Raw genomic sequence first — 112,294 nt, forward strand, 5'->3', positions numbered from 1 at the left:
TGGTGAAATGTGATCAAAGTAATCATTTTCTATCATATCAAGACTATGCTTATATGCGATATTTCGCACATCTTCGTTCCATGTAAATGATTCAAGTCCATGTTTATTTCGAATTCGGTTTGTTAAATCAAAGATTTGTTTTTCTTCCCCTGCTTCAACCGCTTTCCATTCATCCTTAGTAAGCTCTTCGGTTTCAGGTAACGTTCCTCGGTACGTCATGTCATACGGTTTTTGCCTAAGAAGAATATCAGTTGTTAACAATCTGACAGTAGAAAGTTCTCCTGTATGTATATCGAAATACAATTGTAACCAATCCTCGCCATAAGGAATGATCGGTCTAGCCTGAATGTCTGCTTCTGTTAAGATAAACTTAAATGTACCATCTTCTGACTGAACCTCAATCGTTGATTCAAAGTCTGATTCTGCAGACAGTCTTTCATACGTGAGCGGTCCAGTAAAAGGTGCATCAGCAAGTTCATCCCCCATATAATAACAGGTGACAACTTGATCATCCTCAACCCCTGCCTGTAGATAGGAGGTATGATTAATCGGATAAATCCACCAATCATATCCATACGATGAAGAGTCTTTTCTTTCTGGTTCACCGTACATTTGTTTTAACTCATCTGTAGACATGTCTATGATGTTCTCAAGCACTACCCCTGATTGACTTGTCCGACTTCCCAAGACTTCATCTGAGGGTACTTGCTTCTCATGATGCTGATCCTGTTTAAAAGGCGATGCCGCGTACCAACGCTGAACCTCATCTCTCTCTGTTACCTTTACAAGCAATAATGCTAGTATCAGTACCAAGGCGGCTAACAATCCTAGCCGTTTACGCAATCTCATCACTCCTTTGTCATAACCCTAACAAAAAAGTTCGTAGTTCTTCTCTACTTCCCTTTATCTACTTATGTAAACTATTGTCTTTAAACGTAGAATAGGAGTTTTATACGCCTTTGTTCTGTTTGGTTAAAAGAAAAACAATTCATTTATTGCAAGCTGATGCATTTCATACTATCATAATTATAGAAAACATGCAGGACTAAAAGGGGTGTAATAATTATGAAATTTGATGAAACCGGTTTCGAAGGACAAGAAGTTAAGTTTGAGCATATCCAACACGCTGCGAATGCATGTGGCTTTGTACATGGAGAACAGTGGGATTATGAGCGCGCAATGTTTGATTATAAGATTGTAAATCAAGGTGATACATACTATGTACGAGTACCGATCTATTCAATCAAAGGCGATATCCCTAGAAAAGACACCATCTGTCGCTTAATGTCACCGCTACTAGGTAAACATTATTATCCACACGGAGTGGAATATGCAGGTGAAACCTTCCCTGACTCTGTTGTAACAAAAGCCAAATCAAAACTGGATTTACTTAAACATACGCTTGAGCAAGAAGTTTAGTTTCACTTTTTTAATATGAATATTAAAAAAGCACGACCCTACTCTAGGGCCGTGCTTTTTTGGCTGATTCTTAATAATAAGGTGAGATCATTAGGTACACTAATACACCTGTAAAACTCACATACAACCATAGTGGCATGGTCCAGCGAGCAATCTTTTTGTGGCGCTCATTTTCCATATTCCAAGCTCTAGTCACAGTAGTAAGTGCGAGAGGAACAATAACAGCAGCCAAAAAGATATGTGTAATCAAAATAAAGTAATAAAAATAACGGAAAAACCCTTCCCCACCGTAAGCAGTAGATGAAGATAAAAAGTGGTGAGCGACATACGTAATTAAAAAGAAGGTTGTTGTTGTAAACGCCGCATAGATAAACCGTTTATGCCATGTTACTTTGCGTTTAATAATTGAGATTAAGGCAGCAAGCAAAAACAAAAACGTGAAGCTGTTAAAGATCGCATTAAACATTGGTAATAGCTTTACATCAAACGCATCAAAGTTTTCGTACCCCGGCATTCCCGAGAGCACAGCCACTAGTCCATTTACAATAATCGTTACAATAATAATAAGTGGTTTATAATTTCTTTTCTTATGAGTTGATACTGTTTCTGACACCTTGACCTCTCCTTTTCAAATAGAACCTGTCCAATCTATTTAGAAGTATACACCGTTACGGTTCACAGAAACAAACGAAGCCGTCACAATCTGATGAACTTTCTCGAATAAAGACAGGGCGTAAACCACAAACAATTCTAAATCCCTCTCCAAGAAATAGGAAAGGACTAATGATTTTGTTATCATTAGTCCTTTCCTCATGGTTATTCAATTACTTCCTATCGTTTTGAACACATTAATACTTTGTTACTCCGATTAAGAGCATAAGTGCAACGATGGTTGGAAGTGTGATAAAAATTCCTGTAATCATAAAGACATTGGCCCATGCATGATCTTTATCCTTCATATGCATAAAGAATAGTAGCTGAAGAGCAAGCTGTACAACCGCCAGGATCAAAATAAACGGGATGGCTAGCGTTCGTGGAACAAAGTCTGTTGCCACTGCAGCAAAGGCCATAAAGGTTAAAGCGATCATTAATGCAAACGCAACAATTTGCTTTCTAATCTCAGCTTTATGAGATCGTTTCTCCTCATTTGTCATGGCACTTGTTTCAAAGCGCTCACTTAAATGATTAGCCATGCGATCCACCTCCTACACCCATAAGATAGACAACTGTAAAGATAAATACCCATACAACGTCAATAAAGTGCCAGTATAAGCTCGCTACGTAGAACTTAGGAGCATTTGTTAGCGTAATACCAGAACGAGCGTACCGAACGATTAACAAGGTAATCCAGCATAGCCCAAACGTTACGTGAGCCCCGTGAAGTCCTACTAATGAATAGAAGGCACTAGCAAAGGCACTGGTTGTAAATCCAAAGTTATATTCATTCACATACTGGTAAAACTCATAGATTTCCATTCCAAGAAACCCTAGACCAAGCACAACCGTAATGACAAGCCAAATCATCATGGAGCGAAAGTTATTTTTCTTCATGGCTGACATAGCTAGCACACTTGTCAAACTACTTGTTAGTAGTAGCATCGTCATAATAAAAACTAATTCAAGGTGGAAGATATCAGCTGATGTAGGACCATCAGCCGTACCGTTTCTCAGACCAAGATAGGTCCCAAAGAATGTTGCAAACAAAATTGTTTCTCCACCGAGGAAAAACCAAAAGCCCAAAAACTTATTTTTCCCTTCAAGGGTAGCACGTTCTGGATGCGACGGGAGACCATTAGATAAATCAACTGATCCTGACATTCTACTTTTCCCCCTTTGTTGGTAATTCACGCTTAATTTGATCAATTGGTACATGATACCCATGATCTTCTTTTATCGATCTGACAGCCATACAGCCAAATGTAATGACAAACCCACCAACAACAACGATCCATGGATTAATCAGTGCATTCTCCATCTCAAGCATAATTAGTCCAAAGCCTACAAAGTAGAGACCAATCGAGATTAGGAGTGGTAGAATCGAACCGTTTGGCATGTGAATCTCATCAATTGGTTCTGCAGGCTTCATAGTCCCGTCTCCATGAATTTTTTCATAGAATAATGGATCAAGTGAACGAATTTGAGGTGTCTGAGCAAAGTTATACTCTGGCACAGGTGTAGGCACTGCCCACTCAAGTGTTCTAGCATCCCACGGATCAGCTACTGTTACTCGTTCTCCTTTAAACGCTGAGTAGATAATGTTAACAACTAGAAGAAGTACCCCAGCTGTCATGAAGAACGTTCCAATTGTACTGACCATATTATACGCATCCAGACCTTGATCTGCTAGATATGTATAAACACGTCTTGGCATACCCATTAAACCTAAAATGTGTTGAATAAAAAATGTCAGATGGAACCCGATGTAAAACAATACAAAAAACCATTTTCCCAGTGTTTCATTTAGCTTATGATTAAACATCTTCGGATACCAGTAAAAGAGTCCAGCAAATAACGCAAGCACAATTCCACCTACAATAATGTAATGAAAGTGAGCTACAACAAAATAAGTATCATGGTACAAGTAATCAACTGGTGCCATCGCAAGCATGACCCCGGTTACCCCACCTAATACGAAGGTTGGTACAAAGGATGATGCGAAAAGCATCGCTGTATTAAATGTGATTTTACCGCCCCACATCGTGAACAACCAGTTGAAGATCTTAATTCCCGTAGGAACAGCGATGGTCATGGTTGCTACCGCAAATACGGAGTTGGCTACTGGCCCCATTCCCACTGTAAACATGTGGTGAGCCCATACCATGAATCCTAAAAAGGCAATAATCATGGTTGCAAAGACCATGGCCGTATAACCAAACAGTCGTTTTCTAGAAAAAGCCGGAATAACCTCAGAGATAATTCCAAACGCCGGAAGAACGAGAATGTATACTTCCGGGTGACCAAATATCCAGAAAATATGTTGCCAAATGACGACATTTCCTCCTGCACTCGGTACAAAGAACTGCGCATCAAAGATTCTCTCAAGCATTAATAGCGCAAGACCTGCTGCAAGTGGTGTAAAGGCAAATAAAATCAGTGTTGAAGAGATAAAAGAAGTCCACACGAATAATGGAAGTCTCATCATCGTCATGCCAGGTGCACGCATATTTACAATCGTCACTAGGAAGTTAATTGCAGAGATAAGCGTACCGATTCCCGACACTTGAAGTCCTAGTACGTAAAAGTCAATTCCTAAACGGTCTTGTGTGGACAAAGGAACATACGCTGTCCAACCAGCATCCGGTCCACCACCAAAAAACCAACTAGTACTTAACAATAGTCCCCCGGATAAGAAAATCCAGAATCCTAGTGCATTCACAAATGGAAAGGCAACGTCACGTGCCCCTATTTGCAGTGGAATGAAATAGTTCATAAAAGCAAACAACAAAGGGGTTGCCGCTAAAAATAGCATGATCGTTCCATGCATTGTAATAAATTCATTAAACGTTTGTCCACTTAGGAACGTATTCTCAGGAATCATTAATTGAATTCGCATGAAAACGGCCATTAAGCCGGCTTTACAGAAAAATAATGTTCCAGCAATCAAATACATGATTCCTAGTTTCTTGTGGTCAACCGTTGTTAACCAGTCCATAATGACACTTTTCTCTTGTTTTACAGCTGCCAATGTTTCATACCTCCTTTTCCGTTATTACTCTGCGTTCTCTCCGTCACGAACATTTAATGAACGTAAGTATGCAACAAGCGAGTCCATTTCACCTTCTGAGATTTCAGATTCAGGGAATGGAACCATGTTGTTTCCTTGTTTAAATTCATCCGGATTACGAATCCATGCTTTTAACTGTTCATCTGTATTCTCTAGATATCCAGCAATGGTGTTTCGATCATTAAAGTTTGTTAATGTTGGACCTGATGCTGAACCAGGACCGCTAACGGCGTGACAGCTAATACAGTTTTCTTGGAATACTTCATACCCTTGCTGTACAGAAGAGTCCTCTGGCTGCTCCACATCTGCTTTCGCTGCCATGTCTTCTACCCACTGATCGTAATCCTCACGTTCAAGAGCAATTAGTTTAAAGTCCATTAAGGCATGAGATGGACCACATAACTCTGCACATTTCCCCATATATGTACCTGGTTCATCTGCTTGGAGCCATAGCGTATTCTCAATACCAGGAACGGTATCAATCTTTCCGCCGAGTGCCGGTACCCAGAATGAGTGAATGACATCCGTTGCATTTAGCGTAAAATAGACTCGCTCATCTGTTGGGATGTATACCTCTTGTCCTGCTGTGAAGCCTTCCTCATAATCAAACTGCCACCAGTACTGATGACCGGTTACATCTATGTATATGGCGTCCTCTACATCTTCAGGCGCTTGACTTTCTGCAAAATCAAACGTTCCGATAATGGTTGGAACAAACAGAACTAATAATAGTAGAATCGGGATAACCGTCCAGGTAATCTCCAACACTGTGCTTCCATGTACTTGTTTCGGGTATTCGTTATCTCCTTCTTTACGACGGAATTTCGCTATAATATAGAAGAAAATCGCGAAAACCACTAATGTGACAAATGCCATTATGTATAATGACAGAATCATATTTTTATAGATCCACTCTGCTTGAGGTCCCTTTGGATCTAAAGCCGTCAAGTTCTCGTTCCCAAAACAGCCTGATAAAAGAAAAATGACTGCTAGAAATCCAAACCGTCCACTCCAAGCCTTTACTTGTTTCATCAGCATTCCCTCACTTTCTTTCAATGTTTGTCCTTTCTTTTCTCTGTAGCGTTCTTGCCATCACAAAACAACGGTAAAATAAAGTCCATCTGATAAGGCTTTCAATAATCTATAAGATATCGTAAGCAGTAGACCGGAATCCCAGAATCCGCTTGTTTTGCGCCATTCACCTCCTGATGTGCTTATAGATCGCCAATTATAACCAGTATACGTTTACATTATAGCTTATTATGAGATTAGTTTCATCATAAACCTCATTTTCACATGATATTCACATTTAAAAACCGTCATAAAATGTTCCTTGCTGTAAAATTGACTTTTGCTTGCTGCATACCTATCATCAATAGAGAGCAACCTATTACGAATTTATTTTTAATTAGAAGGTGAAGAACGTGCATAAGCGATTTAAAGTTTTTGGTGTCATTACAGCCTTATTTGTATTATTGGTCCTCATCCAAGGAGCACTTGTTTCTAAAACGGGATCTGGTGAAGGCTGTGGGAATACGTGGCCTTTATGCTTTGGTGAGGTTGTTCCATTAAATCCTGCCATTGAAACCGTGATTGAGTATACACATCGAATTGTCTCAGGCTTAGCTGGATTTCTTGTTATTATCTTGGCATTTTGGGCTTGGAAGCAATTAAAGCATGTTCGTGAAGCTAGATTTTTAGCGATTCTCTCAGTTTTTATGATCATTCTACAAGGACTAATGGGGGCAGGAGCTGTTGTTTTTGGACAACAACCGTTAGTCATGGCTCTACATTTTGGTTTCTCAGCTTTATCTCTTTCATCTGTTGTTTTATTAATTGTTTTAAGCTTCGAGGATTCAAAGAAGGGCCCTCGCCCTGCTGCGCCTGATAACAGTAAAGGCTTGCGTAAATATGTGTTAGGTGTTTTAGTGTATTGTTACGCAGTTATTTATACAGGTGCTTTTGTAAAGCATACGGATTCTACACTCGCATGTGCCGGTTTCCCAACTTGTAATGGTAAGTGGATCCCAGATGCGTTCTGGACAGTTGCTCCACAATATTTCCATCGAATCTTTGGTACAATTATGCTTATTCTTTTAATCATATTACTCGTATGGATCTTTAGGAAGTTTGGACAAAGTCGCACGATTAAATGGTTAAGTGTTATCTCAGTCTTATTAGTTATCGGACAATTTTCAAGTGGTATTACCATAGTTTTAAGTCTTAACCAGTTTCTTGAGGTTGGTATGACTCATGCAGTCTTAGTCTCTTTATTATTTACATGCTTAGCCTACATGACCATGATCTTATTCAGAAAAAAATCAGCCTAATATAAAAAGGATCAAAGCGAATGCTTGATCCTTTTTGTTTGGTTACACAAATTCGATGAGTAAATCACCCGTTGCGATTGGTTCGTTGTCGGATACAAAGACATCCTTAATTTCACCATCATACGCAGCCTGTACTGTTGTTTCCATCTTCATTGCTTCTGTAATTAGCAGGTGATCACCTTTTTTCACTTGATCGCCTTTAGCTACAAGAGCTTTGATCACAGTTCCCGGCATGGTCGCACCGATTTGTTTTTCGTTATTCTTATCAACCTTCGGACGAGATTTAACCTTTGTCTGAACAGATTGGTCTTGAATCAATACTTCCCTTGGCTGACCATTTAATTCAAAGTAAACAATTCGTTTCGCATCATCTCTTGGAGCTGAAACAGAAACAAGCTTAACAATTAATGTTTTTCCTTGTTCAATTTCCACTTCAATTTCTTCACCTGGTTTTAGACCATAGAAGAATGTTGGCGTATCAAGTACAGATACATCTCCAAAGCTGTCACGGAATTGTTCGAATTCAGTGAATACTTTTGGATACATCACATATGACAACACATCGTGACTTGTTACTTGTCGATTCAGTTGTTTAAAGAGCTTATTTTGTATCTCTTCAAAATCGACTGGTTCAAGAAGTGCTCCTGGGCGCCCTTCAATTGGCTTACGTGACTTAAGAATGATCTCTTGAAGCTCCTTAGGGAATCCTTGATAAGGTTGTCCGAGCTGTCCTTGGAAGAATTCAACAACGGAATCAGGGAAATCAAGCGAATGCCCTTTCGCATACACGTCTTCTTTTGATAAATCGTTTTGAACCATGTATAATGCCATGTCCCCTACAACTTTAGAAGAAGGTGTTACTTTTACAACATCACCAAACATATCGTTTACAACACGATACATTTTCTTAACCTCGTTCCAGCGCTCTCCAAGATCAACTGCTTTTGCTTGTTGCTGAAGATTACTGTATTGACCACCAGGCATTTCGTGCTGATACACCTCTGTATGAGGAGCATTCATGCCACTTTCAAAGCCTTGATAGTACTTTCTAGTTGCGCCCCAGAACTCATCAAGTTGTTCAAGAGCATGTATGTTTACATCTGGTTGCTTCTCTGAGCCGCCTAGTGCGTAATAAAGTGTGTTTGCACTTGGTTGAGACGTTAACCCTGCCATTGAGCTAATCGCAACATCAACGATATCTACTCCCGCTTCCACAGCTTTTGCATACATATATACACCATTTCCACTTGTATCATGAGTATGCAGATGAACAGGAATATCGATGGTTTCTTTTAGTGCAGATACAAGAGTATAAGCTGCTTCTGGCTTAAGTAATCCAGCCATATCTTTAATGGCAAGAATATGTGCTCCTGCAGACTCTAGTTCCCGAGCAAGGTTTACGTAATAATTCAGATCATACTTCGTTCTCGATGAATCTGTAATGTCCCCCGTGTAGCACATTGCAGCTTCTGCAATTTTTCCCGTTTTACGTACGGATTCAATTGCCGGACGCATTCCTTCTACCCAGTTTAAGCTATCGAAAATACGGAACACATCAATACCTGCGGACGCAGATTTTACAACGAATTCATCTACTGCATTATCTGGATAATTCGTATATCCGACTGCATTTGAAGCACGTAACAGCATTTGGAACAATACATTTGGTGCTTGTTTTCTTAAGACAAGTAGTCGCTCCCATGGATCTTCATGCAAGAAACGCATGGCTACATCAAATGTTGCACCGCCCCACATTTCCATTGAAAATAAGTTAGGTAACAGACGTGCTGTAGGCTCTGCTATTTTCTTCAAGTCATGTGTACGTACACGTGTGGCAAGAAGTGATTGATGCGCATCTCGGAACGTAGTATCTGTTAGTAAAACATCTTTTTGTTCTTTAACCCATTTTGCCAAGCCCTCAGGTCCTTCTTCATCAAGGATTTGTTTTGATCCACGTGGCATTTCTTCAATTGGATTAATTTTAGGTACAACTGGTTTTTCAAAGTTCGGCTTGTTTAGTTGGTCAATCCCTGGGTAACCATTAACGATTGTTTCTCCTAAAAACGTAAGCATTTTTGTTCCGCGGTCTTTTCGTTTAGGGAAGATAAATAATTCAGGCGTTGTATCAATAAACGACGTATTGTACGAACCATTTAAAAAGGATTCATGGCGAACAACATTTTCAAGGAACGCGATATTTGTTTTAATACCGCGAATACGGAATTCGCGCAGATTCCGCAGCATTTTTGATGCCGCTCCCTCATATGTTAATGCCCATGTAGATACTTTTACTAACAAGGAATCATAGTGAGGTGAAATAACAGATCCTTGGAACCCGTTCCCTGCGTCAAGACGCACACCAAAACCTCCACCTGAGCGGTAGGCATTAATTCGTCCCGTATCTGGTAAGAATCCGTTAGCAGGGTCCTCTGTTGTTACACGTGATTGAATGGCAAACCCACTACATTGAATGTCTTCTTGTGCGGGAATCCCCATTTTTGGACTATGAAGCTTCTCACCATCTGCAATCAATAATTGCGATTGAACAATGTCAATTCCTGTTACCATCTCTGTAATCGTATGCTCAACCTGAACACGTGGATTAACTTCAATGAAATAGAAATCGCCATTTTCGGTCGCAAGAAATTCAACAGTACCCGCATTTACATACCCTATCGCTTCAGCTAGTTGAACCGCAGCCTCGCAAATACGTTCGCGCACTCCTTCACCTAACGAAACACTTGGTGCTACTTCAACTACTTTTTGATGACGGCGTTGAACGGAGCAGTCTCTCTCGTATAGATGCACAATATTGCCATGTTTATCGGCAAGAATTTGAACTTCAATATGCTTTGGATTTTCTACAAATTTCTCAACGTAGACCTCATCATTCCCGAAAGCAGACTTTGCTTCGGATTTCGCACGGTCATACGATTCACGTAAATCTTCTGCAGTGCGGACAATTCTCATTCCTCGACCGCCGCCACCGAGTGAAGCTTTTATAATAAATGGATAGCCATGCTCTTTGGCAAAGGCTTCAACTTCCTCTACACCATTTACAGGGCCATCGCTACCTGGAATGACCGGTAACTTTGCTTTTAACGCTTGTTCTTTTGCTTGAACCTTATCTCCAAACATCCGAAGATGCTCAAGTTCCGGCCCAATAAAAATAATGCCTTCTTCATGGCAACGTTTTGCAAATTGCAGGTTTTCAGATAAGAATCCGTAACCTGGGTGAATCGCATCGACACCATGTAGCTTTGCAGTTTCAATAATACCTTCTATGTCTAGATATGCATCGATTGGTTTTTTTCCTTCACCAATCAGATAGGCTTCATCGGCTTTATATCTATGATAAGCTCCTAAGTCTTCTTTAGAATATACAGCCACTGTTCGGATATGTAACTCAGAACATGCTCGGAAAATTCGAATTGCGATTTCTCCACGGTTTGCTACCAATACTTTTTTAATGGATTGTAACCCGTTCATTTCGTCCTCCCCTTTACTCTCTCGACTTTAGTATTCTTTCTCTACTTTTGGTTAAAGCTTGTTATTTAGTATAGAAGTAAAATACGAAAAAAAGCAATTGAAATCTTCAGTCAGTTTAAAAACTTTTTTTGCCCAGAAATACTAGACAAACAAAAAAGACTATGTTAATGAGTCATAGTCTTTTTTCGTATTAACGTTTAATTGTTAAATCGTGTAAGTCATCGAGTCTACGTTGTAATTCACTTAAAATGGATTTCCCTTGCTCTTCGTCTACTAAGCCTAAACGAACAGCGAAATCAATTTCACGTGAAAGCCCAAACATACGAGTATCTAGTACTTCTTCGTAGAGGGGGCATTGAGGCATCGTTAGATTTTCCAACTGAACTTCAATAAGCTTGCGGATCTTTTCTGCGTCAGACTGCAGAAGTGCGTATGCTTTCTCAGCCTGGCTGGTCATCACCTTAATCGACATTTTGTCCCCTCCTCACAATGATGAATCATCTCTACTCTCATAGTATCTGCTAAAGCGCTAAATTGCAATCTTTTTAGCCAATCTTACGTGATTCAACCTCTGTCATTTTGAATAAATTGAAACGTTTTTAAGTTTCCACAACTGACAAACGTCTATTTTTCGTTTTATACTATAACAGTCAGACCAATCTAGGAGGAATAACTTTGAGTGAATTTGTATTTTTTATTGACGGCGAAGTAAGTCGCCCACTAACAATCGACCCAACGGTATGGATCTTTGACGAACGTAAAGTAGATTTAACTACTTACTTTGATGAGCTTGAAACAATGGATGATGAGATTACAGCGTATCAAAAGTCCATTTCAGCTCAATGGGATAAGGAGCGCACAGAAGGTTCTGAGCCACCAAACCCGAATCATAATGGTAATCTCATCCGTTATAACAAACAAGCCTTAATTAATGGATCGTTTGGTATGCCCTTAAAATCTTTTTTATTAAACGCGGCCCCAATCGAAAGCGCTTCATCTGTAAAAATTGAAACGGAAAATGGAGAATCACATGTTTGCACGCTCGAAGAGGCAACTAACCTAATTGTTGGGTTTTCAAAAGATGGACAGCCGCTAAGAGATAACGGCCCTGTCCACATTTATTTCGGTGACGGTTCCAATGCCCAAAACCCAATTACTCATGTAAAGCGATTAGTGATCGGAACCGAATTATAAAAGATCAGCTGCAAGCTGCGCGAGTCCTGATCGTTCTCCTTTTACTAGCTTCACATGGCCGTGAATGGATTGGTTTTTAAATTTTTCAACTACATAGGTAAGTCCATTTGTGTATTCATCAAGGTATGGGTGGTCAATTTGCTGTGGATCACCCATCAACACAATTTTACTTTTCTCACCTACACGTGTAAGAATGGTTTTGATCTCATGTTTTGTGAGATTTTGAGCCTCATCAATGATGATATATTGCTCCGGAATACTCCGCCCCCTGATATACGTAAGTGCCTCCACTTGAATAGAGCCCATTCCTGCTAGAATTTGATCTATCTCACCTGGCTTTTTCGTATTAAACAAAAATTCAAGGTTATCATAAATGGGTTGCATCCATGGTCTTAGCTTTTCATCTTTTTCGCCTGGCAAATAGCCGATATCTTTCCCTAAAGGGACAACTGGTCTTGCAACCAACAGCTTATTATACGTATGAAGATCCTCTGTTTGTAATAACCCTGCCGCAAGTGATAAAAGTGTTTTTCCAGTCCCTGCTTTTCCGATCATCGTGACAAGTGGAATATCTTCTCTAAGTAAGAGTTCAAATACCATCTTCTGTTGGACATTTCTGGACCTGATCCCCCACACCTGATCTGAGTCTGAAACAAACGGTCGGATATCAAATCCATTTGGCTCTATTTTTCCTAGCGCTGAACTTGAACCTCCCAAGGAATCTTTTAGAATAACAAACTGGTGTGGATATAACTGAGTGTGAATGGAAAGATCACTTCGGTTGATGCCTCCATTATCATAAAAACGTTTGATAATGTCTTTATCTACATAAACTTCAATATAACCGTCATAACCCTCATCAAACTCAACGACTCGATCATTTAAAAAGTCTTCAACATCTAAACCAAACGCATCTCCCTTAACTCTGACCAGCGCATCCTTGCTGACCAGGGTCACTTTAGCCCCATTTGGCTTTTCACTTTCTTCTATTGAAAGGTTTAATGCTACAGCTATAATTCGATTATCATTTGTCATCTCTGCAAATGATTCCTTTAAGTTTTTAAATGACCGGTGATTTAATTCCACTCGGAGAGACCCACCTGAATCAAGTGGCACACCTTCGTGCAGCTTCCCCTTTTCACGTAATTGATCTATTAATTTTGAGATTTGACGAGCATTGCGGCCAATCTCATCCATATTACGTTTCTTAGAATCCACTTCTTCCAAAACTACTGCAGGCAGGACTACCTCATTTTTTTGAAAAGCAAAGATAGAATAAGGATCTTGCAGTAACACGTTTGTATCCAACACATAGATTTTCCTCAATATGAATGCCCCCTGACCTGTTATCGACAAGACCTAGCTGAAAATTTGCATTCCCATGTAAATGTAAATGAACATGTTCATATTCATGTGTATGAGACAAACGTGTCGGTTAGACGAGTTTGTCTTGATTAGTTTCTACAAACTTTTCCTTCTCTATTACATTTTATAAGAATCCATTACGTTCCTTTATGAATTTTCAGTAAATACGAGCGATACAAACCTTCTATTATAAATGAGTGTTTATTTATTATGTAAATACGCGTACACTATAGATAATAGTAGGAGCGTGAAAAACAATGAGAGTAAAATGTGTGTTATGTGATCAAATTGACACTATTAATGATTTAAAGCCATTAGCAAAAAAACTACGAAATCGCCCCCTTCATACGTATATGTGCCCGACGTGTGAAGAACGTATTACACGTAAAACGATGGACCGAAAAGAAAATCATAGCGAAGTTGAATCTTGAAACAAAAAAAGACAGCGCCTAGGCGCTGTCTTTTTAATTAAGAGGATTGAGTTCCACTTTGTTCATTTTGCTTTCTATGAAGATGAAGTCTAAATCGATATCCGCCCAAAAAAAGAGCAGAGATTGCTAAGACTGCCATGATTGGAGCACCAAAAGCGAACTCCATCGTCCATAGAAAAAAGCAACCAATGACAAGCATTGTATAGATAATGATTGACTTTAAAAGAGGCAGCTTTTGAGCAAAACCAAGCTTAAAAACGATGACTCCAAGAATTACGGTCATTATACATGTCCAAAAACCCAGCCAAGGATATTCTGCTGTTTGCTGCATGAGCCATGAATATTGACCCAGGTCAGCTTGGCTGATATTGTCTTTCATATATCTCCCGCCTTTTTACTAGGATTGGCTTCCTGTCTTCTTACGTTTTTCTGCTCTTTCACGTTCATTTTTGTTCAAGATCTTTTTACGTAGACGAATTGACTCTGGAGTTAGCTCACAATATTCATCTTCATTTAGATACTCGATCGACTCTTCAAGCGTCAAGATACGCGGACGCTTCATTGTTACCGTTTGGTCTTTAGTGGCTGAACGAACGTTGGTTTGTTGCTTCATCTTTGTGATGTTAACTGTTAAGTCGTTATCACGTGTGTGCTCTCCAACAATCATACCTTCGTAAATTTCTGTACCAGGCTCAACAAAGATTGTTCCACGGTCTTCTACTTGCATAATTCCGTATTGGCTCGTTTTACCTGATTCAATTGAAACAAGTACACCTTGGCGACGTCCACCAACTTGTCCACCAAATAGCGGCTTGTAGCTATCGAATGAGTGGTTAATAATTCCGTACCCACGTGTTTGCGTTAAGAACTCCGTTGAATATCCAATCAATCCACGAGCAGGAACCATGAACTCAAGACGAACTTGTCCACCACCATTATTAATCATGTTGACCATTTCACCTTTACGTTCTCCAAGAGACTCCATAACAGATCCAGTGTACTCTTCTGGAACGTCAATTTGAACTCGTTCAACTGGCTCTTGTGCGATGCCATCGATTTGACGAACAATTACTTCTGGTTTAGAAACTTGAAGCTCATAGCCTTCACGACGCATGTTCTCAATTAAGATTGACAAGTGAAGTTCTCCACGTCCTGACACAACCCACACTTCCGGTGAATCAGTGTTTTCAACACGTAGACTAACATCCGTTTCAAGCTCTGCTTTTAAACGTTCTTCAATCTTACGGCTTGTGATAAATTTCCCTTCACGACCTGCAAAAGGACTGTTATTCACAAGGAATGTCATTTGAAGTGTTGGCTCATCAATACGAAGAATTGGAAGTGCCTCTTGATGTTCAACCGGGCAGACCGTTTCCCCTACGTTGATCTCTTCCATTCCGGATACAGCGATTAGATCTCCAGCTTTTGCTTCTTCAATTTCTACACGTTTTAACCCAAGGAAACCGAACATTTTTGTTACACGGAACTGTTTAACAGAACCATCAACCTTCATTAGAGCTACTTGTTGTCCAACTTTAATCGTTCCACGGAACACACGTCCAATTCCGATACGACCAAGATAGTCATTGTAATCAAGCATTGTTACTTGGAACTGTAAAGGCTCACTGCTGTTATCAATTGGAGCAGGGATTGATTCAATGATTTTATTTAATAGGCAAGTCATGTTATCGTCTTGTTTTTCAGAGTTTAAGCTCGATGTACCGTTAATTGCAGAAGCATAAACAACTGGGAAGTCTAATTGATCTTCATCTGCGCCTAAATCAATAAATAAATCAACCACTTCGTCAACTACTTCAGCTGGACGAGCGAAATCACGGTCAATTTTATTCACAACAACGATAGGAGTCAGCTTTTGTTCAAGCGCTTTTTTAAGAACAAAACGCGTTTGTGGCATACAGCCCTCATAAGCATCTACAACTAGTAGCACACCATCAACCATTTTCATGATACGTTCTACTTCTCCACCAAAGTCGGCGTGTCCTGGTGTATCCATGATGTTAATGCGTGTGTCGCCATAGTTAATCGCTGTATTTTTAGCAAGAATGGTAATTCCACGCTCTTTTTCAATTGCGTTGGAGTCCATTGCTCTTTCTGCAACCTGTTCATTCTCGCGGAACGTACCTGATTGCTTAAGTAATTCATCTACAAGCGTTGTTTTCCCGTGGTCAACGTGGGCAATAATTGCGATATTACGTATATCTGAACGACGATCCATATAAAAATTCTCTCCTTAGCTATGTTCAAAAAGCAGATGCTTTCTGTTTCTATTTTATAAAACTTCTCAAAATCTCTAGTTCACAACTGTATAAGTATAACATAGTTATCGTTAGAATAAACAAAAGCTTTACCCAATTTTTCAATTTCTACACTTCAATGTACAGAATCAACGAATTGTTTGACGTATTGTCACATGATACCCTTTTCTTTTTTGTAAATCACGGTACACTATTAATAGAAGTTTTTGGTGTAAGGGAGGACTTGACTTGAAAAAAGAAAACCTTTTATTTTTATTACTAGCTGCTATTACGGTAGCGTGTATTATGAGTATTGGAATTGCCGTTGCCGAAAGAAGTATTATCATTGCCCTACTTGCTGTTGCAGGTGTCATAATCGCTATGGGACTCGGCTTCACTCTTAAAAAGCGCATTCGTGAAAATAATCAATCTGAGATAAACTAAATTGAATCTAAACAAAAACCAAGGATATTATCCTTGGTTTTTGTGTCGTTTTAACGTGACACCCGTTTTTTCTTCGAGTGGTCTAACAATTGCACTAACATCCTGGTGACCATACTTCTCTTTAGCTAAGGCCACTTTTTCTGCACCAAGCTTAACCATATCAAGTGGCATGTTAATCTCTTCTGCTAAACTCAAAGCTAGTCCGATATCTTTGTGAAGGAGATTGATTGAGAATCTTGCATCAAACTCTCGATCAAGAATCGCATCAACTGCCCAATCCATGCTTTTTGAGAATCCGGCACTTTTTTGAATTAAATCATAGGCTACCGCTGGGTCAACACCTGCTTTTTCAGCCATTACATAACATTCAGCAAGAGCCGCTTGATGTACACCGATTAACATGTTGTTTAATAACTTTACAACGGTTCCGCTACCGATTGGGCCGACGTGGACAATATACGCCCCATACGACTTCATCACAGGCTCAGCCCGTAAGAAGGTTTGTTCATCTCCGCCACACATAATCGTTAGTGTTCCAGCACTTGCTCCCATTGGACCACCACTTACAGGTGCATCCATAAATTCAGCCCCCTTTTCTTTCAGGAGGTTTAATACTCTTTCATTTGTCTGCCGATCCACAGTAGAATGGTCAATCACAATCTTTCCAGGTGATGCTCCTGCAATTAAGCCATGTTCACCTTCATACACTTCTTCTATCGTCTTCGGAACAGGCAAACATGTCATCACAATATCGCAAATCTCCATTAGTTCCTTAGGCGTCTCTGCTTCTAATGCACCATAAGCCATCGCTTCTTCAATTGGTCCACGACTACGGCTTAAGACAAAGGTTTCAAAATTAGAGTCAAGTAAATGCTTTGTCATTGGCAGCCCCATTGTTCCAAGTCCAATAAAGCCAACTTTTTTCATTAATTCTCCTCCCCTACGTAAGCAGATACAATCTCTCTTTGCAATGCAGGTTTCGCAGCAATTACCGTTCCTCCATCAAGAAGAGAGAGTGGTTTTCCTGAGAATGATGATGCCCGGTACCCCATCTCATCTAGTAAAACTTGTGCACCCGCATAATCCCATGGAGACAAATTCACACTTACGTATGCATCTAAACGATCTGCGGCCACATAGGCAAGTTCAATCGCTGCCGCACCGTATGAACGCACACTTCTTGAATCTCTAACAAGTGCTAGAAGAGGATTTGCGTGTGGGTGATTCGTTTCTGTTAACCATCTAGCATTTAATGAAATGATCGACTCGTTTAAAGGTCTTTCTTTTCCAGCAACAAGCTCCACTTCGTTTACATATGCTCCTACACCTTTGACTGCGTAAAACATTTCATCAGCCATTACGTCATAAACGATACCAACCTTACCGACACCATCTTCGTAAATCCCAATGGAAATCGCAAACTTGATTTTTTGTTGAACAAAATTCATCGTTCCATCAATGGGATCAATGATCCACATAATTCCGTCCGTATTTTCTAGTTTCTCTGCCGTTCCCTCTTCACCTAAGAATGAATGTTCAGGAAAGGTTTCTCTCACTTTATTATAAAAAAACGCTTCTGTGTTCTTATCTACTTCCGTCACAAGGTCATCTGGCCCTGATTTTGCTTCAACCTTAAAAGGATTCGCTAAGGCTTCTTTTATTAGTTCTGCTGCCTCGTATGTCCAGTCCCGAGCTACTTTTCCAAGTTCATTCCAATCAGCCATTATAAGTCCCCCTAAAGTAAGGTCAAATTACGTTGGTTTCCTAATTACACCATCATTATGACATATTCATCACTAAATGAACACTCATGCAGGCCCTCTAATCAAAAAAAGCGCAACCATCAAAATGATTACGCTTTCATTTCTATTTACGTATACAACTTTTTGGGTCTTGAAGCTCTAACCATTCTTTTCTAAGTTCAAGCAAGTGTAACTTGCTTTGTGCAATTGCAGAAGTGTCTTCTTTGACGATAGCATCGTGAAGTGTCATTAGTTCATAATCTAATTCCAATTGTAAAACTGGAAGACGAAGCGCCTCATCTCTTTCTTGAACAGGATGGATTAATTTCTCCATCTCTCTCACTCCTTTCAAAACACTAAATCAAATAATTAAAAATTCTGACTTATAAGGTTATTATACATTTTCTAATGATGAAAAGCAATACTAATTCATTAAGGGATTCACAAGCATCATTCATCAATTTTTGCGGGCTTTATGATAGGATAGAATCATCCGATCCACCCGAAAAGGAGTGCTTAGAATTGTTTAAAGGATTTACTCAAAAAGATTTTAACGTGTTTCACATAGATGGTCTCGAAGCAAGAATGGAAGGTATACGCGGAAACATTCAACCTTCCTTTCAAGCGATAGCAGATGAGGTCGTTCCTACACTAAGTACCATTTCAGGCGACGAATTTTTCACTCATATCGCTCAGCATGCCAGACGTAAAGTGAATCCTCCAAATGATACGTGGGTTGCTTTTGCAGCAAATAAAAGAGGCTATAAAATGATGCCTCATTTCCAAGTTGGACTTTATGAATCTCACCTTTTTATCTGGTTTGCAGTTATTTATGAGGCACAAGTAAAATCAAGCTTCGCAAATCAGCTTTTAACAGATGTATCTAAATGGAAACAAACCATTCCTGGAAATTTCTCATGGTCTCTTGATCATATGAAGCCCGAAACGCTAAAGCATGAAGATTTAACAGAGTCAGATCTTAAAGACATGTTTGTTCGCTTACGAGATGTAAAAAAAGCTGAATTACTTTGTGGGGTAACTATCGATCGAAATGACCCTATCTTAACAGACGGACCTGGGTTGCTTTCAAAAATCGAAGAAACCTTCAAAACTGTTTACCCTTTGTATCAAGAAGCTCAGAAGGTTCATTCAATAAGTATGTAATTTATGAAAACAAAAATGGCGACCTCCCTTGTCGGTGGTTGCCATTTCACATTTACTAAGGCATGCGTATACGGTCCGATTCCCCCGCTTTTGCCTTCTGAACCGCACGATAACAAGAAACCTCAGCTTCAGCTTCTTCTTCAAATTCTTTGCACAGCTGTTTTTCTTCGCTTTTTGAAGGAACAATTTCTTTGAAGCGTCGATAACGATTCATTAAATCTGTTCGGGCAATTCCTGATTTTTGATATGCCTCCTCTACTCCTTGAAAAAAATGAATGACATCAACTACTTCCTCTTTTGACCAATCTAATGAAATAGGCATGTTCATCTAGCTCATCCTTCCTAATCTTCCTAGTTACAAAGATCTTTTAATTTGGTATACTCAATTTTGTTTTCCTTTATATTGGCCCGATGTGGCCGACATTATATAGATAGTAGGTGTGCAATTTGCCCAAATCACAACATGTGACACCTTTATTTACAGGTGTTCGAGAACATGCACAAAACCAACCCGTTCAATTCCACATACCTGGCCATAAGCAAGGATCTGGAATGGAACCTGATTTTAGAGCGTTTATTGGCGATAACGCCTTATCTATTGATATGATAAACATTGCACCACTTGATGACCTGCATCACCCATCCGGTATTATTAAAGAAGCACAGGAACTAGCTGCTGAAGCATTTGGAGCCGATCAAACATTCTTCTCTGTTCAGGGAACAAGTGGTGCCATTATGACAATGATCATGTCCGTTTGTAAACCTGGAGAAAAATTGATTGTACCACGAAATGTTCATAAATCCATTATGTCAGCCATTATTTTCTCTGGTGCTATGCCAGTGTTTATCCATCCTGAGATTGACAAAACACATGGAATTTCTCACGGTGTAACTGTATCCTCTGTTGAAAAAGCACTTGATACGCATCCAGATGCAAAAGGATTGTTAGTGATTAACCCAACATATTTCGGCGTAGCAGGAGATCTTGAACACATTGTTGAGCTTGCTCACTCGTACTCCATACCAGTACTTGTAGATGAAGCTCACGGTGTACACATTCACTTCCATGAGAAACTTCCTTTATCAGCTATGCAAGCCGGGGCTGATATGGCCGCAACAAGTGTGCACAAGCTTGGAGGCTCGATGACTCAAAGCTCGATCTTAAATGTTCGAGAAGGGCTTGTTTCTGCTAAAAGAGTTCAATCCATTATTAGCATGCTGACAACAACGTCTACATCTTATTTGCTTCTCTCATCACTAGATGCAGCAAGGAAGCAACTGGCGATTAATGGGCATGATCTTCTTCAAAAGACGATAGATCAAGCTCAACATGCGCGCAATCAAATTAATGCTATTGAAGGGTTAAACTGTTTAGGAGATGATCTTCTCTTATCAGAATCCGCCTACTCTTACGACCCAACAAAACTAATTGTTTCGTTAAAAGGGTTATCGATGTCAGGTCATGATGCAGAGGTTTGGTTAAGGGAACAATATAAGATCGAAGTTGAGCTTTCAGACTTATATAATATACTGTGTATTGTATCCTTTGGCGATACAGAAGAAACGATACAAATATTGATTTCGGCTCTTCAAGAAATGGCCAAACAATTTAAAGCTGATGAAATTCATGAACCAAACGATATCTCCATTCTCGTACCGGATGTTCCAACTCTTGCCCTTTCACCACGAGATGCTTTTTATGCGGATGTTGAAGTTATCCCCTTTAAAGAATCAGCAGGACGGATCATCGCTGAATTCATTATGGTTTATCCTCCAGGAATCCCTATTTTAATTCCTGGTGAAGTAATTACTAGCGAAAATCTAGCTTACGTTCAAAAAAACCTTGAAGCAGGATTGCCTGTACAAGGCCCTGAGGATGAAAGTCTAAAAACACTACTCGTAATTAAAGAACAGCACGCCATACAATAGATAATTAAAAAACATACTAAGTTTAGTGGGGCTGGGTAAAACATTAATGTAAACACGCAAATAGCAATAAATCCGCTACAGGAAATACGAATGGCGAATGATTCGATAGTTGAATCATTCGCCATTTTTAACTTTATTTTCAGTTTTGTCCCAGACTCTTTTTTATTTATTCAATCGCATGCGAATCAACAAATTCATATCCTTTGTCTCTTAATCCATCCACAATATCTGAAAGTGCTTCATTCGTCCATTCCCGATCATGCATTAGCAGGTTTGCCCCATTCTGGACAAACTCGTTATTTACCATAATATCAGCTAATGCATCCGCCGTTTGATAATCCACTTCCCAATCATAACCGTACGTCCAATTCATTAACGTCATTCCCTCTTCGGCAACCAGATCCTTTGAAAAATCTGTGTTTGAACCAAAAGGTGCTCTAAAGAAGCGAGGGCGCTCCCCTATAATTTCTTCCACTTGATCATTCACGCTCACAATTTCTTCTCGTTGCTCTTCCTCACTGATTGCCTTCAAATCAGGATGTGTTGCTGTGTGATTGCCAATCTCAAAGCCCATATTATGTATTTCTTTTAATCGTTCTTTTTCTTCATCCGTATGTAGAAAATGTCCATTCACAAAAAAGATAGCCGAGACATCTTTCTCTTTTAGCGTTTCAGCCATTTCTACAGCGTGTTGGTCCGGTGCATCATCAATGGTTAAAAGCACAACTTCTGAATCTGCATCCTCAATTGGTTCAACAGTCCAAATCACATCATTGATTTTATATTCCTTTTCTACTTCTTCTGACTCTTGCTCTGTTGTTTCCGCTTCCTGCTCTTCCGATTCCTCTGACTCTAGTTCCTCTTCTTGCTCATCATCAGCTTCCAAATCCGTCGTTGTCTCTACATTCTCTTCTTGATCTTGTCCTTCTTCCGGTTCATTTATCTCCTGATCCGCTTGCGTTTGACACGCTGCAAGCATCAGCACACAAACCGAACTTAAAAACATCGTTCGTTTCATTTAAATTCCCCCTCTATTTATCCGTTTGAGTTGCAAGTAATCTTAACAAAAAATTCCTTATTGCGACAAGTATTCGCAGAATGATTCATCATTGTTACACACTTTAGAATTGATTCGGTAAAAAAAGAAATAATAAGATTCGACATCACTCATAATAATTCGTCAAAAATGTTTAACATCGTCGATTTGGTGGTAAATAACAGTCTGATAAGTCCATTTTTGCTCCTATGTTCGGTTTGTACTTATATCACAAGTATGATAGCGTAGGGAACGTTGCACATCTTTCAAAGGGGAGAAAAAGAATTTGAAAAAAACAACATCAGTATTCACAATTTCAATAATTATCGCATTAGCCTTTATTCTATGGGGGGTTATCTTCCCGAATAACCTAGATTCTGTTACTGCCCTTATCCAAGGATTCTTAACAAATCAATTAGGTTGGTTTTATTTACTAGCTGCAACGGCTTTTGTTGCATTTAGTATTTACTTAATATTTAGTCCGTATGGCAGAATTAAGTTAGGAAAACCTGATGAGAAACCACAATACAGTTTCCTTACATGGTTTGCCTTTCTATTTACTGCAGGTATGGGAATAGGACTCGTGTTCTGGGGTGCAGCTGAACCAATTAGTCATTTCCACACACCATTTAGAGCAGATCCAGACACAAATCAAGCTGCTGCTGAAGCCATTCAATATTCAATGTTTCACTGGGGAATTCATCCTTGGGCCATCTATTCTGTTGTTGCACTATGCCTTGCTTACTTTCAGTTCCGTAAGGATGAGCCTGCTATGTTTAGTTCTACACTTCGACCAATTGCAGGGAATAGAGTAGACGGTGGATTAGGTACGACGATTAACGTGTTTGTTGTAATTGCAACTGTATTTGGTGTTGCAACTTCACTAGGATTTGGTGCCGCACAAATATCCGGAGGGTTAGGATTTTTATTTCCAGCTATCTCTAATATGAACCCGACAGTTCTTAATTTAATTGTGATTATCATCGTTACCGTTTTGTTTAGTATTTCTGCATTAACTGGAATTGATAAGGGTATCCGTTACTTAAGTAATCTAAATGTATATCTTGCGATTGCCCTTATGTTGTTTATACTTTTTGCAGGTTCTACCGCTTATATGATGGGTGTTTTCACACAAGGTATCGGTAACTACCTACAGAATTTCATTAACATGAGTTTTTCACTAGATATCTATGATGCAGAAAACACATGGATACAAGATTGGACTTTATTCTATTGGGCATGGTGGATCTCATGGTCGCCATTTGTCGGATCATTTATCGCCCGTGTTTCTAGAGGCCGTACAATTAGAGAGTTTGTAATTGGAGTTATTGCCGTTCCAGCCTTATTTGGTGCATTATGGTTCTCTGTATTTGGTGGAGCTGCCATTCAACTTGAACGTTTAGGAAGTAATTTTGGTGATATGATTACATCATCAGGAGAAGAAGTTGCTTTATTTGCTTTGCTTGAACAATTTCCATTAACTATGTTTGTATCGATTGTTGCATTAATTCTCATCGCTTCATTTTTTGTTACATCTGCCGATTCAGCTACGGTTGTGTTAGGAATGCAAACAACAAATGGCATGTTAAACCCTCCTAATGTCGTTAAACTAGTTTGGGGTCTAATTATCTCAGGTACAGCAGCCGTTCTGCTTACATCAGAACAAGGATTAACCGCCTTACAGACGACAGCCATCATCGGAGCCTTTCCTTTCACCTTTATCATGATTTTAATGGTTATTGCTCTCATGAAGTCATTAGGAGAAGAAAAACCATTACTTGCTCAAGATAAAGAAAGACTTCGTCAAGAACGCGCACGACTTAAAAGTGAACAAAATAAATTAAAAGAAGAAAAAGAAAAGTTTAGAAAAGCTAAAATTGATAGCTTGAAAAATAAAAAATAAATAAAGAAAGCCGAGAATTCCAACGAATTCTCGGCTTTTTTCTTACTATCTATTTCTATTTCATTACAATTATGTTACCTCGTCTCTTAACTTAATAAAACATGATAAACTTAAAAAAAGTGATGGATCGGAAGGGCGTGAGTGAGTGTGAATAAATGGCTATATCTCATTTGTACAGTGGCATTATTGTTCCTGACAAGCTGTATTGCTGCGTCAACCTCTGCCTCGAACCCTATTGAAGAAGCTGATGAAGACACTCCGGTAGCCGTGTTATTCTCCGATGCTGATAACCCAGAGAAAGAACAAGAAACGATTTACTATGATGCTCTTATTGAATTATCCAGTAATCATCCTGATGAAATGCCTCAGCTCGTTATTGTTGACTCCTCTGAACAGGAAAAGATCCAATACTTTAATGTCGAACAGTTCCCGACCATTTTATGCCTAGATGGTGACGATGTCTCTCTTAGAATAGAAGGTATAAATAAAAAGGAAGAGATCCTAACTCTTTTATCTAATCTTCTTGAATTGAACCTAAAACTTGGACAACTATAAGTGTTTCACATACACTTCCCCATATTTTAAAATCCTCATAGAAATTATCTATGAGGATTTTTATTTGATCCTTATCCTACGTTCAAATCACATGCCTAACCGTACAGACAGGCCCCTGAAGATCTTTTACCTCATTTCGCAACTTTAGTTATCGATCTTGCGAGTAAGTCGCTTAGAACGCTCGTCAGTGCCCATTTGAACAATTGCTAAAAAAAGCCTCCCCAATGAGGGAGGCTTTTCTAATTACATGATGTGAATTGGAGAACCTAGAGCAACTTCTGCTGCTTCCATCGTGATTTCACCAAGTGTTGGATGCGCATGAATGGTAAGAGCGATATCTTCCGCTGTCATACCCGTTTCAATTGCAAGTCCTAGCTCAGCAATGACGTCAGATGCATTAACACCAGCAACCTGAGCTCCAATTAGAAGGCCATCTTCTTTACGAGTGATAAGCTTCATGAAGCCTTCAGTGTCGTTAAGAGAAAGAGCACGTCCATTTGCAGCATATGGGAATTTAGATGCTTTTACATCATAACCAGCTTCTTTTGCTTCAGCTTCAGTGTAACCAACTGTCGCTAACTCTGGATCAGAGAAACATACGGCCGGAATTCCTAAGTAGTCAATCTCAGACTTCTCGCCTGCGATTACTTCAGCTGCCACTTTACCTTCATAAGAAGCTTTGTGTGCAAGAGCTGGTCCTTCAACGATGTCACCAATTGCATAGATGTTCTTCACGCTTGTACGAGTTTGTTTATCAATCTTGATTAGACCACGGTCAGTCATTTCAATACCGATTGCTTCAAGTCCAAGCTCATCTGTATTTGGCTTACGTCCTACTGTTACTAGTAGGTAATCAGCTTCGATTGCTTGCTCTTCCCCACCAATTTCAGCTTTTACTGTTACGCCATCAGCAGACTCATCAACACCAAGTGCTTTCGCATCCGTGTGAATCGTCACATTGTTCTTTTTCAATCGTTTTTCAACAAGCTTAGCCATCTGCTTTTCAAATCCAGGAAGAATTTGTTTCGCCCCTTCAATGATTGTTACTTCAGAACCAAGGTTAGAGTAAGCACCTGCAAGCTCAACTCCAATGTATCCTCCACCAATTACAACAAGCTTCTTAGGTACTTCTTTAAGAGCTAGTGCACCAGTAGAACTGATTACACGGTCAGTAAACTTAAATGCTGAAAGTTCAATTGGGCTAGAACCTGTAGCAATGATGCAGTTTTTGAATTTGTACGTTGTCGCACTGTTTTCGTCTGCTACTTTTACCGTATCTTCAGAAGAGAAGTAAGCTTCTCCTTGAACGTAGTCAATTTTGTTTCCTTTGAAAAGTCCTTGTACTCCACCTGTTAATTTATTTACAACAGATGATTTCCATTCTTGTACTTTATCGAAGTTCACTGAAACATTTTCAGCTACAATTCCAATATCATCAGAATGTTTAGCAGTATGGAACTTATGACCAGCAGAGATAAGCGCTTTAGAAGGGATACACCCAACGTTTAAGCAAACTCCTCCGATTGTCGCTTTCTCAACTACTGTTACTTTTTGTCCTAGTTGTGCTGCACGAATTGCTGCAACATATCCCCCTGGACCTGAACCAATGACTAGTGTGTCTACTTCGTTAGCGAAATCTCCTACAACCATTTGTTTAACCCTCCATTAAAAGTAATTGCGGATCGTTTAACAAGCGTTTAACGTGATTGACTGCATTTTGAGCTGTTACTCCATCAATTAGACGGTGGTCATAACTGAATGAAAGTGCAAGCATTGTTGCAACAACGATTTCCCCGTTTTTCACTACAGCTTTGTCTTCAATACGACCAATACCAAGGATTGCAACTTCAGGGTGGTTAATAACTGGTGTAAACCATTGACCACGAGCTGAACCAAGGTTAGAGATCGTAATTGATCCGCCTTTCATTTCAGCACCAGAAAGCTTACCATCACGAGCTTTTACAGCTAGATCATTAATATCATCAGCAAGCTCATAAATAGACTTACGATCAGCATTTTTCACAACTGGCACAACAAGACCTTGCTCTGTATCAGCAGCAATACCGATGTTGAAGTACTTTTTGTATACAATTTCTTGTGCTTCATCATCAATTGAAGCGTTAAGAGCTGGATACTTCTTGATTGCAGATGTTAATGCTTTAACAACATAAGGAAGGTACGTTAGCTTCGTTCCTTGCTCAGCTGCTTGCTCTTTGTACTGCTTACGGTGCGAAACAAGATTTGTTACTTCAATCTCATCTAAGTGCGTAACGTGTGGAGCAGTGTGTTTAGAATTAACCATTGCTTTTGCAATTGCTTTACGGATTCCTTTAAGTGGAACACGCTCTTCAAGTTCTTCAGAAGAAGCAGCTGGTGCAGATGTAGATGCAGAAGAAGTTGTTTTCTCTTCTTTTGTTTCTTCAGTAGACTCAGCAGACGGCTGATCGCCAGATAGATACGCGTCGATATCTTCTTTTACAACTCGTCCGTTTTTACCAGAACCACTAACTGCTTGGATCTTAACGTCTTTTTCACGAGCGTATTTACGTACAGAAGGCATAGCGATCACACGGCTATCGTCGTTTTCGTCTTCAGATTGAGCTTCTTTAGAAGATGCTTCAGACTTTTCTTCTTTCGCTTCTTCTTTTGGAGCTTCCTCTTTTGCTTCTTCTTTAGCAGGCTCAGCATCACCAGAACCGTCATCAATTGTAAGGATAACGTCTCCTACAACACTAACTGTTCCTTCTTCAACTTTAACCTCAATAATCTTACCATCAACTGGAGATGGAAGTTCAACAACGGATTTGTCGTTTTGAACTTCTAGAAGAATATCATCCTCTTTTACTTCGTCTCCTGCTTTAACAAACCATTTTACGATTTCACCTTCGTGGATACCTTCTCCCACTTCAGGAAGTTTATATTCATATGCCAAGCTTAAGCGCCTCCTTCATTATACCTTGATTTCACCATGCTTAAAAGGAAAGAACGACACCTTGTGACAGATTCGGACATGATTTGGTCATACCTAAGCCTTGCCACACGGTTTCGTTTCCTTTTTTGTTTAGAGCTTTAACTCTTATAATTAGAAGTTAATAACTTCTTTTGCTTTTTCAACGATATCTTTGTGGTTTGGTAACCAAAGATCTTCAGCTGTTGCAAATGCGTACACTGTATCAGGTGCTGTTACACGTAGAACTGGCGCTTCTAATGAAAGAATGGCACGTTCTGTAATTTCAGAAACCACGTTCGCAGCAATACCTGCTTGCTTTTGTGCTTCTTGAACAACAATTGCACGGCTTGTTTTCTCGACAGATGCAATGACTGTTTCAACATCAAACGGGCTAATTGTCATTAAGTCGATAACTTCTGCTTCAATTCCCTCTTCAGCAAGCTCTTCAGCCGCTTTAAGAGAAGCTTGTACCATTGCACCATAAGCAACGATCGTAATGTCTTTACCTTCGCGCTTAATATCTGCTTTTCCAAGCTCAATTGTGTACTCTTCCTCAGGAACCTCTTGACGGAATGAGCGGTAAAGTTTCATGTGCTCAAGGAACACAACTGGATCATTATCACGAATTGCAGAGATGATTAATCCTTTTGCATCATATGGATTAGAAGGAATAACCACTTTAAGTCCAGGCGTTTGAGCCATTAGACCTTCAAGTGAATCTGCGTGCATTTCAGGTGTTTTTACACCGCCACCAAAAGGTGAACGGATTGTAATCGGCATTGTTTGCTTTCCACCTGAGCGGTAACGCCAGCGAGACATTTGACCAGCAACCGAATCAAATACTTCGAATACAAATCCGAAGAATTGGATTTCCATAACTGGACGGTGATCCGTTAGCGCAAGACCGATTGCTAAACCACCAATACCAGACTCAGCAAGTGGTGTATCAAATACACGATCCTCACCAAATTCTTTTTGAAGATTTTCAGTTACACGGAATACTCCACCGTTGTTTCCTACGTCTTCACCAAAAACAAGTACATCTTCATTTGTTTTAAGCTCATTACGAAGACCATCCGTAATTGCTTGAGCCATTGTCCAATTACCCATGACTTAGTTCGACTCCTTTGCCGTAAATTCTTCCAATTGCTCGCGAATATTAACAGGAGCTTCATCAAACATATTGTTAAGCATTCCAGTAACCTTCATCTTAGGCTCTTGGTCCGCTTTTTTGATTGCTTCTTTAATTTCTTCTTTTGCTTTTTCAGTTACTTCGTTTTCTTGCTCTTCGCTCCAAAGCTTTTTCGCTTCAAGGAATTTGCGGAAACGAATAAGTGGATCTTTTTTCGCCCACTCATCATCCTCTTCAGAAGTACGGTAGCGTGTTGGGTCATCCCCTGCCATCGTATGAGCACCATAACGATACGTTAACGTTTCGATTAATGTCGGACCTTCACCAGCAAGCGCACGCTTACGAGCTTCAGACGTTGCTGCGTATACCGCTAGTACGTCCATTCCGTCTACTTGGATTCCTTCGATACCAGCAGCAACAGCTTTTTGTGCAATTGTTTTTGCAGCAGACTGCTTCTCAACTGGAACAGAAATCGCAAAGCGGTTGTTTTGTACAACAAATACTGCAGGTGCATTGTAAGCTCCAGCAAAGTTCATTCCCTCATAGAAATCCCCTTGAGATGCTCCACCGTCACCAGTGTATGTGATACAGATGTTTTCTTTTTTCTTACGCTTAAGTCCTAGAGCTACACCAGCAGTTTGAATAATTTGTGCTCCAATGATGATTTGTGGAACAGCAACATTCAAGCCATCCGGGAATTCACTTCCCGCAACGTGTCCGCGTGACCATAGGAACGCTTGATATAGCGGAAGGCCGTGGAATACAAGTTGTGGAATATCACGGTAACCAGGAAGAATCCAATCTTCTTTATCTAATGCAAAATGCGAACCAAGCATAGATGCTTCTTGTCCGGCCATTGGTGCATAGAAACCAAGACGCCCTTGACGGTTAAGTGCAATGGCACGTTGGTCCCAGATACGCGTATAAACCATACGACGCATTAACTCCTGTAATTGTTCGTCGCTTAAATCAGGCATAGCTGATTCATTAACGACTTCGCCTTCCTCATTTAGAATTTGGAAGGTTTCAAATTGCTCTTCTACTTGCTCAATGGTTTTTGTACCCAATTTGTCCACCTCATCCTTTCATATTCAACGTTCGCGACCGTCTAACTTTATTGGCGTGCAAGAACATACAAAGTTCACTCAGTTAGGATACCCAATGTCTAGCTATCCATAACCTGAAACATCCATAATGAAACGTATTTGTATCTGTTGTTGCACGATTGAAATTATGACAATTGCGAGCTAAGAACAACAAAAACTTAGAGTATAACTGTATTAGTTGCAATTAAAAAATACTGATACACTCTGTTACTTCATCTAGTCTACATTACCAGTGTTAATTCAGTCAATTCTTTTGTTTTAATCAGAATGGTGACGCTTGTCTCTTCACTCAAAAACTGTTAAAAAGATGCATCTGTGTTATACAGCACATCCTTTTATACTGGTACAGTTTCGGTGAATTGTATTAGTCGAATGTCACATTTAGATCAGCAGACTCATAAAACGATCGCTTTGCTTGGTTGTATGTATCCGTTTGTTGATTAAATTGCTCTGTTGCTTCCTTCAATTCATCATACTTACTATTTACTTGGTCAATATGATCCTCAAGCTCTTCTACATTTAAATCCTCTTGTGCAAGCAGCTCATACAAAGTTTGGTCAAGATCCAATGATTCCGCGTACAAATCGTGTAAGGAGTTGTAACTTTCGTACCGTTGTTCTACTGCCACCTGAACTTCTTCTGCATGCCCTTTTGCCTCTTCGTTTTCAATGTTTTCAGTTTCAGGCTCGGCTTTAATCGCTTCTTCGTGTCCTGCATCAATTCCGTTTTTCTCTTCTGCTAAGAAACCTCTTCTTTCGTCAACAGATGAAATCAACTGATCCGTAAGTGAGACAATTTGATCGTAATCATCCATTCCAAGCTCAATCACTTCTTCATACCATTGTTGTTCCTGTTCTTCCGCCTCTTGCAATAATGATTGATTTTCAGTATAAGCAGATTCTTCTTCAACCCCGGCCTCTAAATGATCATAAACTGTTTTCTCTGGATTAGAGTTGCACGCAGCAAGCATCGCACCTAGAGAAATGACAGAGAAAAGTCCTACTAGTTTCTTCATAATTCTTTCCCTCCTCATTCAACATCTTTTAAAGTGTGACACACTTCGAGAAAGTCCGTCAATTAAAATAAGGGCAAAGAGTATGGGCATTCGTCCAGCCACATTTTTTGCCTGTGCATATGGTATGAGTGAATCGTCTATTAGGCGATATAACAAAGGAGGGTTTTACAAATGGGATACGGATATGGTGGACATTGTCATGAGTGTTATGATCCTTGTGGATACGGATATGGTGGACCAGTAGGCGGCTATGGTCATGAAAAAGGCGGGAACGGATTTGCTTTAATCGTTGTTTTATTCATCCTATTAATTATCGTTGGAGCTTGCGGGCTTGGTGGAGGCTACAAATAAGCAAGGTTCACAATAAGGGGTTGCCCCCCCTTATTACATAGATTTTTTCTTTAATCCTTGCTATTTGCCCGACTTCTTTTTAAAGTATAGCTAGAGATTAAAGGAGTGAATGACATGTTAACCATGAAAGACATCGTGCGCGAAGGAGACCCAGTCTTACGAAAAGTAGCTGAGCCTGTTGCCCTCCCCCCTTCCGAAGAGGATATAAATACATTAAATGAAATGCTTGATTACTTAATTAACAGCCAGGATCCTGAAGTAGCTGAGAAATATGATCTTCGGCCTGGAATCGGAATTGCCGCGCCACAAATCGGCGTTTCTAAACGAATGTTTGCTCTTCATTTAATCGATGAATGGGATAACGAATACAGCCTCGGATTAATAAACCCTCGCATTATTAGTCATTCTGTTGAAGAAACACAGCTTGAGAATGGCGAAGGTTGTTTATCTGTTGAACGCCCAATCGAAGGATTAGTGCCTCGCTATGCTAGAGTTACAGTAAAAGCAACGACAATAGAAGGCGAAGAAATTAAAATGCGGTTAAAGGGCATTGCCGCCATTGCATTTCAACATGAGCTAGATCATTTAAATGGCATTATGTTTTATGATCGGATTGAAGAATTTGAAGATACCTTAAAGGTAGATCTATCATAATAAATTGTAAAAGATGAGGCGATGGCCCTCGTCTTTTTTTGTTTTTTCGCAAGAAAAAATTACCTGCAAGATTTGGTTAGTAGTCTCGCATACTAACCTTAAAAGAATGTATTCGTGTATGAACTTGGAAAGGAGCCTAAACGATGTTACGTAAATTAAAACAAAAACTCATTAAAAGCTGCAAAAACTTATTACCGAAAAGTCGTCTTCTTGAGGTTTAAATGCCTGTTTTACTGAGAAAACTGGGTGACAACTAGAAAGCGAACCTGAATTTAATTTCGCTTTCTAGAAAAGAATCAATGAAATAAACAGGGCATTGCTTTATAATGGGTGTTAAACAATGTCTAAGGAGAGGTAAGTATGAGTATATTTAAAGTATTTTTTCAAGAATCACCAACGGAGGTTCCTGTTCGTGAATGGACGCAAACCGTTTACGTTGAAGGCGAGTCCGAAGCAGATGTTCGTAAAAAGCTAATTGATCGCAAGTATAATATTGAATTTGTAACAAAACTCTCTGGAGCTCATCTTGAGTATGAGCAAGCAAATGAAGCATTTAAAACGGAGAACGTGTAATAAATGAAGCAAACTAAAAACAACCAAACAGCCGTATTTGCTTTAGGTGGTTTGGGAGAAATCGGTAAAAACACCTATGCTGTTCAATTTCAGGACGAGATTATTTTAATAGATGCCGGAATTATGTTTCCAGAGGACGAACTTCTTGGTATTGATTATGTTATCCCTGATTATACGTATCTTGTTAAGAATGAAGATAAAATTAAAGGTCTATTCATCACACATGGTCATGAGGACCACATCGGTGGAGTGCCTTACTTATTGAAAGCTGTAAATGTACCAATCTATGGTGGGAAACTTGCTTTAGGACTACTTAAAGGAAAACTTGAAGAACATGGCCTGCTGCGTACAGCAAAACTCCATGAAATTCAAGAAGAAGATGTCATTAAGTTCACAAAAACATCTGTTTCCTTTTTCCGAACAACTCATAGTATCCCAGATGCCTATGGAATTGTTGTAAAAACGCCTCCTGGTAATGTAGTACATACGGGTGACTTTAAATTTGATTTCACTCCTGTAGGAGAGCCTGCTAACTTAACAAAGATGGCTAAGATCGGTGAAGATGGTGTTCTTTGCTTGCTTTCAGATAGTACAAATAGTGAGATTCCTGAGTTCACAATGTCTGAACGTAAGGTTGGAGAAAGCATTGATGGTGTTTTTCGTAAGGTAGATGGTCGTATTATTTTTGCTACCTTTGCATCGAATATACACCGCCTTCAACAGGTCATTGAATCGGCTGTTACACACGGTCGAAAAGTAGCTGTTTTTGGTCGTAGTATGGAATCGGCAATTAATATTGGACAAGACCTTGGGTACATTAATGCACCTAAGAGTACGTTTATCGACTATTCTCAGCTGAATAAGCTTCCTGATAGTCAGGTTGTCATTCTTTGTACGGGTAGTCAAGGTGAACCAATGGCCGCTCTTTCTCGTATTGCCTTTGGTACGCATCGTCAAATTCAAATTATTCCTGGTGATACGGTTGTATTCTCTTCTTCGCCTATCCCGGGTAATACATTAAGCGTAAGTAAAACAATTAATCAACTGTACCGCGCTGGTGCGAATGTGATTCATGGTCCCCTAAGTGACATTCATACGTCTGGACATGGTGGACAAGAAGAACAAAAGCTAATGCTTCGTTTAATGAAACCAAAATATTTCCTTCCGATTCATGGTGAGTACCGGATGCTCAAAATGCACAGTAAGCTTGCTCAGGACTGCGGCGTTGCAGCAGAAAACTGCTTTATTATGGACAATGGCGATGTACTTGCCTTACATCCGGATGAAGCAGGTATCTCAGGTAAGGTTCCATCAGGTTCTGTTTATGTTGATGGAAACGGAATTGGCGATATCGGAAACATCGTTCTGCGTGACCGACGCATTTTATCAGAGGAAGGTCTTGTCATTATTGTTGTTAGCTTAAATATGAAAGAATTCAAAGTGACAGCTGGACCTGATCTTATCTCACGTGGCTTCGTTTACATGCGTGAATCAAGTGATTTAATATATGAAGCTCAAAAGCTTTTAGCGAAACACTTGGATACAATCATGGAGCGTAAAACCACGCAATGGTCTGAAATTAAGAATGAATTGGCCGATACACTTGGACCATTCTTGTATGAAAGAACAAAACGTAAGCCGATGATCCTACCGATTATCATGGAAGTATAATAAAAAAGAAGCGATCATCTTGGATGATTGCTTCTTTTTACGTTCTATTCTTTTATTCCTAGTACGCGATTCACACGCTTTGTCAGCATTTTCATCCCGCCGCCACCTGCTTGGAAATGACGTAGCTGCCCTTCTTCATCAAATACATAATAAGACGGCACGTATTCATTTTCAAATGCATCTGTTAGCTTGTGCTCACTATCAACAAAGATTGGCTGATCAATGTTGTGCTCAGCTGCTACTTTTTTGATTTCTTCAAGATCCAGATCTTTCTCAGAACGCGGCATATGAACCGCCACCACGTTTAATTGATCTTTGTACGTGTCACGAAACTCATTCACATTTGGCATAGCTTCCTTACATAAACCACAGCTGATAGACCAAAAATGAATCAGTGTCGGTTTTGATCCGACTAAGTCTCCCTTAGTTACTTCACCATTTAACCATTCAGTCGCACCATCTAGTGCAGGCATTTGCGAACGTAGTTTTAAAGCCATATGATCATCTCCCTTTCTATTTATGTAAACGAAAAGGCCTAACGGCAAATGGCTAGGCCTTTTCATACAACTCAACATTATTTATAGAGTTGCTTGTCCTGGCTTCCAGTTTGCTGGGCAAAGTCCACCAGTTTGAAGTGCTTGAAGTACACGTAGTGTTTCATCAACATCGCGGCCGATGTCATTGTGGTTCACAACGGAATATTTTAATTCGCCTTCTGGATCGATGATGAACAATCCACGTAAAGCAATTCCTTCGTCCTCGATTAGTACACCGTACTCACGAGAGATAGCGTGGTTTGTATCAGCAGCAAGAGAGTAGTTCAGGTCGCCTAGACCATTCTCATCACGAGACGTGTTAATCCATGCTTTGTGCGTGTGGATCGTATCTGTTGAAACCCCAACGATCACTGCATCAAGATCTTCGAATTCATCATTACGATCACTTAGTGATGTAATTTCTGTTGGACATACAAATGTAAAGTCCATTGGATAGAAGAATAAAACTGTCCACTTATCGTTTTTCATGTTTTCTTCAAGACTTACTCGTCCAAATTCTTTGTTCGGGAATACAGCCTCCATATCAAATCGAGGTGCTTGTTTACCTACCATACGTTTATCAGACATACTAATTCCTCCTTCAAGTGAATCAATGCTTTTTTACCTTAGTTATTATAAAAGAGCCACATTTTTTAGTCAATGTTATGTAAGAATTAATGTAAAATAGTGATCTCTTTTATGACAAGTTCTAAGATGTAGTTTACCCAGTAAATGTTTGAATAAACGACACTGTTCAACATAAGTATACTTCTTTTTTAACGAGTAAGGAAATGATATGGCTCCTACCACTTCATTTGAGATTCTCATGTGCCTATGCTAGGATTTAAGACGTTATCATATATTGCTGATTGTGTAGGAGCTGATGGAGAAAATGAGTAATTGGTTAGATGAATTGAATGTCGGAGCACTGCTTGAGAGCGGAATTTTGTTAATTGGGCAATTAGTTTTGGCCTTTATCGCCTTTTATGTGGCAAGAGCCATTGGACGCAAGGTCATTTCACAAGCATTTGCTAAGATGAAAGATCAACGAAATATATCTGCAGGAAGAAGTCACACTTTAGAAAAACTCACTAAAAATATTCTTTCATACGTGCTTATTTTTATTTTAGTCACGTTTATTGCTGAGATGTTTGGATTGTCTCCAGGTGCACTTATTGCAGGAGCCGGTGTCGTTGGACTAGCGATTGGCTTTGGTGCGCAAGGTCTAGTAAGTGACGTTGTAACAGGCTTTTTCTTACTACTTGAAAAACAAGTAGATGTAGGCGATTATGTAACCATTGCCGGCTTAAATGGTGTAGTTGAAGAGGTTGGTCTACGAACAACACAAGTGCGCGGATTTGATGGAACCTTATCGTTTATTCCAAACCGAAATATAACAGATGTTCATAACCATTCACGCGGAAACATGCGAGCCTTAGTAGATGTCAGTGTCCCATTTGATGATGATATGGATACAACAATTCAACTGATCCAAGAAGCTTGTCTTGAGCTTGGAGAGGTGAAAGAGTTTATTAAAGAAGGTCCCGATGTTTTAGGTGTGGAAGACTTAACTTCTTCTCTCGTTACCATTCGAGTGATTGCTAAAACAGAAAATATGCATCAATGGACAGTCGAACGTCGCATTCGCCAGGCTATTAAGCAGGCAATGGAGAAAAAAAGTCAGCTAGACGAAGCTGAATCAACAAACGACGAAGACTAATCTTAAAAAACCAGGTGAGAATTCACCTGGTTTTTTGTGTACACATTATGAATGAGTTTGGTTGGTTAATGTATGCTCCACTCTTTGGCAAACATCCATTGCAGACATCCCATCTGCATTGATCACTGTTCCATTTGTCACATGATCTTGAATTCCCATCACATTCTGATCTTGGCCAGAGATGACACAGCAGTCACAAGAGGTTGCATCACTTTCTTGCTTAAGTGATACCACATCATACCCTTTAGATGTGAGTTCCTCGCTAACAGCTGTTAATGATTGTTCAACGCCAATACGCGCCATATCTATTTCCTCCCTTTAGATAAAGTTCGTGCGTAGCTAGGTTGCCCTCTGGACTAACAGTTATGCATGATGCTTCATCATCAGTTTCGAGTAAAATAGTACAACAATAATCGCCGCTTTATGCCTGTTCCATCTTCCATGTAAGGTACTCGATTAAATGAGAAACAGCTATTTGGATAGCAGCCTCGTCCGGGAGCAGACGAGCATCGTGAAGGCCGTATGGACTGTTGACCCCTAACCAGAACATAAATCCGGGAATCTGCTCAAGGAAGTAACCAAAGTCCTCTCCAGTCATAGCTGCTGGCGCCTCAATAAGATCCACGTTTGGATTTTGTGCGGCGAAGTTCATGTATTCCTTTGTCATAGCCGGATCATTTGAAACCTGACAGTAATTACTTCCATAGTCAATTGTCAGCTCACATTCAAAAGCAACCTCGATCCCTTTAGCAATTGCCTCGATCCGACGTTTCATTTCAATCATTGATTCAATCGACAAGCTTCGAATGGTCCCTTCCACTCTTGCTGACTCTGCAATAATGTTCTGCTTCGTTCCACCTTGAATCACACCAATTGTCACGACGCCAGAATCAAGTGGATCAATATTACGAGCAACAATCGTTTGTAGCTGTGTCACAAAATGACTAGCTGCTACAACCATATCACGTGCCGTATGTGGATAGGCTGCATGTCCGCCTTTGCCTTTTAGATCAATAAAAAGCTCTGAAGTGTTCGCAAAAAGTAACCCCTCACGTGTTGAAACAGTTCCTACCGGAAGCTCTGGTGCAATATGCAACGCAACCATTTGGTCTGGCCAAAAATCCTTCAACACTTGCTCATCGAGCATTGGTTTCGCACCACCTGGCCCTTCTTCTGCCGGTTGAAACACAAAAACGAGGTTATCCTTCGGTTGCTGTGTTGAAAAGTGAGAAAGCACACCTAAGGCAATGGTCATATGAAAATCATGACCACACGCATGCATCATGTTTTCGTGTTCTGAAGCAAATGTCTCAATTCCTGAACGTTCAGCAATCGGTAATCCATCCATATCCGCTCGATATGCGAGGGTTTGCTTTGGGTCTGATCCCTTTATATACACGAGTACACCCGTACGCCACAGCTTAATCTTCCAATACTCCTGGGCTAGTGGTTCAAGTATCTCCAAAATGAGTTGCTGTGTTTTAAATTCTTTAAACCCAACCTCTGGAATTTGGTGGAACCGACGTCTTAGAGCCGTTAATTCTTCGGTCTTCATTCTGTCACCTCTTGTAATACTTCGTTAAACAATGTTAAGAAATCATTCATTTGTTCATCACTTACAATGAGAGGTGGCAGTAACCGGATGATTGTTTGTTGTGTGACATCCACCAACATCCCTCTCTCAAGAAGCTTTTGCTGAATCAACTTGACTGATTTCGGTTCAAGCTTTGTGACCACACCAATCATCATTCCTAAGCCACGAATTGAATCAATCTTATCTGCATGCTCTTCCCTTAACCCTTCAAGTCCATCTAATAGTATCTTAGATGCACGTCTTCCGTTATCGAGCACGCCATCATCAAGAAGTAGCTTGAGTACTGTATTACCGAGAGCCGCACTAAGTGGAGATGGAGCAAAGGTTGTCCCGTGATCCCCCGGCTTAAACAAGTCCTTGTGGGCCTCTTTTACAATGATCCCACCTAGAGGAAGTCCTCCCCCGATCCCTTTTGCAAAAAGAACAACATCCGGTTGAACCGTTGTATGCTGATACGCAAAAAGCTCGCCTGTTCGTCCAATGCCTGTTTGAATTTCATCCATACAGAAAAGCACACCATACGTTTCACATAACGCCGCCGCTTGCTCGATATACGAGGCTTCTAGAGGGAGAACTCCTCCAGAACCTAAAACAGGCTCCATTAAAAGCGCGGCCGGTTTCTGTTCGCGTAAGATGGTTTCCAAGCCTTCCAAGTCATGTGGTTCAACATCGTATACAGGAAAATCACTTACAGGAAAGTCCTGGTATACGCCAGGCTGTCTCGTTAATTTCAGTGCACCAAGCGTACGACCGTGAAAGCTTTTTTTAAGAACGACGATTCCATCTCTTTGTTCCTGTGTTTTTGTCCATTTATGAATAAGCTTAACAACAGCCTCTGTCGCTTCAGCACCTGAATTCGTGTAAAACACTCGACCGGGGAACGTCTCTTGAATCAATCGTTCAGCAAGCTCAACGGCCGGCTTGTTCACATACAGGTTTGAGATATGCAGAAACTTTTCGCCCTGATCTCTTAGGGTCTGAACAATGTCAGGATGTGAATGACCTAAGATATTCACAGCAAGGCCGGTAATAAAATCAAGATACCGTTTCCCGTCCTCATCGATTAATTCAGCACCCTCACCTCGTTCAATGACTAGCGGCAATCTACCATATGTATTCATAAGTGCTTGTTGATTTCGCTCATTCCAATTTGACACGTAATCACTCCTCAATAAATCGAATACAGAAAAACCTTGTCACCTGTACTGGCGACAAGGCTTCTCCCTATCTACATTTCTATTAGTCGTTTAGACGACGAAGTTCTTGTTTAATTTCTGTTTTACCTTTTGTTTTTTCATCAATTTCTTTAATCACGCGTGCAGGTGTTCCAGCAACCACTGTATTAGAAGGTACATCTTCTGTAACGATGGCTCCAGCAGCTACAACGGCTCCTTTACCTACTGTTACGCCTTCAAGAACCACAACGTTTGCACCAATGACAACATCATCTTCTACGATAACAGGCTTAGCAGAAGGTGGCTCAATCACACCAGCAAGAACAGATCCAGCACCAACGTGGCAGTTCTTACCAACTGTTGCACGTCCACCAAGAACAGCGTTCATGTCGATCATTGTTCCTTCACCGATGACAGCTCCAATATTAATGCTTGCGCCCATCATAATCACTGCGCCTTTTCCGATTTCAACTTGATCACGGATAATCGCGCCCGGCTCAATACGTGCTTCAATTCCTTTAAGATCTAAAAGTGGAATAGCAGAATGACGACGATCGTTTTCAACAACGAAGTCTTCAATGTTTGCTTGATTCTCTTGAAGGACTGCGTTGATTTCGTCCCACTCACCAAAAACAACCCCAGTTTGTCCATTTATAAAGGCTTTTGTTTCTCCGCCAAAAGAAATCCCTTCAAGATTTCCTTTAATATGTACTTTTACAGGTGTTTTCTTTTTACTTTCAGAGATAAACTTAATAATTTCATTTGCATCCATTTGATTCATGACTTTATCCTCCTAGCAATTACGTTCAGTATACTCACAATCATAAAGATTTAACTGTAAAAATGCAACGCTTATCATCCAAGGATCATAATTAAGATTGTGATCGTTGGAATGCTGATCAGGGTTGTGATCAACGTTACACTTGAAACAAGCTTTGGCTGCGCTTGAAATTGGACAGCGTACATCACAATCGTTGCCGCAGATGGCATCGCAGCAGAGACAATGAGTACCTTACCGAGTAATGGATCGAGCGGCATGAGTGATACCAGTCCCCATGCAAGAATAGGTGAAATGAACATACGCAGGATTACGCTAAATGTAATATTGGCCCAGTCGAAATTCCCCCACTTGATCATTGCCAGTTGCATACCTAAAATGACCATAACCATCGGGATCGCCGCATCTGATATCAGATCAACTGTTCCAAACAAATTGTCAGGTATGTTCACTTGAGCAAAATTAAGAATGAGAGCAAGAACAGCTGCATAAGAAGCAGGCATTTTCACAACAGACCGCATCGCTATTCTTATACCGGCTTTTCCTTTAACCGCATAATAGACGCCAAAGAAATTCATTAGGATGGATTGAAGCACCATAGCAGAGATAGCAAATTGAAATCCTGCCTCCCCGTACGCAAATAAAATAATCGGTGTACCGTAGTTTCCGGTGTTCATAAATGCCGTCGATAAAATGAGTGCATTTTCCGTGGATAGATCAATCTTGCGGATTTTCGTATAAATCTTACACATAAAAATGATGAGAAACATTAACACAAAAGAAAAAAGAACCATATAACTGTATTGGCTATTTAACTCTGTCTCATAAAAAGTCTTAAATACAAGACAAGGTGTCATCACATATATCGCCATGGTAGAAATAGGGCGGATATCAACCTTGGCCACACGTTGAAGAATGTATCCAATCATAAAAATTAAAATGACGGGCAGGACTACCTGAATAAATATTGTCAAAACAAAAGAACTCCTTTTCACGTTTCTGCCGTGTCAGTATATCATACTCTTTGTTTTAGGTTAGAGGGGTGTCTGGCATGTAACGCCTGCCAAGAGTTCTAAAGTAAAAAAAATACAAAAAGCAAATGATCCCTCACAGAGTCATTTGCTTTTTGCGTTACGCTTCACATTAACTTTTCACCACTATGTTTAGTCAACAATCTTCTCAATGAAAACGGTTGGATGTTTCAGTAGATTAATATCTACAGCTTGGAAGTCCCCATGTCCGTGGCCTTCTACTTTAAAAATTCGTACAAACGGCCTTTGAGGTATGCCATCATTTTGCGCAGATACTACCCCGTATTCGCCTGTCGATAATACCACCTGGATACCGGTCGGATAAAAAGCGATTGTTTTGAGAAAATGTGACACAATTTGATGACCGTAGCGCACTCCCGTTAAGCCCATAATAATTTCACACGCTTCATGTGGCAGCATCCGTCCACCAGGTCTAAGTGGGCTGATTAGATGGTCAAACGCGTTTGCGACCGCAACAATTTTGGCGAACACATGAATATCTTTTTCAAGTAACTGACGAGGGACCCCACCTCCATCAACATGCTCATGATGAGATAATGCAATGTGCGCGGAGAGGGCACTCATCTCACTATTTTTACGCAAGACATTAAATCCTCTCCATGTATGGTCGTCCCCCATTACGACTTTGGGTTCATCATCTTTTGAGGAAGCCATCTTCCCAATGTCATGCATCAAGGCTCCCGTTGCAAGCTCATACAGCTTGGCCCTTGTTAATCCGAGACGAACGCCAACAATCGTCGAGATCATACACACATTTAGAGAATGGACAAACAGCCCGTTATCCTCCGTTCTCATGTCAGTTAAGCTTAATAATGACTGACTATGTCCAAGGATTTCTTCGACAATCTGCTTCACAGATTGTTGAATCGATTTTAATTCAAACCCTTGCCCCTCTTGTACAAATTGAAAAGACTCTGTTAAATTAGCAAATGTTTCTCTTTTTACTTCCTCTGAAACAAGGTCTTCTTTTTTAATTTCCTTGTCAAAGGGGTCCTGAAGATACACTGCCTTAATCCCCAAGCGTTTTAAACGGTTAATTAATGCTGGAGTCAGGGATGCGCCTTCATTTAGCAATACCCTGCCATCACTTGTATAAATTTGTTTCCCTAGTTTTTCGTTAGCCTGCGTCAGTTCTATGGTCGTATAGCGCATGATGAAGCCCCTTTGGTCAGAATACTCTTATTATACTAATCTTCTTCCTTTTATCGGTTCTTTTTTTGTTAATTCTTACGTTTTGCATATAAATAGGGCTAGAGTCACGGGCAAGTCGCCGTCTCGTTATAGAACAAAAAAAAGAGCGATCGCGTTGGATCACTCTTCTCACATTCTATTCTTTCACTTCATGGTTTACGACATCAAGTGGCTCCTCGGACATGACTAGATTAGCCGGTGCAGATACATGAATGTCTTCTTCCTCTAGTACTTCAAGAATACGGAAGTGGGCTTTTTCTCGTATCTCCATAAACGGCGCCCATTGGTTGGTTTCTGTGAAATAGGTGACCATCAAGTTGTAGCTTGATTCAGCAAATTCTTCAAACCTAACAATGACCGTGTCTGTTGCGATTTCTTCAAATAATTGTAGCTCCTGATCAATCCGATCTCTTAGTTTTTGTAGCTTCTGACTAGAGGTAGATTGTCTGATTCCTAAGCTAAAGTAAACACGTCTTCTTCCCATCTCTGTCCAGTTGGTAATGGCTTCATTTGCAAGCGTAGAGTTTGGAATAACAACTAATGTATCGGAGAAGGTGCGAATTTTTGTGCTTCTAAACGTAATATCCTCTACTCCACCTTCGACCGTTGGTGTCTCAATCCAGTCCCCTTTTTTAAATGGACGTTCCGTAATAATAATAATTCCACCAAAGAAGTTACCAATTGTGTCTTGGGCAGCAAGGGCAAAGGCTAGTCCACCAATTCCTAGACCAGCAACAAAGGTACTAATGTCAAATCCCCAGTTATCAAGAATAATGATAAAGGTAACAATCACCACTAATACTCGAAGGATCTTTGAAACAAAAGGAATAAGCATACTTTCTTCTTGTAGCTCTGCTTTTTTTGCAATGTTCGTAACCGCATTTGAGTAATAAGTCATGTAATTATATAAGCCCCACCCTATGGTGAAGATAATGAATGACCGATATAAGCTTTGAACAAAAGGCCTAAGCGTTATGTTTGAGTACTCTAAGTATTGTAAGGCAAGATATGTACCGATCACTACAAATAAGAAGCGTAATGGCTTTTCATAGGATTTTAAAACATCTCGAATGACTTTCGTTGAGGTACGTTTTGATAAGCCCAATACTACCTTTTTTGTTAGAGTTGTGAACATTTTTCTAAAAACCAAGAACACTAAAAAGATAGCAATGGATAAGCCAATATTTATCCAGTCCAGGTTTATTATTTTTTCTATATATTGATTCAAACGTTCCATAGAGGCTCCTCCCCGTACTTCTATTTCTTTTGTTTATAAAGGATACCCGCTATGTGGTCCGTTTTTCAACCAATAACCATTGTCCGCCAGCCACATTTTCTTCTTTTTCGACAAAAAGTAGCTCAAGCATAGGCTTGAGCTAGAAAAATGATTCCTTTTAAAATGGATCATGGTCCAATGTTTTTTGAATAACCTTTGCAAGCTCAGGTTTTGTTGTTTCTTTTTTTGCGTCAGAATGTGGAATCGCTGCTTCTACTACATCCTTTAATCCTGAAAGAACATCGTCACCTGATTCCATCATGGCATTTGTCATATCATGACTCTCTTCTTTATAATCTATTGCTTTTTTCTTAATGGCTTTTGTGTTTGTTAAGGCATAAAGACCTGCCGCTGCCAAAAATCCGCCAGCTGCTCCACCGATCATATACCCCGTATGATTTTGTTTTTTTCGTTTGAACATCTTTTTCACCTCTTTTCTGTTATCGTGTGTAGCAGAGACGATATTATACATAGTTTAAAAAAGGTTATAGTCTATGCTAGAATAAATAAGACTAACTCCTTACAATGAAAGGATTTATTTTTTAGGAAAGGTGTTTATCATGAAAAAAGGACTACTCGCATTCTCCATTGTTGCCCTTTTCATGATTGCAAGCTGCGCTATTGGGCAGAATCAATCAGATCAGCAAGGGCCCGGTTCCCTTGATACGCTTGAGGCTGAAATACACGCACCAAGTGAAACGGCTTTGGATGAACCTGTTGTGCTACAAGTATATGTTACTTACGGCGCCGAGCCTCTTACCGATGCCAATCGTGTAACGTTTGAAATTTGGAAAAATGGTCATCGCGCTACAGGGGAACTAATCGACGCAGAGGAATCTGATCCCGGTGTGTATTCACTCGAAACAACATTCAACGAGGATGGCATTTATCATATACAGTCCTTTGTTGAAGCAGGAAGCGAACAAATTGAGCCGACTGTTCGTGTCATAGCCGGAGATGTTTCAGAAACAGAGCTCGAAGCGGCCGAACAAGAGTTTCAACAAGAAGAAGATCAAGAAAAAGCACAGGAATCTAAACCAGATTAATTAATGATAAATGGCTACAAGGAAAACGTTACGAGTAATCGTGACGTTTTCCTTTGTGCCTATTGGAGTTGAATGATGTATCACGCACAAACCTATCAGGAAAAATTGAAATTATATACGTTAATTCTTTGGCCCATTATGGTCACTCAAATCAGCCTGCATGCGATGAATGTAATTGATACGATGATGTCCGGTCGAGCCGGTACAACCGACCTTGCTGGAGTTGCAGTTGGATCAAGCCTTTGGGCACCGATACTCACAGGTTTTAACGGTATTTTGATGGCTGTTACACCAATTATTGCACAGCTGCTTGGAAAGGGTGAGAAATCCTCTATTTCTCGATCCGTAATTCAAGCTCTTTATCTTTCAGTCGGGTTGGCACTACTTGTTTATTTGGCTGGCTTCTTATTTCTTCCTTCAATTCTGCAATTTATGAGTTTGGAAGCTGAGGTATCCCATGTAGCAAAGCATTACTTAATTGGATTGTCCATTGGTCTGCTTCCACTTTTCGCATCGAATGTTTTACGTTATTTCTTTGATGCGCAAGGACTTACTCGGATTACAATGACGATTTTACTTCTTACTTTACCTATTAATACGCTTCTCAATTATGGACTCATTTTTGGTAAATTGGGTTTACCCGAGCTTGGTGGAATTGGTGCTGGTTACGCAACCGGTATCACATATTGGATTATTTTCCTCTTAAGTGTGTTTATGACCTATTCCATTCCAACCATACGTTCCTTCTCGCTTTTCTCTACCTGGTTCAGGCCTTCTCTAAAAGCTTGGCGTGAGCAGCTTTCCCTTGGTTTACCAATGGGGCTTTCTATCTTTTTTGAAGCGAGTATTTTCTCGTTTGTTACTTTACTTGTCAGTCGGATGTTTGCAACAGATATTATTGCCGCCCATCAGGCAGCCTTAAATTTTTCGTCGCTCTTATTTATGATTCCACTTAGTATGTCGATGGGCTTAACGATTGTGGTTGCTTATGAGATTGGCGCAGGGCGTCTCCAAGACGCAAGACAGTACAGTCGAATTGGGATATCCGCTTCCATGCTTATTATTTCCATTGCATCCGTTATTCTGTTTTTTCTTAGAGAACCGATCTCATACTTGTACACGGATAATCCGAATGTCGTTCAGCTTGCCATGAGCTTCTTTATCTTTGCGATCTTTTATCAGCTTTCTGATGCTGCACAGGCTACCTTGCAAGGTGTACTTCGAGGCTATAAGGATGCGGCCGTACCGTTTATTATTGCCTTAGTGTCTTATTGGGGGATTGGGATTCCTTCTGGCCTGTTACTCGCTACTCAAACAGATTTAGGACCATTTGGTTTTTGGATTGGCATTATCATCGGATTAACGAGTGCAGCCATTGGATTTTGGATTCGATTGTCGATCGTCACCAAACGTTTCTCTCTATCGTAAAAGAATGAATTCCTTGTATTTGGACATAGTTGTATTAGGAACTTTTTTACGATAAGAGGTGGTTAATCAATGTGGATTCAATCAATTCTTTTTACCACACGCGGATCATCCGGCGTAGGCATGATGCCCATCGTGCTTGTTGCTGTTTCTGTTGGCCTGATGGTTATCATTATGGGTGCGCTTTTGATTTATCTTTCTCGCAAACGTCAAAAACAATAAATCTCCTTTTAAAAAGAACCCCAGCTGGTTCTTTTTTCTAGTTGTATAAGAACATTCATTCGCATATAATAAGAACATATATTCGCCAAGAGGTGAACGAGAATGAAGAAAGTCATTTTTTTAGTGGACATGGAAAGCTTTTATGCATCAATTGAGGTGACTAGAAGACCGGACTACCGAGGGAAGGCCTTAGTGGTGTCTGGTGATCCGAATCGTCGGAGTGGCGTGATATTGGCTGCTTCAAAGGAAGCCAAACGCTTTGGCGTCAAAAATGCCGAGCGTCTATGGGAAGCGCAACAAAAGTGTAGTGATTTAATTATTGTTCCGCCGCATATGCAGGACTATATTGAGGTCTCCATTGAAATCACGGCTATTCTTAAAACGTACACGGACTTAGTTGAACCTTATTCGATTGACGAACAGTTTATGGATGTGACCCATTCTCAGCGACTTTTCGGTTCCCCTCATGAGATTGCAAAAAAAGTTCAACAAGACATTTGGAAACAATGCGGAGTAAGAGCGCGTGTTGGCATTGGTGAAAACAAAATTTTAGCTAAGCTTGCCTGTGATCATTTCGCCAAAAAGAATAAGGAAGGCATCTTTGAATTGAAAGCTGAGGAGCTTAAAGAAACGCTTTGGCCATTACCTGTAGAAGATCTGTTTGGCGTGGGCAGCCAAATGAAGCGCCATCTCTATGACCGAGGCATTCGCACCATTGGGCAGCTTGCAGCGACTAAGGTGGAGTTTTTTAAGAAGCGATGGGGCATACATGGTCAAGTACTGTGGATGAACGCAAATGGAGTTGATTACTCTCCAGTCAAACTCTCCACGCATGATGGACAAAAAGCGATCGGTCACGGAATGACACTGCCCTATGATTATGCAACAAAGGCTGATATTCATACCGTGTTGCTCGAGCTATGTGAAGAGGTTTGTCAGCGCGCCCGTAAAAATCATGTACATGGATCAACCGTTTCGCTCAGTGTCTCAGGTGCAAGCTATGAAGTGCGGACAGGGTTTCATCGTCAGTTTACGATGCCCTATGCAACAAACGCCTCCCTCACCTTATATAGGTACGTTTGCCAGCTGCTCGACCGATTTTGGGATGGTCAGCCTGTTCGCCGGGTAGGCATTGCTCTGTCTAAACTATCTGATGGAGATGCTGTACAGCTAGATTTGTTTGACCACAAGCAGCAGCAAGAGGACCGGGCGCTTGGAGAAGCGATGGACCGAATTAAAGCACGCTTTGGCAAAACAGCCCTGCTTCGCGCCTCCTCTCTCCTACCTGCTGGTCAAGCGAGAGAGCGTGCAGCTAAAATTGGAGGACATTACAAATGAGTGATTTTTTAGAACGAGGCAATCTTTTATGGGAAGGCAGTCGAATGATGCTTCCTGAACACAAACAAGCCATTCGTGCGCAAAACGAGCGCGAAAAGCATAGTCCTCCCCCTGAGCTTGACGGACAAGAGTTAGAAGAGCTTGGAAGGGTTGCAATGCACTCCCTAACCCATTCTACCCCTGTGCACATTGTGTATTGGGAAGACGGATACGATTACAAACTAATTGCTACTGTAGAACGAGTAGAACCCCAGCAAAAGCAAGTAACCGTTCGAGAAAGTAAGGATACACGCAAAACCATTACGTTTAACCACTTAAAAAGCATCGAGCTCATTTAAAAAGGAAGAAGGCGACTTACTTAGCCGCCTTCTTCCATTCCATTACATATTCACGTTCACTTGTCGCATCGTCCATTTGTTCAAAAACAATCTGAAAGCCAGAACGTTTATAAAACTGAATCGCTCGCTCATTTTTCGCATACACCTGCAAGCTTAAAAACAAATACTCATTCTGTACCCAATCAAGTAATTGCTTCCCATAGCCCTTTCCTTGACGCTCTACATCTATAAAAAGTGCAGCTATTTGAGTATCCATTAGTGAAACAAACCCACAGATTTCTCCTCTACTTTCCAACACAAGCGTACGTGCTTGAGGTAGATACTCATTCTTCATTGCTCTTTGTTGCTCTCTCCAATACAGTTTGGCAATAAAGTCGTGAGCTTCAAAAGAGGCCGTAAGCCAAATTGAAACAAGTATGTCCATATCTGCACGCTGAGCCGGTCGGATCATGTGATTCTTCCTCCCCTTAGTAGTTTAATGATTGGCTTTTGGTCCTATCAACCATCTGTGCATCCATTCCCCCGTTCTGTCTATCTTAAATAGATCCATGTGATTGATTCTCTATTTACGTTTATATTTACAATCATACCATCTATGTTACCAAAAGGTTCTCCATCAAAAAAACGGTATAACACGACCTTTAAAAGGAACGTGTCATACCGTTTCAGAAGAGCTTAGCTGTGTTTTACTTCAAATACTCTTCTACTTTTTCCAGGACCTCTGAGGCTCCTTTTGGACTTAGCACAATGTTCCCATTTCCAAGTGAAATGTTTTGCTCGTTAATCTCACCTGTCAGCATGCATTGTGTACTTGGCGTATACTTCTTTAAAATAATTTCCTCGCCATTCACGTAAATCTCCATAGGATCTTTAATGTCTATATCTAAGGTGCCCCGCAGTTCCTTAGGAATCACAATACGGCCTAATTCATCAATTTTTCGAACGATACCTGTTGACTTCAACGTATGACCTCCTAGTCAATTGTCATCTCCTGTTCTATACCCCCTTTTTTCAAAAAATAATAGGGATACATGAAGATATTTTTGTGAACAACAAAAAAACGGGAAGATACCAATGTACCTCCCCGTTCAGCCCTCTTATTTAAATTCGATCGTCTCAAGATATAGCCCGTTTGCATCCGCAAACCCCGCGTGTTCCCGCTCTTTTGATTCAAGAATGCCAGGAATCGCTTTCGCTTTCATCTCGCCGGATCCAACTTTAATCAGTGTCCCAATAATTTTACGAACCATGTTGTATAAGAAGCCGTCACCTTTTATACGAATCTCCAACAAGCCATCCTTCGTTGAAAAATCAATCGACCGGATCGTGCGTACATTTGATTTCTTTTTTGATTTGGCATTAGAGAAGGCAGTAAAGTCATGTTCACCAATAAAATAAGAACTCGCCTGTTTCATTTGTTCCATGTTTAAAGGCTCCGCTACATGCATACTTAGCTTTCTTAAAAAAGGATGACTGTATGATTCATTCCAAATTTTATAGACATAGATCTTGTCCGCAGAATTGTAACGAGCATGAAACCGCTCATGAACCATTTCTACTTTCGTTACACTAATGTCTTCCGGTAGATACCGATTCAAATAATGTTGTAATTCATAAATAGTTACGTCCAAGTTAAGCTTAACATTTGCCACTTGCCCAAGCGCATGGACCCCCGCATCGGTTCGGCTACTACCGATGATCTCAATAGAATGACCCGCCATTTCCGTTAACACATTTTCAATTTTTCCTTGAATCGTATTTTCGCCTTTTCCAAGACGTTGCCAGCCTTTATAACGTGTTCCGTCATACTGAATTGTGAGCTTAAAATTCTTCATTCAAAATCTCCTTCATTTCCAAACATAAATATAGAACTCCTTACATCCTACCACAAATGAGTACATGATGTTCAAAACGGTTGAGAGCTTAGAACAAGTATGAGATGATAAGGACGACTTTTTTGTAAGGAGAAATCTTATGAAACGCTTAAAATGGGGAGTACTACTAGCCATTGTTATTGTTATACTAACGACTTACGTGTATGTAAATGGAAATCCATATACTCACTATCAACTAAAGCAAGCTGTGACAGAACATTTTAACAAAGATGGGGCTTCACGCATGCAGAACATTCACATGACCTCGATGTACGACCGTGAAGCAGAGAAATACCCCTACTTTTTAGAAATCTATCTAGATTTGAACGGTATTCATGGAGATTATCACTATTACATTTATGAGGATGAGCAAGTAAAAGCGACAAAAGCATTTAGTGAACCATTAGAAAATATCGATAACCATGAATTATTTACTGATTAAGAAAAAAGGCCTGAGAATGAGCTCAGGTCTTTTTTAGGTAAAGCTATGAGCGTAACAGTCTCTCCCACGTATTTGGCCCTGCGATCCCGTCTACTACAATGCCTGCGCTACGCTGGAATGTACGTACTGCGGCATCCGTTGCCGGGCCAAATGCTCCGTCCACAGCAATTCGTGCGCCTTTTGTGTTTAAAGCTGATTGCAACAAACGAACCCACCATTGATGAGTAGAGTTTCTTCGAAGTGTATTCGCAGCACGCTTACTAACCGGTCCAAATATCCCATCAATGTTGACCCCAGCAAAATATTGGTACACACGAACAAGCGCCACGCGTGTTCTTGGGCCAGTCATTCCATCCACAACTAGAGGTGTAAACGACGCTTTGTTCGGATAGTCGCGCGAGTTTAGAAATGATTGTGCATTAGCAATAAACTGATTCACAACTGGCTTTGGCGCAGGTGTTGGTGTTGGACTTGGTGTTGGTGTTGGTGTCGGTGCTGGAACTTGCACCCCGCCCGTTTGTGGGCCTGATTGAACAGTTTGGATAAGTCGCTTATAGTCCTCCCACTCATTTAACAAGCGAGCCGGACAGTTTTTACCAGTCCAGTGCTTATGAGTCACTACTCTTGATAATGGAATATTTAAGTTTTTCATTAATCGCTGAACAAGCCATGCTGCATTTTCTTTTGCCTTTTGAAAATTCCCATCAGAATTCACGCAAAGCTCAATTCCGATCGACTGACTGTTTCCATCTGGCCCCGCATGCCATGCGACTTCGTTTACTGGAAGATGCTGAATGATTTGTGTGTCATCTACAGTGTAATGCCATGAAACAGAACGAGATCTCGCATCGGCCCCTTTTATATAGCGAGCGTGCACCTCTGCATTTGCTCCTGCATTCGTATTTCCCGTCTCATGCTGCGTGATGTACGTTGCATTTAACGCACGCCCAGGACGATTGCTTGCTGAGACAGGCAAAAAATCCATTTTAATATTCAATTAAATCCTTCCTTTCTCTCCTGTTTATGATCTAGTAAAACGAGTCATGGTTACTAGAAAGATATGAAGGGAACGCTTCACTCCATTCATAGAATATGCTTGGCCTATTTTTTTCGTTCGGGTGTTTGGAAGGGGTCGTTACTTATTTATATGAAAAAAGCCCTACATTTTTGTAGGGCTTGGCATTACTCAATATCTGACATACTATCTCGTTGAACCTCTTTGAGGTATGCGAAAACCTTATTCGTTTCCACAACGTGTTGCGTGTAGTCACATGCTGACGCTACCTCATTAGCGTAGGCAGCAAACTCCTCTAAAAGGACAAAGAGCGATGTCCATATTTCATGTGTTTCTAACCTCGGATACGTTCCACTAAAGCGCTTCCATTCTTTTTCAGATAAAAACCGTTTTAGATATTTTCCGTTCTTTCCGGTACTGAGCGAGAAATGAGTACGTATTCCTATTTTCCAATTCATCATCTGGATAAGCATGTCTCTCACAATCGATAAATGGTCATATGCATACGTTAGCTCCCCGCGCCATAACCCTTTTGCAACATAGGTCGCGACCCACCAGCATTCATTGCAGCAATCATCAAATAACTTTTGCGTCGGCGGCTGAACCCAATAGGCTTGGTCCGTTGATGGTGGTAGAATGGGTAGCTTCTGATCTTTATCTAGTAACAAGACAGCAAGCTCATCCCCGCCATTCCACGAGTCTGCCATCGACTGTGGCACAAGCGTCAAATCAATTCGATTCCCATCCTCAAACAACATGAGATAAGCAAATGTTCCATCGTCTAATGGCGGGATCAGGTCAATGGCTTCCGGTGTTTGCATCACAATTCGTTTGCCAAATTGATCAATCCAGCTTGGGTCTTGAATAAACGAGTATACGTCCGTTACAACGTACACAATATCATAATCTTGAAATTGGTCCTTTGAAACATTCGGATTTGTCCTCGACCCATTCATTCCAACAGCTCGAATTCGTTCGTCCTGGTTGGCTACATCTATTATTAGCTTTATCATTTCATCGGTTGATCTCATTTTACACCCTCCCATTTTTTAGATAATCGTTTGACTAAAAGGCTGGTAGGTGGTGGACCTTGAATCAGTTGCTTTTAACGTCGCATTATGCTGCCTCCTTTTCGTATTGTTTCTTGGCGCGTAGACCGTAGGCACCACATAAAAGAATGGTAATGATAATAAAATAAACAGCTAACCCTCTCATTAAGGCAAACGGTGTTTCAAATAGGAATGCAAACCAAAATAAGTTCCCTTCCATCTCCCATAGTCCAGGTGTTAAATACCAATTAACAGGGTTGATATTTCTCGGAAGCATATCAGCTATATACAAGATAAAAATTAAAGGAATGGAAATATAAAACTGAGTTAAGTATAAATCGGAAATGCGTTTATAGCGAGAAGCTTTTGACTGCTGATCAGAGAAGATATCTTCCGTAGCCCTCTCATCCATGCGTTCAAAATAGTGGTGACCGTTTCTTCTAGGACAAGGTAGCCTTCTCCACCCACTATCTTTGAACATGATTTCATAATCAATAAAATCAGCCTTACGTTTAAATTTACGATAATCTATTTTATAGGTTGTGTTTTTCGGTTCTCCCTTTTTAAATCGATAACCGAAAGAACGATACATCAATTGATATCCGCGACGCGCCATTTTATTTAACCATTGTTCTTCCTTCGTTAAATCAGTAAAAAATTTAAACCTCCTCATCTCTCTCCTCCTTTAACAACTGATCCGTCACTTGAAGCAACGTCCGCATCCGTTCTTGTTCCAGAGCAAGAATTTCTTTTCCTACATCAGTAATTTCATAGACTTTTCTGCGTCTCCCTTTATCCGGAACAAGCTCAATAAACTCAAGTTTTACCAAGTTTTCAAACGCTCCATACAACGTGCCCGCAGCCATACGCACTTGCCCTCCACTTAACTCCTCCACACGTTGCATGACTAAATATCCGTGCCGTGGTTCTAACAAAGAAAGCAAAATGTAATAAACTGTCTCTGTTAAAGGTAAATGTTTACTTCGTTTCATGGTGCCTCCTATACAGTTCAACTGAATAGTTTGAGTATATACAGTTGAACTGTATACGTCAATGATCTAATTAATTAAGAGTGGTGGAGATGGATGTATTTTGCTCTCAGCCCGATGTATTTCTAACTCTCGTCTCCATACACCCGAAGCCCAATCTCAACCAAAAAGAGACGTAGCAATTACTACGTCCTACTCCCATTCATCCTTTAATTTCCACCTTCCTATTGAATCGTTCAAACAACCCTTTTATACTTAAGCTAACAAGAAGTAGGAGGTAAGCCATTGAAAGTAACAAACATACTTTTTTTCATAATTGCACTTATGTATTTAGGCATCGTAGCTACAGTAACAGGTTCATTCCCTCCACTTTCACACGATCAACTAATGACGATTGCAAGCGCCTTGTTTCTAGCTGCACTCATTGTTCAATTTGTTCTGTTAGCTAAAGAGAGAAGTAAGAAAAGACAATCAGCAACCGAATTAAAACGATAGCTCACCATGAAAGGTGTAAGGAATTCCTTGATCCAAAAACCGCTCGATCCCTCCATAATGAGGGATTTTTTGATTTGCCTCTTCCAGACTCATCCACCTTGCTTGCTCGATGGTGGCGACATCGTGAATGTGGATGGTATCCGAAGTCGACATTAGCGTCGCTTTAAACGTGGTGAGAATGGCATGATGCTCTTCGATATACATTTCATTTACACTGACAACATCATTCACTTCGACTGTTAATCCGGTTTCTTCATACACCTCACGGACGCAAGCTTCAGGCAGGGTCTCAGTCCCTTCTACCCGCCCACCCGGTAATGACCAGGTGGGATGATTCATGTTTTTAACAAGTAAGACTTGATCACTTTGTTTGTTGTAAACAAAAACATAGACCACTTGAATACGTTTCATAAGCTCTCCCCCAGTGCTTGATTCCAAGATGTTATAAACGATTGAACCGTAGGATATCGTTCATCTTTGTTTTCAGAAACCGCCTTGCATGCGACCTTCCAAAGTGCGGCGCTTGCCTCCCATTTTTCAATGGATCGATCAAGTTCGCCTCCAAGCAGACAAAATGCAGTCGCCCCGAGTCTGAATACATTCGTTTGTTTGTCGATCAAAGCACCTCGATCAAATTCCTCCGGTGCCATAAATCGTTTGGAGCCAAACATGCGTCCCATTTCATTATGAACTGGCCCCAACTCATAGTAATCAATGTCACAAATGGTTGTTTTATCGTTTATAAAATCGTAGAGAATGCTTCCATCATAAAAATCAATGGCCATGTACTCTCGTTCTTCTACCAGCTCGTGAAATGTGAAGATGGCCGAGAGTGCGTTTAAACGTGTTTGCACTGGTAGTTGTTTAAAGCGATAAAAAGGAGAGTTCGGATGCTCATACTTTTCAGGCGGAGGAAAGGACCAGTGAGGGTGCAGGCACTCGCCCTCCTGCCAATCAAATACTACCGCGTATCCGTCTTTTAACTCAAAGTGCTCTTGAAGTGTAATGAGATGCTCATGAGCTAAAGTCTGGTAGAGTGGGACAGCTTGTTTTAAACGTACAACTGCTTGCTTTGGTTCACCATCAAAATGAATCGGTTTTGCGCCTGCATATTTAATAAATTGTTTCCGCCCGTTTCTCATTACACCGAAGCTAATATTACCTGAGTCCTGCTGATCAAACACATGACATACCGTTCCTAGCTTTTGCAACCAACTAAAATCATGCTTCTCCTTCAACTGAAAAGAGACTTCACCCATTTGTATCGTCACACCTTGGCTCATCCAGTCACTCCCTCACACTGTTTATATGGTTCATTTTACCAAAAAAGATTAGTATTAAACTAGTCTTAAAGACAAATAAAGACCTCACCCACCAACTATATGGAGAGCAAAGTCTGAAGTACCTTATTCATCTGGTATTTCGTCAAAATCGACTGAAGAACCATTTATTCTATGATAGTTACCAGTAGATCTAACCCTCTCTTTGAGATGATTCATGTCAACAGGAGTACTTGTTACATGATAATAGTTTCCAACTAGTAGATGTATACGGGTTTCGTACAAACTAAGCATAATCGGTGTGTCTCGATTGTTCTTATAAAATGTAATTAGAACGCCATTTTCTTTTGATACATCTCCACCCCATTCGGAATCATGCATTTTTTTAATTGAATACTGACTTAAAAAATCAATGAATTCATCCGCATCAGTAGCGTCCTTTGTTACGTAAACTTCATCTGAGGATACCTCAATGATCATCGACTCAAAGTTTGTGGAATGGTAGTTAAACAAACTGTCTAGTGGTTTCTCTTGATTCTCATTTATTGTTTTTACGGAAAAAAGAACAATAGGGATGAGAATTAATAATGTAGTAAAAATGATAAAGCTCTTTTGATCTCGGAGTACTTTAAATAAAAGATAACTTGAAAGCTTTTCAGATAAGAATGCTGTTAAAGGGATAACGCCTAAAAGATAAACGAAAATCGTTGTTAACGTGCTTAGAAGTCCTGTTTTCCAAGGTATATAATAGTAATAGACAGCTCCGTATGCATACGTATTGATCATCAAAAAAAGCAATAGAAATGTGTAAAATAGAAATTTTCCTTTTGCTTGGCTAATGCCAATGATACTTCTCTCACTAAGCTCTTTAGGGATTTTAATTTTATTTATTTCATCTTTTATGTTATTACTCATTAAAATCACCTCTTTCTGCGTTCTTTCTGAGCTTTTCTAATGCACGATAGAGAATGGTTTTTACAGTTCCTACCGATAAATCAAGTACATTTGAAATCTCGGAAAGTGTTAAGTCTTGATAAAAACGTAAGATGACCACGCTTTTCTCAGAGTCATTCAGGTGATCAAGTAAGTCTTTCAGAGTCATTTGTAAGTCTATATTTTCGTTTATATCTGTTGATAAGTGATCTTTCATATGATCTTCCATTTGAACTTCTATCTTTTTCTTTCTAAGTAAGTCTACAGAGGCATTTATTGCAATTCTAAGTAACCACGTTTTAAAGTATTTTGGTTCCTTTAGGTTTGAAACGGTTTTAAAGGAACGGTACGCCGTCTCTTGAACAACTTCAAGGGCATCCTCCTCGTTTTTCATATAGATAAAGGCCATTTTATATAGTTCCACCTCATATGCTTGAAAACATTCCAAAAAAGCCTTTGAATTGCCTCTTTGCGCTTTTTTGATTAATTTCACATTCAAGAACGTTGCACCTCCTACGTTCGATCACTATACATTAGACGTAACAGTCGGCCATTTGGCTTTAATTATTTAAAAATTTACATCTATCATACCATTTTATGTAATTAAACATGTTTATTATCAAAAAAACCAGACTCAGAAATAAACATCCGAGTCTGGTTTTAGTCATATTAGCTATTATCCATTTGTGATACGTCCAAGCGATTTAAGCAGTGTTGCACTTTTTTTGTTTAAGCCTTGATAGTTTACTTGAATCTCATTTGCTGTAAACATTGCTTCTAATCGATCAAGAGCTCCGACAGCAGAGTCATCCCAAATCTGAGAATGCGTGAGATCAATAAAAACCTCAGCAACTTTTTCTTCTGTATCAAATTGCTTCAAGAAAGGTGTCACTGAAGCAAAAAATAATGGACCTTCCACTTGATACAGGCGAGCATTTCGCTCACGATCTACGCTTTTGGTTACGTGGATTTTGGAGATCTTTGATGCGAAAAAGATCATACTGAGTAATACACCTGACAACACTCCATATGCTAAGTTGTGGGTCGTAAGCACAACCGCTACAGTGACAACCAACACAATCGCATCCGTCCGGGGTAATCGGTGCAGTGTGCGCAACGAACTCCAATCAAATGAACCGATTGCCACCATAATCATCACTCCCGTTAAGGCAGCCATTGGAATTTGGACGACCACATTACCTAAGGCAACAATCATAAACATGAGAAAGGCCCCTGCTACAAACGTAGACAATCTGCCTCTACCACCTGACTTCACATTAATCATTGATTGGCCAATCATGGCACACCCAGCCATACCTCCAAAGAATCCCGACACAATATTGGCCATTCCCTGGCCGCGGCTTTCTTTGTTTTTATTACTTGGTGTATCCGTCATGTCATCCAAGATATTTGCGGTTAGCAACGATTCAAGCAACCCAACAATTGCGAGTGCAAAGGAATAAGGGAAAATGATCCACAACGTTTCAAGATTTAAAGGAACATTTGGCAGAATAAATGTAGGCAAACTTTGGGTTAACGTTCCCATATCTCCTACATTTCGAACGCCAATGTTTAATGATAAAACAATAATTGTCACAACAACAATTGCTACAAGCGTTGAAGGTACCACTTTTGTTACATAAGGAAACAGGTACACGATTGCGAGCGTTACTGCTACAAGTAGATACATCACCCATGTTTCCCCAATAAAGTGTTGAATTTGAGCCATAAATATTAAAATGGCTAATGAATTTACAAAACCAGTCATCACCGTTCGTGGGACAAATTGCATCAGTTTTGCAAATTTACATATCCCAAAAATAATTTGAATGACCCCGGTCAAGATTGTCGCTGCCAGCATATATTCGATCCCATGTGACGAAACTAAATTGACCATCACAAGCGCCATCGCACCTGTTGCTGCAGAAATCATCGCCGTTCTGCCCCCAACAAATGAAATAACCACCGCGATACAAAATGACGCATACAACCCTACCATTGGATTGACCCCAGCAATAATTGAGAACGCAATGGCTTCTGGGATCAAGGCTAAGGCGACAACGATACCTGATAAGATGTCTCCTTTTACATTGCCAAACCACTGTTCTTTTAAGCTTCCAACCATATCTAACCTCTCTCTTTCTATGCATTTTACCGACCCTCGAGTCTCACGAAAGTCAATTAGTATCAAGAGAGACTTTTTCTTTTATCCGAATTTTACACAAGGTCTATTATAGGGCTTCTGCCTATTTACGCAAGATGTTTTTCTTTGGTTCGCTATTGACTTCATCTGAGGATGAATGTACGATAAGCTAAATTCATCAGACACATTCAATGACAAAGAGAGTAATTCAAGCCATGTAGTGAAGCGAGTTAGGGATAGTGTGAGCCTAATCAAACACGGTTGAATGAACCGCACTTTGGAGAAGTTTCCTGAAATAACGTAGGGAAATACGGGGAAGACACCTCGTTACAAACAGAAAGTGGTCATCAATGGATGGCAACTAGAGTGGTACCACGGGAAGCGATGCTCTCGTCTCTATTTTTAGAGGCGGGGGCTTTTTTATGTTGAAAGGAGAAAATAAATGATTAAATCACAGGTTGCAGCCGTTCTAACAAAAGCCTTAGATCATGCATTTCCACAGGAGGTCATTCATACTCTACTTGAAACCCCTAAACATCAGCATTTAGGAGATGTAGCAAGCATGGTTCCCTCTTTAAACACTTGTTCCAAAAATTCCGGGCACATTGTCGTAACCTAACCTCATTATGAAGCCTGGCGTAGTGTTTTGTTTTTCCTTCAAAGCGGCTCACTATGATTCTATGGCCATCAAGCTTTAATTCTGTGATGTACACTATATCGTTTAAAACCTCAACATCAATGTACTCTTCGCCTTTTTCTCTATCCATATTTTCGGTTTCCCCTTCTATCTGTAAAAGCAATTTCTCCCGCTTTTATTAATTGACGATACGCTTGAACCCTGGAATCGGCGCGTGACCTTTTCTACAAGGTTTAATAGGATTCCAAACACGAAGTCTTACAGGTTAATAATGTCTATAATCACTGTTACGATGAGAAAAAGAGGGAGCAAACTAACAACTATTGCTAATGCAAGACGATTCTTACCTTTTTGTTTATCAGCTTTATACGCTAGTTTGAGCGCTATTAATGTTGCAACAGAGAACGCAACTCGAAATATAATATCGTACCAAGGATTGGCGCTTCCAATTAATAAATTAATGATCATTGCCACTATAGCTATTGCACAAAATATAAGTGCAGCCATTCTAAACTTGTTCATAGTGATACCGCCTCCTGTATTATAGCTACCCTGTAAATAAAAAGTTCATTCTACAACTAAGGTCTATATTTAGAAGTCCATCTAATGTGGAATATTTTCCACCGGTTGTCTCACAAAAAAAAACTACCGCTTGCCAAGTGTAAGATCAGGTTCAAGAAATGAGTTACGAGTAAGATAAATGCACCTTTTGCCTAGTAAAAGGCAGACCTTTATCGTTAAGGTAACTAGCAATATCAGTCTGATTTGAGTACATAACTAAAGCGACACCCGCTTCCACCTTCTATTTCATTAAAACAAGACTGAAAAATTACTAAAAATCAATTAAAAAATGGCGAAAGATTCAATGATCGAATCTTTCGCCATTCGTTATTTAATCTAATTTTTATGATTCTGGTTCGGCCTCAATCACATCACCATTCTTGTAAACATTGTAGAATCCAACGGTGCCTGTTCCGCCACCATCAATTAAACTTTGACTTTGAGCTCTGAGTGAATAATAATGATTCCCTTCAGAATCTTCGTGCAAAACACCGTCTCCACTAAAAACGAGATCATCATTATCTAGTGCTTCTTCTGCATAATGAATCGCCGTTTCTAAGGGGAAAGAAACACTTGAATACTCAGACATAAACGCCATCCAAGTATTTACTCCTACTATTCCATCAGAAGCTAGCCCATGCTCGGCTTGATACGCTTGAACTTGCTCTTCTGTATGTGAGCCATACATACCATCCACATGCGTTTCAAAACCTACTTGACTGAGAGTAAATTGAACAAATGCAACTTCATTTCCTGCGCTATCAATGCTGCCTAGCTTTAACGTTGGTTGATGTTCGGCTGCAATATCAAGCACTGGCATTAATTCTTCAGGTAACTCTGATTCTTGAACGATTTGATCATCGGAAGCGGACACGTTTTGTAGTGGAAGTGGAGCTGTTACAAGCGCAACCGCTGGAACAATCGCTAACCATTTCTTCTTCATCTTGAACTCCTCCTAACAAATTGTCTTATTATATGGCTACCTTCTCCCCCAAAAGATAAACACGATCCTAGGTCGTTACACATTCTTTTAGATTCCACATCTCACAAAATCTATAGATCATACTCGTCCAACAAAATGAGCAGACACTGGGGTAAATCCAAGCTGTCTTGCCCAGATGGAGAGCTGTCCTATATGATGAATTTCATGAACAATGATGTGATGAATGATAGCGTCACCTGTATAAAACTCAGTCTCCCATGGGACTTTAATCTGTTTATTTTTGTAGAGGTCAAAGGGTTCATTTAGAAAATTCACATTCTCATTACGCAGATGTTCAGACAAAGAGTTGACCTTTTCCATTGTTGCATAATCCTTATATTCATAAACGACATCTTCTTTGCCTTGGATCCCGCGTATCCAGCTATGCTCCACTTCAACAATATGAAATAGAGTGTACAGTATACTTCCGGCGCCGCCACCTAGCTCCTTTTTTAATAGGTGTGGGGGAATTTGTTCACACCATTCAAACCACTCATCACGAACCTGCCAGTTATAGTTGAACAACTTCTTCATCGGATCATTCCTTCACATTAAGATTGAAACCACATTTAGAAAACAGCTAATCAAGCTCTTCCTCAAAATAAATCGTTTCTTCCCCCTCATACCACGTGATCATTAACCCGAAATTTCCCCCATTTGCATAAGCACCCTCTAATCCGTAGTTCCCGTACCTTTTGTAAAAAACGCCATCATCGTTCGCAGAAACATCACCATATGTTTCAGGTATATTATATTGTTTAATTGTCCTTACTTCGATCCTATCTGGCTCCATACCTTCTCCGTGATACGTAAGCTCTACGTGTGCGTCTTCATACGTTGGCTCAGTCGTTGGTTTTAACTCAAGAAGAATTTCCCCAGTCCAACTGTCCGATTCACCGCTAAAGTAACGATCGTCAAGTTCATTACTACCACAAGCAGTAAAAATGACTCCAAGCAAAATTACTAAAAATGACCGTTTCATCAACACATCACTCCTCTATAATTAATTGATTAAACTCATTCAAAAAAAGAGGTTTCAATTGAAACCTCTCCCCTTCTTGTTCATGTTTTTTGAGTGTGGTAATAAAATGATCATTAACGGAATGACAGCTAAGAAGATCATGCTGAAACCGAGAATTGCATATGGGTTTGTGATATCCTCCTGTACGATAAACCCATAATAGATAAACCCCATCGCAGCAAACTCCATGATAAAGATTGGTATGAATTTTGTAATTAGAGGTAAATCTCTTTTACTAAGCATTAACGCCACAACAGATACGCTCGAAACAAGGATTACGGCTAAACAGATAGGAACGATAAGATCCAAATGATCCAATCCCTTCAAATGATTTTATGTAAGCCTATGAAGCCTTTTTCGTTTCATTACCCTAATTTAACGTTTAATAACGTTTTGAAAAGAATACAAATAAAAGAAATACTGTACATACAATTAGAGCGGTAAATATCCCAAGTAATTGGATAGCAGTTAAATGTATAACTTTTGTTTGAAGTAAAATCATAAAGATCACAGAATAACCAATGATAAAAAAGTAGCCAGTAGACATCGCCTTCTGTTTAATGAGTTTCACTCGTTCATCGTTTACGATAAATTGAGGTACAAGATACGCTTGTACGGCACATATTACTGATAGGGTTATCCAAGTAAATTCGTGTCCAACAACCTTGTGATTGTACAGGACATTTAAAACAATTAAGCCAACTCCGAATACAATAAAGAATATCGCAGCGATAATAAAAAATATTCGATACGACCTTACGCTCATGTCATTCATCATTTACCCTCCTCTTCGTCAAGATGAAACACTTCTTCTACGGTTGAATGAAAACACCTGGCCATTTGAATCGCAAGTGGTAATGAAGGATGGTATTTCCCTTTTTCAATGGAGATGATTGTTTGTCTTGATACTCCTAGCTTTTGTGCTAATGCTTCCTGAGACCAGAGGTGCTTTTTCCGTAGTTCTTTAATCGAATTTTTCATACACTAGCCTCCCACGCCGATTATAAAGTAAAGCACCCTTTACGTAAAGGGTGCTTTACTTTATATTATTTACTTACTCATCTTCAACATCATCAGGCTCTCGTTCGACAACTAATTCTCTACTCTCAATTCTTAGTTTAACCGAGTAAATTGGTTCGTCCAGTACAGGTACATCTAGTAATCAAAGCCAGACGAAATAATTATGTACTCATCTTCAAATCAAGAACCATCAAATCCTCATCTAAGTACATTCCACTAGCGAGTTTTAAAGCACGCTTATCTACCCCATAACACCTAAAACCAAGAGACTCATATAGCTTTTTGGCTTGTACATTGGTGGAGACGACGGTTAAATAGAGCTGTTCAATATCATCATTAGACTTTGCAAACTGAATTGGATATTGGAGTAATTTTCTACCAATACCCTTTCTTTGGTAATCAGGATGGACATACATCGCGACAAGCATTGCTCGATGCTGCAGCTTTTGTTTTTGTTCAAACAGCAAAGTGACAACGGCTACTAACTCTGTGGTGTGAAACACACCAAACGTTGTCGCTCCCTCTCCCTTTAACCGTAACCCAAACTCTTCAACAGGCACGTGTTGTTCCTCTTTATAGCTTGTTGCGAACGCTTCTGGAGCATTCTTTAGCGCTTCTAACCGAATATGACGATACTCTTTCGCATCTTCCTCTGTTAATGGTCGATAATTGAACATCTTGCCACTACCTTCCTTTACAAATTCTTCACACAAACCACCTTGTTTTAAGCGCATAAGCCCTTCATGATTAATTGTATATGAAGATTCATTTGAATCACTACAAATAAGTCAACTAGAGGATGTGGATCATGAACGTACCTAAAACCTACTATCACTCCATTGATGTCTTTAGGTTCATCTGTGCGATCTTCGTCGTTACTGTCCACGTCACCTCTCAAATTTCAAGTCATGACATTGCGACCTGGGCTAACTATTATAGCTATCGATACCTACTAGATATCGGAAGTCCCTTCTTTTTTATGGCTGCGGGATTTATTATTTTTCACAAAAGTACTGATCAAGGTCCCTCTTATCTCATCACATACGGAAAGAAGATTCTCTCCTATTTTATCGTATTCTCCCTTTTCTATATGGTGGCAAGGGTTGTTATAGAGGCGACGAGCGCATACATGCTAAGTGAGTCTGTATTAGAAGCCATTCAAATGCAGCTTAGCCAGTGGAATGCACTGAATGTCCTGAATGGATCTATTGGGTCCTTTCAGCTTTACTTCCTTATTCTATTACTCTATTCAGCAATTTTCTTGTACGGATTGCTTCGACTGCGCGTACACCCGTTAGGCATTTTTGCACTAGCAGTCGCACTATATGGGCTTGAGAATATAGGATTATTTGATTCCATTCAGCTCTTTTATTATAAAAGCTTCGCATTCGGCTTTCTATACGTTGTACTTGGGTACACATTAAATTATACAAAAGATAAGGTAAGCTACCGGGCTCCGTGGGTTTACACGCTTCTTATTGCAGGTGCTTATGTTGCAACGTATTATTATCATCTCGGGCTATCCTGGATTTTACTACCTCTCTTCACCTTTTCATTAGGTACGTTATGTGTCCAATATCCGAATATAGGAAAGGGCACAATCCTAACAAAGCTTTCATCCTATTCATTAGCCATTTATACATTGCATATTTTTGTTGAACTTCTTGTGTTAAAAGCCGTTCAGCTGGTCGGTTGGACAACTTATTACATGAGTCCACTTTATTACGTAGGTACAATTATTGTTTGTATCGTCCTTCCATGCTTTCTTTTTCAACCCGTTTATCATGGTGCCTTATGGTTAAAAGAGAAATGCTTGTTCTCATATAAAACAAAACCTGGCGAAAAAGAAGAATTTCAGAGAAAACAAACTGGTTAATTCATGAATAAAAAGATCCGATATAGCTTAACGCTTATCGGATCTTTTTTGATGATACAAAAAGAAAACATTCATACTTGATTTTCAGTTGAAGGATGATATATACTATTAACAATTAACAAAGTGTTAATAGTATTTTTCGCAGGAGGTTTGAATGTCTACAAATCGTCACGCTCTTGAGCAATATGATAGCAACAAGTACCGAACACCTGATGGATATACATCAGATATTGCCGTTTTCACTATTGTAGCAACGGAACAACAAGCGTATAAGCCACCTAAGATGGAGCTTGCTCTTATGTTGATTCAGCGGACTGCTCTAAATGCAGAGGGCGAGCCAAACATTGAAGCAGGTAAATGGGCTTTGCCCGGAGGGTTTGTTCAAGAATCAGAGACGGCATTTGAGGCAGCTAAACGAGAACTCCATGAAGAAACAAACATTCAAGACATTCATCTTAAGCATTTCGGGGTATATGATCAACCAGGACGTGATCCCAGAGGCTGGATTATCTCAAATGCTCACTATGCCATTGTTTCAGAAAACAAAGTCTCTATGCGCCAGGCAAATGATGATGCGGCCGAGGTGCAGCTTTTCTCAATGAGTCACTTGCAGAAGCTCGTACAAGAATCAAAATTAGCATTTGACCACGATGAGATTATTCAAGCAGCGATCCAACAAATCAAAACAGATTTGTTACAAACCACCGTAGCTAAAGAGTTTTTGCCAGATACCTTTACATTTTCTGAATTACAAGCAGTTTTACTCACTGTAACGGATGACCCTGCGATCGTAAGCAATCAGGCTTTTATCCGAAAGATCAAATCACTTCCTTTTCTTGAAGCTGTACCTGGTCAAACCACACAGCGCACATCAAAGACACCTACCCAGCTCTATACCTTCGTTGAAATGGAAGTGCTAAAACCGATATACACGGCCAAATATTAATATGGAGGGATTTCTATGAAAGCTTTGCTAAACATCGACTATACCTTTGATTTTGTTGATACAGATGGATTACTGACGTGTGGAAAGCCTGGTCAGGAGATTGAACAGGCTGTTGTAACGATTACAAACGAATTTATGAAGCGTAATGACTATGTAGTATTTGCTGTTGATTTACATAAAGAGAATGATTTGTTACACCCTGAGTCTTCCCTCTTTCCTCCTCATAATATAGAAGGGACAAAAGGAAGAGAGCTCTACGGTCAATTAAATGATGTGTATCAATCAACTAAACATGAAGACAATGTATATTGGATGGATAAAACGAGATATAGTGCGTTTGCCGGGACGGATCTAGAATTAAAATTACGCGAACGTCAGATTACAGAATTGCACTTAGTTGGTGTCTGTACGGATATTTGTATCCTGCATACAGCCGTCGATGCGTATAACAAGGGGTTTAAGATTGTGATTCATGAGAATGCCGTTGCAAGCTTCAATTCTGCAGGACATACATGGGCACTTGAACATTTTAAGGGTTCACTTGGCGCAACAATCGTATAAACAAGAACTTTAGGAGGTTTCATTTATGAGTACAACATTTGTAGACGATAGCTTAATGCTACACACAGACCTGTATCAAATTAATATGGCACAGACCTATTGGAAGGATGGCCTTGAGGACAAAAAAGCAGTATTTGAACTTTACTTCCGTAAGCTTCCCTTTGGAAATGGATATGCCATCTTCGCCGGTCTTGAACGAGTAATTGAATTTTTAAATCAGTTTCAGTTTACCGAAAGTGACATCGATTACCTTCGTGAACTAGGATATGAAGAAGCATACCTCGATTTCTTAGCGAACCTGAAATTTACTGGTACAGTGAAAGGCATGAAAGAAGGAGAATTAGTGTTTGGCAACGAGCCGATTTTGCGGATTGAAGCCCCACTCATTCAAGCTCAGCTAATTGAAACACCGCTATTAAACATTGTGAATTACCAAACATTAATTGCAACCAAAGCGGCCCGAATTAAACAATTGATTGGGAGCGACATCGCAATGGAGTTCGGAACACGCCGCGCTCAAGAAATGGATGCAGCCATCTGGGGAACAAGAGCGGCTTATCTTGCTGGGTTTGATGCAACTTCAAACGTACGTGCCGGCAAAAAATTTGGTATCCCCGTTGCAGGGACACATGCACACTCCTTGGTTCAGGCCTACCGAGATGAATACACAGCCTTCAAAAAATATGCTACATCACATAGAGATTGTACATTTTTAGTGGATACCTACGATACGTTAAAGTCAGGTGTTCCAAATGCAATCAAAGTGGCGGATGAAGAAAAAGACCGGATTACATTTAAAGCCATCCGATTGGATAGTGGCGATCTTGCCTACCTCTCCAAAAAAGCGAGAAAGATGCTTGATGAGGCCGGCTACCAAGAGACGAAAATCGCTGCATCAAATGACCTTGATGAAAAAACGATCATGAACCTGAAGTCACAAGGTGCAGAGATCAACATCTGGGGAATTGGTACAAAGCTAATCACAGCCTACGATCAACCTGCACTTGGTGCCGTGTATAAGCTCGTATCGATCGAAGAAGATGGAGAAATGGTCGATACCATAAAAATTAGTGCGAATCCAGAGAAGGTCTCCACACCTGGGCTCAAACGAGTGTTCCGTATCATCAATACACTCACTCGTAAGTCTGAAGGAGATTACATCGCGATGGAATCAGAAGAGCCAAATTCAGAGGAGACGCTTATTATGTTCCACCCGGTTCATACCTATGTAAAAAAAGCGATCCGTACCTTCGAAGCCATCGAGCTGCACCACCCTATTTTTGAAAATGGCACATGTGTGTATCAATTGCCGAATCTAGCTGAGATCCGTACGTATGTAGAAACAAACCTCGAACTTCTATGGGATGAATACAAACGACTGCATATGCCTGAAGAATATCCAGTCGATTTAAGCCAAGCGTGCTGGGATAATAAAATGAAACGAATTGCCGAAGTGAAGGAGAAGGTTGCGAGTCGGAAGTAGAGAACGGAAAGAGGAAGCCTTGGGGCTTCCTCTTTTTGATGGAGCTGAGTGTGAGCAATTATGTATATTACCTTTTCTCTAGTTTAATAAGTTCAGTAACTACATTGCCGTCTTGCTCAGATTTAATAAAACCAATGCCTCCCGCATAATATAATTTGTAACCTGCCTCTTCTTCCACTGTAATAACGTTTGAGAATGTCCCGGCTTTCGTTTCTATCGTTTCGTCAACATTAATAATTTTGTATGTACCTTCAATTTCATATGTCGGCTCCCATTCTTGACCTATGAATACTGGATACTTAATATCAATATAATAATTAGCATCTATCCAGCCGGTATATAAGCCGTTCTCATCTTCATTATGGATATAATCAAAATCTCCATTGTTCCATATTTCCCATTCTGTTTCTTGGTCTGCTTGTGAGACATATGACTGTGTAAATACTTCATTTATACTTTCATACGTATAAACTCTGTTCTTGTCCATTTTAAATGAGTCCTTTAAATCATCAGGGATGACATAAGATAATTCGATTTCTTTTTCTGAATCTACAGACTCTTCCAAAGAGGTTGTTTCCGGTTCAACTTCTTTTTCTGCTGGAGACTCAGCCTTGACGTCAGACTCTTCGACTAGAGCATCGCCAATAGATTTTGGGTTAGTACTACAAGCACCTAATACGAGTATAGTTGCTAATAAAGCTATTGCTACAATCTTTATTTTCATTTAAATCCCTCTTTTGTATATGTATTATAGAAAAATCTAATTTCTCCACAATTGTATAGATCGGCTAAAGCCCTAAAAATCTTAAGCTCGTATATCCAATTATCTATTAATTATGTCTACATAAGAAGCGTGTACTTGGGAAAAACCCCTCAGCATAGCAAATGATATAAAAATTGACTGTTACGAGCTTTGCCTCTTTTTCGCCACCTGACTCCTTCAACAGCATAAAAAATAGCACCCTCCCTATTCGGAAAGATGCTATCTAATAATCAAAAAACAATGATGACCCGTATTGGGCTCGAACCAATGACCTCCACCCTGTCAAGGTGGCGCTCTCCCAGCTGAGCTAACGGATCGTGTATGTAACTTATTACGACATCTATTACTATACCTTTATTCTATAATTAAGTCAATAGAATCGCAGCCAGCCAGCTTTACTTAAGTAGAGCTGGCTGTTTCTTGTTCTTCGTTTCCTTGACGTTTCGTCGGATTGTAGTTACTTGAGTGCTTCATTTCGTCTCTTAATGTGGTGTCATGCATTATACGCAGGATCGGACGGCTTGCTAGAAGTAAACTGCCACACAAATATAAGGAGTTTCCTACCATTTGGAGGGATGTGAAGAAGTTTAAAATACTTCCCACTACAAAAAAGAATCCAATTAATAGATCATTTACTGTAGTAATGAGTCGATAACGTTTCCGGAAATAGATTCGGAAACGACCTGCCTGCAAATCAATATAGTCTTCTTTTTCATTTTTGGAAATCATTCGTATCACCTATTTATTGTTTTTATCTTTTTTCAATTCCCTTCTTTTCTATGATTAAACGTCAAAAAAGAAGTGGCATTTACGCCACTTCTTTTCAAAGCATTCGATTAACGTGTTGCTGCCTCTGCGTTAACTAGGCCACTACCAAACTGAGATGAGTTTCCTAGATTCGTTGCTGTATTTTTCAAATGATTGCGAATTTGAGTGGCGTTCCAAGATGGGTTACGTTGTTTCACAAGCGCAGCAGCACCAGATACGTGTGGAGTTGCCATCGATGTTCCATTTAGACTCGCATAGCGATTTCCAGGATACGTACTTTGTACATTAACCCCAGGAGCTACGATGTCAATTCCCGTGCCATATTGAGAAAAGTTTGCACGTCTGTTGTTTTGGTCCGTTGCTCCTACAGCCATTGCGTTTGCATAACGAGCAGGGTAGCCAACTGATCCAGAACCGTTGTTACCAGTTGCTGCAATGACCAGGACACCACGGCTTGTCGCATAATTCACTGCACGCTCAAGCGTAGAGCTTGGTGCATCTGCGCCGAGGCTCATGTTAGCAATATGCATGTTATTTGCTGCAGCCCACTCTAGGCCTTGAGCAATCCCGCTAACACTACCTCTACCATTTGCACCGAGTACCTTCACTGCATAGAGATCCGCGCTTGGTGCAACTCCAATGACGCCAATTGAATTGTTAAGAGCTGCTACGGTTCCAGCAACGTGAGTACCATGACCATTTAAATCTGCTGTTGTTGGTTCACCCGGTATAAAGCTAGCTCCACCACGAATGGTTAAATCACTGTGTTGAGAGATACCTGAATCAAGTATAGCGACTCTTACTCCAGATCCTGTTACTCCACGATTATGTACAGCAGGAGCTTGTACACGTGTAATGCCCCAAGGCACTGTTTGTTGAATAGACATTTCAAAGTCTTCTTCAATAAACGAAATACCCTCTTCCTCACTTAATACATCAACATCTTCAGGGTCTAATTCTACAGATAACACATCAATATAATCGTATTCATCAATAATGTCTACATCGATATCTAACGTATCCTCAGCTACACTTTGTTCTTCAACAGAAAACAAACCAACTTGGTCAATTTCCTCTGTGAAAGCTTCAAGTTCTGCTTCTTCCTCAAATCCAATTAAGTACTTTACCTTTTCTTCTGCTGCAGATGCAGAATCTGTTACTGTTACTAGAGCTGTAACACACACAAGCCCCACCACTAGCTTTCCTACTCTTCTTTTCATGTAGCCGCCTCCTTTTATTGGACCAGTTCAACTGGTAGTGATAGCGTAGCATGAAATGGTCGCCTTGATTATTGGGAAATCGACAGCCCTTTTCTACAAGAACAAACCCTGCTTCTAAAAAGAAACAGGGTTTGTGAGTTGTTACCTTATTGTGGAGCGGTTGAGGACTGTTGTAATCCTAAGTGCTCTTTTAGTTGGTTTTGTATGTTTGCAAGTGATGTTTCGTCTACACGCACATAGCTGACACCATCTGTTCCTCTAAACGGCTCTCCTTCAAGTTGAACTTGTTCAATATCTGAAATTGAACCAGCGTATCCATGAAGTGCAACAAGATTTGCAAATGTTAGATCAGTACGTAATGTATTCCCAAGGCTATCAAATACACGTCCGAAATTATCAATGCTTTGGAACGATGCAGCCTTATCAATAATCGCTGCCATTACTTGAGCCTGACGTTGTCCACGGCCAAAGTCACCGCCACTATTGGCACTCTTCCGTTCTCTTGTATAAGCCAACGCATGTTCACCGTCTAACTGCGTAGGCCCTTCTGTAAAGTTTAATGTTTTACCGCCTTCAGTAAAATCAAACGTATACTTCACATCTACATCTACTCCATCAAGTGCGTCTACAATATCTTTAAATCCGTCGAACTTAACTGTTGCATAATAATCAATTGGAATCTCGAGAAAATTCTCAACCGTTGCAACGGTCATATCAATTCCACCAAATGCGTTTGCATGGTTAATTTTATCTTGTGTTCCCCGTCCAACAATTTCCACATACGAATCACGCGGAATACTCGTTAATATAATCGAGCGATCTGTACGGTTAAACGTTGCAACTAACATCGCGTCTGTACGAGCATGGTCTTCACCCGGACGTGCATCATCTCCAAGTAATAATACAGAGAAATTATGCTTACCGACGTCAACAGCTTCTGTACGTAGCTCAGACTTTTCACCACGATCTAATGTTTCGTGGAATTCTTTTTCAGCACCCATTGCCTTCACATATAGATAGGTTGCTCCACCTAAGACGACAAACAAAACTAAAGTGGTTAACAAAAGGAGTATCTTAAGGACTCGCCTTGACTTCTTTTTTCCACGCCTTTGCTTTCGCGTATTTGTTTCCATAATTAAACCTCACTTTTTTTACTTCTAACCCTATCATACATACAATCGTATTGATTTAACGTTAATTGTTCATTATTACCATTCAATCATCATACATGATAACTTTCTAAACATAAAGATAATATCATAAATCTACACAAATCTACAACAATCTATTTACGAAGTAGACTGAGATTAAGAGACTTGGATTCAATCACGATTGCACTCATACCTAGTGGTGAACGCGTTTGGTGCCACTCCCCGCATTCCCAGAAAAAGGAATCGCCAACTTGTACCTGTAGTTTTTGTCCGGCACTTTCAACGATTCCACTGCCTGATACAACAAGCAAAAGCTGCGGAACAACTGCTTGATGTGAGCCTATCACTCCGTTTGTTTCTAAATGGATAAACCCTACCCTTGTTTCGGAGGTTGTGCGACAGATTCGCGTGAGGAATGCGCTAGAATCAAATTCTCTTATCGGGTGTCTAAAGTCATCATTTAAGTGTATACGTTCCATCCACTTCACTCCACAATTACAAGTCTTATAGGCTATCATACCAAACGACCATTCATGACGAAAGGGTATATGTTAGAAAATAAACGAAACGAATAGCCAAGCTATCCGATTCGTTCAGGACAAGTATACACATTAAATGACTGGTTTCTTATAAATCCTACTGTTGTTATTCCTAGTTGTTCCGCAAGCTCAATAGCTCTTTCAGTTGGTGCTGATTTGGATAGAAGTACTTCGCAACCAATTTTTGCTGCTTTTAATAATATTTCTGAAGAGATACGGCCACTGAACACCAAGAAGGTTCCTGTTAATGGAAGATGATGTCTAACACAATATCCATACAGCTTATCTAACGCGTTGTGCCTGCCGATATCCATTCGATTGATCAGTATTCCTTTAGAGTTACATAGGGCTGTATTATGGACGCCCCCTGTTTGTTTAAATGTGTCAGCCCCCTCTTGAAGCTGATCCATAAAATTCATACAGTCTTCAGGCGTCAGATGAACCGTCTGCTGATTCATTTGTTTCGTTAAAAGCGCATCCTGTGCAAAAACAAATCCTTCTCTACTACCCCCACAGCAGGAGGTCACATAGCGCTTTTGTTTGAGGTCAGAAAACAACGGGTTTACACGGTCTGATTCAACATAAGCAAACCCCTGTTTCCAATCTATTCGCATACGCTTGATATCAGAATAGCGACGAATGATTCCTTCTGATAAGAGATAACCTACAACTAGGTCTTCAATGTGATCAGGAGTACAAACCATTGTCACTAGCTCCGTACCATTCACTTTAATTGTGAGCGCATACTCTGAAACGATTAGATCGCTCACCTTGTGTGGCTTTCCTTCTATATATCGGACAATGGTTCGGGATGCTGTAATGGCTGGATCCATTCATTTAAACCTACTTTCGTACACGATAACATTAGTTGGTTATTTTTTGACGTTGGTGAGAACAAGTGTAGCAATGGAAAAACCTGCGATAGCCGCTGTCCATTTCCAGCTATTAGATCTTGAATTCACTTTGGTTTCGTTCGAATGAGTAGATGACTCTGATTCTTCATCGCTCACTTGTTGTTTTGGACGTTTTGTATTTCGTTCCTTATGATCCTGGTCTTCTCCAAGCCCTTTCATAAACGCAACGGAAACATGAAGCGCTTGACGAAATTCTGGGTCCATAACTGCTTTTGCAAGACTAAGGGCATGAGGTTGTTCTCCATTTTTCTCAAAGTCCGCCACACGTGCAATTCCTTGATTCAATTTTAATACAAGGGGTTCAAGCTGCTCGACATTTAATCTCCCAAGCACTCCTGCCATAAGAAGCATATTTTTTAAGGAGCTGGCCGTTTCTGGGTTATCCACCGTTTTCATTAAAATCTCTAACACCTTATCGCCTTCGCTAAATAAAGCAGTCAGCATAGGCAAGATTCTGCGATCCTGCATATGCTGTAAAATCTCAAACGTTTCGAAAATCGCATCTTTATGTTGAACGAGAAGATCTTGAATTTCTTTAATCTCTTGCTCTTTAAACTCCTCTTCACTAATCGGGTTGCGTTTAATCGTAGTGGTAGCTTTAGCCATGTTGGTTCGACTCCTTCTTCACGACATCTCCAGGAAAGGTATAGTCCTTCCTTCTCCATTTCCGCTCTACTTCAACCCCGCGCTGTGGATTAGGATTTCCGTATCTGTGATTTACCCTTGGAAGAGGCGAGTCTCCTTTCTCCCTTAATACCTCAAGTTTAGCCGAAACTTCTTTGTAGGCTGGTGTATCCGTGTCTTTATCCGCATGACTGCTTGTTAAATAATTAATTGCACCTTCTCCAGAATCATTTAATGGCAAGTATACTTCCTTACCTTTTACACGATCTGTCACCAAGCACTCAACTTTCACATGCCCATATGGACTCGTTAGTCGAACCAGCGTACCGTCACTTAAGCCGCGATCCTCTGCTAGCTCTGGAGATACTTCTAAGAAGACGTTTGGTGTTTTAGACGTAATTCCTTTTGAGCGATATGTCATATTGCCTTCATGAAAATGTTCAAGTAAACGTCCATTGTTCACATGAAGATCATATTCGTCTTCATAGGATAATGGCTCTGTCCAATCAACTGGTACAAGCTTTGCTTTGCCGTCCGGAAATGGAAATTCATCTAAGAATAAAACGGGCTGATCCGTGCCGTCAGCAGCAACAGGCCATTGCAAACTGTTATAGCCTTCTAGTCGATCGTAGCTAACCCCTGCAAACAATGGAGCAAGAGATGCTGCTTCCTCCATAATTTCACTTGGATGAGTATACGTCCACTCTGCGCCAAGTGAATTAGCGATAAGTTGGATGATCTGCCAATCCGGTTTAGAATCTCCCATCGGTTCAAGTGCCTGATACAATCGTTGGAAACGTCTTTCTGTATTTGTGAACGTTCCTTCCTTCTCTAGGCTTGGACTAGCCGGTAAGACAACATCAGCAAATTGCGCTGTTTTAGACAAGAAAATGTCCTGTACGATAAAGAAGTCTAACTTTTCAAAGGCTGAGTGAACATAATTCAGGTTAGAATCTACCAGACCCATATCCTCCCCTTTTAAATACATCATTTTTAAGTTGCCATCGTGAATCGCTTCAATCATTTCATGATTGTTTAGACCTGGCTCCCGAGGGATGGATACGCCCCATTTCTTTTCGTACTTTGTACGTACTGAATCATCTGCTACTTTTTCATATCCCGGGAAACGATCTGGCATACTTCCGAAATCACTTGCTCCTTGAACATTGTTATGACCTCTTAAAGGATAGCTTCCTGCTCCAGGTTTTCCGTAGTTCCCGGTCATTAACAGCAGATTTGAGATGGCTGTACTTGTGTCGCTACCGCCAAGATGCTGCGTTACACCCATCGCCCATAAAATACAGACCGTTTTAGCACGCGCAATTTTTTCAGCCATGTGAATGAGTGTTTCCTGGGAAATGCCCGTTACTTTTTCAGCATACTCAAGTGTGAATGGCTCCAAGTGCTCAATATACTCTTCAAGTTGATTCACACGATTCTCTAAAAAGTCTTGATCCTGCCAGCCTTGGTCTACAATGTACTTTGTAATAGCTGATAGCCAGACCAGATCACTCCCTGGTGCGGGCTGAACAAACAGATCCGCGCGTTCTGCCATTTCATGCTTTCGTAAGTCAGCTACGAAAAGGGTTTGTCCTTTTAATTTTTGAGAACGTTTTACACGGGTTGCAAGCACAGGGTGAGATTCAGCAGTGTTTGTACCAATAGCTAATACAAGATCAGACTGCTCAATATCTGTTATTGAGCCAGAATCGCCACCATAGCCAACGGTTCTAAACAGCCCCATCGTCGCTGGAGTTTGGCAGTATCTTGAGCAATTATCTATGTTATTCGTACCAATTACACCTCTAGCTAGCTTCTGCATCAAGTAAGACTCTTCATTCGTACATTTAGAAGAACTTATAAAAGCCATGGACTCAGCCCCATGATCTTCTTTAATATGTGACATTTTTGATTGAATCAGTTCAAGGGCTTCTTCCCACTCCGCTTCACGGAAATGATCTCCTTCACGAATAAGGGGCTTCGTCAGACGTTCTTCGCTATTCACAAAGTCCCAGCCGAATTTCCCCTTTATACAGGTTGAGATTCCATTAGCCGGTGCCTCCACCTGAGGTTCAACCTTTAATATTTTGCGGTCTTTTGTCCATACATCAAAGCTGCACCCCACTCCGCAATAGGTACAAACGGTTTTCGTTTTTTTGATATGCTCATCACGCATCGCTGATTCCATATCTGAAATGGCTAGGATTGACCCATAGCCTGTCTCAACATTTTTTGTTGTCTCAATCATCGGGCGAAGGGTATTTTTGGCAATAGCTGTTAAGAAACCAGCTTCTCCTTCCATCCCTGTTTCCATCATTGCATTACAAGGACATACGGTTGAACAGTGCCCACATGAAACACAGGAAGATTCATTAATGGGTGAATCCTTATCCCAGATGACACGCGGTTTCTCTCGCTCCCAGTCAATTGAAAGGGTCTCTGTCACCTGAACATTCTGACAGGCTTCTACACAACGACCACACAAAATACACTGATCGGGGTCATAACGATAAAAAGGGTTGGAACGGTCAATTTCGTAAGGTTTTTCAGTAAATGGTACACTTTGATGATTAATTTTCATTTCTTTAACTGTATTATGTACTTCGCATCCACCATTATTAAAATCACAAACGGTGCAATATAACTCATGATTAACAAGGATTTTGTCCATTGCCATCGCCTGTGCCTTTTTTACATCCGTCGTTTCGGTTTGTACCCTATCCCCGCTTTGTAATGGAGTTGAACACGATCTCACATACTCCCCATTAACTTGAATAATACATGTATCACATGTTTCAATTGCTCCAAGACTTGGATGATAGCAAACCGTTGGCACTTCAACTTCATTTGCCTGCAAACATTCTAAAACCGTTTGACCCTCTGATGCCTGGATCAACTGATCATTCACTTGAATGCTTATATGCTTCGACATCTACACAACTCCTTTTTACACTCATTTACATAGTAAAATATGCCTTTTATCATTTTACCCTCGAAAATGAATGCTCAAACTAAGTTGTTTGCGCTTACATTCATGTGAGTCGGGATTTCTCCCAACATTATTTTTGAATCTCTTTGACTACATGACTGAGCTGGGGAAGGATGAGCTTCTCCATCGCTACTTTTACTGCCCCTGTAGAGCCTGGCATAGAAAAAATGGCGGTGTCATTTGCTGTTCCGGCAATCGCCCTCGATAACATCGCAGCTGGTCCGATATCATACTCATAGCTGACATAACGGAATAATTCCCCAAAACCTGGCAGTTCTTTCTCCAGTGTGGCTTCAACAACCTCGTACGTTACATCCCGTTTAGAGATGCCTGTGCCGCCATTTAACAAGATTGCTTCTATCTTGAATTGTTCTAATCCTGTTTGAATGGCTGTTTGAATGATAGATCGATCATCTGTGACAATCTGATAGCCAAGCACGAGATGTCCAGCATTCTGTAACAAATCTTTGATCGCTTGGCCACTCTTATCTGTCTCAACTGTACGTGTATCACTTACCGTAATCACCAAACAAGCGACTGGCTGTTTAGCAACATGCTCGGACATGATTTCATTCCTTCTTTCCACTTATCCTCCAATATAGGACATCTCAATTTTCGGTCGATTAGCTGCCGCTTGCTCTGTTCGTTCATCTGAGTAACGGTCTTTACGCGCTTGCCAAACCCCTTTTAAAAGTTGTTCCAGCTCATCATCTGATGATCCTCTAACATACGCTTTAAGATCATGCCCTTTTGTAGCAAACAAACATGTGTATAGCTTGCCATCTACAGAAACCCTTGCTCTAGTACACGACCCGCAAAAGGAATGAGAAACCGATGAAATAACCCCAATTTCCCCCGGGCTATCTATGAATTCATAACGCGAAGCAACTTCACCGTAATAAGCAGCTTCCATTGGCTTTACACCAAATTTCGAGTCCAATAGATTAATAATTTCAGCTTTGGTCACCACAGAATCCAGCTTCCATCCATTTGTGCAGCCAACATCCATGAACTCAATATAACGAAGCGTCACATCTTTATCCTTAAAATAGGCGGCCATTGGAATGATTTGATGATCATTCACTCCCTTTTGAACTACCATATTCACCTTTACACCAAGTCCAGCTGATTGTGCTGATTTAATACCCTTCAAAACAGGCTTAATTCCAACTGACCGTCCATTCATTTTCTTAAAGACATCTTCGTCAATGGCATCCAAACTCACATTCACACGTTTAAGTCCGGCTTTTTTTAATGCTTCTGCGTGTTTAGGTAGAAACACTGCATTTGTCGTAAGAGCTACATCTTGAATGCCTGAAACCTTGTTAAGCCTTTCTATTAAAACGGGTAAGTCCTTGCGAAGAAGTGGTTCCCCTCCCGTGATTCGAACCTTCTCCACCCCTAGTGATGCGGACACTTCTACCACTTTCACAATCTCATCAAACGTTAGATATTCTTCCTTAGGTAAGAATGCATAATCTGGTCCAAAAATCTCTGCAGGCATGCAGTAAGAACATCTAAAATTACATTGGTCCGTAACAGAAATACGAATATCTCGAAGTGGCCGTCCTAATCTATCTTTTACGGAAACCATTCGATCACTCCTTCCTAACCATTCGATCTTTGTTTGCGCAATTGCTCATAGGTAGACCTGTCATTTACATTTTGAAAGACAGCAGTTGAAACCGATAGATCTTTCTCAGACCACTGCTTTGTTTGTACCTTTTGAAACAAATCCGATATGCGGTAGTGCTTGTTGAGTAATTGATGATAGATAACCTCTTTGCACGATATATGATAAAGAGCTGCAAGTGGTTGAATGCGTCCCTCTATAAATGGAATATGCGCTTGCTCACCTTTAATTTCCGTACACTTGATCAGTTGTTTAATTGTGTATGCATCCATTAGCGGCATATCAACAGCAAGCACCAAGTACCAATCTGCGTGAATCGCATTCATTGCTGAATAGATTCCAGCAAGTGGCCCAAAGCCTGCAATTTCAGGCTCATCTTCTATCACTATAGTGGTTTCATTTAAAATTAATTTTTCTTTTAATTCAGGCTTCACAACGATTGTCATCTGATCAACGTAAGGTTCTATCATTGAAATAGCTCTTTGATAAAAAGGTTGTCCGTTAAAAGTAGCCAAAGCCTTCTGTCCATGAAATCTTCTTGAGGCACCACCTGCTAACACAACCCCTGCAAAGGTCGGATCAGATGTATTCATAATCATCCACCACTAACTGGAGGAATGAAGGCAATGACATCACCTGTTTTTACTTCTGTATCGACACTCGCATATTCCTCATTTACAGCAATCATAACGGAGTCTAGTGAAATGGAGTAATTTTGTTTAATTGTATCAATAATTGTTGAAACAGTTGCTTTTTGATAATCAAATTCAAGGGTATGCTTGCCAATTTGCTCTTCAACACTAGCAAAGCATTTAACGGTAATCATTTTCTTTTCCCTCCTTTGGCACACCGGAAACCGTTTCAAGTTGATTTCCGATCCATTCGCTTCCATCTTCCCACTGTTCCTTTTTCCATATCGGTACAATTTGTTTAATCCGCTCAATCGCATATTCATTTGCCAAATAAGCGTCTTTACGGTGCGGCGTGGAGACAGCTATAACGACAGCAATATCGGAAATTTGCAGATGTCCGGTCCGGTGCCAGATCGCGGTTGTTGCATCTGACCATCTTTCTTTAATTTCGTCTCCAATTCGTTTCAGCTGACCTTCAGCCATAGATTGGTATGCTTGATAGTGTAAGGAAACCGTTTTTCTACCATAAGTAAGCTCACGAACAGTCCCTGTAAATGTTACAATTGCCCCTGCATTACGATGTATGACCATATTCGAGACGGCTTCTATACTTAATTCTTGATCAGTTACACAAAACAATGGGTCAGTCATTTAGTCGTTGCCTCCTTATGTAGTCCATGATCCATGGTATGTATGATGCTTTTTCGTCTCTTAAAAATGCTGGATAGGATTGTGTTAAGTCCATTTGATCTTCTAATACAACGGCTACAATGTGAGTCAAATCTAAAAGTGATTGATCGTCTTCACTCCGAAGTAAGACAATTTTGGGGTAAGCCCATTGCTTATATCCTTCAATAAGGATTAGATCAAGCGGCCAGTTTTCAAGTATCTGTACCGAAGAAGCTAGATCCCCATCAGGAACTGACGCTTGAAGCTGAAGTGAGCCCGCACCTTCTACTGCGCTCACTGTTGCTCCATGAGAAAAGTGCCTGGCACTGTCATTTTGTGTGATAGGCACATCTGGTACACCACCATGTCCGTGATGTTTGATCGTCCCTACCTCTAACTTATAATTTACTGCCTCTTGGATTAGCTGATTCATAAGAGTGGTTTTGCCGCTATTTTTAAAGCCGACAATTTGAACTATTACTGGCTTTATGCCCACGGCCACTCACTGCCTCCATTTGTTTCAAGTAATAGCACGTCAACTATATCTCCTGCCTCAAACCCTCTTGATCCACCAGGCAACACCATAAACGCATCGGTTTTGGCCAAGCTGCTAACAGCACTTGATTTGTTAAAGCCACTAGGCGCTACGTGGATACGATCTTGTTTATGCTGTATCGTACTCCGCACAAAGCGTGTAAACGGATTAGCCTTTGGCACATCTTCTGATAAGGTCGCTTGCACTTTTGGCAAATGTGGGAACGGATCATTCATCATCGTTCGAACGGTCGGGCGGACAAACAACTCAAATCCGACATAACATGCCGATGGATTTCCTGAAAGTCCATATAGTAAGGTGTCCTCCCAAACGGCTACCGTCGTCACGCTGCCCGGTCTCATTGCGATCTTGTTAAATAATACGTTCGCGCCAAGCTTCTCATAAACATCAGGCAAAAGGTCAAAATCACCAACTGATACACCACCAGTTGTCAGTAGCATATCAACTTGACTAGCTGCACGTTTCACTTGTTCATAACAAAGCTCAAAATCATCAGGCAAACTTCCAAAATAATGAGGAATCGCACCAGCACGTTCAATTTGGGCCAGAAGCATATGTGTGTTGGAATTTCGAATTTTTCCGGGTTCAAGCGAATCTCCAAGCTCTAGTAACTCAGAACCTGTTGCGAACACACCAACCGTTGGACGTTTCGCTACATTCACGCTCTCATACCCAAACGTAGCCAAAAGAGCAATCGTACCTGGATTAATTGTTGTTCCTTTTTCAATCAAAACGGTTCCTTCGGTCACGTCTTCTCCTTTGTAGGAAATATTATGCCCAGATGGAAAGCTCCGTTTAATTGTCATATAAGAACCTTTTTCGTTTGAATAGGATTGAGCCAATTCAAGCATAACAATCGCATCACATTCCTCTGGCATTTGCGCCCCGGTCATAATTCGAACGGCTTGATAAGATCGTACTTTTTTTTTGCAAACAGAGCCTGCTCCTACTGTTTCAATCACTTCAAACGTAATTGGATTGTCTCGAGTAGCCTCTTCTGAATTGCTTGAGATAATAGCAAACCCATCGTATGGTGAGCGATCAAACGGTGGCACTGGATGTGTAGCCACAAGGTCTTCGGCTAATGTTCGTCCATATGCTTCGTGCAAATGGATTTCTTCTCTTTGTTGCTTTATAGGAACACTCATCACTTTACGAACGGCTTCATGAACTGGAATCGGTGTACGTTTTTCTACCACGTTGTTCACTCCTGTCTTCCTACAAAATCTATCTATGATACAATAACTTGCAAACAAAAAATGAATGAGGTGCTACTCAACATGTCTGAATTTACACATTTTAACCATCAAGGTCGTGCCAAAATGGTCGATATAACAACTAAAGAAGAAAGCTCTAGAATAGCGATCGCCGAATCTAGTATTACAGTCAATCAAGCCATCTATGAAGGCATCACTTCGAATCAAATGAAAAAAGGAGATGTATTAGCGGTCGCACAAGTAGCAGGCATTATGGCGGCCAAACAAACGTCTACCATGATTCCAATGTGCCATCCTATTCCAATTAGTGGTGTAGACATCCAGTTTGAATGGATTGAAAAAGACCCAACCCCAAAATTGAAAATCCAAGTCACCGTTAAAACAAAAGGAAGTACGGGTGTAGAAATGGAAGCCTTAACTGCTGCCAGCGTCTGCGCGTTAACCGTTTACGATATGTGTAAAGCCCTAGATAAAGGGATGATTATTGGTCAAACCTATCTTACTCATAAATCCGGAGGAAAAACAGGAGATTTCGATCGTTCTTCAATGAATTAAACCTTTTTACTAGTTTCGCACAGTTTAGCAAAGGAAGAAACGAAAAACCATCGGTTCCTTTTCTTCTTGTGAATCCAATCTATTTTTACTATGACTTTTGATGTATGATAAAAGAAGGACAAAGGAGGTTTTTAGTATGAAATATATGATGACTCTCGTATCCATGTCAATCCTTTTACTCGCAGCTTGTGGTCAAACAACAGCTGAGACCAATTTAGTTGATGACAAACCCACTAAACAAGTGAGTGAACAAGAAGCGAACAACCAACAAGATACTGAAGAAGAAACAAATGATGTTGAATCAGAAGAAGTACTTCAAGACCCAGAAGATGTAGCCGCTGCTGAAGACTCCGAAACAGCTTCAAGTGATGAAGTAGAAGCAGATACCACTACTACTGAAACAGAAGCTTCTGTTTCAGCGACTTCTGTAGACACTGAATCCGATGAAGAAAAAAACGAAGAAACAGCAACAACAGAAACTGAGCAAGGCGTTGACGAAATTGCTGATCCATCGTACACAGAAGTAACAAGCAATGAACACGAGGAGCAGATTGCTGCACTAAAGAACCAATTTTCAAACCAACTGCTCTCGGTTGAACTTGAAAATGGTGAAGATTGGGGCTACGTGTATGCCGTTGTAACGGATGGCTTAAAACTCCCTTCTGATGAAGAGCGAGAATTCCACATGTTACAAATGGCAGAGGCGATCACAGAACAACTTGAGCTAAAGGCACAAGCACCAGGTGGAACCATAACCTTTGTCTACGAGGATCAATCCGTACTCGGAATCTATCACACTGAAGATGGATCCATTAATTATCCTTAAATAGAAGAAGGAGCAAGACATCCAGAATGTCTTGCTCCTTTTCTCTATGACTTTGAAAAGCGTTCTACAACGCTCATTAATTCTTCAATCGCTTGATCCCCGTTACCTTCTTTAATAGCGTCGGCCACACAATGCTTGGAATGATCCTCAAGCAGCTGCAAGCTTACCTTTTTCATCGCTGCGTTCACTGCTGAAATTTGCGTTAAAATATCCACACAATACCGATCGTCCTCAACCATCTTTTGAATCCCGCGCACCTGTCCTTCAATACGCTTTAACCGGTTCGACAACTGTTCTTTACTCATCGACGTCCGATGATGAACTGTTTTATGATTATGCTCCAAACCATCACCTCGTTTTACCCTTTACAATCCCTTTTAATTGTCATAGTATACCACGATTTCAAATGACTCGTCAGCTCAAGTCTCTCTTCTGTTCCTACATTGACACTCATGTCCTGCTATAATAAAGTTAGTGTGAGAGAAGAAAAAAGTAGATAAAGAGAGTGATACGATGGAAAAAGCAATGATCTTCTTTGATATTGATGGAACATTATACAACCATGAAAAGGAATTACCCGCTTCAACAAAGAGATCGATCCAAGCACTTCAACAAGCAGGGCATGAAGTAGCCATTGCCACAGGACGTTCTCCATTTTTCTTTAAGGAATTACGCGCGGAACTTGGTATTGATTCATTTGTAAGCTTTAATGGACAATATGTCGTCTACAAGGGTGAAACCATTTATGCGAACCCTCTAGACTCAAAGGCTGTTGAGAAATTAACAGAATTTGCGGCTACACGCAATCATCCGCTAGTTTATATGAATCATGAGACAATGCGCTCAAACATAGCTGATCATCCAGCAGTGGAAGAAAGTTTAAATAGCTTAAAGTTTCTCCCGCCAGAAAATGACCCACATTTCTATAAAGAACGAGATTTATTCCAAACATTACTGTTCTGCACAGAAGGTGAAGAGCAGGAATATAGTGAAGCATTTGATACGATCCGATTCGTGCGCTGGCATCCGTCCTCCGTTGATGTCATTCCGGCCGAGGGTTCAAAAGCTATTGGCATTAGACATTTAATTGAAAAGCTTGGCTTTACAATGGATCAGGTCTATGCGTTTGGAGACGAGCGCAATGATCTTGAAATGTTGAGTGAAGTTGGTCATGGAGTAGCCATGGGGAACGCACCTCAAGTAGTAAAAGACGCAGCCCGCTATGTAACAAAAGCCGTCGATGAAGACGGAATTGAGCACGGCTTGAAGATGGTTGGATTGTTGGAATAATAGAACTAGTAAAAGCCTCTTTCATAGAGGCTTTTTTGTGTGGGAATTTTAGTAGGCCACGTGACTTACTTAGAACGTGAAACTTTAAATGATTGATACAGTCTAAAAAACATGTCTAAACCATAACCAAAACAGAGAGAAGAAAAAATAATGATAAACCAACTGAGCTCACTGTGAAAATCAAATAAGATAAAACCGAAGAACACTAGAATTGACCATAAAGCAATCGTTACGACCTTCAACGCATCCTCCCCTTCCTATTTTATCCAATATGTATATCTTACACGAATTAATAATTGAAATGGGGTTCTTTTTTCATTTTTTTATTGGAGGTTCTTGGTCTAAGACTCTTTCTTCTTGGCCTCTGCTGCGTGGGGCTTGGTATCGTGTTTTTCCTTCTTAGTATCGATGGGTCCATCTTGGTCCGGCCACCGGGGTTCTTGTTATGGACCCTCTCTTCTTGGTAGGACCCCCGTTTTTTCTTGATAGATTTTGCGTTCTTCTTGGTAAGGGGCTTCGGTTCTTGATGTTCCTGTCGTTCTCCTTGGTTCCTACCCGGACGTTCTTACTAAAATAAAAATGTTCATTTTTGTCCTTATGTCAGTGGAGGTTCTTGGTCTAAGACTCTTTCTTCTTGGCCTCTGCTGCGTGGGGCTTGGTATCGTGTTTATTCTTCTTGGTATTGATGGGTCCATCTTGGTCCGGCCGCCGGGGTTCTTACTATTGACCCTCTCTTCTTGGTGGGACCCCCGTTTTTTCTTGATAGATTTTGCGTTATTCTTGGTAAGGGGCTTCGGTTCTTGATGTTCCTGTCGTTCTCCTTGGTTCCTACCCGGACGTTCTTACTAAAATAAAAATGTTCATTTTTGTCCTTATGTCAGTGGAGGTTTTTGGTTTTGAGGTCGTTCTTCTTGGTCTTACCCTTATCGTTTTTATGTGAATTCCGTTCCTCATTCACACTCCCAAGCGACACAAAAAAAACGCCCACTCTTCCATAATTGGAAGAGCAGGGCGTTTTGTTGTACGCGCCTAGTAGGACTCGAACCTACAACGCAAGAATCGGAATCTTGAATGATATCCCTTTCACCATAGGCGCACGGTAGTTTTTGCGACATGAATAAGTATAGCTTAAAGGGAGGGTTCAGTCAATCATTTCCTCCCTTCGTATCATTATGAGTGTTGCTTTTCGCCTTCTGCAAACATTTCGCTGAAGCGTTCGTTGATATCATCTTCTGTGTAACCAGCTGTTCCTAGTCGCGCACCAAAGTTCTTTGCCCACAGTTGAAGTCTGCTAGCCATTTTGGCATATTTCTTTGACTCACTGCCTTTTGTATCGTTTGCGCGACCTTCTGCATTTGAAATCACGTTCTCTACAACAAAAAGTACTTTCCATAGAGATTCTTCTTCTAGATCATTTCCTTCAGTTGCTAGACGATCTAAGACTTTCTTGTAGAAATCTTGAAATTCCTTAAATGAAATTTCTTCTTCCATATTTAAATACACTTGAATTTGATCATATAAATCCTGCATGTTTGTCTACACTCCTTTAATTCTATCGGGCTTATTATAGCATATTTTACATCACATGGTCAGCCTACCAACAAGTGTTCAAAAAGAAAGGCAGTGAACAGTTGGTGTCCACCGCCTCTAAAGTTTGTTAGTTTGCTGTTTTGCAGTATTCATCAAAGGCTTGTTCAAGCTTTTGTACCACTTGAATTGGCTCGTGACCTTCAATTTCGTGACGCTCAACCATCATTTGGATCTCGCCATCTTTAAGTAATGCAAAAGATGGAGAAGATGGGGCATAGCCTTTGAAGTATTCACGTGCTTTTGCCGTTGCTTCTTTATCTTGACCTGCAAAAACCGTTAGAAAACGGTCAGGTCTTGTTTCGTAGTTTTTCATGTAAGCAGCTGTAGGTCTTGCAATTCCTCCTGCACAGCCACATACAGAGTTGATCATAACAAGAGCTGTTCCTTTTTCTTGAAGAGCTGTATCTACATCCTCAGGAGTCGTTAACTCTTTGTACCCTGATTCAACCATTTCCTGTCTAGCACCTTGTACTACATCATTAATAAAGAAATTAAAATCCATGTATGCTCTCTCCTTTTTGCCTTGCTTTGACTATTATTTTACATGGTCATACGGCAAAAACCAATAGAAATGCTTGAAGTCATTAGATTGATTCGTCTGAGAACTGTTCAAGCTTTTTCTTAATGGACGCAAGGAATCGTCCGCACACTAGTCCATCTAGGATTCGGTGATCAAGAGACAGGCAAAGATTAACCATATGACGGATCGCAATGGAGTCTCCCTCCGGCTGCTCAATCACTACTGGTCGCTTCACAATCGATTCAATCGAAAGGATTGCGGCTTGTGGATAATTAATGATTGGTGCCGATTGAATGGAACCAAAGGAACCCGTATTGTTAATGGTAAACGTTCCACCTTGAGAGTCTGCGCCGCTTAAAGAACCTGAGCGTACTTTTCCAGCAAGTTCATGAATGCTCTTAGCAAGTCCTTTAATAGATTTATCGTCTGCTCCATGGATAACTGGAACGTATAATGCATCCTCGGTTGACACAGCCATTGAAAGGTTAATGTCTTTTTTACGGATGATTTTATCTCCTGCCCAGACGGAGTTTACCTCTGGGAACTCCTTAAGTGCCTCTGTTACAGCTTTCATGAAGAAAGGCAGGAAGGTTAGATTATACCCTTCTCTTTCTTTGAAGGCAGCTTTTTTCTTTTGCCTGAATTGAACCAGTCGAGTAACGTCTACTTCAATCATCGTCCACGCATGTGGAATTTCATGCTTACTGCGAACCATATTAGAAGCAATTGCTTTACGAATACCAGAAACAGGGATTTCAATATCTCCAGCTGACGTTGTCACGTGTTGAGTGGTTTCGGTCTTCGCTTTTTCAGGAACTGCTTGCGCTTGTTGAACAGGTGCGTCAGATTGACTTGCCTGTTGCTGTCCACCTGAGGCAATGATTTTTTCTAGGTCTTTTCGAGTGATACGACCAGACTTGCCTGAACCCTCTACTTGAGTTAAATCAATCTCATGTTCTTGAGCGAGTTTAAGGACAGCAGGAGAATAACGTGTTCGACTTGACGTATCTTTCTCTTCTGCTTTAGGCTCAACCTGCCCCGCAGAACTCTCCTCTTTTTTAGCATTTGTTTGCTCAACGGCAGCTTCTTCTGTCTCAACTGAGCAAATGACTGTGCCCACACTTACCGTTTCATCCTCTTGAACATGAAGCTCTTTAACTACGCCATTGTATGAGGAAGGCACTTCTGCACTTACCTTATCCGTCATGACTTCTGCAATCGGTTCATACTTTTTGATGGTATCTCCAGGTTGCACTAACCACTTGGTAATCGTTCCTTCTGTTACACTTTCACCAAGCTGTGGCATTTTCATTTCAGTTGCCATGCGACCAACTCCTTTGCATTAAAACTCAGCAAGCTCTCTCATTGCTTTTTCCACTTTATCTGGATTAATCATAAATTCTTTTTCCATCGTTGGAGCATACGGCATTGCAGGTGTGTCTGGTCCTGCAAGACGTTTAACTGGGGCATCTAAGTCAAACAGACAATTCTCCGCAATGATTGCAGCAACCTCACCAATGATGCTTCCTTCTAAGTTATCTTCAGTAACAAGGAGCACTTTCCCTGTCTTAGATGCTGCTTCAATAATGGCTTCTTTATCCAGAGGATAAACGGTACGAAGATCAAGGATGTGAGTGGAGTACCCATCTTTTTCTAAACGTTCAGCTGCTTGTAGGGCAAAGTGAACAGCCAGACCGTACGTAATCACCGTCAGATCTTCTCCTTCACGCTTCACATCCGCTTTTCCGATTGGTAATGTATAGTCTCCCTCAGGAACTTCACCTTTTATTAAACGATAGGCACGCTTATGCTCAAAGAACAGGACCGGATCATTTGAACGAATCGCAGCTTTTAAAAGTCCTTTTGCATCGTATGGTGTAGAAGGCATAACGATTTTCAACCCTGGTGTTCCTGCAAACATTTTTTCTACGCTTTGAGAATGATATAGCGCTCCATGTACACCACCACCGTATGGGGCGCGGATCGTGATTGGACTTTGCCAATCGTTGTTTGAACGATAACGAATTTTCGCTGCTTCAGAGACAATTTGGTTCACAGCAGGCATAATAAAGTCAGCGAACTGAATTTCTGCAACAGGGCGCATGCCATACATTGCTGCACCAATACCTACACCAACAATCGCTGATTCTGCAAGTGGTGTATCAAGAACTCTATCCTCGCCGAATTGTTCATATAGTCCAGCTGTTGCTCTGAACACACCGCCACGCGCGCCAACGTCTTCGCCTAAAACAAATACTTTTTCGTCGCGTTCCATTTCTTCTTTTAATGCTTGAGTAATTGATTCAATGTAAGATATCACCGTCATAATGAACCCTCCTGCTCTTCATACACATGTAGATGTAAGCTATCAGGATCAGCGTAAGGCGCCTGTTCTGCATATTCGGTTGCCTCGTCAATGATTTGTGCAATTCGGTCTTCCATCTCTTGTTCAGCCTGCTCTTCAAGCAAGCCTTCCTTAACTAAATACTCACGGAATGTAAGAAGCGCATCTTTACTCTTCGCTTCCTCTACTTCTTCTCTTGTTCTGTACGCACGGTCATCATCATCACTAGAGTGAGGTGTTAATCTATACGAAACTGTCTCAATTAACGTAGCACCCTCACCACGACGACCACGTTCTGCCGCTTCCTTAACAGCCGCATATACAGCAATCGGATCATTTCCGTCCACTGTCACACCAGGCATGCCATACCCTATTGCACGATCAGATACACTGGCACATCCTAATTGCTTCTCTACAGGCACCGAGATCGCATATTTGTTATTTTCACACATTAAGATAACTGGAAGCTTATGCACACCTGCAAAGTTTGCACCTTCGTGAAAATCTCCCTGATTCGAAGATCCTTCTCCAAATGTAGTAAAAACAACAAGATCCTTTTTCTCCATCTTTGCAGCAAGCGCCATTCCGACAGCATGCGGTACCTGTGTAGTCACAGGAGACGATCCCGTTACAATTCGTTTTACACGGTGCCCGAAATGTCCAGGCATTTGACGTCCACCTGAATTCGGGTCCTCAGCTTTTGCAAAGGCTGACAGCATTAGTTCCTTTGTAGTCATACCAAATGTTAGAACAACGCCTAAATCACGATAGTAAGGAAGGATGTAGTCCTTCTGTTGGTCAAGCGCAAATGCCGCTCCAACCTGTGCTGCTTCCTGTCCTTGGCACGAGATTGTAAATGGAATTTTCCCTGCACGGTTTAATAACCAAAGACGCTCATCCAGTCTTCTTGAATGCAGCATATGTTCATACATATCAATGACTGTTTCGTCTGTTAAACCAAGTGAATGGTGTTTATTCGTAATCATAACTCTCCTCCTCTACTTACTGCTTATCCATGAATGGCCCGCCCATTTGCCGCTAGTGCTGCCTCACCAATAGCCTCCGACAATGTTGGATGTGGATGAATCGTATGAGCCACTTCCCAGCTAGCTGCATCAAGTACTTTTGCAATAGCAGCCTCTGAAATTAAGTCTGTTGCATGCGGTCCTATGATATGGACACCAATTAAATCATCATTTTCTTTATTTGCGATGAGCTTTACAAACCCATTTGTCTCACCCTGTACAAGAGCTTTTCCAATCGCTTGGAAAGAGAATGTCCCCACTTTTAAAGGAAGGTTACGCTCTTTCGCTTCGTCCTCTGTTAAACCGACTGAAGCCATTTCTGGGTAACTATAAATGCAGCTTGGCACCGTTTCGTAATGAATTGGTTCTGGATTTGCTCCTATGATGTGCTCGACAGCAAGTATTCCTTCATGTGAGGCCACATGAGCAAGCTGCATCCCACCAATGACATCTCCAATTGCATACATATGTGATTCTTTTGTTTGTCCAAATTCATTCACTTGAATAAAACCGTTTTGCACATCAATTTCTGTATTGTGCAATCCGATGTCCGACGTATTTCCAGCTCGTCCGACACAAACAAGTATTTTTTCTGCTTCAAATGTGAACTCTTCATCACCCACCATACCTGTGATTTTCACTCGATTTTCTTCTTTCACAAGTTGATCCGTTTGTATGTTCACATTGGTTTTAATTTGAATGCCTCTTGCTTGAAGCTGTTTAGCTGCTTCTTTTGCGATGTCAGCATCTTCTGTTGGTAGAATTCGATCTCCGTATTCAACGATTGTGACGTCTACACCAAAATCGTTTAACATTGATGCCCATTCCACGCCAATAACTCCTCCCCCTACAATGAGCATAGAAGCTGGGAGATACTCGAGTGTAAGGGCATGATCTGATGTGAGTATGTGGGTTCCATCAATTTCGAGCCCTGGAAGTGAGCGAGGGGACGAGCCCGTTGCAACGATGACATTTTTACCAATAAGCATTAAGTTCTCATCATTCCTTCTCTCAACTGAGATGGTTCCAGGAGTCGGTGAAAAGATAGAAGGGCCAAGAATTCGACCCTTTCCTTCATATACATCAATCTTTCCGCGTTCCATTAAGAACTTAACGCCTTTATGGAGCTGATCGACCACTTTTTGTTTTCTTCTTTGTGCAGCATTAAAATCAAAGGAGACACCTGTGGTTGTTACTCCAAATTCCTCTGCTTCTTTAGCGGTTCTAAGAACCTCCGCACTCTTCAGCAGTGCTTTACTTGGAATACATCCTTTATGAAGACACGTCCCACCAATCTTCTCTTGTTCTACGATTGCTGTTTTGAGTCCTTCTTGAGCTGCTCTAATTGCGGCTACATAGCCACCTGTTCCACCGCCTAGAATGACTAGATCATAATCTTCTGCCATGGTGTCTCCTCCTTTAAACCCTTTTACTTTTGCTGTCCGATTCTTGAACGTGACAATAGATGATGTCCATCGCGAACGAATTGCTTTCTGGAGCGTCGTAAGTTCTCAATACGTTCCTCAGCCATTCGATCCGCAGCAACATTAGTAGATAATCCATCACGTCTGGCAATCTCAAATACTTTCGCCACATTATCGTAAATGCCTTCTACTTTTTTCATAGCACGATCGCGATTATAGCCTTTTAATTCATCCGCTACGTTAATCACACCACCTGCGTTAATAACGTAGTCAGGCGCGTAGGCAATACCCATTTCTTTTAATCGCTCACCATGACGCTCTTCTTTTAATTGGTTATTAGCTGCTCCTGCAATGACAGTCGCTTTAATATGAGCAAGTGTATCGTCATTAATGATGGCTCCAAGTGCGTTAGGCGAGAAGATATCGCATGCAACGCTATAGATTTCATCTGGTGTAACATATGCTGCACCAAAATCTTCAACTGCACGCTTTGCAGAAGCCTCATAGATATCCGTTACAATTAGTTCTGCGCCTTCTTCGTGCAAATACTTGCACAGTTGATAGGATACATTCCCTACACCTTGTACGGCAATTTTCTTGCCTGCAAGATTCTCATCTCCGTATGCCGCTTTTGCCGCAGCTTTCATTCCAACAAATACACCATATGCTGTAACGGGAGAAGGATTTCCAGATGCTCCAAATGCCGGAGAAATTCCTGTTACATAATCAGTTTCCTCATGAATGATGTCCATATCAGCAACAGTTGTACCAACATCTTCTGCTGTAATATAACGGCCATTTAATCCTTGTATGTAGCGTCCAAACGCACGAAACATTTCTTCATTTTTATCTTTTCTGGGGTCACCAATAATAACTGTTTTTCCCCCACCTAAATTAAGTCCAGCTGCAGCATTCTTGTATGTCATTCCTCTTGAAAGTCTGAGAGCATCTTCAAATGCTTCCTCTTCACTTGCATAGTTCCACATTCTTGTTCCACCTAAAGCGGGGCCAAGGGTCGTGTCATGAATAGCAATGATAGCCTTTAGTCCGGATGTTTTATCCTGACAAACAACTACCTGTTCATAATCGTATGTTTCCATTGTTGAGAAAAGATTCATCGCGATTCCTCCTTTAGTCTTTTGGAAGGTCAAAATGTGTGTAGCATGTTCTCTCTTGTCTCCATGCTTACTCGCAAAATGTCTCTCAATTTATAATGAATTATTAGTCTTATATACCGATTCATCATAAAACTCCCATAGCAAAATGCGCCATTCAAGTATATCACGCAGGTTGCCTAAATCCTATGGCTACGCGATTTCACAGATAATTTGAACATTTATTGAACAGTTAATAGCACGAATTGTGACTAGGTCCTAAAACTTACTCTTATATTATTACTCAAAATTAAAAATCATGCAACATTCAGGCATATACTTCTTGTCTTTTTTTCGCTACAATATGGAAAGAACGTTTTCAAGGAGGCTTCTTATGGGTCGATTTGTGGCATTAATAATTCTTCTTATCCCTATTTTTTTGGCCGGGTTTGGCATTAAGTTGATGAGAGATGCATTTTTTCATATTATTCAACCGCCTTTCTCTTCCATCTCGCTACAATTTCTAGCTGGGATTGTGTTATTTTTTATCGGATTTGCATTTATCGGAGGATTTATCCTTCATCGTGATCGCAAAAATGGGAAGGTTGCCCCTCGTTTTGTAAAAAAAGAAGGATAGGAGAGGGTCACTCTTTCTTCATGACCCCAATCCCATCCATCCATCTAAAAAATGGTCGCTCTGCGATCCACATTGAAAACGACACTCGTTCTGCAGCAAGCAACAGCAAAAATAAAATAGTTACGCTAAAAGATTGTAATTCCGCAGATCCTGCGTGTGTAAGCCAAACAGCAAGAATGGCTCCAGTAGCTGTAGCGCCATTGTCCCCAAGTACAGCCTTTCTTTCTCCCTCCATCACATAGACCAAATAAAATATGGTCAGTACATAGACTAGGGTTGAAAACCTCGGAATCGGCATAAAAGCAACAATGACAGCTGAAACCATTAAAGAGATTTTCCATACTCGTAAGGGGCGCGTATCAAATAAATTCATAATATGCGGAAACAGACAAAGCAGCATAAACATCATAATACTTGTGATGGCAGATTGAGGTTGACTTAAAAAAGTATACACCCCTGCAAGGAAAATCGTTCCTATCGCTTTTATTAATCCAGTGGTCCATCTTCGATCATTTAAAAATACACCAATATGGCCACGAATGCCTTTTGGTTCCCCCTCCCCAAACCGATCATCAATAAATCCGATGATCCATATGCCAATAACATAACCTAAGGACGTATAAGTAAAAACAGCGGATTCATTTGGTGGGAAGGCACACATAACCGCATAGCTATATACAACAAATACTCCTAAGCTGTAAGGAACAATCGTTTGCTCATAATTACGTACGGTCCACTTTGCCTCATAGAAAGCACACATACTTGTAAATGCGATAATGGGTAACGTCAGCATCAATAAGATCATTGTGCTTCACCCTTTAACTGTTTTCTAATTTGACGCCACTGATTATATCGATGCATGACGCCTGTCAGGTTACGCCCCATTTCACGATGTTTCATCTCTGATTCAATTTCGAGTAGCCTTGCTCCCCCATGAATCATGTGCAAACACATCATCGTTTCAATTCCATAACCAGTATAATTCTTGCTGAGCAGCAGCCTAAGCCATCTTCTTTGAAACGCTCTTTGTCCGGACAAAGGGGCTTCTAACCAGACACCTGTTTGCTCATGAATCAACCGTTGAACTTTTGATTTTACAAACCCATTCCCTCCGCGGCCGCGATGTGGAACCTTTGAAATGGTTAGGTCAGCCTCTTTTTTCATTAGTGGTTCAAGCAAATGAATCGCTTCACTCGCCGAGTCTGCTAAATCTGCATCTAAACAAATAATATAAGAACCCTTCGCGCGCATCCAACCTGCTTGTAACGCATATCCCTTCCCCTTGTTCTCTGGAAGAAGAAGATGCAGATCGGCCAATTCTTCAGCAATCTCCGAAGTTAAATCCACGCTGCCATCGTTCACACAAATAATTTCGTGTTCAAATGGAATGGTTCTTACCGCCTCGATAGTGGCTGCTAACCGTTCTTGTTCGTTATAAGCAGGAATGACAATGGATACTCTAGTCATGTCTAATTTCACCCTTTCTAACAAACAGCCTGTATCCGCGGCCGACCATTTTTTGTAACTCTTTTGCTTCCTCCTTTAATTCACGGTGCATGCGTTTAACCTGTGATACAAAAGATGTCCCTTCAAAAAGGAGGTGAATGCCTTTTAAATCAGTCATACGATCACCTGATTCCATACGTGATAAGATGGTAGAGCCCATCCCCTGACGCTGTTTCTCCAAAAATTCCTTCACACCAAAACGGCAACCTATTAAAAATAGATGATCGGCACCGGCAGCATGCATCGCTCGAATCGCAACATCTTCACTTGTACCTCCAAAATCCACGCATTGCGCTACTAGTCCTAAGGAGTGAACTCTAGCGCGACCCGGCGACTCTCCGTTTGCATAAGAGTGGCATACAAGCTTGGCACCGCACTGAAGCGCATCTGAGGAGATGGAATCCATATCCCCAATAATAAACTGAGGGACTAGTCCTAATTCGAGTAACCCGTCTGCTGCTCCGTCAACCGCTACAATCACTGGACTCGTTAGAAGGATCCAACGCTTCATCGACTTCACGTCTCGCTTGTACTTGCCATTGCGTGCGACAATTAACACTTGCTTATGTTTGATCTCATGAAACAAAGAAGGCAGTTTCATTGGCTCCATAAAGTCAACGACATTACACTTTGCATGATAGAGTGAATTTTCAATAAATGATTCAAACATATTTGGAAAATGTGTTTTCGCATTTTCATTCAAAAGATGAACTTTCTCAGGTGTGTACTGATCAAGGCTTGCTAACTCTCTACATCCGTCTTTTAGTTGAATGAATAGCCGGTTTTCTTTCATCTTCACCGTCTCCCCGTTCAGCACGCCGTCCCAACCGACCCACTCTGCCACATCACACACTATGATTCCTGCTTGTATTAAACGAATGATATTCTCATGTTCATATGTTCCCGTCATTGAAGGTCTTCGATTGACTACAGCCTTCACCTTTTTCTCTAAAAGAGTATCCGTTGTGACTGAATCCAGATCCTCGTGCCACAATAGCAAAATAGCATGATCAGGTACTCTATGTAGAAGCTCTTTTGTTCGTTTACCTTCAAATGCTTGTCCTTGTATGATTTGAGTCATTGCCATAAGCCTCCACGAGACATCTTTTCGTTTAGTATGTGCACCAAATACATAAACATTCTACGTTTATCTAATTGATAAAGTACGCTATACTAGGCGTACTCAATGAAAAGGAGCGAATCTGCTTGTCCAAACGGTTATTACTTACATTTCATAGCTTCATTTTCCTTTTTGCCATTGGCGTCATTTCAGCCTATTTTCTTTCAACGTCTTCATCCGGTCGAGATACGTTGTATTTAATCCTTGGAATCGGTATTGCCTTATCTAGTGTATTTAATTTGATCCGACTATCACGACCAAAAAAAGCAGAGCCGTCCACAGGCAAATAATCTTCTTATAATATAGAGGGTGAGAAATAACTAATAATCAATAAAAAAATGGCGAATGATTCTGCGATCGAATCATTCGCCATTCGTTTTTTTAGTAAAATAAGCTGAGGAATTCTCCTGTAGCGGATATTGTGCTATGTTCGTGTTTTGCTATCCACATTCATGTTATGTCTCAGAATCTTCTTGATAAAAAGGATAAAACTCCCAATGCTCCACTTGGTTTTCATCCCAAGTAACTTCCCAAATTCCAGGCGTATGTTTGTCGTAAATGTATCCATCCTCTGCAAAATAAGCTGAGGACGGTAAGCTTGCAGGCTCTAAACATAACCAAGCCCCACAAATTACTCCGTCTTTCAGTGGACCGTAACGCCCACTATAGTCATCCATCCATATTGCATCACGACCATCTGTGACAGTTTTGAATGTCTCGTCCACTTCAGCCCCTGAGGTAAATGGATCGCTTAAACCCGAATAAGTTAAAAACTCCTTATCACCTGGTTCTGGTGCCACAAAATATGCCTCAGTTACATTAACTGAGGGCCCACAGGACACAAGGATGACGACAATACCTAATAACGCGAACCATAAACGTCCTTTTTTTAGATTCGTATCCACTATACTCCTCCAATATACACATCATCGTTATACTTTATATATATAAATGTGGAGTGAGAAATAGTTCTACCTTTTCACTACACAATAAAAAAAGCTTTCAATGGTATGTGATACTCATTGAAAGCTAGCTTATGTGTACAAATGTAAAATAGCCTAAACCTGAATTGATAAATAGTTAGCCAACCTTATGTTCAATTCGTAATTTGTCTGCGACCATCGCAATAAATTCACTGTTTGTCGGCTTTGCTTTTGATTGACTGACAGTGTAACCGAACAGGCTCGAGATGGATTCAATGTTACCGCGGCTCCAAGCTACTTCAATCGCGTGACGAATTGCGCGCTCCACACGACTGGATGTAGTATTGAATTTTTTTCCGATATCTGGATAGAGAACTTTTGTAATGGATCCGAGTAATTCAATGTCATTATATACCATTGTAATTGCTTCTCTTAAGTACATGTAGCCTTTGATATGAGCTGGAACTCCAATTTCATGAATAATGGCAGTAATACTTGCATCTAGGTTAAATCGCTTATCCGTTCTTGTAGGTGCATGATTCATTGTAAAAGTTGATGTTTTTTGCGTAAAGCCTGCTTTTTTGCCACCAATCTCCCGAACCTTAGACACAAGAATTTCCATATCAAACGGTTTAAGCACATAATAAGAAGCGCCAAGGTCTACTGCTTTTTTTGTCACATCTTCTTGACCAAATGCAGTAAGCATAATGATATTTGGCTTATGGCCATTACCTGAATTAATACGTTCGAGCACCGCAAGCCCATCTAAATGAGGCATTATAATATCTAATAATAAGACATCCGGTTTCTTGTCTTCAACTAAGCTCAAGCATTCTTGACCATTATATGCTACACCGGCTATTGTCATATCTTCTTGAGCCGAAATATATTCACTAAGTAAATTGACCAATTCCCGATTATCATCCACAACACACACTTTTATTTTATCCACAAAATATCCTCCTTGAGTTCAATTGTAAGTTTTCTGTATGTAATCAATTCGACAGTTTGATTCTAAGTCCTTTATTTTTTTAAAATAATCCTTATTCTTTTACAAATACTTAATTTTTCTTCGTTATTCGTTCCAATTCGATTAATTAAATAAGTAATTATATAAATTTGTCGAATAATCTTTAATTATAAGTTATCTATACGAAAATAATAAACAGGCTAGACGAGTTAACTCGCTTTAGCCTGTTTAAGATCATGTGTTACGCCTGCTTCTTCTAGCATCCATCCAATATGACAGCCATAACCCGATGTTGGATCATTTACAAACACATGGGTAACAGCGCCTACCAATTTCCCATCTTGAATAATTGGACTTCCACTCATCCCTTGAACAATGCCACCTGTCGCTTCAAGCAACTTAGGGTCCGTTACTTTTAAAACAAGCCCTTTGGTAGCTGGTTGTTTTTGCTGTATGGCATTTACAATTTCAATATCAAATTCTTCTACTTTCTCACCACTGACCACAGTTAAAATCTTAGCTGGTCCTTCTTTTATCTGATTTGATAAGGCGATAGGTAGTTCCTTATCCATAATATCATTTTTTAAGTCCGCTTTGTTAAGTGTACCAAAAATTCCAAACGAACTATTTTTATTTATTTGACCCAGTATTTCTCGATTCTTAGAAAAACTCGCTAACTTTTCTCCAGGATCCCCATGACTTCCTTTTTCAATCGATGTCACAGAGGATCGCAACACTTCTCCATCGTGAACAGCAATCGGTTTATGAGTATCTGAATCAGAAATCACATGTCCTAATGCACCAAATTTCTTTGACTGGGGATCATAAAAGGTCATGGTGCCAACCCCTGCTGCTGAATCTCTTATAAACAGCCCCATTCGATACGAGTGTTCACCACTAGCTTTCATCGGTTGTAACGTTGTATTCACTGGATGTTGATTCCGCTTCAGTTCAATATTTAACTCTTGGTTCTTTTCTCCTGCTTGTTGCACAACTTGAGTCACTTGGCTCATTTTTTCAATAGAGACACCGTTAATTTTTGTAATCATGTCTCCTACTTCTATACCTGCTGTTTCACCAGGTGATACTTCCCCTGTATTTGTCTTAATTAAATGATGCCCTACAACCAATACACCTTTTGTATTCAGTTTTACTCCGATCGATTGTCCACCCGCAATGACTTTTTGCTCGGGAAGCACATCTACGGTTGTTGATTTAACTGGAAATCCAGCTGCTTTAAACACAATTTCCTCAGTTCCAGCAGTCATCGCCGCAATCGATTCAGTATCCTGAATGTGTAATGTAGTGTCATCATGAGTCTGGTCAACCGTTAAGAGCCTTGGTGCTTTTAGCGTTACTGACTCCCCTTTAAACACAGAGATAGATGTTGGGATATGTGCCCATTCTTTTAATGGGTTCCAAAAACCAATGCACAGCATTCCTGCAAGAAGCAAGATGCCGATCACCATACGCACTCCTTCTACCTTCAAATTCTTCACTCTCCTAGCTCCCAACCCACACCTCTTGTGGCTGTACTATTAATGTTGCCTCCAAATAGCACATTTATAACTGGAACCAAGAGAAAAAGCTACCCTGAACTGGGTAGCTTTTGTATGAATAATACTTAAGCATGTTTGTGTTGGCTAGCAAGATCAAGCAATTCATGTGCATGCTGCTTTGTTAACTCGGTAACCTCTACACCTGAAATCATTCTGGCAAGCTCTTCCACCTTTGACTGCTCTTTGAGTCCTGTTACTGATGTGGAGACCCGATCTTTTGATTCATGTTTAGAGATGTACAAATGTTGATCAGCCATCGCAGCTACTTGAGGTAGATGCGTGATGACCAGCACTTGTGAACCTGCTGCAATTGTATAGATTTTCTCAGCAATCGCTTGGGCAACTCGTCCACTAACACCCGTGTCTACTTCATCAAAAATCACTGAAGTGACTCCTTGATGCGTAGAAAAAATGGATTTTATTGCAAGCATTATTCGAGAAATTTCTCCCCCAGAAGCCACTTTTGCCAGAGGTTTGACGGGTTCTCCAGGGTTAGTTGAGATAAAGAATTCCACTTGATCCACACCGTTTGCAGAAAAAGCAGACATTCCCTTGCTTTCATCTAATGACGAGCTTTTAATGTTAATTTCAAAAATGGTCTTTTCCATATATAAAGCTCGAAGCTGCTTATGAATGGCATCTGTAAGCTCTAAGGCGGCTTTTTTACGAATGTTAGTGAGCGCTCTTGCCTCCACTGTTAAGTCAAGGAGGACTCCTGCAAGCTCCTGATGCATGGAATGCAGGCGGTCATCCTTATTAAGTTTCGTATCAAGCTCTTCTTCAATACGCGAAGCATATTCTAAAATTTCTTCCACCGTTGTTCCATATTTACGCTTTAGCTGCTGGATTTCCGCAAGACGGTTCTCGATTAACTCTAAACGATCCGGATCAAATTCAATTTGCTCCATCTGCTCTCTAATTGAGAACGCAGCTTCCTCCATTATAAAATAGCTACTACTAACGCTCTCGTGGAGTGATTTTAAGTTTGAATCTAAATCACTCGCTGTTTCAAGATTCGCCGCACTGTCATTCATGGCGTCAAGTGCCTGTCCATCGCCATAAAGTCTTTCGTAGCTATCTCTAAGCAACGTGTAGAGCTTTTCACTATTTGCTAAACGTTTGCGATCTTCTTCAAGCTGATCGTCTTCTTTTGGCTTCAGTTCAGCTTTCTCAATTTCTTCTAATTGATACCTAAGCAAATCAATTCGCTGAGCTGTTTCTTGTTCATTTTCGCTTAGAGCGGATATTTGTTTATTGATTTTTTGAGCTCGTTCATATAATTCACGGTATTCTTGAAATGTGGTTTTAAGCTTATTTGTCGCATACTGATCCAAAAACCGCAAATGCTTATCCGGCTGCATTAATGACTGATGCTCATGCTGACCATGAACATCCACTAAAGATTGTCCGATTTCGCGTAGGATGCCAAGTGTGACTAGCTTTCCATTAATACGACATATACTTTTCCCTTGGCTCGTAATTTCTCTGCGCAGGATAAGCTCTTCGTTCGCCTCAATTCCAAGCTCAACAGCTTTTAATACGGCTTGATGTTTAGCATCAACTGCAAATAACCCTTCAATCTCTGCTCTTGTTTCTCCATGACGAACAAATTCTGCAGAACCTCGTCCACCAAGTAATAAACCAATGGCATCAATTATGATGGATTTTCCTGCACCTGTCTCTCCTGTTAAGACGGTTAGACCACTTTCAAAAGGAATGGTCAGCTCTTCAATTATGGCAAAATGCCTCACTGAAAGTTCTATTAACATCGATTCCCCACCTTATAGCATGTCTAAGAACCGAGAACTAATATGTTCTCCATCCTTTTTGTTCTTGCAGATAATTAATAAGGTATCATCTCCACAAATGGTCCCCATTAACTCTTCCCAATCAAGGTTATCAATTAACGCGCCAATCGCATTGGCGTTACCTGGTAAACATTTCATGACAATGAGGTTGTCCGTACTGTCGATACTGATAAAGCTATCTGTCAGACTTCGTTTTAGTTTCTGCAGAGGATTAAATCGTTGATCCGCAGGTAAGCTATACTTGTAGCGACCATCCTGCATTGGAACCTTTACAAGATGTAATTCCTTTATGTCTCTTGATACAGTTGCTTGAGTCACGTTATAACCTAATCCTTTTAAATAATCAACTAAGTCTTCTTGCGTTTCAATGGCCTGATTCGCGATGACTTCTCTTATCTTAATATGTCGTTGACCTTTATTCAATAAACTCACCTTTTTCATATGATTTCCTTATCAACCATTATGATATGAAATGCCTGTTAAAACAATAGCTGAACCCATTTCATCAGAAAAGAAAGCACAAGATCACATTATAAAAATAAAGAAATATGCACAATTTATGCATTTATACCCGTATACACGCAATAAAAAAAGGGACTATTGACTCTTATTTTAGAATCATTAGTCCCTTCTTCATCATGTTTGATCTGTCTCAGATCCTTTTGCATTCAGCTGTTGAGCTTGTTTTACAACGTCTTGAATGGTTGAGGGATCTAGCTTCCTTACCGTTTCGTTATCTTCATTGGGTAAGGTAAGATGCATTAAAAATTCGATGTTTCCTTCTCCACCAGTAATAGGTGAATAATCGAGTGCACGCACATGGAATCCTTCATTATTCGCCATCTCACTAACAGTTGATAAAACCTGCTCATGTACGGCAGAATCCCTGACGATTCCTTTTTTCCCTACTTGCTCTCGGCCAGCTTCAAATTGAGGCTTAACTAAAGCTAGTACGTCGCCACCTGCACATAATACAGTCTTTAAGGTTGGCAAGATTAATTTTAAGGAAATAAACGAAACATCAATGCTTGCAAATTCAGGCAAACCTTCTTGTAAGTCTTCAGGTTTGACATAGCGGAAATTCGTACGCTCCATCACAACAACCTGATCATGCTGCCTGATTTTCCAGGCAAGCTGATTGTATCCAACATCAAGCGCATAGACGAGAGATGCCCCATTTTGTAGAGCGCAGTCAGTAAATCCGCCTGTTGAAGCACCAATATCAAGCATAATCTTGTCTCGTACATCTACATCAAATACCTTCAAAGCTTTCTCTAACTTATAGCCGCCACGACTGACGTAGGGCATTAGCTGACCTTTTACTTCAAGAGGTGCCTCAATATCAATCTTCATACCAGGCTTGTCTAAGCGTTCGGTTCCAGAGTAAACCAAGCCTGCCATCACAGCACGCTTGGCTTTTTCTCGTGAATCAATTAGCCCCCGGTCCACTAATAATGTATCAATTCGTTCTTTTTTCACAGGTTATGCTCTTTTCTGTTTAGCAGGAATAAACTCCACTAACTGGCTCATCACGTTCTTTGATGTTAATCCAATCTCTTCAAGAAGTTGTGGAACATCTCCATGCTCAATGTATTCATCAGGGATACCCAGTCGTCTTACTTGGACATGGTGATAGCCATGTTCGTTAAAATGCTCAAGCACAGCACTTCCGAAACCACCTTGAAGAGCTGTTTCTTCAATTGTCATAACTGGAATCTCTTCTTCAGCTAATTTGTTTAGAAGTTCAATATCTAATGGCTTCACAGAGTTCGCATTTACAATGCGGATCGATAAGCCTTCAGCTTCAAGCGCTTTAACAGCTTCTTCGGCAACAGGAATCATTGTACCAAATGTTAGAATACAGCCATCTGTTCCATCACGAAGGGTTTCCCACTTGCCAATCTGAACCGTTTTGAACTCTTCATCCATTGGTACCCCGTACCCATTACCACGAGGGTATCTGACAGCAACAGGACCATCATCGTACTCTAGAGCTGTATGAAGCATATTCTGCAGTTCATTTTCATCCTTAGGATTCAGAATGGTCATGTTTGGCAGATGACGTAAATAAGCAATATCAAATACGCCTTGATGAGTTTCACCATCTGCCCCTACAAGTCCTGCACGGTCAATGGCAAAGACAACGTTAAGGTTCTGACGACAAATATCATGAACTAATTGATCATAACCTCTTTGGAGGAAGGTTGAATAAACCGCAAATACAGGCTTTAATCCTTGAGTCGCTAGCCCACCAGCCATCGTTGTTGCATGCTGTTCAGCAATTCCTACATCAAACATTCTGTCTGGGAACGCTGCACCAAACGCATCAAGCTTTGTTCCTCCGGGCATAGCCGCTGTAATTCCAACAATACGCTCGTCTGTTTTCGCTTTCTTGATGAGGGTGTTGGCAAAAACTCCGCTGTAGCTTGGAGGTCCTGGTTTAGAAACAACTTCTCCGGACTCAATTTGGTACGGCCCAAGACCATGCCATGTTCCTTTTGCATCATTTTCAGCAGGCTCATAGCCCTTTCCTTTTTTCGTCAGAAGATGAATTAACACTGGACCTTTTGTTTTCTTAGCATACTTAAGGTTGTCCATTAAATCATCAAGGTCATGACCATCAACCGGTCCAAGGTACGTAAAACCAAGCTCCTCGAAGAAAACTCCCGGAATCATCATATACTTCATACTATCTTTAAATTTCTCTGCAGTAGAAGCCAGTTTCCCACCGACCGCAGGGATCTTTTTAATAAAGCTTTCAATTTCATCCTTTGCCCGGTTATACTTTCCACCCGTACGTAAGCGGCCAAGCACACTGTGTAGGGCTCCAACGTTTGGTGCAATAGACATTTCGTTGTCATTTAAGATGACAATCAAATCTGTCTGCTCATGACCAATATGGTTCAGTGCTTCAAACGCCATTCCGCCTGTTAACGCACCATCACCTATTACTGCGATCACACTCTCATCTGTTCCTTTAATATCGCGAGCCGTTGCCATACCCATAGCTGCAGATAGGGAGGTTGAGCTGTGACCTGTTTCCCAAACGTCATGTTCACTTTCATTGCGCTTTGGAAAACCGCACAAACCTTTATACTTACGTAATGTGTCAAACTGTCCCGCTCTACCAGTTAAAATCTTATGAACATAGGCTTGATGCCCTACATCCCAAATGAATTTATCCTTTGGACTATCAAATAAATAATGCATAGCAATTGTTAACTCAACGACCCCAAGGTTTGGTCCTAAGTGTCCACCCGTAACTGATAATTGCTGAACTAAAAAGTTCCGGATATCCTGAGACAATTCTTGAAGCTCTTTTTTAGAATAGCCTTTAATGGCTGCCGGATGTTGAAGGTCCTCTAACCTCATATACATTTTCCCCACTTTCGTCAATCTTATCGAACCGTAATCTGTATCTAATCTCATATTGTGCTCTTAGTATATCAAAAATTGAAGCGTTACCCCAAATGTAATCCTTTAGCATTTCTTGCGATCCATGAAAAAAGGCGATCCAGCAAAGTGGAATCGCCCGAGACCAACAACTATTAATGATTTCGATATGCTACATAATTTGTCAGATCCTCTAGTAACGAGTGATCCATTTGCACGTTTCGAAGAGAAGTCAGTGCCGCTTCAAGATGGTAGGTTAATTTTTCTTTAGCCCCATCCATTCCCAGCATACTTGGATATGTTCCTTTATTGTTGGATACATCGCTTCCAACTGGTTTTCCAATTGTATCAGCGTCGCCTTCGATATCTAGAATATCATCTTTAATTTGGAACAACAGGCCAAGCTCTCTTCCAAACTGCCTAAGATGCAGAATATCTTCTTCCGTCGCTTCGGCAAGAATGGCTCCAGCTATTAATGATCCAATAATTAAATCGCCGGTTTTGTGGTCGTGAATATGCTCCAATTCTTCGATAGAGAGCTCTTTGTTCTCACCTTCCATATCAGATACCTGTCCACCAACCATCCCCTGTGCCCCAGCAGCTCGTGAAATTTCACGAATAAGTGAGACGATGAGTGCAGGATCTTCTTCTATGTTTGAAATCAATTGAAAACTATATGTGAGTAACGCATCACCAGCGAGAATAGCTGTTGCTTCACCAAACACTTTATGATTTGTAGGCTTTCCACGACGAAGATCATCATCATCCATTGCTGGAAGATCATCGTGAATTAATGAGTAGGTGTGAATCATTTCAATGGCGCAGGCTACATCCATTCCCTTTTTGATTGGCCTGCCAAATCCTCTAAGGACAGCCATCAACAGAACAGGTCTGATGCGCTTCCCTCCTGCTTGCAGGGAGTAGATCATCGATTTCTTTAATGAATCAGGTGTTTGTAATGTGTCGATTTTCCGTATAAGTTGAGCTTCAATTTCTACCTTAGATGATTCGATAAAGCGTTCTAATTCTGATGTCACTCCTGGTCCTCCCCACTTAAATCAAGCTCTTCTAGTTCACCATCTTCATGCAGAATCTGGTCCATTTGTTTTTCAATGTGTTCAAGCTTCACATGGCACTGTTTGGATAGATCCATACCTTGTTGGAACATTTCAATGGCTTGTTCAAGAGGCACATCTCCTTGTTCTAGCTTGTCGACAACCTCTTCTAGCTGTTCCATCGCTTCTTCAAAGCTAATGGTTTCTTCTTTATTTGCCATGTGATTCACTCCTCATTTTCTTTTTTTCTTTTCCTGTTATTTGACAGAAGTACGTTCCATCAGTTACTTGTAACTCTAATACTTCATCTGGTTCTGCTTGATCTACAGACTTAATCAATTCTCCGGTAATCTGCTGATATGCCAGACTATAGCCACGACTCATGACTTGAAGCGGACTAAGGAGTTGTAGTTGTTGTAAGCTATTTTGGAAGCGCTGTTGCTTCATTTTTATCATCTGACTTGTTTCTTTTTTTAACGAAAGCTCATGGCGCGTTAGCTTATCCTGCATTTGTTTAATCCGTTCCTTTGGATGAGCTTGAAGCACACTCTTAGCAAGCTGCTCGTGTTGTCCTTTTTTCTTTTCCACTAAACGATTTATGGTTCGTTTAAGCTGATCGATTCGTGTATCCAGTTCCTGTTCCTTTTGACGAATCAGTTGCGCTGGATACTTAAATGCGTAGGACTTTTGCAAGCGATCTAGCTGCCTTCTTTCATGCTTCACTCTCTCCCGCATGCCGACTAAAAGACGTTGCTTTTGGGTTAAGGTTCTATGTAACAAATCAAGACGATTCGGCACAGCGAGTTCCGCTGCAGCGGTTGGAGTCGGAGCACGCATGTCAGACACAAAGTCACTAATGGTGAAGTCCGTTTCATGACCCACTGCTGAAATGATTGGTACAGTTGCACCAGCAATTGTACGAACAACCTGCTCGTCATTAAATGCCCAAAGCTCTTCGATTGAACCTCCGCCTCGTCCTGCAATTAGTACATCAAATACACCTGCTGCATCGGCCTGCGTAATTGCTCGTACAATAGAGGCTGGCGCTTGATCTCCTTGCACTAATGCCGGAAGCAGGGTGATTTGAGCAATTGGATAGCGTCTTTTTAATGTTGTGAGAATATCTCGTACGGCAGCACCTGTAGGAGAGGTTACAACAGCGATACGCTTCGGATAGACTGGAATAGGTTTTTTTCGTTCCTCGGAAAATAAGCCTTCCTCTTCAAGCGTTTCTTTCAACTTTTCATACGCTAAATAAAGGTTTCCAATTCCATCAGGCTGCATCTCTTTAGCATAAAGCTGATATTGACCATAAGGTTCATAAACATTTACTTCCCCACGAATTAATACCTTCATCCCATTCTCAGGCTTAAACGCTAAATAGCGATTATGACCTGCAAACATAACAGCTTGAATACGTGAGTTTTCGTCTTTAACGGAAAAGTACATATGTCCTCGACTATGTTGTTTAAAGTTTGAAAGTTCTCCTCGAATCCATACGTCAGGAAGGAGCTTGTCTGTTTCGAGTAACCCTTTGATATAGCGTGTTAATTCTGAAACGGATACAATCGATTCAGACATGTCATTCCTCCTTACGAGCGATTAATTGCCGATTCAATCGTGTTTTCAAGTAGCATGGTGATCGTCATTGGACCCACTCCACCGGGGACTGGTGTTAAATGAGATGCAACGGCCTCTACATCAGCAAAATCTACATCACCACAAAGCTTCCCATTTTCATCACGATTCATACCAACATCAATGACAACAGCACCAGGTTTTACGTCTTCTTTTTTGATTAGCTTAGCAATACCTACCGCAACAACAAGAATATCTGCTTGTTTTGTAATGGCATTTAAGTCAGGAGTGCGTGAATGACAATACGTAACGGTTGCATGTTCATTCAACAATAACTGTCCAACTGGTTTTCCAACAATGTTACTTCTGCCCACTACAACGGCATGTTTACCTGCAATGTCAACGTTCGAGGCTTTAAGCAATTCAATAATACCGTGTGGCGTACAAGGTAAAAATGTTTTTTCGCCTGTCATCATCTTACCTATACTGATTGGGTGGAATCCATCTACATCCTTAGCAGGACTAATGGCTTCAATGACAGCTTGTTCAGAGATTTGTTTAGGCAACGGTAATTGTACAAGAATCCCATCAATTGTTGGATCCTCATTTAATTCACGAATGTGGTTAAGTAGCTCTTCTTCTGTTGTCTCCGCAGAAAGGTGTCTCAGCACTGAATGAATACCGGCTTTTTCACATGAACGTTGCTTAGAACGCACATAGGTCTGTGACGCTTGATTGTCTCCGACCAAAATAACGGCCAACCCCGGAACAATACCTTGTTCCGTCAAGGCTTGAACACGTTCTTTCATTTCTGCTTGTTTAGAGGCTGCTAGTTCTTTTCCGTTCATTAATTCCGCTGTCATCATAATCACTCCGTTGTAGTTAATTTGCAGACAAAAGACACCCATAAGCCAGGGTGATTAAACGATATACATGGTCTTACTCGTTTGATTCTCTATTCATCATATCAACTGAGTTTGATAAAACTCCATTCATAAATCGACCGGCTTCTTCTCCCCCGAATGCTTTAGAAAGTTCAATCGCTTCATTAAACGTTACATTCGCCGGGATGTCATCTATATATTTCATTTCAAACAGCGCCATCCGTGCAATGGCTCTATCAACATGACCCATGCGTTCAATGGTATATCCTTGTAAATTACTTGAGATCCACCCATCAAGTTCTTCTTTATGTTCTAACGTGCCATGCACCAGCTGATGAAAGAAATCACTAGGCTGTTCATCATCATTTAGTACACTTTCCATTGCTTGATCTGGTTCTGTTTTCGTTACATCAATTTGGTATAGAGCTTGTGCAGCTCTCAGTCTTGCTACCCGTCGATTCATAGATATGAACTCCTTATCATTTAAAAAAATTCTAATGAACGTCTAGTATAACGCACTTTTTTGTCTGTGGAAAATCGTTTTGTCGACGTTCATGTATTTTTCGCGAAATTTGTACAAAAATAGTCTGGGTACATGCTTTCCAACATGCAGCCAGACTATTTTTACACGCAGGTTAGATAACCCTCTTATTCATCTTTTGCTGGTTCAGTTGATTCAAATTGAACCCCAACAACATGGACATTAATCGCCTCAAGTTGAATAGCAGTCATTGTAAGTAATGTTTGCTTAATATTCATCTGAACAAGATTTGCTACCTCTGGAACGGAAGCTCCATAGACGATAACAACTGAGACATCAACAATAATGCCACTTTCATCCAGATCAACTTTTACACCCTTACCATGATTTTTGCGCCCTAAGCGTTCAGCAACATCCGTCGCGAAACTTCCACGTAGGGTTGCGATACCCTCAACCTCTTGAGCTGCAATTCCTGCAATGACTTCAATGACTTCAGGAGAAATCTCAACTTTCCCTAAGCCGGATTTTTGTTCTTCTAGTTCCAAAATTTGATTATCTTCCATAATGGCCTCCTTTTATTAACATTATTGTTTTTCTTTTTCGGATGGCATTACTTCATATTGCTCAATGAATTTCGTATTAAATTCCCCAGAGCGGAAAACTTCATGATCAAATAATCGAAGGTGGAACGGAATGGTCGTATCCACTCCTTCAATATCAAATTCTTGGAGTGCTCGTTTCATTCGTTCAACTGCTTCAACACGTGTTGGCGCATGAACAATCACTTTTGCAATCATAGAGTCATAAAACGGTGTGATCTTATACCCTTGATAGGCAGCTGAATCAATTCGTACACCAAAGCCTCCTGGTACTAAGTAACGCGTAATTAATCCCGGAGATGGCATAAAGTTCTTCGAAGGGTTCTCCGCATTGATTCGACATTCAATCGCAACACCTTGGAACGTCACTTCTTCTTGTGAAAATGAAAGCGGCTGTCCATTGGCCACACGGATTTGTTCTTTAATTAGATCAATCCCCGTAACCATTTCAGTTACTGGATGCTCCACTTGAATACGGGTATTCATTTCCATAAAGAAGAAGGTTCCATCATTATGATCATAAATGAATTCTACCGTACCTGCTCCAACATAATCAACGGCCTGTGCAGCTGCCACAGCAGCTTGCCCCATTTCAGCACGCTTTTCAGGAGTTAAGGCAGGAGATGGCGTTTCCTCTACAAGCTTCTGCAGACGACGCTGAATTGAACAGTCACGCTCTCCTAAATGAACGGTGTTACCTAACGTATCAGCCATTACTTGGATTTCAACATGACGGAAATCTTCAATAAATTTCTCGAGATATACTCCAGGATTACCAAAGGCCGTTGCCGCCTCTTGTTGCGTAATATTAATTCCTTTACGAAGCTCTTTTGGATTTCTGGCTACACGGATACCTTTTCCGCCACCACCAGCTGTTGCCTTAATAATGACTGGATACCCAATCTCTTCAGCAATTTCAAGGCCAGCCTCAGGACTTTCAATAATTCCGTTTGAACCTGGTACAACTGGAACGCCTGCTTTTTTCATCGTTTCACGAGCCACATCTTTTGTACCCATTTGATTGATAGCAGAAGGGCTTGGTCCGATAAATGTAATATTACAAGCTGCACAAATTTCAGCAAAGTCAGCATTCTCAGCTAAAAACCCGTAACCTGGGTGAATGGCATCAGACTCTGTTAATGTGGCTACACTCATAATGTTAGTAAAGTTTAAGTAGCTTTGACCAGATGCGGTCGGCCCTATACAGAATGCTTGATCAGCAAGCTTTACATGTAGTGCATCTACATCAGCTTCAGAATAAACGGCAACCGTCTCGATTCCAAGCTCTTGGCACGCACGAATAATTCGAACCGCAATTTCTCCGCGATTGGCAATTAGTATTTTTTTTATCATCTTTAACCCAGCTCCTAGATTATTTCAGTTCCACAACAAATAGAGGTTGTCCGTATTCAACTAACTCCCCGTTTTGCGCAACAACTTCAACAATTTTGCCATTCACATCAGCTTCAATTTCGTTCATAAGCTTCATTGCTTCAACGATACAAACGATTGAATCTTCTTTCACATCATCGCCAACACCTACATATGGACCATCCTCTGGTGATGGTGAAGAGTAAAATGTTCCTACCATTGGAGATGTCACGGTGTGAAGATTCTCTTTTTTCTCAGGCTGTGCTTGGCTAGCCTCTTGAGGTGCCTCTGACGCCTTAGTTGCAACAGGCTGTTGAGTTTCTACTTGACGAACTGGCTGGTAAGCTTCAGCCTGCACAATGGTTTCAGCTTTTATCTTTTTAAGGACTAGCTTATTTCCATTTTGCTCATATTCTAATTCATCGATATCCGACTGGTTGACTGCTTCTATTAATTCTTTAATCTCTTGAACGTTCATTGTTAATATGTACAACTCCTTCATCATTGGTTAGCACTTGCGACAATTATAACATGGCCCCTGCACTCAAAGTAGTAAGAAAAAATGACTACATTAGACAAGTTCTTTTATGTTATAAAAAATCCTTCATTCATTGAATAAAGGATCCATCCGCTTATTCTTGCTCTTCGCTTACTTGCTCTGACTCTATCTGCTCTTTGATTAGAGCGTCTTTTTTGTATTGGCGAAACACAGGGAATTCAGAAAGATTATCAGGAATCTTGCCATTTTCAAGTAAGATAATTTTTACGATATCTTTGTTTCGTGCCATATGGTATTTCTCATCGTATTCGTTTTCTTTCGTATACCTTTTTAAGTTCTCGTAATCTTCTTCTTGGATGGAGACTGTGTAGGTATCTTCATCTTGCTCGTCAAATTGCTCCTCAAACCCTACTTCAAATTCAACAATTTGAATATGATCATTCTTAATATTACGAGTTTGCTCTAATACTGCTTTTGCGCCCTCGGTTAGGTCTGTCCATTCCATACTTATCGCTCCTCGTAAACAAATTGCACCTAAAGTATTATAACATGACTCTTTGATGAATGCATTAATGCATCTATCCTGTGCCTACAGTCTAACCAACAAGTAGGTGAATTAAAAGAATACAAAAGGACTGAGGCTGGGAGATAACATGAATGTAGCGAGTCAAACACGAATAGAGCAACAAATCCGCTACAGGAGAATCCCTCGCTTTCCGCGGATACGGCCTCAGCCCCTTTCGCGGGAAAAGCACCGCTACAGTGTCTTCGCCACGTATTTTACCGCAGGAGTCTCGGGTTCTCCTTCCGCTCGTCTTACAAAAAAATAATAAAACCACGAATGGCGAATGATTCTGCAATCGAATCATTCGCCATTATCGAATTGATTTTTAGTTATGTCTCAGACTTTGAATGCTAAACGACTAGTTACTTCCACCTGTGTTATGTGAAACAGAAACGTTGTTGGCTTGACCCAGCTGTTCCTTAGTTAGCAAAATGATATCGTTAGCTTGAGCCGATGTTAACTCATCCGCGTCAACCATTACCTGAACCTTTGACTCTTCACTTATAACAAGCACGTTCTCGTATCCCTTTGTTTTTAATAGGGATTCAAGTGTCTCCTCACTTTGAGTTAGTTTCATGATGGCCATACTCTTATCGCGCGCTTCAACTTTTTCTTCAGCTGTTGCATCTGGAGCTGCAGATGTTTCCATATATTCTTCTGCTAACTTTGCACGAGAATCAACTACTTGCATACGTGCCTCAGTGAAGTAATTAGCAACATTATCTTCACCAGTCACTTCAAGAATTCCTTCCACTTCTCCGTCTTGAGTGACCTGCACTTCAACTTGGGTCTCGTCATCAGTTGTAGCATTTTCCTCAGTCTTAGGTTCTTCATCCGTTAGCGCTAAATTTGTATTACCCGAAGAGACATAGTAAACCGAAAGAACAATAATCAAACTTAACATCGTTAAAAGCCATACTGTCTGTTTTTTAAGAGCCATTTTTATTCCTCCTTAGATTTCTTAGGCATAACTGAAATACGATGGGCAGGTACATCGAGTACTCTACTTACCGCTTCAACCACCCAAGCTTTAACTTGTACATTTTCTACTCCCTCGGCTACCACAAGTACACCCTTGATGCCGGGCTTCTCTGTCTGAATGAGCAACGGTTCTTCTTTGTCACCACTACGAACGATGACTGTCTGGTCATCAATGGTTTGATCTGTTACCTCGCGCGTTCCACCTTCACGGTCTGTTTCACTAGTTTGCTGGTTTTTAGAACTCGAATTTTTTTCATAGATTTGTTTTTCCGTTTCAGCAAGGTTAATCATGACTGACACCTCACTCAAGCCAACAATTTCTTCCAACGTTTCTCGTAGCTGATTCTCGTAACGATCTTCATAGTCCGTCATGCTGACTGGTTCTGCTGAATCTTGTTTAAAGACCTCCACGTCCTCCTTTGCATCCTCATCCTCTTTGGACTGAAAAGTAGGCATAACGGATTGACTTTGGTCTTGTGGTGGCCCTTGAAAAACTTGGTTTGTAACCATTAACAAGATCCCAACAACGCCTAAGATTAAGATGTACCGATAATTTTTCTTTTTGCCTTGTTCCTGGCTTCCAAGTTTCTTT

At 40.6% G+C, this 112,294-nt stretch carries 128 protein-coding genes, 2 tRNA genes and 1 other annotated feature (2 of these 131 only partly in view); of the genes, 31 read left to right on the top strand and 99 right to left on the bottom strand.

Going from position 1 to position 112,294, the window contains the following annotated elements:
* Window positions 1-843 carry the 5' portion of a CAP domain-containing protein gene (locus tag ACQKKO_RS06040; RefSeq protein WP_498645303.1) on the bottom strand. Its footprint begins 222 nt before the window's first position, so 843 of the gene's 1,065 nt are visible here — the first part of the coding sequence; the start codon lies at window positions 841-843; its stop codon lies beyond the left edge, outside the window.
* A gap of 222 nt (window positions 844-1,065) precedes the next feature.
* Between ACQKKO_RS06040 and ACQKKO_RS06045 the strand changes: the two genes are divergently transcribed.
* The gene (locus ACQKKO_RS06045; protein WP_203087355.1) at window positions 1,066-1,419 is read left to right on the top strand and encodes a YugN family protein; all 354 of its coding nucleotides are present in this window, start codon (window positions 1,066-1,068) and stop codon (window positions 1,417-1,419) included.
* Between the two features lie 70 nt (window positions 1,420-1,489).
* Here the strand turns inward: ACQKKO_RS06045 and ACQKKO_RS06050 are convergent, their stop codons facing one another.
* From ACQKKO_RS06050 to coxB, 6 genes are read right to left on the bottom strand one after another with little or no spacing between them, the layout of a single operon-like run.
* Entirely contained in the window at window positions 1,490-2,032 is a 543-nt protein-coding gene (locus tag ACQKKO_RS06050; protein ID WP_498645304.1) for a DUF420 domain-containing protein, read from the bottom strand.
* Between the two features lie 39 nt (window positions 2,033-2,071).
* Window positions 2,072-2,218, bottom strand: a complete 147-nt coding sequence (locus ACQKKO_RS06055) for a hypothetical protein (protein WP_498645306.1) — start codon at window positions 2,216-2,218, stop codon at window positions 2,072-2,074.
* Window positions 2,219-2,267: 49 nt separating this feature from the next.
* Window positions 2,268-2,612: a cytochrome C oxidase subunit IV family protein gene (locus tag ACQKKO_RS06060; protein ID WP_479821433.1), complete on the bottom strand. Its 345-nt coding sequence runs from the start codon at window positions 2,610-2,612 to the stop codon at window positions 2,268-2,270.
* Entirely contained in the window at window positions 2,605-3,237 is a 633-nt protein-coding gene (locus ACQKKO_RS06065; RefSeq protein ID WP_498645308.1) for a cytochrome (ubi)quinol oxidase subunit III, read from the bottom strand. Before ACQKKO_RS06065 ends, ACQKKO_RS06060 begins: the two co-directional genes overlap by 8 nt.
* 1 nt (window position 3,238) lies before the next feature.
* Window positions 3,239-5,104 carry a cytochrome c oxidase subunit I gene (gene ctaD / locus ACQKKO_RS06070; protein WP_498645309.1) on the bottom strand — a complete coding sequence of 622 codons (1,866 nt, stop codon included), beginning with the start codon at window positions 5,102-5,104 and terminating at the stop codon, window positions 3,239-3,241.
* 24 nt (window positions 5,105-5,128) lie between these two features.
* Window positions 5,129-6,175, bottom strand: coding sequence for a cytochrome c oxidase subunit II (coxB, locus tag ACQKKO_RS06075; RefSeq protein WP_498645311.1), 1,047 nt, complete (start codon window positions 6,173-6,175; stop codon window positions 5,129-5,131).
* A gap of 392 nt (window positions 6,176-6,567) precedes the next feature.
* Here coxB and ACQKKO_RS06080 point away from each other — a divergent pair, with 392 nt between their 5' ends.
* The gene (locus ACQKKO_RS06080; RefSeq protein ID WP_498645312.1) at window positions 6,568-7,473 is read left to right on the top strand and encodes a COX15/CtaA family protein; all 906 of its coding nucleotides are present in this window, start codon (window positions 6,568-6,570) and stop codon (window positions 7,471-7,473) included.
* A gap of 42 nt (window positions 7,474-7,515) precedes the next feature.
* Here the strand turns inward: ACQKKO_RS06080 and pyc are convergent, their stop codons facing one another.
* Together pyc and ACQKKO_RS06090 are read right to left on the bottom strand one after the other, a co-directional pair.
* Window positions 7,516-10,962: a pyruvate carboxylase gene (gene pyc, locus ACQKKO_RS06085; RefSeq protein ID WP_498645313.1), complete on the bottom strand. Its 3,447-nt coding sequence runs from the start codon at window positions 10,960-10,962 to the stop codon at window positions 7,516-7,518.
* 190 nt (window positions 10,963-11,152) lie between these two features.
* The gene (locus ACQKKO_RS06090) at window positions 11,153-11,434 is read right to left on the bottom strand and encodes an Fpa/YlaN family protein (protein WP_498645314.1); all 282 of its coding nucleotides are present in this window, start codon (window positions 11,432-11,434) and stop codon (window positions 11,153-11,155) included.
* Window positions 11,435-11,637: 203 nt separating this feature from the next.
* Here ACQKKO_RS06090 and ACQKKO_RS06095 point away from each other — a divergent pair, with 203 nt between their 5' ends.
* Window positions 11,638-12,156, top strand: coding sequence for a peptidyl-prolyl cis-trans isomerase (locus tag ACQKKO_RS06095; protein ID WP_498645316.1), 519 nt, complete (start codon window positions 11,638-11,640; stop codon window positions 12,154-12,156).
* Here the strand turns inward: ACQKKO_RS06095 and ACQKKO_RS06100 are convergent.
* On the bottom strand, window positions 12,151-13,482 hold the full coding sequence (locus tag ACQKKO_RS06100) for a PhoH family protein (RefSeq protein WP_498645318.1): 1,332 nt from the start codon (window positions 13,480-13,482) through the stop codon (window positions 12,151-12,153). The two genes, ACQKKO_RS06095 and ACQKKO_RS06100, sit on opposite strands and share 6 nt — an antisense overlap.
* 296 nt (window positions 13,483-13,778) lie before the next feature.
* Here ACQKKO_RS06100 and ACQKKO_RS06105 point away from each other — a divergent pair, with 296 nt between their 5' ends.
* Window positions 13,779-13,952 (top strand): YlaI family protein, encoded by a 174-nt coding sequence (locus tag ACQKKO_RS06105; protein WP_498645320.1) that lies wholly within the window; start codon window positions 13,779-13,781, stop codon window positions 13,950-13,952.
* 37 nt (window positions 13,953-13,989) lie between these two features.
* Here the strand turns inward: ACQKKO_RS06105 and ACQKKO_RS06110 are convergent, their stop codons facing one another.
* The gene (locus ACQKKO_RS06110) at window positions 13,990-14,331 is read right to left on the bottom strand and encodes a YlaH-like family protein (RefSeq protein WP_498645322.1); all 342 of its coding nucleotides are present in this window, start codon (window positions 14,329-14,331) and stop codon (window positions 13,990-13,992) included.
* An 18-nt stretch (window positions 14,332-14,349) separates the two neighbouring features.
* Window positions 14,350-16,188 carry a translational GTPase TypA gene (gene typA / locus ACQKKO_RS06115; protein WP_498645324.1) on the bottom strand — a complete coding sequence of 613 codons (1,839 nt, stop codon included), beginning with the start codon at window positions 16,186-16,188 and terminating at the stop codon, window positions 14,350-14,352.
* 268 nt (window positions 16,189-16,456) lie between these two features.
* On the opposite strand from typA, the gene ACQKKO_RS06120 reads away from it, so the two are divergent.
* Complete coding sequence (locus ACQKKO_RS06120) at window positions 16,457-16,651, top strand: YlaF family protein (RefSeq protein ID WP_498645326.1); 195 nt, start codon at window positions 16,457-16,459, stop codon at window positions 16,649-16,651.
* A 27-nt stretch (window positions 16,652-16,678) separates the two neighbouring features.
* Here the strand turns inward: ACQKKO_RS06120 and ACQKKO_RS06125 are convergent, their stop codons facing one another.
* From ACQKKO_RS06125 to ACQKKO_RS06135, 3 genes are all read right to left on the bottom strand, one after another.
* A complete protein-coding gene (locus ACQKKO_RS06125; RefSeq protein WP_498645330.1) occupies window positions 16,679-17,578 on the bottom strand; it encodes an NAD(P)-dependent oxidoreductase in 900 nt (299 codons plus the stop codon).
* Window positions 17,578-18,375 carry an inositol monophosphatase family protein gene (locus ACQKKO_RS06130; protein WP_498645331.1) on the bottom strand — a complete coding sequence of 266 codons (798 nt, stop codon included), beginning with the start codon at window positions 18,373-18,375 and terminating at the stop codon, window positions 17,578-17,580. The genes ACQKKO_RS06125 and ACQKKO_RS06130 overlap by 1 nt, the downstream gene beginning before the upstream one ends.
* 142 nt (window positions 18,376-18,517) lie before the next feature.
* On the bottom strand, window positions 18,518-18,727 hold the full coding sequence (locus ACQKKO_RS06135; protein ID WP_498645333.1) for a YkzI domain-containing protein: 210 nt from the start codon (window positions 18,725-18,727) through the stop codon (window positions 18,518-18,520).
* A 188-nt stretch (window positions 18,728-18,915) separates the two neighbouring features.
* Between ACQKKO_RS06135 and ACQKKO_RS06140 the strand changes: the two genes are divergently transcribed.
* A complete protein-coding gene (locus ACQKKO_RS06140) occupies window positions 18,916-19,557 on the top strand; it encodes a YktB family protein (protein ID WP_498645335.1) in 642 nt (213 codons plus the stop codon).
* A gap of 55 nt (window positions 19,558-19,612) precedes the next feature.
* Here ACQKKO_RS06140 and ACQKKO_RS06145 read toward each other — a convergent pair whose 3' ends face one another.
* A complete protein-coding gene (locus tag ACQKKO_RS06145) occupies window positions 19,613-19,885 on the bottom strand; it encodes a UPF0223 family protein (protein WP_498645337.1) in 273 nt (90 codons plus the stop codon).
* A 119-nt stretch (window positions 19,886-20,004) separates the two neighbouring features.
* Between ACQKKO_RS06145 and ACQKKO_RS06150 the strand changes: the two genes are divergently transcribed.
* Window positions 20,005-21,486, top strand: a complete 1,482-nt coding sequence (locus tag ACQKKO_RS06150) for an aminotransferase class I/II-fold pyridoxal phosphate-dependent enzyme (protein ID WP_498645339.1) — start codon at window positions 20,005-20,007, stop codon at window positions 21,484-21,486.
* 166 nt (window positions 21,487-21,652) lie between these two features.
* Here the strand turns inward: ACQKKO_RS06150 and ACQKKO_RS06155 are convergent, their stop codons facing one another.
* Complete coding sequence (locus tag ACQKKO_RS06155; protein ID WP_498645341.1) at window positions 21,653-22,504, bottom strand: polysaccharide deacetylase family protein; 852 nt, start codon at window positions 22,502-22,504, stop codon at window positions 21,653-21,655.
* A 304-nt stretch (window positions 22,505-22,808) separates the two neighbouring features.
* On the opposite strand from ACQKKO_RS06155, the gene ACQKKO_RS06160 reads away from it, so the two are divergent.
* Complete coding sequence (locus ACQKKO_RS06160; protein ID WP_498645343.1) at window positions 22,809-24,425, top strand: BCCT family transporter; 1,617 nt, start codon at window positions 22,809-22,811, stop codon at window positions 24,423-24,425.
* A gap of 147 nt (window positions 24,426-24,572) precedes the next feature.
* Complete coding sequence (locus tag ACQKKO_RS06165) at window positions 24,573-24,980, top strand: hypothetical protein (protein ID WP_498645346.1); 408 nt, start codon at window positions 24,573-24,575, stop codon at window positions 24,978-24,980.
* A 243-nt stretch (window positions 24,981-25,223) separates the two neighbouring features.
* Here ACQKKO_RS06165 and lpdA (ACQKKO_RS06170) read toward each other — a convergent pair whose 3' ends face one another.
* The 5 genes from lpdA (ACQKKO_RS06170) to ACQKKO_RS06190 all read right to left on the bottom strand — a co-directional run bounded on the left by lpdA (ACQKKO_RS06170) (window position 25,224) and on the right by ACQKKO_RS06190 (window position 31,183).
* Window positions 25,224-26,630 carry a dihydrolipoyl dehydrogenase gene (lpdA, locus tag ACQKKO_RS06170; protein WP_498645348.1) on the bottom strand — a complete coding sequence of 469 codons (1,407 nt, stop codon included), beginning with the start codon at window positions 26,628-26,630 and terminating at the stop codon, window positions 25,224-25,226.
* A gap of 4 nt (window positions 26,631-26,634) precedes the next feature.
* A complete protein-coding gene (locus ACQKKO_RS06175) occupies window positions 26,635-27,912 on the bottom strand; it encodes a dihydrolipoamide acetyltransferase family protein (RefSeq protein ID WP_498645350.1) in 1,278 nt (425 codons plus the stop codon).
* Window positions 27,913-28,062: 150 nt separating this feature from the next.
* A complete protein-coding gene (locus ACQKKO_RS06180) occupies window positions 28,063-29,040 on the bottom strand; it encodes an alpha-ketoacid dehydrogenase subunit beta (RefSeq protein ID WP_498645352.1) in 978 nt (325 codons plus the stop codon).
* 3 nt (window positions 29,041-29,043) lie between these two features.
* Window positions 29,044-30,129, bottom strand: a complete 1,086-nt coding sequence (gene pdhA, locus ACQKKO_RS06185; protein WP_479827691.1) for a pyruvate dehydrogenase (acetyl-transferring) E1 component subunit alpha — start codon at window positions 30,127-30,129, stop codon at window positions 29,044-29,046.
* Window positions 30,130-30,532: 403 nt separating this feature from the next.
* A complete protein-coding gene (locus ACQKKO_RS06190) occupies window positions 30,533-31,183 on the bottom strand; it encodes a YkyA family protein (protein ID WP_498645354.1) in 651 nt (216 codons plus the stop codon).
* Between the two features lie 171 nt (window positions 31,184-31,354).
* On the opposite strand from ACQKKO_RS06190, the gene ACQKKO_RS06195 reads away from it, so the two are divergent.
* The 4 genes from ACQKKO_RS06195 to rnjA all read left to right on the top strand — a co-directional run bounded on the left by ACQKKO_RS06195 (window position 31,355) and on the right by rnjA (window position 34,432).
* Window positions 31,355-31,534 (top strand): YjcZ family sporulation protein, encoded by a 180-nt coding sequence (locus tag ACQKKO_RS06195; protein ID WP_343130782.1) that lies wholly within the window; start codon window positions 31,355-31,357, stop codon window positions 31,532-31,534.
* Between the two features lie 114 nt (window positions 31,535-31,648).
* Window positions 31,649-32,188, top strand: a complete 540-nt coding sequence (def, locus tag ACQKKO_RS06200) for a peptide deformylase (RefSeq protein WP_498645356.1) — start codon at window positions 31,649-31,651, stop codon at window positions 32,186-32,188.
* Between the two features lie 360 nt (window positions 32,189-32,548).
* Window positions 32,549-32,761: a DNA-dependent RNA polymerase subunit epsilon gene (locus ACQKKO_RS06205; protein WP_498645357.1), complete on the top strand. Its 213-nt coding sequence runs from the start codon at window positions 32,549-32,551 to the stop codon at window positions 32,759-32,761.
* 3 nt (window positions 32,762-32,764) lie between these two features.
* Window positions 32,765-34,432 carry a ribonuclease J1 gene (rnjA, locus tag ACQKKO_RS06210; protein ID WP_498645359.1) on the top strand — a complete coding sequence of 556 codons (1,668 nt, stop codon included), beginning with the start codon at window positions 32,765-32,767 and terminating at the stop codon, window positions 34,430-34,432.
* A gap of 44 nt (window positions 34,433-34,476) precedes the next feature.
* Here the strand turns inward: rnjA and ACQKKO_RS06215 are convergent, their stop codons facing one another.
* Window positions 34,477-34,929 (bottom strand): TlpA disulfide reductase family protein, encoded by a 453-nt coding sequence (locus ACQKKO_RS06215; RefSeq protein WP_498645361.1) that lies wholly within the window; start codon window positions 34,927-34,929, stop codon window positions 34,477-34,479.
* Window positions 34,930-35,010: 81 nt separating this feature from the next.
* Window positions 35,011-35,556, bottom strand: a complete 546-nt coding sequence (locus tag ACQKKO_RS06220) for a peroxiredoxin (RefSeq protein ID WP_369875802.1) — start codon at window positions 35,554-35,556, stop codon at window positions 35,011-35,013.
* 304 nt (window positions 35,557-35,860) lie between these two features.
* On the opposite strand from ACQKKO_RS06220, the gene ACQKKO_RS06225 reads away from it, so the two are divergent.
* Window positions 35,861-36,688, top strand: coding sequence for a mechanosensitive ion channel family protein (locus ACQKKO_RS06225; RefSeq protein ID WP_498645364.1), 828 nt, complete (start codon window positions 35,861-35,863; stop codon window positions 36,686-36,688).
* Window positions 36,689-36,733: 45 nt separating this feature from the next.
* Here the strand turns inward: ACQKKO_RS06225 and ACQKKO_RS06230 are convergent, their stop codons facing one another.
* The 8 genes from ACQKKO_RS06230 to ACQKKO_RS06265 all read right to left on the bottom strand — a co-directional run bounded on the left by ACQKKO_RS06230 (window position 36,734) and on the right by ACQKKO_RS06265 (window position 44,175).
* The gene (locus tag ACQKKO_RS06230) at window positions 36,734-36,991 is read right to left on the bottom strand and encodes a YkuS family protein (RefSeq protein WP_498645366.1); all 258 of its coding nucleotides are present in this window, start codon (window positions 36,989-36,991) and stop codon (window positions 36,734-36,736) included.
* 118 nt (window positions 36,992-37,109) lie between these two features.
* Window positions 37,110-38,243, bottom strand: a complete 1,134-nt coding sequence (locus ACQKKO_RS06235) for an N-acetyldiaminopimelate deacetylase (protein ID WP_498645368.1) — start codon at window positions 38,241-38,243, stop codon at window positions 37,110-37,112.
* Window positions 38,240-39,439 carry an aspartate aminotransferase family protein gene (locus ACQKKO_RS06240; RefSeq protein ID WP_498645369.1) on the bottom strand — a complete coding sequence of 400 codons (1,200 nt, stop codon included), beginning with the start codon at window positions 39,437-39,439 and terminating at the stop codon, window positions 38,240-38,242. Before ACQKKO_RS06240 ends, ACQKKO_RS06235 begins: the two co-directional genes overlap by 4 nt.
* 82 nt (window positions 39,440-39,521) lie before the next feature.
* Window positions 39,522-40,238, bottom strand: a complete 717-nt coding sequence (gene dapD, locus ACQKKO_RS06245; RefSeq protein WP_498645371.1) for a 2,3,4,5-tetrahydropyridine-2,6-dicarboxylate N-acetyltransferase — start codon at window positions 40,236-40,238, stop codon at window positions 39,522-39,524.
* A gap of 74 nt (window positions 40,239-40,312) precedes the next feature.
* On the bottom strand, window positions 40,313-41,209 hold the full coding sequence (locus ACQKKO_RS06250; RefSeq protein WP_498645373.1) for an AEC family transporter: 897 nt from the start codon (window positions 41,207-41,209) through the stop codon (window positions 40,313-40,315).
* A gap of 189 nt (window positions 41,210-41,398) precedes the next feature.
* Window positions 41,399-42,439 carry an HD-GYP domain-containing protein gene (locus tag ACQKKO_RS06255; protein ID WP_498645375.1) on the bottom strand — a complete coding sequence of 347 codons (1,041 nt, stop codon included), beginning with the start codon at window positions 42,437-42,439 and terminating at the stop codon, window positions 41,399-41,401.
* Window positions 42,440-42,614: 175 nt separating this feature from the next.
* Window positions 42,615-43,715, bottom strand: a complete 1,101-nt coding sequence (locus ACQKKO_RS06260) for a mechanosensitive ion channel family protein (RefSeq protein WP_498645377.1) — start codon at window positions 43,713-43,715, stop codon at window positions 42,615-42,617.
* A gap of 157 nt (window positions 43,716-43,872) precedes the next feature.
* Window positions 43,873-44,175, bottom strand: coding sequence for a hypothetical protein (locus tag ACQKKO_RS06265; RefSeq protein ID WP_498645379.1), 303 nt, complete (start codon window positions 44,173-44,175; stop codon window positions 43,873-43,875).
* Window positions 44,176-44,314: 139 nt separating this feature from the next.
* Between ACQKKO_RS06265 and ACQKKO_RS06270 the strand changes: the two genes are divergently transcribed.
* From ACQKKO_RS06270 to ACQKKO_RS06290, 5 genes are all read left to right on the top strand, one after another.
* A complete protein-coding gene (locus tag ACQKKO_RS06270) occupies window positions 44,315-44,800 on the top strand; it encodes a FixH family protein (RefSeq protein WP_498645381.1) in 486 nt (161 codons plus the stop codon).
* A gap of 75 nt (window positions 44,801-44,875) precedes the next feature.
* Complete coding sequence (locus tag ACQKKO_RS06275) at window positions 44,876-46,228, top strand: MATE family efflux transporter (RefSeq protein ID WP_498645383.1); 1,353 nt, start codon at window positions 44,876-44,878, stop codon at window positions 46,226-46,228.
* A 69-nt stretch (window positions 46,229-46,297) separates the two neighbouring features.
* Window positions 46,298-46,447: a hypothetical protein gene (locus ACQKKO_RS06280; protein WP_498645385.1), complete on the top strand. Its 150-nt coding sequence runs from the start codon at window positions 46,298-46,300 to the stop codon at window positions 46,445-46,447.
* A gap of 102 nt (window positions 46,448-46,549) precedes the next feature.
* Window positions 46,550-47,785 carry a DNA polymerase IV gene (locus ACQKKO_RS06285; RefSeq protein WP_498645387.1) on the top strand — a complete coding sequence of 412 codons (1,236 nt, stop codon included), beginning with the start codon at window positions 46,550-46,552 and terminating at the stop codon, window positions 47,783-47,785.
* A complete protein-coding gene (locus tag ACQKKO_RS06290) occupies window positions 47,782-48,123 on the top strand; it encodes a YolD-like family protein (RefSeq protein WP_498645389.1) in 342 nt (113 codons plus the stop codon). The genes ACQKKO_RS06285 and ACQKKO_RS06290 overlap by 4 nt, the downstream gene beginning before the upstream one ends.
* Before the next feature lie 16 nt (window positions 48,124-48,139).
* Here the strand turns inward: ACQKKO_RS06290 and ACQKKO_RS06295 are convergent, their stop codons facing one another.
* The 3 genes from ACQKKO_RS06295 to truA form a co-directional block, all read right to left on the bottom strand.
* Window positions 48,140-48,574, bottom strand: a complete 435-nt coding sequence (locus ACQKKO_RS06295; RefSeq protein ID WP_498645391.1) for an N-acetyltransferase — start codon at window positions 48,572-48,574, stop codon at window positions 48,140-48,142.
* 235 nt (window positions 48,575-48,809) lie between these two features.
* Window positions 48,810-49,085 carry an AbrB/MazE/SpoVT family DNA-binding domain-containing protein gene (locus tag ACQKKO_RS06300; RefSeq protein WP_498645393.1) on the bottom strand — a complete coding sequence of 92 codons (276 nt, stop codon included), beginning with the start codon at window positions 49,083-49,085 and terminating at the stop codon, window positions 48,810-48,812.
* 135 nt (window positions 49,086-49,220) lie between these two features.
* Window positions 49,221-49,958, bottom strand: a complete 738-nt coding sequence (gene truA / locus ACQKKO_RS06305) for a tRNA pseudouridine(38-40) synthase TruA (protein WP_498645394.1) — start codon at window positions 49,956-49,958, stop codon at window positions 49,221-49,223.
* A 139-nt stretch (window positions 49,959-50,097) separates the two neighbouring features.
* On the opposite strand from truA, the gene ACQKKO_RS06310 reads away from it, so the two are divergent.
* Window positions 50,098-50,439 (top strand): hypothetical protein, encoded by a 342-nt coding sequence (locus ACQKKO_RS06310; RefSeq protein ID WP_498645396.1) that lies wholly within the window; start codon window positions 50,098-50,100, stop codon window positions 50,437-50,439.
* A 43-nt stretch (window positions 50,440-50,482) separates the two neighbouring features.
* On the opposite strand, the gene ACQKKO_RS06315 is transcribed toward ACQKKO_RS06310, so the two are convergent.
* From ACQKKO_RS06315 to ACQKKO_RS06330, 4 genes are all read right to left on the bottom strand, one after another.
* A complete protein-coding gene (locus tag ACQKKO_RS06315; RefSeq protein ID WP_498645398.1) occupies window positions 50,483-51,436 on the bottom strand; it encodes a peptidoglycan recognition protein family protein in 954 nt (317 codons plus the stop codon).
* A 185-nt stretch (window positions 51,437-51,621) separates the two neighbouring features.
* Window positions 51,622-52,485, bottom strand: a complete 864-nt coding sequence (locus ACQKKO_RS06320; protein ID WP_498645400.1) for an aminoglycoside 6-adenylyltransferase — start codon at window positions 52,483-52,485, stop codon at window positions 51,622-51,624.
* 85 nt (window positions 52,486-52,570) lie between these two features.
* Window positions 52,571-53,176: a DUF2812 domain-containing protein gene (locus ACQKKO_RS06325; protein ID WP_498645402.1), complete on the bottom strand. Its 606-nt coding sequence runs from the start codon at window positions 53,174-53,176 to the stop codon at window positions 52,571-52,573.
* Entirely contained in the window at window positions 53,163-53,495 is a 333-nt protein-coding gene (locus ACQKKO_RS06330; RefSeq protein WP_498645404.1) for a PadR family transcriptional regulator, read from the bottom strand. The genes ACQKKO_RS06325 and ACQKKO_RS06330 overlap by 14 nt, the downstream gene beginning before the upstream one ends.
* A 282-nt stretch (window positions 53,496-53,777) precedes the next feature.
* Here ACQKKO_RS06330 and ACQKKO_RS06335 point away from each other — a divergent pair, with 282 nt between their 5' ends.
* Window positions 53,778-53,987 carry a hypothetical protein gene (locus ACQKKO_RS06335; protein WP_498645406.1) on the top strand — a complete coding sequence of 70 codons (210 nt, stop codon included), beginning with the start codon at window positions 53,778-53,780 and terminating at the stop codon, window positions 53,985-53,987.
* Here the strand turns inward: ACQKKO_RS06335 and ACQKKO_RS06340 are convergent.
* The 5 genes from ACQKKO_RS06340 to ACQKKO_RS06360 all read right to left on the bottom strand — a co-directional run bounded on the left by ACQKKO_RS06340 (window position 53,976) and on the right by ACQKKO_RS06360 (window position 58,325).
* Window positions 53,976-54,398 (bottom strand): NUDIX hydrolase, encoded by a 423-nt coding sequence (locus tag ACQKKO_RS06340; protein WP_498645408.1) that lies wholly within the window; start codon window positions 54,396-54,398, stop codon window positions 53,976-53,978. The two genes, ACQKKO_RS06335 and ACQKKO_RS06340, sit on opposite strands and share 12 nt — an antisense overlap.
* Window positions 54,395-55,270, bottom strand: a complete 876-nt coding sequence (locus tag ACQKKO_RS06345) for a serine/threonine protein kinase (protein ID WP_498645410.1) — start codon at window positions 55,268-55,270, stop codon at window positions 54,395-54,397. Before ACQKKO_RS06345 ends, ACQKKO_RS06340 begins: the two co-directional genes overlap by 4 nt.
* Before the next feature lie 123 nt (window positions 55,271-55,393).
* Entirely contained in the window at window positions 55,394-56,182 is a 789-nt protein-coding gene (locus ACQKKO_RS06350; protein WP_498645412.1) for a hypothetical protein, read from the bottom strand.
* A complete protein-coding gene (locus ACQKKO_RS06355) occupies window positions 56,175-56,693 on the bottom strand; it encodes a sigma-70 family RNA polymerase sigma factor (RefSeq protein ID WP_498645800.1) in 519 nt (172 codons plus the stop codon). The genes ACQKKO_RS06350 and ACQKKO_RS06355 overlap by 8 nt, the downstream gene beginning before the upstream one ends.
* Before the next feature lie 183 nt (window positions 56,694-56,876).
* Complete coding sequence (locus ACQKKO_RS06360; protein ID WP_498645414.1) at window positions 56,877-58,325, bottom strand: SulP family inorganic anion transporter; 1,449 nt, start codon at window positions 58,323-58,325, stop codon at window positions 56,877-56,879.
* A gap of 200 nt (window positions 58,326-58,525) precedes the next feature.
* Window positions 58,526-58,744 (top strand) — a binding site (T-box leader).
* Between the two features lie 41 nt (window positions 58,745-58,785).
* On the opposite strand from ACQKKO_RS06360, the gene ACQKKO_RS06365 reads away from it, so the two are divergent.
* A complete protein-coding gene (locus ACQKKO_RS06365) occupies window positions 58,786-58,962 on the top strand; it encodes a hypothetical protein (protein ID WP_498645416.1) in 177 nt (58 codons plus the stop codon).
* A gap of 276 nt (window positions 58,963-59,238) precedes the next feature.
* Here the strand turns inward: ACQKKO_RS06365 and ACQKKO_RS06370 are convergent, their stop codons facing one another.
* The 8 genes from ACQKKO_RS06370 to ACQKKO_RS06405 all read right to left on the bottom strand — a co-directional run bounded on the left by ACQKKO_RS06370 (window position 59,239) and on the right by ACQKKO_RS06405 (window position 63,298).
* On the bottom strand, window positions 59,239-59,502 hold the full coding sequence (locus ACQKKO_RS06370) for a hypothetical protein (RefSeq protein WP_498645418.1): 264 nt from the start codon (window positions 59,500-59,502) through the stop codon (window positions 59,239-59,241).
* Window positions 59,503-59,884: 382 nt separating this feature from the next.
* Window positions 59,885-60,484 carry a peptidoglycan-binding domain-containing protein gene (locus ACQKKO_RS06375; RefSeq protein WP_498645420.1) on the bottom strand — a complete coding sequence of 200 codons (600 nt, stop codon included), beginning with the start codon at window positions 60,482-60,484 and terminating at the stop codon, window positions 59,885-59,887.
* Window positions 60,485-60,601: 117 nt separating this feature from the next.
* Entirely contained in the window at window positions 60,602-61,057 is a 456-nt protein-coding gene (locus ACQKKO_RS06380; protein ID WP_498645422.1) for a DinB family protein, read from the bottom strand.
* Window positions 61,058-61,103: 46 nt separating this feature from the next.
* Window positions 61,104-61,505, bottom strand: a complete 402-nt coding sequence (locus ACQKKO_RS06385; RefSeq protein ID WP_498645424.1) for a hypothetical protein — start codon at window positions 61,503-61,505, stop codon at window positions 61,104-61,106.
* Window positions 61,506-61,559: 54 nt separating this feature from the next.
* Window positions 61,560-61,853, bottom strand: coding sequence for a hypothetical protein (locus tag ACQKKO_RS06390; RefSeq protein WP_498645426.1), 294 nt, complete (start codon window positions 61,851-61,853; stop codon window positions 61,560-61,562).
* 73 nt (window positions 61,854-61,926) lie between these two features.
* Window positions 61,927-62,319 carry a hypothetical protein gene (locus tag ACQKKO_RS06395; protein ID WP_498645428.1) on the bottom strand — a complete coding sequence of 131 codons (393 nt, stop codon included), beginning with the start codon at window positions 62,317-62,319 and terminating at the stop codon, window positions 61,927-61,929.
* Window positions 62,319-62,525: a helix-turn-helix transcriptional regulator gene (locus ACQKKO_RS06400; protein ID WP_498645430.1), complete on the bottom strand. Its 207-nt coding sequence runs from the start codon at window positions 62,523-62,525 to the stop codon at window positions 62,319-62,321. Before ACQKKO_RS06400 ends, ACQKKO_RS06395 begins: the two co-directional genes overlap by 1 nt.
* 200 nt (window positions 62,526-62,725) lie before the next feature.
* Window positions 62,726-63,298 (bottom strand): GNAT family N-acetyltransferase, encoded by a 573-nt coding sequence (locus ACQKKO_RS06405; protein WP_498645432.1) that lies wholly within the window; start codon window positions 63,296-63,298, stop codon window positions 62,726-62,728.
* 74 nt (window positions 63,299-63,372) lie between these two features.
* Here ACQKKO_RS06405 and ACQKKO_RS06410 point away from each other — a divergent pair, with 74 nt between their 5' ends.
* The 4 genes from ACQKKO_RS06410 (at window position 63,373) to ACQKKO_RS06425 (ending at window position 67,430) form a co-directional block, all read left to right on the top strand.
* Entirely contained in the window at window positions 63,373-64,440 is a 1,068-nt protein-coding gene (locus ACQKKO_RS06410) for an acyltransferase family protein (RefSeq protein ID WP_498645434.1), read from the top strand.
* Window positions 64,441-64,594: 154 nt separating this feature from the next.
* Window positions 64,595-65,386, top strand: coding sequence for an NUDIX domain-containing protein (locus ACQKKO_RS06415; protein WP_498645435.1), 792 nt, complete (start codon window positions 64,595-64,597; stop codon window positions 65,384-65,386).
* A 15-nt stretch (window positions 65,387-65,401) separates the two neighbouring features.
* On the top strand, window positions 65,402-65,947 hold the full coding sequence (locus tag ACQKKO_RS06420; RefSeq protein WP_498645437.1) for a cysteine hydrolase family protein: 546 nt from the start codon (window positions 65,402-65,404) through the stop codon (window positions 65,945-65,947).
* A gap of 25 nt (window positions 65,948-65,972) precedes the next feature.
* Window positions 65,973-67,430, top strand: coding sequence for a nicotinate phosphoribosyltransferase (locus tag ACQKKO_RS06425; RefSeq protein WP_498645438.1), 1,458 nt, complete (start codon window positions 65,973-65,975; stop codon window positions 67,428-67,430).
* A 67-nt stretch (window positions 67,431-67,497) separates the two neighbouring features.
* On the opposite strand, the gene ACQKKO_RS06430 is transcribed toward ACQKKO_RS06425, so the two are convergent.
* The 16 genes from ACQKKO_RS06430 to ACQKKO_RS06505 form a co-directional block, all read right to left on the bottom strand.
* Window positions 67,498-68,154, bottom strand: coding sequence for a hypothetical protein (locus ACQKKO_RS06430; RefSeq protein ID WP_498645440.1), 657 nt, complete (start codon window positions 68,152-68,154; stop codon window positions 67,498-67,500).
* Window positions 68,155-68,437: 283 nt separating this feature from the next.
* A tRNA-Val gene (locus tag ACQKKO_RS06435) sits at window positions 68,438-68,510 on the bottom strand.
* An 82-nt stretch (window positions 68,511-68,592) separates the two neighbouring features.
* A complete protein-coding gene (locus tag ACQKKO_RS06440; RefSeq protein ID WP_498645442.1) occupies window positions 68,593-68,922 on the bottom strand; it encodes a YrhK family protein in 330 nt (109 codons plus the stop codon).
* Window positions 68,923-69,029: 107 nt separating this feature from the next.
* Window positions 69,030-70,181: a S8 family peptidase gene (locus ACQKKO_RS06445; protein WP_498645444.1), complete on the bottom strand. Its 1,152-nt coding sequence runs from the start codon at window positions 70,179-70,181 to the stop codon at window positions 69,030-69,032.
* Window positions 70,182-70,327: 146 nt separating this feature from the next.
* Window positions 70,328-71,314: an LCP family glycopolymer transferase gene (locus tag ACQKKO_RS06450; protein ID WP_498645446.1), complete on the bottom strand. Its 987-nt coding sequence runs from the start codon at window positions 71,312-71,314 to the stop codon at window positions 70,328-70,330.
* Between the two features lie 152 nt (window positions 71,315-71,466).
* Window positions 71,467-71,811, bottom strand: a complete 345-nt coding sequence (locus ACQKKO_RS06455; RefSeq protein ID WP_498645448.1) for a cupin domain-containing protein — start codon at window positions 71,809-71,811, stop codon at window positions 71,467-71,469.
* Window positions 71,812-71,912: 101 nt separating this feature from the next.
* Window positions 71,913-72,704: a formate dehydrogenase accessory sulfurtransferase FdhD gene (fdhD, locus tag ACQKKO_RS06460; protein ID WP_498645450.1), complete on the bottom strand. Its 792-nt coding sequence runs from the start codon at window positions 72,702-72,704 to the stop codon at window positions 71,913-71,915.
* 39 nt (window positions 72,705-72,743) lie between these two features.
* The gene (locus ACQKKO_RS06465) at window positions 72,744-73,391 is read right to left on the bottom strand and encodes a helical membrane plugin domain-containing protein (RefSeq protein ID WP_498645453.1); all 648 of its coding nucleotides are present in this window, start codon (window positions 73,389-73,391) and stop codon (window positions 72,744-72,746) included.
* On the bottom strand, window positions 73,384-76,341 hold the full coding sequence (gene fdhF / locus ACQKKO_RS06470) for a formate dehydrogenase subunit alpha (RefSeq protein ID WP_498645455.1): 2,958 nt from the start codon (window positions 76,339-76,341) through the stop codon (window positions 73,384-73,386). Before fdhF ends, ACQKKO_RS06465 begins: the two co-directional genes overlap by 8 nt.
* Before the next feature lie 127 nt (window positions 76,342-76,468).
* The gene (locus ACQKKO_RS06475; protein WP_498645457.1) at window positions 76,469-76,963 is read right to left on the bottom strand and encodes a MogA/MoaB family molybdenum cofactor biosynthesis protein; all 495 of its coding nucleotides are present in this window, start codon (window positions 76,961-76,963) and stop codon (window positions 76,469-76,471) included.
* A 21-nt stretch (window positions 76,964-76,984) separates the two neighbouring features.
* A complete protein-coding gene (moaA, locus tag ACQKKO_RS06480) occupies window positions 76,985-77,992 on the bottom strand; it encodes a GTP 3',8-cyclase MoaA (protein WP_498645459.1) in 1,008 nt (335 codons plus the stop codon).
* Between the two features lie 14 nt (window positions 77,993-78,006).
* Window positions 78,007-78,624: a molybdenum cofactor guanylyltransferase gene (locus ACQKKO_RS06485; RefSeq protein ID WP_498645460.1), complete on the bottom strand. Its 618-nt coding sequence runs from the start codon at window positions 78,622-78,624 to the stop codon at window positions 78,007-78,009.
* Window positions 78,625-78,626: 2 nt separating this feature from the next.
* A complete protein-coding gene (locus tag ACQKKO_RS06490) occupies window positions 78,627-78,857 on the bottom strand; it encodes a MoaD/ThiS family protein (protein WP_498645462.1) in 231 nt (76 codons plus the stop codon).
* Complete coding sequence (locus ACQKKO_RS06495) at window positions 78,844-79,314, bottom strand: molybdenum cofactor biosynthesis protein MoaE (RefSeq protein ID WP_498645464.1); 471 nt, start codon at window positions 79,312-79,314, stop codon at window positions 78,844-78,846. Before ACQKKO_RS06495 ends, ACQKKO_RS06490 begins: the two co-directional genes overlap by 14 nt.
* Window positions 79,307-79,834: a molybdopterin-guanine dinucleotide biosynthesis protein B gene (mobB, locus tag ACQKKO_RS06500; protein ID WP_498645466.1), complete on the bottom strand. Its 528-nt coding sequence runs from the start codon at window positions 79,832-79,834 to the stop codon at window positions 79,307-79,309. Before mobB ends, ACQKKO_RS06495 begins: the two co-directional genes overlap by 8 nt.
* Window positions 79,819-81,087, bottom strand: coding sequence for a molybdopterin molybdotransferase MoeA (locus tag ACQKKO_RS06505; protein ID WP_498645468.1), 1,269 nt, complete (start codon window positions 81,085-81,087; stop codon window positions 79,819-79,821). The genes mobB and ACQKKO_RS06505 overlap by 16 nt, the downstream gene beginning before the upstream one ends.
* Before the next feature lie 81 nt (window positions 81,088-81,168).
* Here ACQKKO_RS06505 and moaC point away from each other — a divergent pair, with 81 nt between their 5' ends.
* On the top strand, window positions 81,169-81,660 hold the full coding sequence (moaC, locus tag ACQKKO_RS06510; protein ID WP_498645469.1) for a cyclic pyranopterin monophosphate synthase MoaC: 492 nt from the start codon (window positions 81,169-81,171) through the stop codon (window positions 81,658-81,660).
* A 136-nt stretch (window positions 81,661-81,796) separates the two neighbouring features.
* Window positions 81,797-82,486 carry a hypothetical protein gene (locus ACQKKO_RS06515; RefSeq protein WP_498645471.1) on the top strand — a complete coding sequence of 230 codons (690 nt, stop codon included), beginning with the start codon at window positions 81,797-81,799 and terminating at the stop codon, window positions 82,484-82,486.
* Window positions 82,487-82,530: 44 nt separating this feature from the next.
* Here the strand turns inward: ACQKKO_RS06515 and ACQKKO_RS06520 are convergent, their stop codons facing one another.
* On the bottom strand, window positions 82,531-82,830 hold the full coding sequence (locus ACQKKO_RS06520) for a metal-sensing transcriptional repressor (protein ID WP_203087444.1): 300 nt from the start codon (window positions 82,828-82,830) through the stop codon (window positions 82,531-82,533).
* Between the two features lie 169 nt (window positions 82,831-82,999).
* On the opposite strand from ACQKKO_RS06520, the gene ACQKKO_RS06525 reads away from it, so the two are divergent.
* Window positions 83,000-83,776 (top strand): Cof-type HAD-IIB family hydrolase, encoded by a 777-nt coding sequence (locus ACQKKO_RS06525; protein ID WP_498645473.1) that lies wholly within the window; start codon window positions 83,000-83,002, stop codon window positions 83,774-83,776.
* A gap of 65 nt (window positions 83,777-83,841) precedes the next feature.
* On the opposite strand, the gene ACQKKO_RS06530 is transcribed toward ACQKKO_RS06525, so the two are convergent.
* The 9 genes from ACQKKO_RS06530 to ACQKKO_RS06570 all read right to left on the bottom strand — a co-directional run bounded on the left by ACQKKO_RS06530 (window position 83,842) and on the right by ACQKKO_RS06570 (window position 91,797).
* Window positions 83,842-84,018, bottom strand: a complete 177-nt coding sequence (locus ACQKKO_RS06530) for a hypothetical protein (RefSeq protein WP_498645475.1) — start codon at window positions 84,016-84,018, stop codon at window positions 83,842-83,844.
* Window positions 84,019-84,800: 782 nt separating this feature from the next.
* Window positions 84,801-84,872: transfer RNA gene (locus ACQKKO_RS06535), tRNA-Arg, on the bottom strand.
* Between the two features lie 74 nt (window positions 84,873-84,946).
* Window positions 84,947-85,306, bottom strand: coding sequence for a hypothetical protein (locus ACQKKO_RS06540; RefSeq protein WP_479825157.1), 360 nt, complete (start codon window positions 85,304-85,306; stop codon window positions 84,947-84,949).
* 127 nt (window positions 85,307-85,433) lie between these two features.
* On the bottom strand, window positions 85,434-85,868 hold the full coding sequence (locus ACQKKO_RS06545) for a BrxA/BrxB family bacilliredoxin (RefSeq protein WP_498645477.1): 435 nt from the start codon (window positions 85,866-85,868) through the stop codon (window positions 85,434-85,436).
* A gap of 82 nt (window positions 85,869-85,950) precedes the next feature.
* Window positions 85,951-87,210, bottom strand: coding sequence for a dihydrolipoamide acetyltransferase family protein (locus ACQKKO_RS06550; protein ID WP_498645479.1), 1,260 nt, complete (start codon window positions 87,208-87,210; stop codon window positions 85,951-85,953).
* An 18-nt stretch (window positions 87,211-87,228) separates the two neighbouring features.
* Window positions 87,229-88,212 carry an alpha-ketoacid dehydrogenase subunit beta gene (locus ACQKKO_RS06555; protein WP_498645481.1) on the bottom strand — a complete coding sequence of 328 codons (984 nt, stop codon included), beginning with the start codon at window positions 88,210-88,212 and terminating at the stop codon, window positions 87,229-87,231.
* Entirely contained in the window at window positions 88,209-89,216 is a 1,008-nt protein-coding gene (locus tag ACQKKO_RS06560; protein ID WP_498645483.1) for a thiamine pyrophosphate-dependent dehydrogenase E1 component subunit alpha, read from the bottom strand. The genes ACQKKO_RS06555 and ACQKKO_RS06560 overlap by 4 nt, the downstream gene beginning before the upstream one ends.
* 23 nt (window positions 89,217-89,239) lie before the next feature.
* Window positions 89,240-90,661, bottom strand: coding sequence for a dihydrolipoyl dehydrogenase (lpdA, locus tag ACQKKO_RS06565; protein WP_498645485.1), 1,422 nt, complete (start codon window positions 90,659-90,661; stop codon window positions 89,240-89,242).
* 23 nt (window positions 90,662-90,684) lie between these two features.
* The gene (locus ACQKKO_RS06570) at window positions 90,685-91,797 is read right to left on the bottom strand and encodes a Glu/Leu/Phe/Val family dehydrogenase (protein ID WP_498645487.1); all 1,113 of its coding nucleotides are present in this window, start codon (window positions 91,795-91,797) and stop codon (window positions 90,685-90,687) included.
* Window positions 91,798-92,167: 370 nt separating this feature from the next.
* On the opposite strand from ACQKKO_RS06570, the gene ACQKKO_RS06575 reads away from it, so the two are divergent.
* Window positions 92,168-92,410, top strand: a complete 243-nt coding sequence (locus tag ACQKKO_RS06575; RefSeq protein ID WP_498645488.1) for a DUF2627 domain-containing protein — start codon at window positions 92,168-92,170, stop codon at window positions 92,408-92,410.
* Between the two features lie 7 nt (window positions 92,411-92,417).
* Here ACQKKO_RS06575 and ACQKKO_RS06580 read toward each other — a convergent pair whose 3' ends face one another.
* The 3 genes from ACQKKO_RS06580 to steA are packed head-to-tail and all read right to left on the bottom strand — an operon-like array spanning window position 92,418 to window position 94,997.
* A complete protein-coding gene (locus tag ACQKKO_RS06580; RefSeq protein WP_498645490.1) occupies window positions 92,418-93,215 on the bottom strand; it encodes a hypothetical protein in 798 nt (265 codons plus the stop codon).
* Complete coding sequence (locus ACQKKO_RS06585) at window positions 93,212-93,877, bottom strand: glycosyltransferase family 2 protein (RefSeq protein WP_498645491.1); 666 nt, start codon at window positions 93,875-93,877, stop codon at window positions 93,212-93,214. The genes ACQKKO_RS06580 and ACQKKO_RS06585 overlap by 4 nt, the downstream gene beginning before the upstream one ends.
* Window positions 93,870-94,997 (bottom strand): putative cytokinetic ring protein SteA, encoded by a 1,128-nt coding sequence (steA, locus tag ACQKKO_RS06590; protein ID WP_498645493.1) that lies wholly within the window; start codon window positions 94,995-94,997, stop codon window positions 93,870-93,872. Before steA ends, ACQKKO_RS06585 begins: the two co-directional genes overlap by 8 nt.
* 125 nt (window positions 94,998-95,122) lie before the next feature.
* Here steA and ACQKKO_RS06595 point away from each other — a divergent pair, with 125 nt between their 5' ends.
* Window positions 95,123-95,326, top strand: coding sequence for a hypothetical protein (locus tag ACQKKO_RS06595; RefSeq protein WP_498645495.1), 204 nt, complete (start codon window positions 95,123-95,125; stop codon window positions 95,324-95,326).
* Between the two features lie 165 nt (window positions 95,327-95,491).
* On the opposite strand, the gene ACQKKO_RS06600 is transcribed toward ACQKKO_RS06595, so the two are convergent.
* The 18 genes from ACQKKO_RS06600 to spoIIIAG form a co-directional block, all read right to left on the bottom strand.
* Window positions 95,492-95,941: a globin family protein gene (locus ACQKKO_RS06600; RefSeq protein WP_498645497.1), complete on the bottom strand. Its 450-nt coding sequence runs from the start codon at window positions 95,939-95,941 to the stop codon at window positions 95,492-95,494.
* Window positions 95,942-96,116: 175 nt separating this feature from the next.
* Window positions 96,117-96,911, bottom strand: coding sequence for a sporulation transcription factor Spo0A (gene spo0A, locus ACQKKO_RS06605; RefSeq protein WP_498645499.1), 795 nt, complete (start codon window positions 96,909-96,911; stop codon window positions 96,117-96,119).
* A gap of 227 nt (window positions 96,912-97,138) precedes the next feature.
* Window positions 97,139-98,419, bottom strand: a complete 1,281-nt coding sequence (spoIVB, locus tag ACQKKO_RS06610; protein ID WP_498645802.1) for a SpoIVB peptidase — start codon at window positions 98,417-98,419, stop codon at window positions 97,139-97,141.
* Window positions 98,420-98,553: 134 nt separating this feature from the next.
* On the bottom strand, window positions 98,554-100,257 hold the full coding sequence (gene recN / locus ACQKKO_RS06615) for a DNA repair protein RecN (RefSeq protein WP_498645501.1): 1,704 nt from the start codon (window positions 100,255-100,257) through the stop codon (window positions 98,554-98,556).
* 12 nt (window positions 100,258-100,269) lie between these two features.
* Window positions 100,270-100,719 (bottom strand): transcriptional regulator AhrC/ArgR, encoded by a 450-nt coding sequence (gene ahrC, locus ACQKKO_RS06620; RefSeq protein WP_498645503.1) that lies wholly within the window; start codon window positions 100,717-100,719, stop codon window positions 100,270-100,272.
* Between the two features lie 213 nt (window positions 100,720-100,932).
* Window positions 100,933-101,775 (bottom strand): TlyA family RNA methyltransferase, encoded by an 843-nt coding sequence (locus ACQKKO_RS06625; protein WP_498645505.1) that lies wholly within the window; start codon window positions 101,773-101,775, stop codon window positions 100,933-100,935.
* Between the two features lie 3 nt (window positions 101,776-101,778).
* Window positions 101,779-103,668 (bottom strand): 1-deoxy-D-xylulose-5-phosphate synthase, encoded by a 1,890-nt coding sequence (gene dxs / locus ACQKKO_RS06630; RefSeq protein WP_498645507.1) that lies wholly within the window; start codon window positions 103,666-103,668, stop codon window positions 101,779-101,781.
* 176 nt (window positions 103,669-103,844) lie between these two features.
* Window positions 103,845-104,726, bottom strand: a complete 882-nt coding sequence (locus ACQKKO_RS06635) for a polyprenyl synthetase family protein (RefSeq protein WP_498645509.1) — start codon at window positions 104,724-104,726, stop codon at window positions 103,845-103,847.
* On the bottom strand, window positions 104,723-104,965 hold the full coding sequence (xseB, locus tag ACQKKO_RS06640; RefSeq protein WP_498645511.1) for an exodeoxyribonuclease VII small subunit: 243 nt from the start codon (window positions 104,963-104,965) through the stop codon (window positions 104,723-104,725). Before xseB ends, ACQKKO_RS06635 begins: the two co-directional genes overlap by 4 nt.
* Complete coding sequence (gene xseA / locus ACQKKO_RS06645) at window positions 104,955-106,325, bottom strand: exodeoxyribonuclease VII large subunit (RefSeq protein ID WP_498645513.1); 1,371 nt, start codon at window positions 106,323-106,325, stop codon at window positions 104,955-104,957. Before xseA ends, xseB begins: the two co-directional genes overlap by 11 nt.
* A gap of 11 nt (window positions 106,326-106,336) precedes the next feature.
* Entirely contained in the window at window positions 106,337-107,185 is an 849-nt protein-coding gene (gene folD, locus ACQKKO_RS06650) for a bifunctional methylenetetrahydrofolate dehydrogenase/methenyltetrahydrofolate cyclohydrolase FolD (RefSeq protein WP_498645515.1), read from the bottom strand.
* Between the two features lie 76 nt (window positions 107,186-107,261).
* Entirely contained in the window at window positions 107,262-107,669 is a 408-nt protein-coding gene (gene nusB / locus ACQKKO_RS06655; RefSeq protein WP_498645517.1) for a transcription antitermination factor NusB, read from the bottom strand.
* Between the two features lie 185 nt (window positions 107,670-107,854).
* Entirely contained in the window at window positions 107,855-108,250 is a 396-nt protein-coding gene (locus tag ACQKKO_RS06660) for an Asp23/Gls24 family envelope stress response protein (protein WP_203090692.1), read from the bottom strand.
* 21 nt (window positions 108,251-108,271) lie between these two features.
* Window positions 108,272-109,639 carry an acetyl-CoA carboxylase biotin carboxylase subunit gene (accC, locus tag ACQKKO_RS06665; RefSeq protein WP_498645520.1) on the bottom strand — a complete coding sequence of 456 codons (1,368 nt, stop codon included), beginning with the start codon at window positions 109,637-109,639 and terminating at the stop codon, window positions 108,272-108,274.
* A gap of 19 nt (window positions 109,640-109,658) precedes the next feature.
* Window positions 109,659-110,135, bottom strand: a complete 477-nt coding sequence (accB, locus tag ACQKKO_RS06670; protein ID WP_498645522.1) for an acetyl-CoA carboxylase biotin carboxyl carrier protein — start codon at window positions 110,133-110,135, stop codon at window positions 109,659-109,661.
* A 154-nt stretch (window positions 110,136-110,289) separates the two neighbouring features.
* Window positions 110,290-110,661 carry a hypothetical protein gene (locus ACQKKO_RS06675; protein WP_498645524.1) on the bottom strand — a complete coding sequence of 124 codons (372 nt, stop codon included), beginning with the start codon at window positions 110,659-110,661 and terminating at the stop codon, window positions 110,290-110,292.
* A 418-nt stretch (window positions 110,662-111,079) separates the two neighbouring features.
* Window positions 111,080-111,661, bottom strand: coding sequence for a SpoIIIAH-like family protein (locus tag ACQKKO_RS06680; protein WP_498645526.1), 582 nt, complete (start codon window positions 111,659-111,661; stop codon window positions 111,080-111,082).
* A 2-nt stretch (window positions 111,662-111,663) separates the two neighbouring features.
* Window positions 111,664-112,294: the 3' portion of a stage III sporulation protein AG gene (gene spoIIIAG / locus ACQKKO_RS06685; RefSeq protein WP_498645528.1), read on the bottom strand. It continues 35 nt past the right edge of the window; 631 of the gene's 666 nt are visible here — the last part of the coding sequence; the start codon falls outside the window, past its right edge; the stop codon is at window positions 111,664-111,666.

The organism is Alkalihalobacillus sp. NPDC127517, from assembly GCF_050276055.1.
Classification (GTDB): domain Bacteria; phylum Bacillota; class Bacilli; order Bacillales; family Bacillaceae_D; genus Alkalicoccobacillus.

What these genes read in the sequence shown, in the direction of transcription:
- dxs (WP_498645507.1), bottom strand. Translation starts at nt 103,668, where the DNA reads ATGAGGTTAGAGGACCTTCAACATCCGGCAGCCATTAAAGGCTATTCT.
- typA (WP_498645324.1), bottom strand. Translation starts at nt 16,188, where the DNA reads ATGGATCGTCGTTCAGATATACGTAATATCGCAATTATTGCCCACGTT.
- ACQKKO_RS06440 (WP_498645442.1), bottom strand. Translation starts at nt 68,922, where the DNA reads ATGATTTCCAAAAATGAAAAAGAAGACTATATTGATTTGCAGGCAGGT.
- ACQKKO_RS06345 (WP_498645410.1), bottom strand. Translation starts at nt 55,270, where the DNA reads ATGAGCCAAGGTGTGACGATACAAATGGGTGAAGTCTCTTTTCAGTTG.
- folD (WP_498645515.1), bottom strand. Translation starts at nt 107,185, where the DNA reads ATGACAGCGGAATTAATGAACGGAAAAGAACTAGCAGCCTCTAAACAA.
- ACQKKO_RS06415 (WP_498645435.1), top strand. Translation starts at nt 64,595, where the DNA reads ATGTCTACAAATCGTCACGCTCTTGAGCAATATGATAGCAACAAGTAC.
- ACQKKO_RS06495 (WP_498645464.1), bottom strand. Translation starts at nt 79,314, where the DNA reads ATGACTGACCCATTGTTTTGTGTAACTGATCAAGAATTAAGTATAGAA.
- ACQKKO_RS06675 (WP_498645524.1), bottom strand. Translation starts at nt 110,661, where the DNA reads ATGGAATGGACAGACCTAACCGAGGGCGCAAAAGCAGTATTAGAGCAA.
- ACQKKO_RS06380 (WP_498645422.1), bottom strand. Translation starts at nt 61,057, where the DNA reads ATGAAGAAGTTGTTCAACTATAACTGGCAGGTTCGTGATGAGTGGTTT.
- ACQKKO_RS06560 (WP_498645483.1), bottom strand. Translation starts at nt 89,216, where the DNA reads ATGATTACGAATAAACACCATTCACTTGGTTTAACAGACGAAACAGTC.
- ACQKKO_RS06375 (WP_498645420.1), bottom strand. Translation starts at nt 60,484, where the DNA reads ATGAAGAAGAAATGGTTAGCGATTGTTCCAGCGGTTGCGCTTGTAACA.
- ACQKKO_RS06575 (WP_498645488.1), top strand. Translation starts at nt 92,168, where the DNA reads ATGGGTCGATTTGTGGCATTAATAATTCTTCTTATCCCTATTTTTTTG.
- ACQKKO_RS06110 (WP_498645322.1), bottom strand. Translation starts at nt 14,331, where the DNA reads ATGAAAGACAATATCAGCCAAGCTGACCTGGGTCAATATTCATGGCTC.
- steA (WP_498645493.1), bottom strand. Translation starts at nt 94,997, where the DNA reads ATGACTCAAATCATACAAGGACAAGCATTTGAAGGTAAACGAACAAAA.
- ACQKKO_RS06230 (WP_498645366.1), bottom strand. Translation starts at nt 36,991, where the DNA reads ATGGCGCGTATTGGCGTTGAACAATCATTAACAGCTGTTAGCGAGGAA.
- ACQKKO_RS06680 (WP_498645526.1), bottom strand. Translation starts at nt 111,661, where the DNA reads ATGGCTCTTAAAAAACAGACAGTATGGCTTTTAACGATGTTAAGTTTG.
- ACQKKO_RS06090 (WP_498645314.1), bottom strand. Translation starts at nt 11,434, where the DNA reads ATGTCGATTAAGGTGATGACCAGCCAGGCTGAGAAAGCATACGCACTT.
- ACQKKO_RS06130 (WP_498645331.1), bottom strand. Translation starts at nt 18,375, where the DNA reads ATGGCTGATTGGAATGAACTTGGAAAAGTAGCTCGGGACTGGACATAC.
- ACQKKO_RS06310 (WP_498645396.1), top strand. Translation starts at nt 50,098, where the DNA reads ATGAAACGCTTAAAATGGGGAGTACTACTAGCCATTGTTATTGTTATA.
- ACQKKO_RS06360 (WP_498645414.1), bottom strand. Translation starts at nt 58,325, where the DNA reads ATGGTTGGAAGCTTAAAAGAACAGTGGTTTGGCAATGTAAAAGGAGAC.
- ACQKKO_RS06325 (WP_498645402.1), bottom strand. Translation starts at nt 53,176, where the DNA reads ATGAGGAGGTTTAAATTTTTTACTGATTTAACGAAGGAAGAACAATGG.
- ACQKKO_RS06545 (WP_498645477.1), bottom strand. Translation starts at nt 85,868, where the DNA reads ATGGATTTTAATTTCTTTATTAATGATGTAGTACAAGGTGCTAGACAG.
- ACQKKO_RS06280 (WP_498645385.1), top strand. Translation starts at nt 46,298, where the DNA reads ATGTGGATTCAATCAATTCTTTTTACCACACGCGGATCATCCGGCGTA.
- ACQKKO_RS06155 (WP_498645341.1), bottom strand. Translation starts at nt 22,504, where the DNA reads ATGAAACGAACGATGTTTTTAAGTTCGGTTTGTGTGCTGATGCTTGCA.
- ACQKKO_RS06055 (WP_498645306.1), bottom strand. Translation starts at nt 2,218, where the DNA reads ATGATAACAAAATCATTAGTCCTTTCCTATTTCTTGGAGAGGGATTTA.
- accB (WP_498645522.1), bottom strand. Translation starts at nt 110,135, where the DNA reads ATGAACGTTCAAGAGATTAAAGAATTAATAGAAGCAGTCAACCAGTCG.
- nusB (WP_498645517.1), bottom strand. Translation starts at nt 107,669, where the DNA reads ATGAATCGACGGGTAGCAAGACTGAGAGCTGCACAAGCTCTATACCAA.
- xseA (WP_498645513.1), bottom strand. Translation starts at nt 106,325, where the DNA reads ATGTCTGAATCGATTGTATCCGTTTCAGAATTAACACGCTATATCAAA.
- lpdA (WP_498645348.1), bottom strand. Translation starts at nt 26,630, where the DNA reads ATGGTTGTAGGAGATTTCGCTAACGAAGTAGACACACTAGTCATTGGT.
- pyc (WP_498645313.1), bottom strand. Translation starts at nt 10,962, where the DNA reads ATGAACGGGTTACAATCCATTAAAAAAGTATTGGTAGCAAACCGTGGA.
- ACQKKO_RS06295 (WP_498645391.1), bottom strand. Translation starts at nt 48,574, where the DNA reads ATGATCCGACCGGCTCAGCGTGCAGATATGGACATACTTGTTTCAATT.
- ACQKKO_RS06550 (WP_498645479.1), bottom strand. Translation starts at nt 87,210, where the DNA reads ATGGCAACTGAAATGAAAATGCCACAGCTTGGTGAAAGTGTAACAGAA.
- ACQKKO_RS06430 (WP_498645440.1), bottom strand. Translation starts at nt 68,154, where the DNA reads ATGAAAATAAAGATTGTAGCAATAGCTTTATTAGCAACTATACTCGTA.
- ACQKKO_RS06180 (WP_498645352.1), bottom strand. Translation starts at nt 29,040, where the DNA reads ATGGGTAATTGGACAATGGCTCAAGCAATTACGGATGGTCTTCGTAAT.
- ACQKKO_RS06410 (WP_498645434.1), top strand. Translation starts at nt 63,373, where the DNA reads ATGAACGTACCTAAAACCTACTATCACTCCATTGATGTCTTTAGGTTC.
- ACQKKO_RS06290 (WP_498645389.1), top strand. Translation starts at nt 47,782, where the DNA reads ATGAGTGATTTTTTAGAACGAGGCAATCTTTTATGGGAAGGCAGTCGA.
- coxB (WP_498645311.1), bottom strand. Translation starts at nt 6,175, where the DNA reads ATGAAACAAGTAAAGGCTTGGAGTGGACGGTTTGGATTTCTAGCAGTC.
- ACQKKO_RS06490 (WP_498645462.1), bottom strand. Translation starts at nt 78,857, where the DNA reads ATGATTACCGTTAAATGCTTTGCTAGTGTTGAAGAGCAAATTGGCAAG.
- xseB (WP_498645511.1), bottom strand. Translation starts at nt 104,965, where the DNA reads ATGGCAAATAAAGAAGAAACCATTAGCTTTGAAGAAGCGATGGAACAG.
- ACQKKO_RS06540 (WP_479825157.1), bottom strand. Translation starts at nt 85,306, where the DNA reads ATGCAGGATTTATATGATCAAATTCAAGTGTATTTAAATATGGAAGAA.
- fdhF (WP_498645455.1), bottom strand. Translation starts at nt 76,341, where the DNA reads ATGTCGAAGCATATAAGCATTCAAGTGAATGATCAGTTGATCCAGGCA.
- ACQKKO_RS06515 (WP_498645471.1), top strand. Translation starts at nt 81,797, where the DNA reads ATGAAATATATGATGACTCTCGTATCCATGTCAATCCTTTTACTCGCA.
- ACQKKO_RS06340 (WP_498645408.1), bottom strand. Translation starts at nt 54,398, where the DNA reads ATGAAACGTATTCAAGTGGTCTATGTTTTTGTTTACAACAAACAAAGT.
- ACQKKO_RS06065 (WP_498645308.1), bottom strand. Translation starts at nt 3,237, where the DNA reads ATGTCAGGATCAGTTGATTTATCTAATGGTCTCCCGTCGCATCCAGAA.
- ACQKKO_RS06105 (WP_498645320.1), top strand. Translation starts at nt 13,779, where the DNA reads ATGAGAGTAAAATGTGTGTTATGTGATCAAATTGACACTATTAATGAT.
- ACQKKO_RS06660 (WP_203090692.1), bottom strand. Translation starts at nt 108,250, where the DNA reads ATGGAAGATAATCAAATTTTGGAACTAGAAGAACAAAAATCCGGCTTA.
- ACQKKO_RS06045 (WP_203087355.1), top strand. Translation starts at nt 1,066, where the DNA reads ATGAAATTTGATGAAACCGGTTTCGAAGGACAAGAAGTTAAGTTTGAG.
- ACQKKO_RS06465 (WP_498645453.1), bottom strand. Translation starts at nt 73,391, where the DNA reads ATGGCTAAAGCTACCACTACGATTAAACGCAACCCGATTAGTGAAGAG.
- ACQKKO_RS06405 (WP_498645432.1), bottom strand. Translation starts at nt 63,298, where the DNA reads ATGCGCTTAAAACAAGGTGGTTTGTGTGAAGAATTTGTAAAGGAAGGT.
- ACQKKO_RS06145 (WP_498645337.1), bottom strand. Translation starts at nt 19,885, where the DNA reads ATGAACATGCCTATTTCATTAGATTGGTCAAAAGAGGAAGTAGTTGAT.
- ACQKKO_RS06270 (WP_498645381.1), top strand. Translation starts at nt 44,315, where the DNA reads ATGAAAAAAGGACTACTCGCATTCTCCATTGTTGCCCTTTTCATGATT.
- ACQKKO_RS06555 (WP_498645481.1), bottom strand. Translation starts at nt 88,212, where the DNA reads ATGACGGTGATATCTTACATTGAATCAATTACTCAAGCATTAAAAGAA.
- accC (WP_498645520.1), bottom strand. Translation starts at nt 109,639, where the DNA reads ATGATAAAAAAAATACTAATTGCCAATCGCGGAGAAATTGCGGTTCGA.
- ACQKKO_RS06370 (WP_498645418.1), bottom strand. Translation starts at nt 59,502, where the DNA reads ATGAACAAGTTTAGAATGGCTGCACTTATATTTTGTGCAATAGCTATA.
- rnjA (WP_498645359.1), top strand. Translation starts at nt 32,765, where the DNA reads ATGAAGCAAACTAAAAACAACCAAACAGCCGTATTTGCTTTAGGTGGT.
- fdhD (WP_498645450.1), bottom strand. Translation starts at nt 72,704, where the DNA reads ATGGATCCAGCCATTACAGCATCCCGAACCATTGTCCGATATATAGAA.
- ACQKKO_RS06060 (WP_479821433.1), bottom strand. Translation starts at nt 2,612, where the DNA reads ATGGCTAATCATTTAAGTGAGCGCTTTGAAACAAGTGCCATGACAAAT.
- def (WP_498645356.1), top strand. Translation starts at nt 31,649, where the DNA reads ATGTTAACCATGAAAGACATCGTGCGCGAAGGAGACCCAGTCTTACGA.
- recN (WP_498645501.1), bottom strand. Translation starts at nt 100,257, where the DNA reads ATGTTAATAGAACTTTCAGTGAGGCATTTTGCCATAATTGAAGAGCTG.
- ACQKKO_RS06205 (WP_498645357.1), top strand. Translation starts at nt 32,549, where the DNA reads ATGAGTATATTTAAAGTATTTTTTCAAGAATCACCAACGGAGGTTCCT.
- ACQKKO_RS06275 (WP_498645383.1), top strand. Translation starts at nt 44,876, where the DNA reads ATGTATCACGCACAAACCTATCAGGAAAAATTGAAATTATATACGTTA.
- ACQKKO_RS06475 (WP_498645457.1), bottom strand. Translation starts at nt 76,963, where the DNA reads ATGTCCGAGCATGTTGCTAAACAGCCAGTCGCTTGTTTGGTGATTACG.
- ACQKKO_RS06350 (WP_498645412.1), bottom strand. Translation starts at nt 56,182, where the DNA reads ATGAGTAATAACATAAAAGATGAAATAAATAAAATTAAAATCCCTAAA.
- moaA (WP_498645459.1), bottom strand. Translation starts at nt 77,992, where the DNA reads ATGGTTTCCGTAAAAGATAGATTAGGACGGCCACTTCGAGATATTCGT.
- ACQKKO_RS06265 (WP_498645379.1), bottom strand. Translation starts at nt 44,175, where the DNA reads ATGTTCAAACGAAAAAAACAAAATCATACGGGGTATATGATCGGTGGA.
- dapD (WP_498645371.1), bottom strand. Translation starts at nt 40,238, where the DNA reads ATGAATCAAATGGATGCAAATGAAATTATTAAGTTTATCTCTGAAAGT.
- ACQKKO_RS06395 (WP_498645428.1), bottom strand. Translation starts at nt 62,319, where the DNA reads ATGAATGACATGAGCGTAAGGTCGTATCGAATATTTTTTATTATCGCT.
- ACQKKO_RS06235 (WP_498645368.1), bottom strand. Translation starts at nt 38,243, where the DNA reads ATGAAGACCGAAGAATTAACGGCTCTAAGACGTCGGTTCCACCAAATT.
- ACQKKO_RS06425 (WP_498645438.1), top strand. Translation starts at nt 65,973, where the DNA reads ATGAGTACAACATTTGTAGACGATAGCTTAATGCTACACACAGACCTG.
- ACQKKO_RS06585 (WP_498645491.1), bottom strand. Translation starts at nt 93,877, where the DNA reads ATGACTAGAGTATCCATTGTCATTCCTGCTTATAACGAACAAGAACGG.
- ACQKKO_RS06225 (WP_498645364.1), top strand. Translation starts at nt 35,861, where the DNA reads ATGAGTAATTGGTTAGATGAATTGAATGTCGGAGCACTGCTTGAGAGC.
- ACQKKO_RS06385 (WP_498645424.1), bottom strand. Translation starts at nt 61,505, where the DNA reads ATGAAACGGTCATTTTTAGTAATTTTGCTTGGAGTCATTTTTACTGCT.
- ACQKKO_RS06190 (WP_498645354.1), bottom strand. Translation starts at nt 31,183, where the DNA reads ATGAAGAAACTAGTAGGACTTTTCTCTGTCATTTCTCTAGGTGCGATG.
- lpdA (WP_498645485.1), bottom strand. Translation starts at nt 90,661, where the DNA reads ATGGCAGAAGATTATGATCTAGTCATTCTAGGCGGTGGAACAGGTGGC.
- ACQKKO_RS06485 (WP_498645460.1), bottom strand. Translation starts at nt 78,624, where the DNA reads ATGAATACATCTGATCCGACCTTTGCAGGGGTTGTGTTAGCAGGTGGT.
- ACQKKO_RS06220 (WP_369875802.1), bottom strand. Translation starts at nt 35,556, where the DNA reads ATGTCTGATAAACGTATGGTAGGTAAACAAGCACCTCGATTTGATATG.
- truA (WP_498645394.1), bottom strand. Translation starts at nt 49,958, where the DNA reads ATGAAGAATTTTAAGCTCACAATTCAGTATGACGGAACACGTTATAAA.
- ACQKKO_RS06260 (WP_498645377.1), bottom strand. Translation starts at nt 43,715, where the DNA reads ATGGAACGTTTGAATCAATATATAGAAAAAATAATAAACCTGGACTGG.
- ACQKKO_RS06365 (WP_498645416.1), top strand. Translation starts at nt 58,786, where the DNA reads ATGATTAAATCACAGGTTGCAGCCGTTCTAACAAAAGCCTTAGATCAT.
- ACQKKO_RS06420 (WP_498645437.1), top strand. Translation starts at nt 65,402, where the DNA reads ATGAAAGCTTTGCTAAACATCGACTATACCTTTGATTTTGTTGATACA.
- ACQKKO_RS06330 (WP_498645404.1), bottom strand. Translation starts at nt 53,495, where the DNA reads ATGAAACGAAGTAAACATTTACCTTTAACAGAGACAGTTTATTACATT.
- ACQKKO_RS06195 (WP_343130782.1), top strand. Translation starts at nt 31,355, where the DNA reads ATGGGATACGGATATGGTGGACATTGTCATGAGTGTTATGATCCTTGT.
- moaC (WP_498645469.1), top strand. Translation starts at nt 81,169, where the DNA reads ATGTCTGAATTTACACATTTTAACCATCAAGGTCGTGCCAAAATGGTC.
- ACQKKO_RS06255 (WP_498645375.1), bottom strand. Translation starts at nt 42,439, where the DNA reads ATGCGCTATACGACCATAGAACTGACGCAGGCTAACGAAAAACTAGGG.
- ACQKKO_RS06525 (WP_498645473.1), top strand. Translation starts at nt 83,000, where the DNA reads ATGGAAAAAGCAATGATCTTCTTTGATATTGATGGAACATTATACAAC.
- ACQKKO_RS06320 (WP_498645400.1), bottom strand. Translation starts at nt 52,485, where the DNA reads ATGAGATCAACCGATGAAATGATAAAGCTAATAATAGATGTAGCCAAC.
- ACQKKO_RS06400 (WP_498645430.1), bottom strand. Translation starts at nt 62,525, where the DNA reads ATGAAAAATTCGATTAAAGAACTACGGAAAAAGCACCTCTGGTCTCAG.
- ACQKKO_RS06125 (WP_498645330.1), bottom strand. Translation starts at nt 17,578, where the DNA reads ATGAAAAAAGTTGGCTTTATTGGACTTGGAACAATGGGGCTGCCAATG.
- ACQKKO_RS06215 (WP_498645361.1), bottom strand. Translation starts at nt 34,929, where the DNA reads ATGGCTTTAAAACTACGTTCGCAAATGCCTGCACTAGATGGTGCGACT.
- ACQKKO_RS06580 (WP_498645490.1), bottom strand. Translation starts at nt 93,215, where the DNA reads ATGATCTTATTGATGCTGACGTTACCCATTATCGCATTTACAAGTATG.
- ACQKKO_RS06445 (WP_498645444.1), bottom strand. Translation starts at nt 70,181, where the DNA reads ATGAAAAGAAGAGTAGGAAAGCTAGTGGTGGGGCTTGTGTGTGTTACA.
- ACQKKO_RS06455 (WP_498645448.1), bottom strand. Translation starts at nt 71,811, where the DNA reads ATGGAACGTATACACTTAAATGATGACTTTAGACACCCGATAAGAGAA.
- ACQKKO_RS06135 (WP_498645333.1), bottom strand. Translation starts at nt 18,727, where the DNA reads ATGGAGAAATTAATCCATCCTGTTCAAGAAAGAGATGAGGCGCTTCGT.
- ACQKKO_RS06450 (WP_498645446.1), bottom strand. Translation starts at nt 71,314, where the DNA reads ATGGAAACAAATACGCGAAAGCAAAGGCGTGGAAAAAAGAAGTCAAGG.
- ACQKKO_RS06285 (WP_498645387.1), top strand. Translation starts at nt 46,550, where the DNA reads ATGAAGAAAGTCATTTTTTTAGTGGACATGGAAAGCTTTTATGCATCA.
- ACQKKO_RS06570 (WP_498645487.1), bottom strand. Translation starts at nt 91,797, where the DNA reads ATGAATCTTTTCTCAACAATGGAAACATACGATTATGAACAGGTAGTT.